The following is a 115343-nucleotide window of genomic DNA, read 5'->3' as shown; positions in this document are numbered from 1 at the left end:
CAGATCGAGGTCCGGGTGGGCAGCGCGACCTTGCGCGATCATCTCCGGTGACAGGTCGACGCCCTCGACCCGACCCCCTCGGTCAGCGATGTAGCGACTGATCCGCCCGGCGCCGCAGCCGGCATCCAGGACGGGTTGTCCGCTGACTGAGGCGATGAAGCTGTCCAGCATCGCGAGGTCCAACGGGTCCTCGGGACGCGTGTCCGGCATCGACCGCTGGTATGCCGCAGCGACCGTGTCGTAGGCCGTGCGCACCGTCTGCTCTGTCTGCTCGCCCATGTCCCCATGCTGGCAGGGCCACGCTGGGCGTGGGCGTGGGCGTGGTCGCCGCCGCCCCGCCGCGAGACGGCGTGCGGTGATCAGGGCTGGACGAGGCCGCTGCGATAGGCCAGGGCGACCAGCTGCGCACGGTCGTGGCATCCGGTCTTCATCAACATCCGGGAGATGTGGGTCTTGACCGTGGCCTCGCTGAGTACCATGCGACGACTCAGCTCCGTATTGGTGGCGCCGTCAGCGAGCTCGCGCAGCACGTCGGTCTCGCGCGGCGTGAGCATCTCCAGGCTCGGGCGACCCTCGGCGTTGTCCATGGTCATGTCGCGCAGGGTGTCGAGCACCTTGGGGGCCACCGCGGGGTCGATCCAGGCGTCACCGCCGGCCACCCGGCGGATCGCGTTGGCCAGCTCCCCGGGCGCAGCGTGCTTGAGCATGAAACCCGAGGCGCCGGCGCGCAGGGTGCCATAGAGGGCCGCGTCCTCGTCAAAGGTCGTGAGCACCAGCACCTTGGCCATCTGGTTGGGGTCGTCAGGGTTCTCCGAGATCAGTCGGCGGGTGGCCTCGATGCCGTCCATGCCAGGCATGCGCACGTCCATCACCACCAGGTCGGGGCGGTGGCGCTCCACCAGTCGGATCGCCTCGGCGCCGTCCTGTGCCTCGCCCACGATCTCCATGTCGGGCTCGGCGCCGAGCAGCATGGCGATGCCCTGGCGCACCATCGGCTGGTCGTCGGCGAGGACGACCCGGATGACGCTCATCGCGTGCCGTCCGCAGGGGTGGACCACGGGGGCTCGAGGTGCGTGGTGATGCCTGTGTGCTCGGTGGGGGTGGATGTGTCGCCGACCGTGTGCTCGGTGGGGTCGGATGTGTCACCGACCGTGTGCTCGGTGGGGGTGGATGTGTCACCGGCGGTGTGCTCGGTGGGGTCGGGTGTGTCGCCGACCGTGTGCTCGGTGGGGTCGGATGTGTCACCGACCGTGTGCTCGGTGGGGGTGGGGTCGGCGGTGGTCGCTCGGACGGGGAGGCTGGCCGAGGTGACGAAGCCGCCCTCAACCCGTCCGCTCTCGAACGCTCCGCCGGCCAGCTCGACACGCTCCCGCAGGCCCCACAGTCCGGTGCCCGAGCCGACGGGTCTGATCGTCGGTTGGTCGTCCTCGGAGATCCCTCGAGAGCTGCGCACCTGCAGCTGCAGACGGTCCGGCTCCCACGTCTCATAGATGTCAACAACAGCGCCGCGACCAGCGTGCTTCATCGCGTTGGTGAGGGACTCCTGGACCATGTGATAGGCCGCCAGGTCAACGCTCTGGTCCAGGGGCAGGGCAACGCCCTCCCGATGATGCTGCACGACGAGTCCTCCGTGTCGGGTGGCGGCGATCAGGGGGTCGACGTCGGCGAGGCGGAGTCGGGTGATCCCCGTCCCTTCGTCCCCGTCCTGGGTGCGCAGGAGTCCGAGCAGGCGGTGCAGCTCGCGCATCGACTCGGCACCGGTGGACTCGATGGCAGCCAGGGCGTCGGTGACCTGTTTGGACTCGGTGGTCGCGTCCAGCTTGCTCGAGACCGCCTTGGCCCCGGCCGACTGCAGGATCATGGCGCTCATCGAGTGGCTGAGGATGTCGTGCAGGTCCCGGGCGATCTGTTGGCGCTGCTGCCCCAGGCTCACCTCCGCGCTGACCTTGAGGCGCTCCTGCTCCTGCGCGGCGCGCCACCGCACCGCCCGGTCGCGCCGTCCCAGGGCCCACACCAGGGTGAAGAACCCCAGGAAGATGGCGGTGACGACGATCAGCCCGAACAGCCCATCATCGCCGCCCACGCCGGTGGCCGTCCGGCCGTTGTTGAGGCTGACGAAGGCAGCAAGCACCAGGGCCGGGTTGGCCCGACGCGCCGGCGTGCGACGGGCGACCGTGTGCAGGGCCAGAGCGATCCCGACCATCGGCTGGAAAAAGGTGAGGAGCAGGCCCGCCCCGAGACCGAGCCCGAGAGTGATCAGGAAGGTGGGCCAGGGTGAGCTGCGCCGCCAGGCCAGAGCGACATAGCCCAGGGCGATCAGCGCGACCACGGGCCAGTGCGGCAGCTGCGTGCCCAAGGTGGTCTCGATCGGCTCCCCGGTGAGATAGCCACTGATGAACAGGTCGGCGGCTGCGCAGCCCACGACGATGGGGATGTCGATGCGCCGGGGGCCTGACCCGTGCTCCTCCAGCTCGGCGGTGCTCACCGGAGCAGATCCGTTGTCGTGCGGGGGGCCCGCGACGGAGCCCACCACCCAACGGTGCCTGAGGTCGGGATGTCCACCATGGGGGACATTGTCACCGTTAACCGAGTTGAGTGCTAGTGCCTCGTTGCCGTTGCGGGGTGCGGCTGCGAGCGAGGTGCTCAGCGACAACCGGGCAGTCTCGGGAAACACCGGCAAACCCACCCGTCGAGCGAGACGTCCCCGCCCGCTGAAGCGCCGATGCTCGGGGCGTCGAGGGCCCCCGAGCCGCCACGTGCCCCCTGATCACCGGAAGGCAGTGCCGAGAGGTCCAGGTCCGCCGGAGGCTCGCCAGAGACCTCGATGTCAGCGTCGGCGTCGAGCGCCAGCGCCCACCAGTCCTGGGCGTAGGGAGAGTCGCAGACCTCCAGCACAGGAATGTCGCGACTGGCCCTGCCGCCCCCCGAAGCGGCAGGGACAGTGACGTGCGACGGCTGCCCAGAGGTGGCCCCACCTCCGGGCAGCCTCATCACGACAACGCTTGGCGTCACGAGCCAACCAACCCCCGCTGGTGACTCCTCTTGGCCGCTGAGAGCCGGAGTGAAGACGCTGACCTCGTTGTGGTGATGCACGTGACTACTCTCCTGTTTTCCTGGGGCCAGCACGTCATCCTGCAGATGTATCTTTCGGGGCGCTGGCCTCGTGTGGTTGGCTTTCCGCAGTTGCACAGTAGCGAGTAGTCGACAGCGCCGGAAGGGATCGCCATGGAGCGGGAACAGACTGAGATCAACGGACCGGGGCTGGACCACCCGGGCAGTGTGATCCGCTACGGCCACTTCGGCCGGCCCGTGCTCGCTTTTCCCTCCGAGGCCGGCCGCGCCTGGGACTACGAGAACAACGGCATGGTCGACGCGCTGCGCTCCCTGATCGACCAGGGCCGCATCAAGCTCTACTCCGTGGACTCCTACGACCACATCTCGTGGTCCAACTACGCCCTGCCCACCGAGGAGCGCGCCCAGCGGCACGCGATCTATGAGAACTGGATCCTCAACCACGTCGTGCCCACGATCGACGCGGACTCACCCGGGCACGCCGGCATCGTCACGACCGGGTGCAGCATGGGTGGCTACCACGCCGTCAACTTCGCCCTCAAGCGTGCCGACCTGTTCCCGGTCGCGATCTCGCTCTCCGGCAACTTCGACCCCACCTCCTGGCGAGGGTGGGGGGAGACCGGCGAGGCGACATACCTGAACAATCCCGTGGCGTATGTCGCGGGGGCAGACGGTGATCACCTCCAGTGGCTGCGCCAGGCGGTCCAGATCCTGCTCGTGGTCGGGGAGGGGCCCTTCGAGGTGCACCCCACCAAGTCGTTGCCGGGAGCGCGGCAGTTGGCCGCCGTCCTGGCTGAGAAGCAGATCCCCCACCAGCTCGACGTCTGGGGTCATGACTCGGCCCACGACTGGCCCTGGTGGCGCAAACAGATCGCCTATCACCTGCCGCGGTTCTGCTGATCAGGGTAGGTTCGGGACATGGCTGCCAAGCGCAATCCCCTGATCGGCCTCCTCCTCGGCGCAGAGGAGGACTGGCCTCGAGCTTTCGAGCAGATCCTCGGCCTCGTCGGGCCGCTGAAGGTGGGTGGTGAGACGATCGAGTTGACCTCGGAGCGACTGCGGATCTCGCCCTTCGACCTGACCGACCCGGTCAAGCCCGGCCTGGTTATTGACCGGCTCGCCTACTGGTACTACCACCCGCGCGAGTGGCTCAAGAAAGCCGCGCTGATGAACGACACCTACCTGCTGAACAGCCCGTTCACCTTCCAGTCCATGGAGAAGCACAGCGCCTACTGCGCGATGCTGCGCCTCGGCATGAAGATCCCCAAGACCGTCCTGGTGCCCTACAAGAACCCGGTCGACAACGTGCGCTGGGCCTACACCTCCGCCAAGTACAACGACCGCTTCGATCTCGACGAGATCGCGGAGGAGGTCGGCTACCCGATGTATATGAAGCCCTTCGACGGCGGCGGGTGGCGGGGCGTCTCCCGGGTCGAGGACCAGGCCGGGCTGCACAAGTCCTATGACGAGTCGGGCGAGATGCTCATGCACCTGCAGGCGACCGTCGACTATGACAAGTTTGCCCGCGCCCTGTCGATCGGCCCCGAGACGATGGTCATGGACTTCCGTCCCGAGCAGCCGATGCACAACCGGTATGCCGTCAGTTACGACTTCCTGTCCTCGCAGGCCGGGTGGGAGGCCGAGACGGTGAGCAAGGTGGTCAACGCCTTCTTCGGCTGGGAGTTCAACTCCGCGGAGATGCTGGTAGCCGGCAACGAGGTGCACCCCATCGACTACGCCAACGCCTGCCCGGACGTCGCCGTCACCTCCTTGCACTACTACTTCCCGTGGGCCATCACCGCCCTGGTGCGCTGGTCCGCCTTTGCGCTGGCGACCAACCGCCCGGCGACGGTCGACCTGGAGACACGGCGCTACTACGAGATCGCCGACGACGAGTCGCTGGACTACCAGGCCAAGATGGAGGGCTACCGCAAGCTCGCGGACGCGCACTTCGACACCGATCGCTACCACGAGTTCTGCCAGGAGCACCTCTCGCACCTGCCCGAGGCGGTGCTGGAGTGGGTCGACTCGGACAAGTTCGACAAGATCCTGATCGACACGGTCCGCTCGACGTACCCGGCCCACGAGCACGACAAGTTCGCCGCGCACTTCCGCGGGCTGGTGGGCCTGTGGGTCAAGGACCAGAAGAACCTCAAGGGCGGCCCTTCGGACACACCCGAGCGTGAGGTCGAGCCCGAGGGCGCGGCAGCCAACGCCAACGCCAACGCCTAGGCCGCTGAGGACGGGAACGGTCCGGACGGGCGCGGCAGGAGCACATGGTGCGCGTGCTCATGGTGACCAACCTGTTCCCGACCCGCGCCAACCCGTCGGCGGCCACCTTCATCACCTCTCGTGTCGAGGCGCTGACAGCGTGCGGTGTCGACGTCAGCCCGGTTGCCCTGAGCAACCACTACGGCCGCCTGAACGGGTGGGTGCTGGGCCGGGCCGGCCGGGACGTCTCGGGAGCGGACGAGACGTTCGGCGCCGTCGACTATCGGCGAACGCTGTGGACCACTCTGCGCGACCGTCGGTGCCCGAGCGCCCGGGTGATCCGGGCGCTGGCCCGCGAGGTCGTCGAGGCTGAGGGCGGCGTCCCGGACCTGATTCACGCCCACGGCATGTTTGTCCCCGCAGCCGGGTTGGTGGCCCGTGAGGTGTCCCGGCTGCTCGACCGGCCGTATCTGCTGTCCGTCCACGGAACGGATGTCAACGTCGTCCTGCGCGCCAACGAGGACTACCTCGCCCCGGGTTTTCGTGACGCGGCACGGGTGCTCTGTGTCTCCCAGGCGCTGCGCGAGTCGGTCGAGTCCCTGCTCGGGCCACTGAGCCACGCCGCGGTCGTGCCCAACGGGGTCGATCCCGCACTCTTTGCCCCCGTCAGTGACCGAGATGCTCCCCGCACGCCGGTGCCCGGGGACGGTCCGCCCCGGGTGCTCTTTGTGGGGCGCCTCGAGCCGGTCAAGGGGGCGGACCGGCTGCCGGCCATCGCCCGTGCCGTCCAGCGCGTCCGGCCCGAGGTCGTCTGTGACGTCGTGGGGGCAGGATCCCTGCTGGCCGGGCTCAGCGAGGCCGACGGGCTGCGGCTGCACGGGGCGCTGCCGCACCAGAAGGTGGCGGAGCTGATGCGCAGCGCCGACGTCCTGGTGGTGCCCAGCCGCAGCGAGGGGTGGCCCACGGTGATCCTCGAGGCCTATGCGTGTGGCACCCCCGTCATCGCCACCGACGTCGGGGGGTGCGCCGAGGTCGTGCGGTCACCGACAGCCCTGGTGGAGGCGGGGGACGGGGTGGTGCAGCGACTCGCCGACGCGGTGCTCGGCCAGCTCGAGACCCCTCATGACGGTGCGGACCTACGCGACTATGCGCTCGGCTTCACCTGGGAGGAGATCGCACGTCGCGAGCGGGAGCACTATCTGAGCGTCCTCGACCGGGCCTGACGCTCGGGAAGCGAGCGGATCGCAGCGACCGTCTGCTCGACCGCGCGCTCCCACGACAGGTCGTGGCGGGCACGCTCGGCGATCTGGGTGCGGACCTCCCGGGTGACCAGCAGGCTCTGCCGGACCGCCCGGCATACCTCCGCCTCGGCCCGCGGGTCCACCAGGAGCCCAGCGGGTTGGCCGGCCACCACGTCGGGCACGTCGGAGAGTGCACTGGCGATCACCGGGGTGCCGAGCATCAGGGACTCGACGACCTTCAGGGGGACTCCCATGACGGCGTTGCGGGCCAGGTCAGGGTCCTGCAGGCTCAGGGTCGCCGTGGCGCCGCGGATCCACCCGCTCAGGGGTGCCGCAGCCACCCGCCCGAGGTAGTCCAGCTCGCCGCGGACGGCGTGCTGCTGGACCAGCGGGCGCAACGGACCGTCCCCGGCGACGACCAGGTCGACCCCGACGGGCCAGTCGTCGCTCATCCGCGCGTGCAGCAGGTGCCGGAGACCCTGCCGGGTCGAGAGGTCGCCGAAGTAGAGGACGTAGGGACGTTCCCGGTGCGGCACGCTCGACGCGGCCTGCTCGGGGCCGGCGGACGGTGGGTGGGCGCCGCTGCGGACCACCACGATCGGGATGTCTGCCCCGGTGACCTCCCGCACCCGCGCCGCGACCCCCGCGGACGCACAGAGCAGGAGCGTGCCCTGGCCCAGGGCATAGCGGTTCACCGCGCGGATCAGGGGCCCGAGACGGCTCAGCCCCGGGCGGTTCGACAGGAGGTCGTCGGGCAGTCCGTTGACCTCGGTGACGAGGGGCCGGCGCGCCAGCCGGCTCAGGGTGGGGGTGAGGGCGTCCAGCGCGTGCCAGCGCAGATAGACCAGATCCGCATGGCGCACCTGACGCAGCAGGGACAGCGCGAAGCCGGGCACCCCCGCGAGGGCGGCATCCTCCTGCCGCCACACCGTGCTGACCCGGTAGCCGTGGCTGGTGAGTCCCTGTGCGATGGCCAGCAGATGGGTCTGGGCCGCGCTGCCCGGTCGCGCCGGCTCGAGGCTGACCGACAGGATGGACTGCGCAGGCGTCACGCTCGGCTCGTGACCGCGCGCTATTTCGCGCTGGCCTCGTTCTTGGCGTCCGCCAGGGCCTTGGGCAGGTGCCCGGTGGACTTCTGATAGAGCTTGGTCGCCTGGCGGTTGGCAACCATCCGGCTCAGGCCGACGATGGCACCGGACAGCACGGCGAAGGCGATGGCCTCCTTGATGTCGATGTCCGGGTCCTCGGGGTTGGTCGGGGAGTCACCGCCGGAGACGAACTTCCAGGTCCCGTCGGTCAGCTTGCGTGCCACCACGCTCGCGCCCACCGCAGCTCCCGCGGCCATGATCTTCCACATCAGATTGCCCATGGGCCCTAGCCTGCCACGACGTTCGCCGTCGCGTCATCTAGGCTGGGGGCACGACAGGGGAGCGCTCCAGCGCTGAGAGTGCGGCACAGGCCCGCAGACCCTCGAACCTGACCCGGTTAGGACCGGTGGAGGAAGTCGAGTCTCTGGTGGATGCGTCCACCGCCCCTCCTGCAGTCCGAGGAGGATTCACATGCCGTATGCCGACCCACACCGACCCATCCCCACGCACCGGCACCGCCGCGCCGGGACAGCCCTGGCTGCCGGGGCACTGGTGACCGCGCTCAGCGGGTGCACGCTGATGGGCGGGGAGGACGAGGCCGCCGAGAGCGGCCCAAACGTCCCCGAAAGTGCGCAGGACACGGGCGGGACCTCCCCACACAATGGGGAGGTGGTGCTCGTGACGCACGACTCGTTCACCCTCCCGGAGGAGGTCACCGCCGGCTTCACAAAGGAGACCGGTTACGACCTGGTCGTCCAGGCCTCCGGTGACGCGGGGTCGCTGACCAACCAGCTGGTGCTGACCAAGGGCAGCCCGTTGGGCGACGCCGTCTTCGGCATCGACAACACCTTCGCCACGCGGGCTGTCACGGAGGGGGTGCTGGCTCCCTACAGCCCGGCGGATCTGCCTGCGGCAGCGGCCGGGCACGCACTGCCCGGGGACGGCGCCGACTACCTGACTCCGGTCGACTACGGCGACGTGTGCGTCAACGTGGACGACGCGTGGTTCGAGGCCGAGGGGATCAGCCCGCCGCAGACACTGGCCGACCTGACCGACCCGACCTATCGTGACCTGTTCGTCACGCCGGGGGCGAGCTCGTCCAGCCCGGGGCTGGCCTTCCTGCTGGCCACGGTCGGGCAGTTCGGTGAGGACGGGTGGCAGGACTACTGGCAGGACCTGATCGCCAACGGCGCCTCCGTGACCTCGGGGTGGTCCGACGCCTACGGGGTCGACTTCACCTTCAGCGGTGGCGACCGGCCGATCGTGCTGTCCTACGCCTCGAGCCCGCCCTTCACGATCCCCGAGGAGGACGGCGAGGGGGACGGCGAGCCCACGACCAGCGCCCTGCTGGACACCTGCTTCCGTCAGGTGGAGTATGCCGGGGTGCTCGAGGGCGCCGCCAACCCCGAGGGCGCGCAGGCGCTGGTGGACTACCTGCTCTCCGAGGACGTGCAGGCGGCGATCCCGGACGCGATGTATATGTTCCCGGTCACCGACGTCGAGCTGCCGCAGCTGTGGTCCCAGTGGGCACAGGTCGCGCAGGACCCGATCGAGGTCGACCCGGCGCTGATCGAGGAGCGCCGGGAGGAGTGGGTCCGCGAGTGGGCCGACATCGCGACAGGCTGATCCCGGGGGTCGGCCTCACCCTGCTGGCCCTGGTGCCGTTGGTCTTCCTGGCGGTCTTCTTCGTGCTGCCCGTCGGCGGCATGCTGGTCCGGGGCTTCCACCCGGACGGCGGCTGGGACTTCTCGGGAGTCGCGGAGGTGCTGGGCCGCTCCCGCACCCTGCGGGTGCTGTGGTTCACCGTCGGGATGGCGGCACTGGGCACCGTGGTGACCCTGTTGCTGGGCCTGCCGCTGGCTTATGTCCTCTACCGGCTCCGGTTCCCGGGCCGTGGGGTGCTCCGCGCGGTGGTGGTGATGCCGTTCGTGCTGCCCACGGTGGTCGTCGGCGTGATGTTCCGGGCGCTGTTGTCCAGCGGGGGACCGCTGGGTTTCCTGGGGTGGGACCGTAGCTGGATCGCGATCCTGGCCGCCTACGTCTTCTTCAACCTGGCCGTGGTGGTGCGGACCGTCGGGGGCATGTGGGAAGGGCTCGACCCGCGGGCCGAGGACGCCGCGGCGGCCCTGGGAGCCTCCCCGGGACGGGTCTTTCGCACGGTGACCCTGCCGGCGCTGGCCCCGTCGGTGATCTCGGCCGGCACGTTGGTCTTCCTGTTCTGTTCGACGGCTTTCGGGGTCGTGCTGACCCTGGGTGGGTTGCGCTACGGCACGATCGAGAGCGAGATCTACCTGCTGACCACGGAGTTCCTGGATCTGCAGGCTGCCGCCGTGCTGTCCGTCATCCAGCTCCTCGCGGTCGTGGCGATGCTGGCGCTGGCCGCTCGCGGGCGCGCCCGCACCGAGCAGAGCCTGACCCGCTCGCGCGACGTGGCTCGTGTCCCCCGGCGCCGTGACCTGCCATTGCTCGGGGTGGCCGCGGGAGTGCTGGTGTTCCTCCTGATGCCGATCCTGACGCTGGTCTGGCGCTCGCTGCGGGATGACAGCGGGTGGACCCTGGAGCACTACCGGGTGCTCGGGGATCCCGCGGCCTCGCCGGCGCTGCGGGTGTCCATCGTGGAGGCCTTCGGCAACAGCTGGCGCACCGCGATCGACGCCACGGTGCTGGCCGTCGTGCTCGGCCTGTGCGTCGCCATCGTCGTCTCGCGACGCCCACGGCGACCCGGGGGACGTCGGGTGATCAGCGCTCTGGACGGGGCGTTCATGCTGCCGCTGGGCATCTCTGCGGTGACCGTCGGGTTTGGCTTCCTGATCACCCTGGACCGGCCACCGTTGGACCTGCGGTCCTCGGCGGTGCTGGTCCCGATCGCCCAGGCACTGGTGGCCCTGCCGCTCGTGGTGCGCACGATCACCCCGGTGCTGCGCTCGGTGGACCCGCGGCTGCGACAGGCCGCCGCGGCCCTCGGTGCCGGTCCCTTGCGCGCAGCCTTCACCGCTGAGGGGCCGGTGCTCGGGCGGCCACTGCTGGCGGCCACCGGCTTCGCGTTCGCGATCTCGCTGGGGGAGTTCGGGGCCACGAGCTTCCTCTCCCGACCGGACCGCCCGACGGTCCCGGTCGTGATCTATCAGCTGATCAGCCGCCCCGGAGCCGACAACCTCGGCATGGCGCTGGCGGCGTCCGTGCTGCTCAGCCTGTTGACTGTGACCGTGATGGGCCTGGTGGAACGTCTGCGAGTCGGAAGTGTGGGGACATTCTGATGGAGTCGTCGATGCTCTCTGTGGACGCAGTGACCGTGCGCTTTGGTGACACGGTGGCCGTCGATGCTGCCTCGTTGGACCTGCGCCACGGGCAGGTGCTCGCGGTGCTGGGACCCTCGGGCTGCGGCAAGTCGACGCTGCTGCGGGCGATCGCGGGGCTGGAAGAGCTGGCCGCCGGCTCGGTGCGTGCGGAGGGCCGGGACCTGCGCGACGTCCCCACCCACCGCCGGGGCTTTGCCCTGATGTTCCAGGACGGACAGCTGTTCCGGCACCTCGACGTGGCCGGCAACGTCGGCTATCCGCTGCGGCTGCCCCGGCACGGCGGGTCTGTGCGGGAGCCGCTCTCTCAGCCCGCTCGGGAGCCCCTCTCTCAGCCCGCTCGGGCGGACCGCGTCCAGGAGCTGCTGGAGACTGTCGGGCTGCCCGGCTACGGCTCCCGCGAGGTGTCCACGCTCTCCGGTGGGGAGCAGCAACGGGTAGCGCTGGCCCGAGCGCTCGCAGCTGAGCCGCGACTCCTGCTGCTGGACGAACCACTGTCGGCCCTGGACCGGAGCCTGCGGGAGCGCCTCGCAGGAGACCTGCGCGGCATCCTCACCGCGACAGGCACCACCGCCCTGTTGGTGACGCACGACCACGACGAGGCGTTCACGCTGGCCGACCGGATGGCCCTGATGTTTGACGGGCGCATCGCCCAGGAGGGCCCCACCGAGGAGGTCTGGGCCGCCCCTGCGACGCGTGAAGTGGCCGAGTTCATCGGCTTCGGCACGTTCCTTGAGGCGGAGCCCGCGCGCCGGGTCATGGCAGCGGCCGCCCAGGCGTCGAACGCCACACCGATGCGACCAGATGTGCGCGATGTGAGTGCCAGGACGTCGCATGGCGCGCATCTGGTCGCATCGGGGTCCGGTAGCTCGCCGACTGTGGGCCACGACGGGGCACTGCTGCCTGGCGACGAGCGAGTCCTGGCGCTGCGGCGGTCGGCACTGCGGGTCGACCCGGCAGGCTCCCTGGAGGGGACCGTGGTGGCTGCGGGCGCGGTCAGCGACGCCGTCCGGGTCGAGCTCGACCTGGACGGCATCGGTGCGGTGGAGGCGCTAGGGGACCAGGGCTCAACGCTGCGGCCCGGTGACCGGGTTCGGGTGCGGGCGGATGGTGCGGGGATGGCGCTGCTTCCCTGACGCGTCACCGCGTCGTGTGGAGTGAGCGCCGCACCTCACATCGTGGCGCTGCCGGTTCCCAGGTTGTTGGGCAGGTGCGGGTCCGCGCAGTAGGTGAACTCCCCGGCCCGGTTGCCCCGGTCTCCGGAGTGATAGCTGAACTGCGCGCCGTCGACCTCCAGGACGAGCAGGTGTCCGGGGACGAGCGCCTGGGTGTACATCATCCCGGGCTTGGGGCAGCCCAGGCTGCCGTCGGACCAGGTCACCGCCTGGTGGCCGGCGACGGTCACCGCGTCGGCCGCGACCGACTCACGCTCGGCAAGGTCCGAGATGGCGGCCTGCACGGGCTCGCTGGCGATGACCTCGTCGCTGACCGGTCCGGTGGGCAGGGCGGTGCCGCCGCTCGGGTCAGCGGGGTCGGTGGGCTGTGGGGTCACGGAGGGCTCCTCGGTCGTCGGGGCTGCGGTGGGCTCGGTCTCGTCGCCGGTGCTCGGGGCCGCATCGCTGGTGGGCGCGGCATCCTCACTCGTCGTTGGCGCATCGCCCCCAGTGTCGGTGTCGCTGCCGCACGCCCCCATCCCCAGCGCGAGCATCAGTGCCAGCAGCGGTGCCGCTGCCTGTCGTCGGGAGATCGTCATCTCATCACCTCTCGTCGGTTTCCGAGTGTATGACGTGCCGCCCGCTCTATCCGTTCCAGCGACAAGGTGGGGCCAGGGACAAAGGCGGGGCGCCGACCCCCTGCGTCGGCGCCCCGTCCCTGTCACCCCGGGTGCTCCTCGTCAGAGGTCCCCTCCGCACCCTGTGGGTCTTGCCCCGGACCCACACCCTTAGAGACGTCATGAACGTGCGAAGCGTTGCATCCAGCATAGTGTGACCCTGATCACACCCGCGGGTTGACCGGTTCGCGGGCAACAATGGCGCCATGGATCAGCACCTCATCCGGATCGCCAGGGAGGTCCTCGAACGGCCCTATCCCTATGTCTCGGGTCACGTGGCCACCGGCCCGGCCGACACGGACATCACCCCGCAACGCCTCCACCCGGCCTTCCACGGAGCCCTTGACTGGCACTCCTCGGTCCACATGCAGTGGTCGCTGGTGCAGCTGCTCGGGCAGTATGCCGGCGCGTCACCCAGCGCTGACGCGTCACCGGGCGCTGACGCGTCCCGTGAGGAGAGGACCGCGCGTGACCTCCTGGAGTCCCGCCTCACCGCGGAGAACCTCGCGGTCGAGGCGGCCTATCTGCGGGAGCGGCCCGCGTTTGAGCGGCCGTACGGGTGGGCCTGGGCGGCGATGCTGGGCGCGGCGGTGCGGCACGAACGGGGGTGGGCGACGGCGATGACCCCACTGCTGGAGGTGATCGCCGGCCACGTCCTGGACTGGCTCCCACGCCAGGCCTATCCGATCCGGCACGGCAAGCACCAGAACGACGCCTTCGCGCTGCTCCTGCTGCACCACGCCTATGGCGAGCTGGGTCGGGCAGATGTCGTGCGGGCCGTGAGCGAGCAGGCCCGGGACTGGTTCGACCCGGACGGTCCCGCCCACACCTCCGGCGAGCCATCGGGCAGCGACTTCCTGTCCCCGGCGCTGGCCGAGGCGATGCTCATGCAGACGGTGCTGGGAGAGGACTTCGGGCCGTGGCTGGAGCGCTTCCTTCCCGGGCTCGGAGCCGGCGGTCACAGCCACCTGCTGGAGCCACCGACCGTGCTGGACCCCACTGACGGCCAGGGGGCGCACCTGCTCGGCCTGGCGCTCTCCCGTGCCTGGCAGCTGCGCGCGCTGGCGAGATCGGTGGGGGACGGGCGCGCCGACGCTCTCCGGGCCGCGGCTGACCGCCAGGTGGCGGCCGTGCTGCCGGCGGTGACCGACGGCGACTTCATGGCCACCCACTGGCTGGTCAGCTTCCTCCTCCTGGCCGAGCGCTGGACCTGAGACGAGCGAGCACAACGAGAACGGGCCCACTCCCTGAGGGGAGTGGGCCCGTCCGTCGTGGTGGTGTCAGGGCCGGTAGGTCACCGGCGCCTGGTCACCTCCGATGTCACTGCCAGGAGGGGAGCAGCGCGTTGAGCGCGTCTTCGACGGCCTGGCTGACCGCACCGGTGCCACCGAAGATGGTGACCGCGGCCGGCGACAGCCGGTCGAGCTCAGCCTCAGTGACGTTCGGCAGCTTGCTGGTCTGGGTCAGCACCAGCGGAGCGTCCATGTGGCCGGCCAGCGCAGCACCGGACAGGGCGTCCGGCCAGTTCAGCCCGGAGGCCACGTAGGCCTGGGCCGCGTCGGCCGGGTAGGCCGCCGTGATCGCTGCGTTGGTCTCGTAACGGTCGCCACCGGACAGGCGCGTGGTGGCGCCCAGCTCGGCAGCAACAGCGTCGGACACCGCACCGGTGCCACCGACAACGACGACCTCACCCGGGTTGAGCGCGGCGATGGCCGCAGTCAACGAGTTCGGTGCGTGGTTGGTCTTGGTGAGCAGCACCGGGGCACCCTGCGACCCGGCCAGGGCCGAGACCGACAGTGCGTCAGCGAAGTTGTTGCCCTCGCCGACCGCCACGTAGACCGTGGACACGCCGGTCGGGAACTGCTGCGCAAGCAGCGCAGCAGTCTCGTAGCGGTCCACGCCACCGATGCGGGTGACGGTGCCGTAGGCGTCCAGGCTGGACTCCACACCGGCGGACACGGCGGCCGTGCCACCGAGGACGACGACGTTGCTCGGGTTGAGCGCCGTCAGAGCTGCCGCAGTGTCCTGCGGGATCGCGTTCTTCTTCACCAGCAGGACCGGTGCAGCCTGACCGTCGGCAGTCTCCATCGTGCCGGAGCCAGCGACCGCGGAGCCGGTGAGGGCGTCCGCGAACTCCTGGCCGGAGGCGACGAAGACGGTGTCAGCACCATCGGGGTACTCCGCCGCGATCGCTGCAGCGGTGCCGTAGCGGTCAGCGCCGAAGACGCGGTCGACAGCGAGCTCGCCGTCGGCGCCGGTGGTGATCGACACCAGGGTCTTGCCGACCTGGTCGGTCCCGTCGGAGAAGTTCACCGCACCGAGGTAACGGCTGTCGGCCTCCAGACCCGTCCAGTCCAGGGTCAGGTCCACCGACTGGCCGATGGCGGCCGGGAAGGTGTCCGGCGTCACGGTGAGGTTGCCCTCGTCGGTGTCGCTGACCGCCCAGATGTGGGTCGGCACGACGGCCTCGGCGCCCGCTGCGCCGTTCCAGTAGTCGAGCGCGACCGCGTAGCTGCCCGGGGCCGGGTCCTGCAGGGTGACGCTCTCGTCCGAGCCACCCACCGCGCTCTCCGCGATGATCGTGTTGCTCGGGCCGACCAGGAACAGGTCCATGTCGGTCTCACCCGGGGTGATCTCCTCATCGAAGATCGAGACCCGGAGGGTCTTGGTGCCCTCGGGCACGGTGAACGGCAGCCATCCGTCATCGACGTACTGGCCACCGCCCGGGCCGTCGGAGACGGCGACCACGTCGGTGACGTCGGAGGGGATCAGACCGTCGATGTCGGTCGTGACCTCGCCGTCGAAACCGGTGGTGATGGAGTAGTCGAGCGTGCCCGACGTGCCCTCACCGCTGACCTCGTCCGGCCCAGCGATCGCCAGCGCGCGCAGCGCGATGGGGCTCTCGACGGTGATGTCACCGTTGGACAGACGCAGCTGACCGAAGTTCCAGGCCTCGGGCTCCGCGCTGGTCACCGTGAAGGCGACCTCGAAGCTGGCGGTGCCGCCTGCCTCGACCGTGATTGATGCCGGTGCGTCGACCGAGATGCCCGCAGGCTCGTCAACCGTAATGTCCCAGGTGCCGCCCTCACCGGTCACGTCGGTGACCGTGCGGGTCACCGTCTGCTGGCCGGCCAGGTCGCCGATCGAGATGCTCGGGTAGTTCAGGTCGCTCGGGTCAACCGGCGTCTCCGGGCACGGCGCGCCCAGCTGGCCGATGCTGCAGGCGTAGGCCGTCCACTCGTCCCAGCCGGCGTCATAGACCAGACCCGGGTTGTAGGACGGGGCAGGTTGGACCTCACCGGCGCCGTAGTTGAGCGGGGTGGCCTCGACGCCGAGCCGCTCGATGGGGTCACCGTTGTCGTCGACGTCGCGGGCCGTGGTCATCATGGCCGACTTGATCGCTGCCGGGCTCCAGCCCGGGAACTCCTGCTTCATCAGGGCGGCCAGGCCGGCGATGTGGGGGGCCGACATGGAGGTGCCGGAGATCTGGTCGAACGTCGGGGTGCCCGGCTCGCCGTGCTTGGCGTGGTAGGCCGCCGCGATGTCGACACCGGGACCGGTGATGTCCGGCTTGAGCAGGTCACCGCCACCGGCCAGGGCCGGTCCGTAGGAGGAGAAGGAAGCCATCTCCGGCGCGTTGATCACCGTGTTGGTGGTCTCCGAGATCGACGCGGTGGCGCCCTCGGTGGCCGCGTAGGCCTTGACCGCGACGCCGTCCGTGGCGTTGAGGTGAGTGGCCGGGAGGCCGTAGATGATCGCGTTCTGGCTGCCGGCGCCGCCGACGGCGTTGATCATGATCATGCCGACGCCACCGCTGTTGATGACCTCGGCGGCCTTGTCGACCAGAGCATGCTCGCCACGGGTGCAGACCACGATCTTGCCTTCAGCCTCGGTGTCATCCACCGTGCCGGGGCCACACAGGTCCGCGGCAGCGGGGGTGGAGCTGGCGGCCGGGATGTCCGCGGCGTTGACCAGGGCGGTCTCTTCCAGCGGACCGCCGTAGCCGACACCGTTGTAGGTGGCGTCGTTGCCCAAGGTCACACTGTTGAGCGCGCCACGGTTGTGGGTGCTGGCGGCGACCGTCATCGTCCAGGGGGCGTTGTGCGCCACCGAGGAGACACCGACGGTGTCGCCGGAGTTGCCGGCGGAGGTGGACACGAAGATGCCCGCGTCCGCGGCATACAGGAAGGCGATCTCGTCGGGACCCACGACCGAGGTGGAGGAGCCGGAGATCGAGTAGTTGATGACGTCGACACCGTCCTCGACGGCGTCGTTGATGGCGGCAAGCAGGCCGGCGGTGGTGCCCGAGCCGTTGCCGTCAGCGGTCATCCACAGACCCTTGTAGACCGCGATGTGGGCGGCCGGGGCCATGCCCGAGGCCTCGCCCAGGTCGGCGCCGAGGATCGCCAGCGGCACACCGTGGTTGCCCGCGGCGGTGCCAGCGGTGTGCGAGCCGTGACCGTTGTAGTCACGGGCGGAGGTGAACTCCTCCGGGATGACGGTGTTGCCGAACTCGGCGCCGTACCAGCGGGCACCGATCACCTTGTTGTTGCACTCGAACGCGGCGTAGGAGTCCACGCCGGCCTCGTCACAGCTGCCGGCCCAGTCCTCGGGAGCAGCGGGCATGTCGCCCTCGGCGAAGCTCGGGTTGAGCGGGTCGATGCCGGTGTCGATGACACCGACGACGATGCCGTCACCGGCGTTCTCGACGCCGCCGAACTGCTCGGCCCAGACGCCGCCCTCGCCGGACAGACCCAGGTAGTCGGGGGTCTGGACGGTGTCCGCGTGGCGGATCTCGTCCTCCCACACCTGGACGACCCCGGGGGCCTTGCGCATGTGCAGTGCGTCGACGCCGCTCATCTTCACGGCGAAGCCGTTGAGCGCCACGTCGTAGGTGGTCACCACGTCGGAGGAGCTCAGACCGACGGTCTGCAGCACCTCGGCACGCTGGGTGGCCAGGAAGTCGGTGTAGGCGGCGGCAGCGGCGCTGTCGACGTCCAGTTTCTCGCCCGACTGGGGAGCGGTGGCGGCCAGCCCGTGACCACCGTTAAAGGCGACCAGTGGGTCGTCGGCCAACTGCACGATGTAGGTCTTGGTCTCACCAAGCTGGAGCTCGGAGACGTCGTCGGCCTGCGCCGACATCGTCCCGACCGCCAGTGGCGACACCACGACCGCGGAGGCGGCCAACGCGGCAATCCGCGCTCGCCTTCCCGGGGTAGTAGTACGCACTGAGTGTCCTTACTCGAGGGGAATACGCAACAACCGGATGGTTCCGCGCACGACAAAGCGGCCCACGCGGTACGGATTGCCAAAGCAGTCTCACCCCCGTGGCTCCCGGTGTCTAGGGTCGTGCCCTAATCGTTACCTTTGGGTTATGCGTCTGCTGCCCGGCCTCGTCCTGATCGTGCTGGCCGCCTGGTATCTGGGGGTCGAGGTCACCCTGCGGCGTCGGTCCCGGTGGGCCCGCGGGGTGCTGGACAGCTTCCGATGGCAGGTGCTGATCGGACCCGCCTTGGTGTATGCCGTCAGCGCCGTGATCTTGTCCGTCGGGTCCTGGTCCATCCTGAGTCTGACCAGCACCCTGATCGTGCTGGTCCTGCCGGCCCTGTGCGCAGTGTCCTGGCTCGCGCTGCGCCCCGACCGTCCGGTCGGTCTCGCGGTCGCCCTGTCCGTGGCGCTGAGCCTGGTCGGTGTCGCCGCGGTCGGGCTGGCCCGATGAGCGGCCCGATGAGCGGCACGACGGAGCCGGTGACGGTGGCCCCGGCGGCGCAGCGCCGCCGCTTGGTCACCGAGACCGTCCTGGTCCTGGGCGTGAGTCTGGGTGCCTCGGCGATCTGGGCCCTGCTGTCCCTGATCCGCAAGGTCACCAACCCCACGCCGCTGGCCCAGCAGACCACGGCGATGAACACCTCCCGCGCCCCGGAGCGGCCCTGGCTGGACCTGGCCTACCAGCTCGCCGACATACTCCTGCCCCTGGTGCCGGTGCTGCTGGCGCTCTTCCTGCTCGCGCAGGACTGGCCGCGCCCGCACCGGGTGATGGGTTTCGACCTGAGCCGGCCGGGGCGCGACGTCGCCCTCGGGCTGGTGCTCGCGGCGGTGATCGGACTGCCCGGGCTGGGGCTGTATCTGCTGGCCCGCGAGCTGGGCGTGAACACGACCATCAGCGCGGCAGGGCTGCCGGACATCTGGTGGGGCATCCCGGTGCTGATCCTGGCCGCCGTGGGCAACGCGGTGCTGGAGGAGGTGCTGATGGTCGGCTACCTGTTCACCCGCTGGGCCCAGGCAGGCTGGTCCACGATCGCCATCATCGTGACCAGTGCACTGGTCCGCGGCAGCTATCACCTCTACCAGGGATTCGGTGGGTTTATCGGCAATGTCGCGATGGGCCTGATCCTGGGGTGGGTGTATGCCCGCACCCGGCGCGTGATGCCGCTGGTGATCGCCCACACGGTCCTGGACGTGGTGGCCTTCGTGGGCTATGCGCTCGTGGCTCCCCACGTCACGTGGCTGTGAGACGCCGCCGGAGAAGCGGCGCGTGTGAGGCGTGCTGGGTTGGGGAACCGTCCGTGACCTCCGTTAGTTTGTCGGCAGTGAAGGACGACGCGAGAGTCCGCCGGGTGCGGGAGGCAGGGGCCGGATGATCGAGGCGATCAACGACTTCGTCGGCACGCACGCCGACTCGTTGTGGGTTCTGTGGGTGCTCTTTGCCCTGTGCATCATCGACGGCTTCTTCCCTCCGCTGCCGAGTGAGTCGATCGTCGTCGGGCTGGCCGCCGTGGCGGTCTCGGTCGGCGAGCCCAACCTGTGGTGGGTCTTCCTGGCCGCGGCCACCGGGGCGTTCATCGGCGACAACATCGCCTACACGATCGGTCGGCACTGGTTGACCGGGCTCAACACCAGTCCCCGGCCGCGCGTGCGCAGGACGATGGCGTGGGCCACGCGCGAGCTGGACAAGCGCGGCGCCGTGATCATCATGGCGGCGCGCTACATTCCCGTCGGTCGGGTCGCCGTCAACATGACCGCCGGGGCGACCCGATTCCCCTGGCCCCTGTTCATGGTCCTGGACGCGATCGCCGCACTGAGCTGGGCGGCATACTCCATCGCCATCGGGACCGTGGCCGGCAACTGGCTGCACGACAACCCGCTCCTGGCGATGGCCGTCGCCGTCACCGGTGGCGTGCTGCTCGGCCTGCTGGTCGAGCGGCTGTTGAAGCTGATCACCGGGTCGCCGGACGAGGCGGTTTCGCTGCCGGACACGAAGGAGAGCGCGTGAGAGTGCCCACCTGGCAGAGTCTTGGCCGCGACCACCGCGTACTGCGGCGCGGGATGAATCTGTGGCCGCCGTTCGCGGCGGCGGGCATCCGGATCGAGGAGATCACCCCGGATTGGCGCTATGTCCGGGTCGCGTTGCGCAAGGGCGTGTTCAACCGCAACTATGTCGGCACCCACTTCGGCGGATCGCTCTTTGCGATGACCGACCCGTTCTGGATGATCATGGTGATGCGCAATATCGGGGGCGGTCACGTCGTGTGGGACAAGGCCGGTGAGATCGAGTTCGTGGCGCCCGGGCGCACCACCGTCCGGGCGGAGTTCCGGCTGACCGAGGAGGCCCTCGACGAGCTGCGCGAGGCAGCCGCGGACGGGTCCAAGGTGCTGCGCTGGTTTGAGACCGAGGCCCTGGCCGCGGATGGCAGCGTCGTCGCACGGGTGCGCAAGCAGCTTTATGTGCGGCGCACAAGGGAGGGTGCGGACCCGCTCGGTGACAGGGAGGCGGTGGACCCCGCTCCGTGACAGGGTGAGGACATGAGCGAGGTCACTGTTGTCAACAACCCCACTGAGTCCCGCTTCGAGGCCCAGGTCGACGGGCTGATGGTGGGCCGTGTCGATTACGTCACCTCCGGCAGCACCATCGACCTGCAGCACACCGTCGTCGAGCCGGGGCACGAGGGCGAGGGCATCGCCGCAACGATGGCGCGTCAGGTGCTGGAGCGGCTGCAGGTCGACAAACCCCGCCTGACGGTGATCCCGACCTGTCCCTATATCAAGCGCTTCCTGTCCAAGAACCCGGAGTTCCAGGCACTGACGGACCCTGAGGACCCCTCCCTCGCCGCTGAGTGAGGGGCGTGCCCGGGCGACACCGGGGTGGGTGACTGCCCCTCACACCTGCAGGGCCGGGACGCAGCGGTCCGTTCAGCGCAGCGGCACGAACTGGTAGTAGCCGGGAGCGGTTTCTCGCCCCTGGCGGGTGACGCGGACGAGACGGCCGGCCAGCGGCAGCACCATCGCGCCGTCCTCAGTGAGCTGCTCGACCAGAGCCTGGGGCACCCGGTCGGTCGCCGCCGAGACGAGGACGCGATCAAACGGGCCCTGCTCGGGTGCCCCCAACACCCCCGGGACAGCGCGTCGGACCTGGGCGTTCGGCATACTCGCCAGGGCCGTGGCACTGCGGCGGACCAGCGACTTCTCCAGCTCGACCCCCAGGACGGTGCCGTCCGGACCCACCAGGCGGGCGAGGATCGCCGTGCTCCAGCCGGACCCGCTGCCGACGTCCAGGACGCGGTGGCCAGGCCCGACCCGGAGCAGTCGGAGCATGGCAGCCAGGGTGCTTGGCTGGGAGCAGGTGGACCCGTGGCCGATCTGCAGCGCGCGATCCTCGTCGGCGTGGTGATGGACCCCGCGCGGCAGGAATCCAGATCGCGGGGTCTCGGTCATCGCCGAGGCCACCACATCGGCCACGCGGTCGCTGGGATCGCCCATGGCCCCTAGTCTGACGCACGTGAGCACCGTCATCGAGTTGATCCCGGAGGCCTCCCGCGTCGTCACCGACCTGCCCCTTGACGGGCAGTGGTCCCGACCGACGCCCTGCTCGGGCTGGACCGTCCGTGACCTGCTGAACCATCTCACCGCCGAGCACCTGTGGGCACCCCACCTGCTGCGGGGGCAGACCCTGGAGGCGGTCGGTGATCGGTATGCCGGCGACGTCCTGGGCGAGGACCCCGCCGGTGCGTGGCGGCGCGCCATCGCCGGCTCGGTCCTGGCGTGGGGGCAGGCGGACCCTGCCGGATCCGTGCACACGTCGATGGGCCAGATCCCCGTCCAGGACTATGCCTCGCAGATGCTGGTGGACCTGACCGTCCACGCCTGGGACCTGGCGCGCGCGGTGGGCCTGCGCCCACACCTGGTGGCCGATGCTGTGGAGGCCGCCCTGGCCTATGAGAAGCCGCGGGTGGACGGGGGAGAGGTGCCGGGCATCTTCGCGGCGCCGGTGGCCACGGACTCCGAGAGCAGGGTCGACCAGCTGGTGGCGCTGCTCGGACGTGACCCGAGGTGGGCTCCGGCGGCCTCCTGACCCACGAGTCAAGGGGCGCGCGTCAACCATCTGGTTGACCCCAGGTGTGACCGCACGGTCGATGTGACGACGCCGGATCCGCGGTGTCCTGGGATCTCCCGATCCCAGGAGAGAGATGTCCCAGCTCACGACACCGCGCAGCACCGGCACGACCGCCCGCCACAGCACAGCACCGAACGACAGGACGTCAGCCGGCGCGACGGGGCCGACCGGCCCGGACCAGAGGCGGAGCGTGGCGCCAGCAGCCGGCTCGTCCCGTCGGCGCGCACACTTCCTGACCTCCCGGCGAGGTGCCTGGATCGTGCTGGCGATCGCCCTGGCGATCAGCGCCATCGTCCTGGGACCCCTGCGCGCCGTCGAGGCCCCACCACGGGGTGACTCCGTCCCCGCGGCCGCGGAGTCCGCGGTGGCGGCACAGGTCGGACAGGGTTTCCCGGGCAGCGACGTCGCGCCCGTGCTCGTCGTGCTGGACCGGGGTGGGGACGTGCTGGGCCAGCAGGACCTCGACGCTGCCGCAGCGATGGGGACCGCGCTCGCCGCGGTGACGGGACACGAGGTGTCGCCGGTGCTCCCGTCGCAGGACGGTGCGGCGGCGATGCTGTCCGTGCCGATCACCCTGGGGGCTGACAACTCAGCCACCGCAGAGGTGGTGGAGCAGGTGCGGGCCGTGGTCGCTCAGCACACGGTGCCCGGTCTGTCCGCCCAGGTCACTGGCGGCCCTGCCTTCGGCGCCGACATCGCCTCCAGCTTTGACGGTGCCGACATCACCCTGCTCCTGGTCACCATCGGCATCGTGGCGGTCCTGCTGATCGGCACCTATCGCTCACCCGTGCTGTTCCTGGTGCCGCTGGTCGTCGTCGGGCTGGCCGACCAGGTGGCCACGGTCCTGACCAGGTGGCTGGGCACGACCTTCGACCTGCAGTTCGATGGCGGCATCATCAGCGTCCTGGTCTTCGGAGCCGGCACCAACTATGCCCTGCTGTTGATCAGCCGCTATCGCGAGGAGCTGCGCACGCACGAGGACCATCGGGCGGCGTTGGCGTCCGCGTGGCGCGGTGCGGTCCCGGCGGTCGTGGCGAGCAACATCACCGTCGTTCTGGCCCTGCTGACGCTGGCCCTGGCGACGCTGCCCGGCACCCGTGGGCTCGGCATCGCCTCCGCGGCAGGGCTGCTCGTGGCCCTCATCGCGGCCGTCCTCGTCCTGCCGGCCGCGCTGGCGGTCTGCGGACGCCGGGTCTTCTGGCCGTTCGTGCCGCGCGCGGGGCAACCGGATCCGCAGGAGACCGGTGTCTGGTCGCGCGTCGCGCGCGTCGTGGTCGGGCGGCCCACCCAGGTGGTGGTGGGCGCGGTCCTGCTCCTCGGCATACTCGCCTCTGGTCTGCTGGGCACCCAGGTGGGGCTCACCCAGACGCAGAAGTTCCGGGTCGCCTCCGAGTCGTCGGCCGGGCTCGAGGTCCTCGCCGAGCACTATCCCGCCGGTGAGGCAGCGCCGTTGCAGGTCTATGCGCGCCCCGCGGTGGCGAGTCAGGTCGCGACCGAGCTGGACACGGTGGACGGCATCGTGCGGGTCCAGCCCACGCAGACCGATGCGTGGTCACGCTTCACCGTGATCGGCGAGGCCGCCCCGGGCACTCCTGCGGCCGAGCAGCTGGTGCGCGACGTCCGCGGCGCCGTCGACGAGCAGGACGAGCCGGTGACGGAGCGGTCGGTGCTCGTGGGTGGCGCGAACGCCCAGGACCTCGACGCTGCCGCCGCGGCGGACCGGGATTTCCTCGTGGTGGCACCGCTCGTGCTGCTGGTGGCGCTGGCCGTGCTCGTCGTGCTGCTGCGCTCGCTGCTGGCCCCGGTGCTGCTGCTCGTCGTCAACGTCATCAGCTCGGCCGCGGCGATCGGTGCCGGAGCCTGGTTGGGGCGGGTGCTGTTCGGGTTCCCGGCGCTGGACGTGATGGTGCCGCTGCTGGCCTTCCTGTTCCTGGTGGCGCTGGGGATCGACTACACGATCTTCCTGGTGCACCGGGCTCGACACGAGGCGGTCGCGCACGGCACGCGAGAGGGCATGGTCCGGGCTGTGGCCCACACGGGTGCGGTCATCACCAGTGCAGGCATCGTGCTGGCCGGTGTCTTTGCCGCACTGGGTGTGCTGCCTCTGGTCACCCTCGGGCAGCTCGGCCTGATCGTCGGGGTCGGGGTGCTGCTCGACACGCTCCTGGTGCGCGCCGTGCTGGTGCCGGCGATCTTCGCGCTGGTCGGTGAGCGGATCTGGTGGCCGAGTGCGCCGGGCACGGACGCCGCTGTGGATCTGCCGCGGACGTGATGGGGCTGGCGCCGGGGATGCGGCACACTCGGGACGTGGAGATTCGTGACCTGCGCCCGGAGGAGGCAGACCGTGCCGTGGCGCTCTGGGAGGAGTGTGGGTTGACCCGTCCCTGGAACGACCCCCACGCGGACCTCACCCGGGCCCTGGGTGGAGCCAGCTCGACGGTGCTGGCCGCCCTGCGCGAGACCCAGGTGGTCGGCACCGCGATGGTGGGCCACGACGGACACCGGGGCTGGGTCTACTACCTCGCGGTCGCCCCGGGTCTGCGTCGCGGCGGGATCGGCCGCCACCTCATGAGGGCGAGCGAGACCTGGCTGCGTGACCGGGGCGTGCCCAAGATGCAGCTCATGGTGCGGCAGGGCAGTGCGGACGTCGTCGGGTTCTACGCGACGCTGGGCTACACCGACCAGGAGACCGTGACCCTCGGCAGGTTCCTCGACCCCACGCTGGAGGCCCGGCGCCGGGCAGGCGTGGAGCAACCGACGTGAGCGGAGACAGCCGGTCCGGGTCGCCACCACAGGAGCATGGACAGCGGACCATTCCTGCCCAAAAAGGCGCAGGAAGCGTTCCAAACCTCCCCACAAATGGTGGGGTCACGAGGCTGCTCGCCATGGGTCGGCACGCCTTGTTTGCGTTGCTGCTGGCGATCGGGACGGTGCGCGCGGTCGGCTCCGGGGCCGACCTGCGGTGGCTGGTCCCGCTGGTCCTGATCACGGCCGGCTGGTATGTCGCGGGGACCGCCTGGCGGGCCACGTTCGTCACCGCGGGGGCGGGGCCGTGGTGGCTGGTGGTGCTCACCCTCCTGTGGGGCGGGCTGGTGCTGGTCTCACCGGACTTTTCCTGGGCGGCCTTTGTGCTCTGGATGCTGGCCGTGCACCTGATGGCCTTCCCGCTGGCGGTGGCCTATTCGGTGCTCGTCCTGGCGGTCGTCGTGCTCGTCCAGCTGGACCTGGGCACGCACCCGGCCGGGGCGGTGCTCGGCCCGGCCATCGGGGCACTGGTCGCCCTGGGTGTCTCCCGCGGAGAGCAGCTCCTGGCCCGGGAGGCGGTCGAACGGCAGCACCTCGTCGATCGGTTGGTTGCCACCCAGGAGGAGATGGTGGTGCTGCACGACGACCTCACCCGCACCCAACGGGAGAGCGGCGCCCTGGCCGAACGGACCCGCCTCTCCCGCGACATCCACGACACCCTCGCGCAGGGCTTCTCCTCGATCCTGCTGCTGGCGCGGGCCGGGGCCCAGCGCGACGACCTCGCCCAGTTGCACACCCTCCTGAAGCAGATCGAGGAGACGGCCGGGGAGAACCTGGAAGAGTCACGACGGGTGGTCAACGCCCTGACGCCGGCGGCGCTGGAGGGGTCCGGACTGTCGGCTGCCCTGTCCCGACTGGTCGGCAGCCTGTCGCAGGAGACCGGCATCGAGGCGCACTTCACCGCCGATGGTCCGGTGGCACCGCTCGCCACGGCGCAGGAGGTCGCTCTGCTGCGGGTGGCCCAGAGCGCCCTGGCCAATGTGCGCCAGCACTCCGGAGCCACTCGTGTCATGGTCACGCTCACGACTGCGCCGGAGCAGGTGCGACTGGACGTGGCTGATGACGGACAGGGGTTTGATGTGACGGACTGGGAGGAGGCAGCGCCGTTGCCTGCGGCACGTGGAGGGTATGGCCTGCGCTCGATGCGGGAGCGGTTGCGTGACCTCGGCGGTGACCTCGTCCTCGAGTCCGCTGCCGGTGACGGCACCGTACTCGGAGCCCACCTGCCGCTGGCCGCCGACGTGGCCGCGCACGACCGGGGCGGGCGTCCGTGAGCGGACGGCCGGGCACGGATGGAGGTGCGGAGATGAGTGTGCGGGTGCTGCTGGTCGATGACCACCCCGTCGTGCGTTCCGGGTTGCGGGCGGTGCTGGAGGCCACCGGTCGCGTCGAGGTGGTGGGTGAGGCGGCCTCCGGGGAGCAGGCGCTCGCACTAGTGCCGCGGCTGACCCCTGATGTGGTGCTGATGGACCTCAACCTGGGGGAGGGGATGGATGGCGTGAGCGCCACGACCCGCATCCTGACGGGCGGGGCCGGCGAGCAGGCCCCGGCCGTGCTGATCCTGACCACCTATGACCACGACACCGACATCGTGCGGGCGGTCGAGGCGGGTGCCTCCGGCTATCTGCTCAAGGACGCCTCGCCGGAGACGATCGCGGACGCTGTGGCCGCCGCCGCGCGTGGGGAGACGGTGCTGGCCAGTGGCCTGGCGCAACGACTGGTGAGCCGGATGCGGGCACCGGCCGAGCCGGCCCTGACCCCACGTGAGTTCGAGGTGCTCCGGTTGGTGGCACAGGGCGCCGGCAACCGAGCGATCGCCAAGGAGCTGTTTGTCAGCGAGGCGACGGTCAAGACCCACCTGGTGCACGCCTATGACAAGCTCGGCGTCGACAACCGCACGGGTGCGGTCACCGCGGCCCGGGAGCGCGGGCTGCTCTGACGGGCAGGAAAGTGGGTTTCCCCGTGAGGCGCCGCCCTGGCCGCGCTGCACGACGGCGGGGTTGCGCTCGAGGAACAGGTGACCGCCGGGGATCGCGAGGTGGTGGAGGGGACGACCTGTCGTGGTGGTAGCCGGAGACTGGGGTGCAAAGTCGGTCACCGGTGACCGCTTCTGCACCCCACTGACTGGGACCTGACCGGCCCAACGATCACTCAGGCGAGCCGGTCACCAGGATGGACTCGCCGGCATACGAGACGACAGCGCCGGGACGGATCTGGATGCCGCGGCGCATCACGGTTTCGCCGTCCACAGTGACCTCGCCGTTCTCGATGACCATGCGGGCCATCGCGCCGTCCTGCACCACCCCGGCGAGCTTGAGCAGCTGACCGAGGCGGATCGACTCGTCCCGGATCGGGACCTCCAGGTGCTTGCTCATGGTCTCCAGACTACGCGGTGAGAGCGTGGCTGCTGCGCCGAGGAAGGACGTCAGGCCCCCCACTCGTCGCGGGTCTCCAGCGGGTGTGCCTGGTAGGCCTCCAGGTCAGCCTTGTCGATCCCGGCCTCCCGGCGCTCACGCAGGAGGGCGCTCCGGCCACCCCTGCACGGTTCTCCGCGTGTTGTGTGGGTGACCGGTCACGGGGTGCGCAGCACACGCACGGGGTCGCGCGTGGCGGCGTAGAGGGCGGGGAGGACCGCGCTGGCGACCGCCGCGAGCACCGCCAGGATCGCTGTGCCAGCGGTGAACTGCCACGGCGGTATGGCGGCGAGCCGGCTTGCGAGCCACAGCCCGCCGCCCACTCCTAGCGCGGCACCGAGCAGTGCGGGAAGCAGGGTGCGGCCCATCACCATCGCGATGATCGCGCCGCGGGTGGCGCCCAGAGCCCGACGTCGGCCCAGGTCCTTGCGACGGACCAGCACGTCGGCGAGCACCACGATCGCGACGAGGAAGGCGCCGCCGCCGAGCACGCCGAGGAGTAGGGTCCGGCCGAAGGTGCCCAGGTCTGCGGCGACCTCGGCCTGCAGCTCGGCCAGGGCGACCGGTGACTGGATCGAGATGGAGTCGAACTCCGGCGGAGCGACCAGCCCGATCACCGCCGACTGCGCGGCGGAGGCGACGGTGGAGTCGGTGACCACGACATAGAGCGAGTCCGACGGGACGCCGGGGTCGGCTGCGATCACCAGGCCGGCGGCATAGGCACCGAATGGCTCCTTGGAGGAGAAGGACCCCACCACGGAGTAGTCACCGACCTGGGTGCTCGAGGCCAGCTGGACGGCGCCTACCGGGTCGTCCATGCCTAGGGTCTGCTGCGCCTGCTCGGCGACGAGGGCCTCGCCCGGGCCCGGCCAGCGCCCGGCGGTCAGGGTCAGCACCTCGCTCAGGTCGCCGTCGATGGTCCAGGCCGGCACTCGGGTGCCTCCCGCGCCGACCACCTTGTTGACGACGTCGACCGGGATCTGCACGCCGACCGCACGCTCGGTGACGGACAACTCGCGTGACTGCTGCACCACGGCGGGCGTGATGAGCTCACCGTTGCGGGTGTCGGTGACGACCAGGAGTCGGGAGCCGGCCGCGTCCAGTCGGTCCGCGACCTGCTGCTCCGCGGCGGCGGTGCGCCCGACGGTGGCCAGGGTGGCCGCGCACATGATCGCGACCAGCAGCGCGACCAGTGCGGTGGGCACCTTGTTGGCCCAGGCCGTGGACAGTGACTCCCGCACCAGGGACAGGAACCTCACGGTGCCCACCTCATGGCGTCGGCTACCCGCGGCCCCACCTGGTCGGGCCGCACCTGCTGTGTCATAGGGCCAGCACCTCGTCGGCGTGCTCCAGCACGAACGGGTCGTGGGTGGCGATGACCACGGTCCGCCCCGAGCCCTTCTCGTCGCGGCCGTGGCTGGTCGCGCGGGTCAGGGCTGCCAGCACCCCCTCGGCGTTGCCGCGGTCCAGGTTGCCGGTGGGCTCGTCGGCCAGGACCACGGCCGGGTCGGTCACCAGGGCACGGCACACCGCGACGCGCTGGGCCTGCCCGCCAGAGATCTCACCGGGCTTGTGGTCGGCGCGGGCCGCCACCCCCATCTGCTCAAGCAGCTCCCTGCCACGGGAGCGCGCGCGCCGAGGTGACCACCCGGCATACAGGGCCGGCTCGATGACCGAGTCCAGCACGATGCGGGAGGCGTCGAGGGCGGCGTCCTGGAAGACGAAGCCGATCTGGGCCGCGCGCAGGCGGGAGCGCACGGTGTCGGAGGCGCGGCTGACGGGGTCCCCGGCCAGGACCACCTCACCGCGGGAGGGGGTGAGCATCAGACCGAGGACATAGAGCAGCGTGGACTTCCCGCGCCCCGACGGACCGGTCACGGCAGTCACCTTGCCGGGCGTGAACTCGTGGGTCAGCCCGTCGAACAACTCCTCCCCGCCGCGGGTGTAGGCGAAGGACAGGTCCCGCACCGCGAGCACGTCAGCCCTCCGTCGAGGGGGTCTCGTCGCTGCCCTCGTCCGCAGGTGGCTCCGACTCCTGCGGCGCGGGCTGTGGAACGGGTGCGGGAGCGCCAGGAGTGCCGGACAGTGCCTGGACGCGGGTGCCGACCTCGATGCCGTCCACGATCGCGATGCCGCCCCCGGAGCCGCGCACGGTCACCTCGGTCTCGCCGGACTCCGTGATGACGTATGCCGACCCGTCGGCCCGGGTGTGCACCGCGGCGGCGGGCACTGCGGTGCCCTCGATGCGGGGCACGATGACGATCTCGGACCGGAGGGTCACCTGGGCGTCGCCGGGCAGGGTGTCGCACGCCTCGCCACAGACGGGACCGCCATCGGGGGCGGTCAGGGAGAACTCGGTGTTGCCGAACTCGTCCTGCTCGGAGCTGTTGATCACGGCGTCCCAGGTGTGCTCCTGCCAGGTGATCTGCACCATGGCCTCGGCCGGGATCATCCGCGCCTGGTCCTGGGTGACGACGAGCACGAAGTTCTGCTCACCGGTCGGTGCGAGCACCGACTCTTCCCCGCCACCGAGCGTGGCCCCGCGCACGATGGTCTCGCCGAGCTGGACGACGGTGGGCAGCCGGTCGACCGCCACCAGCTCGCCCAGCGGGATCGTGCCGGTCTGCTTCTGCCCCAGCTCTTTCTGCCAGGCCTTGACGGCACGCTCGGTGCGCCAGCCGAAGTCCCCGTCGGCCTGACCAGCAAGAAGCTCCAGGTCGATCAGGACCTGCTGGAGCTGGGCGACGTCGTCACCCTCGACGTCACGGGCCAGGTCACGGTAGAAGGGCACCTCGCCCTGGGCCACCCGCACCGGGGTGCCGGCCACGACATAGATCGTGTCGCCCTGGTCGACCTCCCCCGGGGAGGCGCTGAGCACGACTCCCGGCAGCGCGTTGGAGGCCACCGTCCGGGCCGGCTGGCGCAGTGTCGTCGACAGGGGCAGGGTGCGCCCCACGCTGGAGTTGGTCGCCTCGGCCCATACGACATCCGGTGCCGAGCTGGTCGCCTCCGGAGTCTGCGGCTCCAGGGTGGCGCGCGCCGCCCACCAGCCCGCACCGACTGCGAGAGCCAGGGCCACCACACAGGCCACAAAGATGGCGAACCCGCGTCCCCGACGTCCTGAACCCACCGACCAACCACCTTGTCCGTTCGTGGATCGACCCTGGAGGCATTGTGCGCGAGGGCAGGTCCCGCTCGGGCGCGCCCTCCCGCAATGTGACCTGATCGTGACGTCGAACCCGTCGCGTGGGACGTCGGACCCGGTACTGGGAACAAAGCCGCGAAGTAGCAAGTTGAGCCTAGTGCACTCAACTTCACTGAGTCTCGGTTTGACAATGACCGGGGTGAGGGCGCAAGTTGGTGAGCGAAGACCCGGCCGGGACGGCACGTCACGGCCACCACACGACATACAGGAGAGTCAACGCATGGGACGTGCAGTCGGAATCGACCTGGGCACCACCAACTCGGCGGTCGCCGTCCTGGAGGGCGGGGAGCCGCACATCATCGCCAACGCCGAGGGCGGGCGCACCACCCCCTCGGTCGTCAGTTTCACCAAGAGCGGGGAGATCCTCGTCGGTGAGATCGCCAAGCGTCAGGCGGTCACCAACGTCGACCGCACCATCCGGTCCGTCAAGCGCCACATGGGCACCGACTGGAAGAGCCCGGAGATCGACGGCAAGACCTACACCGCGCAGGAGATCAGCGCCCGCATCCTGATGAAGCTCAAGCGGGACGCCGAGGCCTACCTCGGTGAGGACGTCACCGACGCGGTCGTGACCGTCCCGGCCTACTTCGACGACGCCGAGCGTCAGGCGACCAAGGAGGCGGGCGAGATCGCCGGCCTCAATGTCCTGCGCATCGTCAACGAGCCCACCGCCGCGGCGCTGGCCTACGGCCTGGACAAGGGCAAGGAGGACGAGCTGATCCTCGTCTTCGACCTTGGTGGCGGCACCTTCGACGTCTCTCTGCTGGAGGTCGGCAAGGACGCTGAGGACGGCTTCGCCACGATCCAGGTGCGCGCCACCCACGGTGACAACAAGCTTGGTGGTGACGACTGGGACGAGCGTGTCGTAAACCACCTGCTGACCACGGTCAAGAACACCACCGGTGTCGACCTGGCCAAGGACAAGATCGCCATGCAGCGTCTGCGTGACGCCGCAGAGCAGGCCAAGAAGGAGCTGTCCAGCTCCACCAACGCCAGCATCAACCTGCAGTTCCTGTCGATGAGCGAGAACGGCCCGATCCACCTGGACGAGTCGCTCACCCGCGCACAGTTCGAGCAGATGACCAGTGACCTGCTGGACCGCACCAAGGCGCCCTTCGAGCAGGTCATCAAGGACGCTGGCATCTCCCTCAGCGAGATCGACCACGTCGTCCTGGTCGGTGGCTCCACGCGTATGCCGGCCGTCACCGAGCTCGTGAAGCAGCTCACCGGGGGCAAGGAGCCCAACAAGGGTGTCAACCCCGACGAGGTCGTCGCTGTCGGCGCCTCCCTGCAGGCGGGTGTCCTCAAGGGTGAGCGCAAGGACGTGCTGCTCATCGACGTCACCCCGCTGAGCCTGGGCATCGAGACCCAGGGCGGTATCCTGACCAAGCTGATCGAGCGCAACACCGCGATCCCGACCAAGCGCAGCGAGGTCTTCACCACGGCCAGTGACAACCAGCCGTCGGTGGGCATCCAGGTGTATCAGGGTGAGCGCGACATCGCGCAGCACAACAAGCTGCTCGGCAACTTCGAGCTGACCGGCATCGCGCCGGCCCCGCGCGGCATGCCGCAGATCGAGGTCACCTTTGACATCGACGCCAACGGCATCGTGCACGTGTCCGCCAAGGACCGCGGCACCGGCAAGGAGCAGTCGATGACGATCTCCGGCGGCTCCGCGCTGTCGAAGGAGGAGATCGAGCGCATGGTCAAGGACGCCGAGGCGCACGCCGAGGAGGACAAGAAGCGCCGTGAGGAGACCGAGACCCGCAACACCGCGGAGCAGCTGGTCTACTCCACCGAGAAGTTCCTGACCGACTCCGGTGACAAGGTGCCGGAGGACCTGCGTGGCACGGTCGACACCGCGCTGAACGACCTCAAGGAGGCGCTCAAGCCGGAGTCGGGCGCAAGCAACGAGGACCTCCAGGCCAAGATGGAGACCCTGTCCACCGAGAGCCAGAAGATGGGCTCGGCCATCTACGCGGCCCAGCAGACTGAGGGTGGCGAGGCCGGAGGCTTCCCGGGCGGCGCGGGCTTCCCGGGCGGTGACGGTGCCGGCTTCCCCGGTGCCCAGGGCACGGACGCTGACCAGAGTTCCACGGCCGACGACGTCATCGACGCCGAGGTCGTGGACGACGAGGAGTCCAAGTGACGGAACGCACCGGTGCCGGTGGGCCGTGGGACGGTGAGTCCGACGGCCCCACCGGCCCGGTGATCCGGGACAAGCGACGACTGGATCCAGAGACCGGTCAGGTCCGCGAGCCGGTCGCGCCAGCTGCCGAGGAGCCCGAGGTGGCAGGCGGAGACGACAACGCCTTTGCCGGCGACGTCGGGCAGGCGCTGCCCGGAGACGGACAGGACGAGGCTCCGGCCGCGGAGGGAGACGGGGAGCACCCCGACACCCAGCTCGCGGCGGACCGGCTTGAGGACCTGCGCCGCCTCCAGGCTGAGTACGTCAACTACAAGCGGCGCGTTGACCGCGACCGCGCTCGGGACCGAGAGACCGGAGCCGCCACCGTGGTGGAAGCCCTGTTGCCGGTCCTGGACGACCTGCACATGGCCAAAGAGCACGGGGAACTCGCCGAAGGGCCCCTGCTCGCCATCGCGGAGAAGCTCGAGGCCACGCTGGGCCGGTTCGGGGTGGAGCGCCTCGGTGCCGTCGGTGAGGTCTTCGACCCCGCCGTCCACGAGGCCCTGATGCACCTGCCCGAGGCCGACCTGCCCGAGGGCGCGACCGAGACGACGATCGTCCAGGTCATGCAGCCGGGCTTCAAGGTCGGCGACCGCGTGGTGCGCGCTGCGCGCGTTGCGGTGGCAGACCCGGCATGATCATGGTCGGGGCGGCGTGAGCGCGCCGCCCCGACCGGCCCCCTGTCCCCCTGGAGTGGCACGCGGCCGGTGCGGGTTCGGCATACGAGCAGCAAAACCACTCGGAAAATGCGGGTGGCGGCAGCAAAACCACTCGGAAAATGGGAGGTGAGGAACACATGGCCAGTCAGGACTGGTTCGAAAAGGACTTCTACGCGATCCTCGGTGTGCCCGCGGACGCCAGCGACAAGGACATCAAGAAGACCTACCGCAAACTCGCCCGCGAGTGGCACCCGGACGCCAAACCAGGTGATGCCGCGGCGGAGAAGAAGTTCAAGGAGATCGGCGAGGCCTACGCGGTACTGTCCGACCCGGAGCAGCGCAAGCAGTATGACGCCGTCCGCGCCATGTCGCGTGGCGGTGCGCGGTTCACCGCCGGCGGACCCGGGGCAGGGGGCGGCGCGGGCTTCGAGGACGTCTTTGCCCAGATGTTCGGCGGCGGAGGGGGCGGTGGCGGCACCCGGTTCAGCACCTCCGGGGGACAGGGCATCAACCTCGATGACCTCCTCGGTGGGTTTGGTGGCGGCGGTCAGTATGCCGGGGGCTCACCGTTCGGTGCCACCCGCGGACCGCGTCGCGGCCGGGACGTCGAGGCCCGCACCACGATCGACTTCATGCAGGCCGCGACCGGAGACACGGTCACCCTCCAGACCCCCGAGGGTGGACACATCACCACGCGCATTCCCGCCGGCGTCAAGGACGGCCAGAAGATCCGGCTGCGTGGCAAGGGGATGGCTGGCGACCCGGGCGCGCCCCAGGGAGACCTCATGCTGGTGGTCTCGGTGCGCCCGCATCCCGTCTTTGGACGGGACGGCAACAACGTGACCGTCGACCTGCCGGTCACGTTTGCGGAGGCGGCGCTCGGGGCCACGGTCCAGGTGCCCACGCTCGACGGCGGCACGGTCCGGGTCAAGGTGGCCCCTGGCACCCCGTCCGGACGGGTGTTGCGCGTCAAGGGTCGTGGCATCTCGACCAAGAGTGCCACCGGTGACCTCCTCGCCAAGGTCAGCATCATCGTCCCGCAGCGGCTCACCGACAAGGCCCGTGAGGCCGTCGAGCTGCTCGCCGCCGAGGAAGAGGGCACCGACCCACGTGCGGAGCTGCTCCGCCAGGCTCAGCAGTGACCCGATCCACCCGGCTTAGGCTGGTGGAGCCAGACCGTCGCCGGTGACCACGGGTCCGGCGACGCGCGGGCCCGACTGTCGACAGATCGCGAAGGAGGAGACGATGGCCACCAAGACCCGGCCGGACCAGGACACGCCTGTCTATGTCATCTCCATCGCAGCCGAACTCGCGGGCATGCACGCCCAGACGCTGCGGCAGTATGACCGCCTCGGGCTGGTCACCCCTCGACGGACCCGCGGCGGGGGACGACGGTACTCGGCCCGGGACATCGATCGGCTGCGCGAGGTGCAACGGCTCTCCCAGGAGGAGGGCATCAGCCTGGCCGGCATCCAACGGATCATGGAGCTGGAGCTCCAGGTCGAGGCGCTGCAGTCCCGGGCTGCCGAACTGCTAGAGCAGAACCGGACGCTGGTGAGTGCCCTCGAGGCGCGCAGCCGCGTCTTTGCTGCCGGGCCGGCGGGACAGACTGTCGTCATGCGGCCGGGCACCCGACCACGCCAGGAGCCAACCACCACGGCTGTTGCGGTGTGGCGTCCCCTGCCCTTCTGAATTCTCAGCCTGAACCCAAAGAACCGCCGGGCCGGAGCAGATGCTCCGGCCCGGCGGCCTTGGTGTGGTGAGCCCTAGGGCTCAGCGGGTGGGGTCAGCGTCAGCCGATCCAGCCCGGGTAGAGCTCGTTGAGGCGGTCCTCAACGCCCTGGGAGACAGCACCGGTGCCACCGACGATGACCACGCGCTCCGGCGAGAGCCGGTTGAGCTCGGCCACGATGGAGTTCGGCAGCTTGTCCTGACGGGTGATCAGGACCGGGACGTCCTCCGAGCCAGCCAGCGCGGAGCTGGACAAAGCGTCGGGGTTAGTCGGTGCCGCTGGCGATGTAGACGACCGAGACGTCAGCCGCGTAGTTGCTGGACACGTCCACCGCGGTCTCGTAGCGGTCCGCGCCGGAGAGGCGGTCGGTCGCACCGAGCTCGGTGGCGACGGCGTCGCTCACGGCGGCGGTGCCACCGAGGACGACGACGCTCTGCGGGTTCAGCTCGGCCAGCGCCTCAGCGGTCGCGGCCGGGACCGAGTCGGTCTTGGTCAGCAGGACGGGAGCGCCGTCCTTGCCCGCCAGCGCCGCACCGGTGAGTGCGTCGGGGTAGGCGTCGTCCATGCCGGAGGCCACGTACACGACCGGGAGTTCGGACGGGAACATCGACGCCAGCTCGGCGGCGGTCTCGTAGCGGTTCTCACCGGCGACCCGGCTCACGGTCGCGTCGAAGCGGTCGTTGAGGGTGTCCTCAACGACCTGGCCGACGGTGCCCGTGCCACCCAGGATCACGATGTTGGCCGGGTTGAGGGTCGAGATGTAGTCCGAGGTGGAGTTGGTGAGCTTGGCCTGCTTGGTCAGGAGGACCGGAGCAGCGTCGCCGTCCGGGGTCTCCATGGTGCCCGCAGCGGGGAACAGACCCTGGGCCGCGGCCGAGGAACCGGTCAGCGCGTCCGGGAAGCCCTCACCCGAGGTGACGTAGACGGTGTCCACCCCGTCGGGGTAGAGCTCGGAGACCTCACCAGCGGTGCGGTAGCGGTCCGGGCCGAAGACACGCTCGACCATCGGAGCCGGCTCCTCGTCCTCGAGGGACTCGAAGAGCGCGACCAGGTCCAGAGCACCCTCACCGAAGGTCGGGTTGTTGGAGTCGGGGCCGCCGCACTCCGGGTCCGCCTGGTCGACAGCAGCGCCGTCGAGGGCCGCGATGGTCGCGTCCTGGTCACCGATCAGCTCCGGGTGCTCGCTCCACAGCAGGGCAACAGCACCGGAGACGTGCGGTGCAGCCATCGAGGTGCCGTCGGACAGGCCGTACTCGCCGCCGGGCACCGAGGAACGGACGCCAGCGCCCGGGGCGGTGATGTCAACGCCCGGCGTGCCGTCCTGGCCGGGGCCACGGCTGGAGAAGTCGGTGATGGTGCGGCCGGGCGCGGTGGCGCCGACCACGTAGTGGGCGCCGTCGTGCCACGCCGGGTTGGAGATGGTGTCGCAGGGGCCGAGGTCCGGCGGGTCAACCGAGATGTTGGAGTTGCCAGCGCTGAAGACACCGAAGATGCCGGCAGCGTCCCAGGCCTCAAGGGCCGGGTCGAGCAGCGCGATGAGCTCGGGCTCGGAGTCCTGGTAGCCGGTGAAGCCCCAGGAGTTGTTGATGATGTGCGGGCGCATGTCCGGGTCGGCGCCAGTGCCGTCCACCCGGGTCGGGGCCGCGAACCACTCGAAGGCCGCGAAGACGTCCGCGCCGTCGACGCAGCAGCCGGTGGTGCCGATGAACTGGGCGCCGGGGGCGACACCGATCTGGTTCTCGCCGTCCTCACCGACCATGGTGCCGGTCACGTGAGTGCCGTGCCAGTGCGGGTCGGTCGGGGTGTCGCTGGCTCCGCTGGAGTCGAACCAGTTGTAGTCGTCGCTGCCGGTCTCGGTGCCGCGGTAGGCGTTCACCAGGGCCGGGTGCGAGGCGTCCACACCGGTGTCGAACGTGCCGACGACGATGCCCTCACCGCGGTTGTCGTAGGTGTCCCAGATCTCGGGAGCCTTGATGTCGTCAAGGCCCCACTCGGTGGCGTTGGGAGAGGTCTCCGCAAGGCCCTCGACGGGCTCGATGAGCTCCGGAACGAGCTCGGGGATGATCCGCTCCACGCCCGCGCCGGACGACACAGAGCTGACCAGCTCTGCGGAGGCGTCCTCGACGAAGACGGAGTTGTTGATCCAGAAGGTCTGGTAGTCGACGCCAGCGCGGTCCAGCTCGGCGAGCAGGTCGGCCTGGGTCTCCTTGGCGTGGGCCTGGAGGGTGTTGTAGACGTAGTCGCCCCGGTCCTCCCACGACATGCTGTGAGCGGCAGACAGGTCGGCCTGGTCGCCCAGCGACAGCCAGACGTCAGTCGTGCCGTTCGCCTCGAGCTGCGACTGGACCTCGCTGCTGATGATCGCTTCGTCGCGGTCGGTGGTCTCCGGCGCGGCGTTGGCGCTCAGAGCCGGCATCATGCCGACCGCCAAGCCCAACCCCGCGACGGCGACTACAGCGCCGCGTGCGGTTTCTTTCTTGTGAATCACGATTCCCCATTCGATCGAGCCGACCCGAGACGTCGCAACGCCTCAGTGCCGACGGTGGTGCAGGACACCCCCCACGGGCGCCCCCGACCCAAACTAGACATAGTGGCGCTGTCAGGTCAACCTGAGTCCTAGACGCTGTGCGGGAGAGCGTGATATTGCACTCACTGTTCAGGCGCGCGCAAACTCCCGGACCAGAGGAACGACGTCGGCGATCGAGTCGCACACCCGGGTCGGTCGGAAGGGGAACCGCTCGACCTGGTCTGCAGCGGTCGAGCCGGTCAGCACCAGGATGGTGCGCAGGCCGGCTTCCAGCCCGCTGATGATGTCGGTGTCCATCCGGTCGCCGATCATGACCGTGTGCTCGGAGTGCGCGTCGATGCGGTTGAGGGCGCTGCGCATCATCAGTGGGTTGGGCTTTCCGACGAAATAGGGCTCCACCCCGGTGGCCCGCGTGATCAGGGCGGCGACCGAGCCGGTGGCGGGCAGCGGCCCGTGCGCCGAGGGGCCGGTCGGGTCAGGGTTGGTCGCGATGAACCGTGCGCCGCCCTCCACCAGCCGGATGGCCCGGGTGATGGCCTCGAACGAGTAGGTGCGGGTCTCACCGAGCACGACGTAGTCCGGGCTCCGCTCGGTCATCACATAGCCCACGTCGTGCAGCGCGTTGGTGAGTCCGGCCTCGCCGATGACATAGGCCGACCCGCCCTCACGCTGGTCGGCCAGGAACTGTGCGGTCGCCAGGGCCGAGGTCCAGATCGCCTCCTCCGGCACCTCGATCCCTCCGGTGGCCAACCGGGCTCGCAGGTCCCGGGGGGTGAAGATCGAGTTGTTGGTCAACAGTTGGAAGCGCGTGCCGGTCTCCACCAACTCGGTCAGAAACTCTGCCGCACCGGGCAGGGCCCGCTCCTCGTGCACCAGCACCCCGTCCATGTCGGTGAGCCAGCAGTCCACGGGAAGCGTCTCGGTCATGAGTGACATCGTCCCAGGGCACCACGGATCCGACCACCCCGGCGCGCCGCGGTGAGATAGTGACCGCATGGACAGCGCGAGCGAGCCTGACGACACCGCGGGTCCGGGGCGGCCCGGGGCCGAGCACCTGCTGATCTTCCCCGAGCGGGAGACCGCACGGCAGGTCGCCGACGAGCTCCAGGATGAGGGCTTCGCCCAGGTCTCGGTCCTCCGGGAGGCGTCCCGGACCGAGGATGACGACGAGGCGCACGAGTGGGCGGTCCACGTCGTCGACCAACGGCTGCCTGACGCCTCCGGCGTGGGGCCTACGAGGGGCTCCGCGAGCGTTTCGCGACCCTGGCCGTGGACCACGACGGCTGGTATGACGACCCGGCAGACCCGCGACCACCCGTCACGGCCGAGGACCCGGGCTGATCTCCCGGTGGCTGGGCTGAACCTGACCTGACTGACGCCTGCTGCGATGGACGTTTCTCGATGATCTGGGCGATCGCCGCGACCGCGCTCGCGGGGTCCGCGACCGTGGTCGGTGGGCTGCTGGCGCTGCACCGAGGCCTGCGCCGGCGGGGCACCCTGTCCGCCGGTCTGGCCTTCGCGGCGGGGCTCATGATCGTGCTCTCGGTGGTGGAGATCCTGCCGCTGGCCCTGGCGGCACTGCGCAGCTCCGGGGTGGCGCACCACGGCTGGTGGACCGTCGGCGCGTTGGCAGCGGGTTGCCTGCTGGTGCTGCTCATCGACGCGCTGCTGCCAGAGCGCGTCGTCCGGGGCGTGAACTCCGAACCCCTGACCCTGCCACTGGACCACGACCCACGACTGATGCGCAGCGGGCTGCTGATCGCGGTGGTGATTGCGGCGCACAATGCGCCCGAGGGTCTGATGACGTTCCTGGCCATGCTGGAGGCACCAGAGCTCGGGGTGGGTCTGGCCGTGGCCATCGCGATCCACAACGTCCCCGAGGGCATGGCGATCGCTGCCCCCATCTATGCCGCGACCGGGGACCGGGGGCGCGCCCTGAGATGGGCGACGGTCGCCGGCGTCGCCGAACCGCTGGGAGCGGTCGTGGGCTACTTCGTGCTGCGCGCGGTGCTACCCGAGCAGCTGCTCGTCCTCACCCTGGCCCTGGTCGCGGGCATGATGATCGCACTCAGTGTGCGCGAGCTGATCCCGGCGGCCTGGCGCTACCGGACGCACCCGGCGCAGCCGCTCCTCGGGCTGCTTGCCGGCGGCGGCACGGTGTGGGTGAGCCTGGCCCTGACGTCCGCGCTGGCCTCGTCGTAATACTCGGTCTGTTGCGCAGTGTCGGGGCTTGTCCGCCTCCCTGAGCCCCGGCATACAGAATGGGTGTCGTGACCTTGCACCGCGACGCCCTCCGGGTCCTGACTGCGTGGGTTCCCCCGACAGGTGAGCAGGCTGCGCTCCGGGACCGCTTCGGGGGGCACCTCTATGACTGCCCCGACGGGATGCAGCGGTCGTGCTATCCCGACCACATCACGGCCAGCACGGTCGTCCTCTCCGACGACGGGCACCGGGTGCTGCTGACCCTGCACGCCCGCGCTCGCCGCTGGTTCCAGTTTGGTGGGCACTGCGAGCCCGAGGACCAACGGCTCGTCGACGCGGCCCTGCGGGAGGCCGCCGAGGAGTCTGGCATCGCCGGCCTGCGGATCGACCCCGTGCCGATCCACCTGGATGAGCACGAGGTGCCGTTCTGCGGTGACCGTCCTGGAGTGCACCACCTGGACGTCCGCTTTGTCGCGGTGGCGCCTCCCGGCGTCGAGCACGCGGTGAGCGAGGAGTCGCTGGACGTGCGGTGGTGGCCGGTGATCTCGCTCGGCCGGCCGAACGGACCGCCCGACCTGGCCGGGGAGCTCCTGGACGCGGTGCAGGCGGCGCGTGCCCGACTCGGGTGACCGCCTCGCACCTCCACATGCACGCGCGCCGTGTTGCGCGGGTGCGCAACTCGGGCCCGGCCACCTGACGTGGCCGGGCCCGAGTCGCGGAGGCGTCAGACTGGCGTGCTGGAGAGCACCGACGGGCCGATAAACCGGTTGGCCCCGATCTTGAGCCACCCGTTGGAGCTGAGCGTGCCGGTGACCTTGGTCCCGCGCGAGACCGTGTCGACCACGCCGTAGCCCCCGCTCGGGCCGGAGCGGACATAGGCCGCGCTGCTGGCGCTGACATAACGGGTGACCTCGCCGGGGTTCTCGCCGCCGTCGACGGGGTTGGTGGACAGCACGACGGAGCTGATGTACTGCCCGCCGGCGATCTTGAGCCAGCCGTTGCTCAGGGTGCCGGTGACCTGGGCCCCGCGGGCCTTGGATCCCACGATGCTGTAGCCGGTGCCGGGTCCGGAGCGGACGTTGGCCGCGGTGCTGGCGCTGACGTAGCGGGTGACCTCGCCGGGGTTCTCGCCGCCGTCGACGGGGTTGGTGGACAGCACGACGGAGCTGATGTACTGCCCGCCGGCGATCTTGAGCCAGCCGTTGCTCAGGGTGCCACTGACCTGCGCGCCGCGGGCCTTGGATCCCACGATGCTGTAGCCGGTGCCGGGTCCGGAGCGGACGTTGGCCGCGGTGCTGGCGCTGACATAACGGGTGACCTCGATGGGCGCCTCGCTGCCGCCGTCGCCGGGCTGAGCGTTGGGGTCTGCCCCACCGTTGTCGCGGGTGAGGCCGGCGCGCACCGAGCAGACCGGCCAGGCGCCGGGGCCCTGAGTGTGCAGCACGCGGCGCGCGATCGCGATCTGCTCGGCCTTGCTGGCCTGGTGAGCGTAGCCGGCATACTCCTGGCCGCCATAGGACTTCCAGGTGGGGTGCCAGAACTGCAGACCGCCGTAGTAGCCGTTGCCGGTGTTGATGTGCCAGTTGCCGCTCGACTCGCACTGGGCCACCCGGTCCCACACCTCAGGGGTGTAGGACGCGTGGGCCGGCGCGATCGCCAGCCCAGCAGCCGCCACTGCGAGCGTGGTCGCACCGGCGAGCCGTGCGGTCATCCGTCGCGAGACACGCATAGTCTGGTGTGTGGTCATGGTCTTCTCCTAGGCGCGGACGACGCCGGACCGACGGTCCGGGCCGCCCGGCTCTCACGTCCCCTCCGGGGTGAGGTCGGGTTCAGATGTGGTGCGCGGGCGCGGACGCGCCGGGGGCAAACGTGCGCACACCAGGGGTCAGAGTAGCCAGATGTGCCGCCCTGGTCCACCCCTTCGCTGCTGAACTGCCCCGGACGGCGTGCCAGGATCGGCTCCATGAGACCCGTGCCGAAGTTCTGGACGACCGTGGATGGGCAGGCGCGATCTGCCGACGGTCGCCCCCTGCCGCTGCGGCCGTCTGCTCTGGTCACCGGCCAGGCACTCTTGGGGGAGGAGGCGCAGGTCATCGCGCTGCGCGACGGTGTCAGCAGGGCACGAGAGGAGTCGCTCGTTCTGGCCTGAGCGGCGCCGCGAAAGGGCAAGGTTGAGCGGAATAGACTCAAGTTTGACCCGGTTGACCAGAGTGACATTCACGGCGTGGACACGGACAACGTGCCACGCGCACGCCTACGAAACCGTTACGAAAATACGGGGAGGGCGTACGAAACCGTTACGAAAATGCGGGAGAGGACGGCACACGATGGATCTGCACCTGACGACCAAGGCCCAGGAGGCCGTGTCGACCGCCATGCGCGAGGCCGCTGCGGCCGGACACCCGCACATCGAGCCCGCGCACCTGCTGCGTGCCCTGGCCCGACAGACCGAGACCACGACCGGCCCGCTGCTGGACGCCGTCGGCTCCTCAGCCGCGAGCGCCGTCCAGGCTGCGGACACGGTCCTGGCCGGACTGCCGAGTGCCTCGGGCTCCACGGTCGGCAACCCACAGCCCTCCCGCCAGCTGCACGGCGTACTCGCGGCTGCGCAGCAGGCGATGCAGACGATGGGTGACAGCTTTGTCTCCACCGACCACCTGCTGCTCGCCCTCGCCGAGACGGGCCAGTTCGGGATCGACGCCGCCGCGGTGCGCGAGCGGATCCCCGCCCTGCGCGGCGGCGCAAAGGTCGACAGCCAGGACCCCGAGGCGACCTACGACGCGCTCGAAAAATACGGCACCGACCTGACGGCCATCGCCCGTGAGGGCAAGCTCGACCCGGTCATCGGGCGGGACAGCGAGATCCGTCGCGTCGTGCAGGTGCTCTCGCGGCGCACCAAGAACAACCCGGTCCTGATCGGTGACCCCGGCGTCGGCAAGACGGCCGTGGTCGAGGGGCTGGCCCAGCGCATCGTGGCCGGTGACGTGCCCGAGTCGTTGCGCGGCAAGCGGCTGATCGCCCTGGACCTCGGCTCGATGGTGGCCGGTGCGAAATATCGCGGCGAGTTCGAGGAGCGGCTCAAGGCCGTGCTCGCCGAGATCCGGGCTAGCAACGGCCAGATCGTCACGTTCATCGACGAGCTGCACACGGTGGTCGGAGCTGGTGCGGCCGAGGGGTCGATGGATGCCAGCAACATGCTCAAGCCACTGCTGGCCCGCGGTGAGCTGCGGCTGGTCGGCGCCACCACGCTGGATGAGTTCCGTGAGCACATCGAGAAGGACGCGGCGCTGGAGCGCCGATTCCAACAGGTGTATGTCGGCGAGCCCAGTGTGGAGGACACGATCGCCATCCTGCGTGGGCTCAAGGAGCGGTATGAGGCGCACCACAAGGTCGCCATCTCCGACACGGCCCTCGTCGCCGCCGCCAGCCTGTCGGACCGCTACATCAGCGGTCGGCAGCTGCCGGACAAGGCGATCGACCTGGTCGACGAGGCGGCCTCGCGGCTGCGGATGGAGATCGACTCCAGCCCCGTCGAGATCGACGAGCTGCAGCGTGCCGTCGACCGGCTGACGATGGAGGAGCTGCACCTGGCCCGTGCTGCGGAGTCGGACGAGGGCTCGGCCGAGCTGCTCGAGCGGCTGCGCGCCGACCTGGCCGACAAGCGCGAGGAGCTGGCTGCCCTCACCGCCCGCTGGGAGTCGGAGAAGTCCGGCCTCAACCAGGTCGGTGAGCTCAAGGCCCGCCTGGACGAGCTGCGCACGCAGGCCGACCGGTTGCAGCGCGAGGGTGACTATGAGGCGGCCTCGCGGGTGCTCTATGGCGAGATCCCGCAGGCCGAGACGCAGCTGACGGCTGCCCAGGAGGCGGAGGCCTCGGCCTCGACCGCCGGCGTGACCGGTGAGGCCCCGATGGTCAAGGACGAGGTCGGTGCCGACGACATCGCGGACGTGATCTCGATGTGGACCGGCATCCCGGCCGGGCGCCTGCTCGAGGGTGAGACCGAGAAGCTGCTGCGCATGGAGGACGTCATCGGCACGCGGCTGATCGGTCAGCGGACCGCGGTGCGTGCGGTCTCCGACGCGGTGCGTCGCTCCCGGGCCGGCATCGCCGACCCGGACCGGCCGACCGGGTCCTTCCTGTTCCTCGGCCCGACCGGCGTCGGCAAGACCGAGCTGGCCAAGGCCCTGGCCGACTTCCTGTTCGACGATGAGCGCGCCATGGTGCGCATCGACATGAGCGAGTACTCCGAGCGGCACTCGGTCGCGCGGCTGGTCGGTGCTCCTCCGGGATATGTCGGCTATGAGGAGGGTGGTCAGCTCACTGAGGCGGTGCGCCGCCGGCCCTACTCGGTGGTGCTCCTCGACGAGGTCGAGAAGGCCCACCCAGAGACGTTCGACATCCTGCTGCAGGTGCTCGACGACGGCCGCCTGACCGACGGTCAGGGCCGCACCGTCGACTTCCGCAACGTGATCCTGGTGATGACCTCCAACCTGGGCAGCCAGTTCCTGGTCGACCCGACGACCGACCAGGAGACCAAGCGGGATCAGGTGATGGCCACCGTGCGGACCGCGTTCAAGCCGGAGTTCCTCAACCGGCTCGACGAGGTCGTGATCTTCGACCCGCTCAGCCGTGAGGAGCTGGCCACGATCGTCCGGCTGCAGGTCGAGCACCTGGCCCAGCGCCTGGCGGACCGGCGCATCTCCCTCGAGGTGACCGACGCGGCACGCGAGTGGCTCGCCGAGCGAGGGTATGACCCGGCCTATGGCGCCCGGCCACTGCGTCGACTGGTGCAGACCGAGATCGGGGACCGGTTGGCCCGGGGCCTGCTCGCCGGCGAGATCGGTGACGGCAGCACGGTCAGGGTCGGCGTCGCCGACGACGGGCAGAGCATCGCCCTGTCCTGAGATCCCCCCACACGGTGCGTTCGGTGGGTGAGCGGGGTGCGTCGCGGCATACTGAGGCAGGACACACCGCGACCAGCACGGAGGGGACCATGAGGATCAACGGGCACACGAGGCGTGCGGGGCTGCCGCTGGCGCTGGTCGTCGCAACGGCACTGACCCTCACTGCGTGCAGCGACGGTGACGAACCGGACACGGACGCGGCCACCACGACCGAGCCCACGGCCAGCGACCGGCTCGAGCAGGCACACGCCACCCTCGTGGAGGCCGGCAGTGTCCGGCTGGTGCTCGAGGGCATCGACCTGCCGGACAGCGCGATCATCCTCAAGGCCAGCGGGAGCGGCACGATGGAGCCCGCGGCCTTTGACGGGACGATCACCGCGAAGGTCGCCGGGGTGCAGGCGGACGTGCCGACCATCGCGGTCGACGACACGCTCTACGTGAAACTGCCCTTCAGTCCCGGCTTCATCTCCACCACACCCGAGGACCTCAAGGTGCCCGACCCGGCGCGACTGTTCGACGTGGACGACGGCCTCGCGGGCCTGCTCACCCTCACCGAGGGTGCCGAGTTCGGCGAACAGACCCGGGTCGGAGCGGACGTCACCCAGCAGATCACCGGCACGCTGCCCGGCCAGTCGGTCGTGGACCTGCTGTATGTCGGCGACGCCGACCAGGACTTTGACGTCGCCTACGGGCTGATCGAGGACAGCTGGGAGGTGCGCACCGTCACGATCACAGGACCGTTCTATCCGCCGGACGATGCGACCTACGAGGTGACCATCGATCAGTACGGCGAGCCGGTCACCGTCACCGCTCCCTGACGTGGGAGCCACCCCCGCCGTGACCCAGCGGCACGATCCGTCGAGCCCTGCGGGGAAGTCCCGGGGTGCCCGGTCGCTGTTGACGGTCGCCTCCGTCGCGGTCGCCCTGGCAGCCGCCGACACCTATGTCGTGGTGCTGGCGCTGACCGACATGATGGCTGGCGCGGGGCTCGGGATCGAGTCGCTGCAGAAGGGCACCCCCATCATCTCGGGGTTCCTCCTGGGCTATATCGCGGTGCTGCCCCTCATCGGCCGGTTGGCAGACCTGATGTCCCGGCGCACGATCCTGCTGGCCTGCCTGGCCATCTTTGTCGTCGGCTCACTGGTGACCGGTATCGCCGTCGAGCTGCCGGTGATGATCGGCGGACGCTTCCTGCAGGGGTTGGGTGGTGGCGGGCTGGTGCCCGCGACCCTGGCGATCGTGGCCGACCTCTGGCCGCCGGGACGACGGGGTATGCCGCTGGGCATCGTCGGTGCCGTGCAGGAACTCGGCTCGGTCCTGGGTCCGCTGCTGGGTGCCGCGATCCTGCTGGTCAGTGACTGGCGGGGGATCTTCTGGGTCAACGCCGCACTCGGCCTGGTGTTCTTCGTCGCGGTGTGGCTGATCCGCCCCGACGGCCTGGATGGTCAGCTCGACGGGGGCACGGATGAGGCGACGGGCCACCAGATGGGCTCGGGTCGGCATACGGATGAAGATCGCCAGGTGAGGGCGGGGCGACCTGGCACGCGGAGCCGGGTGGTCACTGTCCTGGCGTGGCTCGTGGGCATCGTGGGCGTCGTGGCCGCATCCCTGGCGCTGATCGCTCCGGAGGCGCTGACCACGTCCGTCGCCTACGGCGAGCCCTTCGTGCCATTCGGCGAGTCGACCTCCCGGGTCTGGACCCCGATCGGCGCGCTGGCGATGGCTGCGCTGCTGCTGCTCCTGGTGCTGACCGCTTCCCGCTGGCTGCCCATGCTCCTGGCCGCTGATGTCCTGGGGGCGCTGCTGATCGCGATCGCGCTCGGCAGTCTCGTGCTCACCTTCTCCTCGGCCGATCCCGCCAAGGAGGTGCTCGGACCCTGGGGGTTGTGGCTGCTGCCGGTCGGTGCGCTGTCGGTCCTGGCCTTCGCGGTCCGGCAGCGCACGGCGGACAGCCCGCTGATCGCCCGTGGTGTCGTCCACGGCAAGGTGCTCCCGGCCCTGGTGGTCAGCCTGCTGGTCGGCACCGCGATCGTCGCCGTGGTCGTGGACGTGCCGTTGCTCGCCCGGCTCACGGAGGGGACCACCGAGACCGAGGCCGCCTTCGTGCTGATCCAGTTCCTCGTCGCGGTCCCGGTCGGTGCGGTGCTCGGTGGTTTCCTGCTCAGGCGGCTCGGGCCGGGGCTGGTCGCGGCCCCGGGGCTGGCGCTGACGGCGGCCGCGCTGTGGGGGATGTCTGGGTGGACCCGGGGTGCACTCGACGAGCCGGGGATGAGCACCACCCTGCTGGCGGTGGCGGGGTTTGGCATCGGCCTGGCGATCGCCCCGGTCAACGACGCGGCCCTCGCCGACTCCACGCACGAGACGCACGGGACCGTGAGCTCCCTGGTGGTCGTGGCCCGGATGGTCGGGATGGTCGTCGGACTGGCCCTGCTCACTGCCGTGGGACTGCGCCGCTTCCAGCAGGCGGTCAACGAGCTGGCCGACCCGACCGACTCCGACGCGCTGCTGGATGCGGCCGTGGTGCAGGTGCAGACGGTCTTTGGCGGCGCAGCGATCGCCACCCTCGCTGCGGCGCTGATTGCCGTCGCCCTCGGCTGGCACCGCGTCCGGCACACCACCCATTCTTAGGGTCCGGGACGGGCCTACCCATTTTTGGGAAGGTTTGGTTGGGCTGCGACGCATTCTTGGAGAGGTTTTGTACGGCTGGTGGCAGGATCGGAGCCATGATCCGTGAACTGCACCTGGTCGGTGAACCCGAGGCGGACCGACTGCTGTCCGAAAATCCCTTCGCTCTCCTGACGGGCATGCTGCTTGACCAGCAGATCCCCATGGAGGTGGCCTTTGCGGGGCCACGCAAGATCGAGGAACGGCTGGGCGCGTGTGACGCGGAGCAGATCGCAGCCATGGATCCGGACGAGTTCATCGCCGTGTGCGCCACACCACCGGCGGTCCATAGGTTCCCGAAGTCGATGGGGCAGCGTGTGCACGACCTCGCCACCGCCATCGTGCGTGACTACGGCGGTGACACCGGGTCGATCTGGGCGATCGGCCATCCTGATGGTGCGACGATCCTTACGCGGCTCAAGGCGCTGCCGGGTTTCGGGGATCAAAAGGCCCGCATCTTCCTGGCGCTGCTGGGCAAGCAGCGGGGTCTGTCCACCCCCGGCTGGCGGGAGGCTGCAGGTGATTACGGCTCGGAGGGTGTGCACATGTCGATCGCCGATGTGGTCGACGCAGAGAGCCTGGCGCGGGTGCGTGCCTACAAGAAGGAGAAGAAGGCCGCTGCCAAGGCCGCTGCTGGGCAGTAACGGTCGACGGGAGTCTGGACGCGAAGCGGCCCCCACCGGTGGTTCCGGTGGGGGCCGTTCGTGTGGGGGTTTACCGCCTCGTTAGTCGGTGGAGGTGGTGTCGAGCAGTGCCTGCAGGTCGGCCTCGACGTCGGTGTTCACCGCGACGGTGCCACCGAAGATCGTGATGCCCTGCGGGCTCAGGCGCAGGATCTCCTCAGAGATCGCTGCGGGCAGGTGGTCCTGGCGGGTCAGCAGCAGTGGTGCGCTCTGGGACCCGGTCAGGGACGAGCCGGACAGCGCGTCGGGGAAGTTGGTCCCCGAGGCGATGTACAGCATGTCCGCGTCAGCGCCGTAACCAGCCGTCAACGCCACTGCCGTCTCGTAACGGTTCGCGCCAGCGACCCGCTCGGTCGGTGCCAGCTCGTTGAGCTGGGCCAGCACGTCATCACTGACCGCGCCGGTGCCACCAATGACCACGATGTTGGCCACACCGAGCTCGGTGATGACCTCGGCGGTCGCCGCGGGCAGGCTACCCGAACGGGTCAGCACCACCGGGGAACCTTCCGAGCCCGCGAGCGAGGCCGCGGTCAACGCGTCGGCCAGGGCCAGACCGGAGTCCATGTCTCCCTGACCGGTGGCGACGTAGACCGTCTCCACCGACCCGTACTCGGCCGCGATCAACGCCGCGGTCTCGTACCGGTCAGCACCCGCGATACGGCGCACGTCCGCGGACTCACCCAGGGTCTCCTCAACCCCGGTCGAGACCGAGCCGGTGCCACCGATGATGATGATCTCAGCCGGGTCCAGCGCAGCCAGGGCGCCGGCCGTGGCCTGCGGGATCTGGTTGTTCTTCACCAGCAGGATCGGGGCCGGGTCACCCTCGGGAGTGACATCGGGGATGAACTCCAACGCGCCCTTGGCACCAGCAGCACCAGCAGCCAACGCGTCAGCACCATCAGCAGCCTCGGTCCCGTTCGCGATGTAGACGGTGTCCACACCCTCGGGGAACTCAGCAGCGATCTCGGCCGCCGTGGCATACCGGTTCTCACCACTGATGCGCTGCACCAGGGCAGGCTCGACCGGGGCATCGTCAGTGACGGTCAACGTCACCGGCACATTCACCACCGGGTTCACCGGGTCGTTGGACTCCACACACAGCGCAGCCGTGTACTCACCCTCGGCCAGACCCGCAGAGTCCAGACCCACCGTGACCTCCTGCGAACCACCCGGGGCAACCGTGCCCGCGACCGGGTCCACACTCAACCACGCCGCGTCAACAACCTCACACGCCGGAACCGGCGGCGGAGCATCAACAGCCTCGTAAGAAACCGTGTCAACGCCGATGAAGTTGGAGTTATTACCCAGCGGGCCACCCGCGGGCACCCAGTAGTGGAAACCGATCCGACCGGTGGTCGCCTCGTCCAGACCCTCGATGCTCACCGTGTACTCGGTCCACTCACCCGGGTATCCGGTGGCGGTCAGGTCGGGGTTCACCGACGCCAGGACGGTGTCGAAGTCACCCACACCGTCGTAGCCGGTGCCCACGTTGGTGGAAGCACCACTGGTCGACAGACGGACCTCCATCCGGTCGACAAAGTCGGCCGGATTGGCGACGGTCCGAGTCCAGAACGAGAACTCCGACCCGTTGACCAGGTCCAGCTCCGGGGTCATCAGCCAGTTGCTGATGTTGCCCGGGGACGCGCCAGCGTTGTTGTAGTTGGCACCGACATAAGCCTCTGGTGCGCCCTCATGGGAGGGGAACACCTCGGCGGCGTTGCCCTGGAACCACGTGGTTGCACCCACCGGCTCGCTGTTGTTCTTGATGGCCCAGCCATCAGCCGGCAGCGTGTTGACGTCGTCGAAGCCCTCCGTCAGCGAGGCCACAGCCTGGAGCTGCTCAGCCGCCTCCACGACCGCCGGAGCGCTCGGCCCACCGTCGGTCTCGGCGGACGCGTGCGAACGGTCCGCGCCCTGCGGCAGCGCCACGACAGGCGCACCGGAACCCTCGACCTCAGTAATGGTGAACTCGAGGTCTTCCGTGCCGGTGTTGCCGACCGTGAGGGTGTGCTCGGTGGTGGTGTCCGCCTCCTGGCTGTTCTCGATCGAGGACGGGTCCACCGTGATGGCCGGACCCGGCACCGGGGGCTCATCGCCGAAGATCAGCTGGTAGGCGTCGAGACGGCCCTCACCGAAGACGTTGTTCTTCTCTGCGGTGCCTCCGCACTGCAGGTCCTCGGAGTCGATGGCCGAGCCGTCGAGCAGTGCCCGGGTCGCGGCCACGTCGCCGGCGGCGGTCGAGTTCTCCGACCACAGCAGTGCGATCGCACCCGAGACGTGCGGGGCGGCCATGGAGGTGCCGCTGATGGTGCCGTACTGGCCACCGGGGAAGGACGAGCGCACGGCACTACCGGGGGCAGAGATGTTGGGCTTGACCTCGCCGTCCTGACCCGGCCCGCGCGAGGAGAAGCCGCTGATCGAGTGGAAGGAGTCGTAGCTGCCGACCGAGTAGGTCAAGATGCGGCTGCCCGGCGACCCGGAGGTCGCGCAGCCCGGGCCCTCGTTCCCGTTGGAGAAGACACTAAAGGTCCCGGCTGCGTGCCAGGACTCGATGATGTCCTCCATGAACGGGTCGTTCGAGGGGAGTTCGGAGCCCCAGGAGTTGTTGATGACGTGCGGACGCATGGTGGGGTCCGGGTCGGTGCCGTCGACCTTGGTCGGGGCGAGGAACCACTCACCAGCCGCGAACATCGAGGCGTCGGTCAGGTCCGTTGAAGCGGCCATCCACTGAGCTCCGGGAGCGACACCGATCTGGTTGCTGCCGCCGTCGTTGCCGACCATGGTGCCCATCGTGTGGGTGCCGTGACCGTCCCAGTCCCACGGAGCCGGCTCCTTGTCGGGGGTGCCGTCGAACCAGTTGTAGTCGTGGGTCACCGTGCCGCCGCTGGAACCGCGGTAGCTGTTGACCAGCGCCGGGTGGTCCCACTGGACGCCACTGTCCAGGTTGGCGACGACGATGCCCTCGCCCGTGACACCCTGGCTCCATGCGTCGTCGGCGTTGATGTCCCGCACGCCCCACTCGACCGCATTGAGGGCGTGCTCGCTCTCGGCAGGCTTGGTCTCGGGGGCCTCGTAGGCGAACGTGCCGTAGATGCCCTCGACTCCGGGTGCGCGTGCGATGTCCTGCACGACGTCTGCGTCGGCATCCTCGACGAGGATGGCGTTGGTGGCCCAGTAGGTCTCATAGCTCAGGCCGTGGCCGTCGAGCTCGGACCGCACGTCGGCCTGTGCGGCGTCGGCGGTGCTGGTCAACGCGTCGTAGACCGCAATGCCTCGCGCGTCCCAGTCCGCGATGTGCGCGAACTGGCTCATGTCCGGCCGTGCGTCAAAGTGGACCCAGAAGGTGGCTTCACCACTCTTGGTCAGTTCTGTGAGCACCGCTTCCTGGATCTGTGCCGGCTCGCTGGATGGTTGATCAGTGTCGGTTTCCTGTGCGGTGGCAGCGACGGCACTCAGGCCGGAGACCGCCAACGCTGCGCTGGCGACCGCGGCAAGAAGATGCCGGCCACCGTGAGCAGAACGCTTCATTGCGTAGAACCCCATATCCCTCTCGAATGGATTGACGCACCGCCCCCCACAGGGCAGCGCCAAACCAACCTAGGGGAGTGGACGAGAGATGTGTCGAAAGATGACCAAATCTTTAAGGTTCGTCCCAGCCAGGTGTGCTGCTGCCGGATCGGTCGCGGCGGGTTGCGGCTGCGGGGCCACGTGCTGTCCTGTCCCCGTGGCGATTAGGCGAGGTCGATGATGACCGGTGCGTGATCCGAAGCGCCCTTGCCCTTGCGTTCCTCACGGTCGATGAAGGCGCCCGTGACGCGAGCGGCCAGCGCGGGGGAGCCGAGCGCAAAGTCGATCCGCATGCCCTGGGCCTTGGGGAAGCGCAGCTGCGTGTAGTCCCAGTAGGTGTAGACGCCAGGACCGGGGGTGTGCGGGCGCACGACGTCGCTGAACCCGGCGTCCACCACCGCCCTGAACGCGGCCCGCTCTGGCTCCGACACGTGAGTCCTGTTCTCGTAGAACGCCATCGACCACACGTCCTCATCCTGCGGTGCGACATTCCAGTCACCCATCAGGACCACCTGCTCATCAGGAGACACGTCCAGCCGCGTCGCGGCATGGTCTCTGAGGCGGCTCAGCCAGTCCAGCTTGTAGGCCATGTGCGGGTCCTCGAGGGACCTGCCGTTGGGCACATAGACAGAGACCACCCGCACCCCGTCGCAGACTGCCGAAATGGCCCGTGCCTCGGCGTTGACCGGGTCACCCCATCCCGGCATCCCCTCAAAGCCGACCTCCACCTCGGAGATCCCGACCCGAGAGACGATGGCGACACCGTTCCACTGGTTGAGACCGACGTGGGCCACCTCATAACCGGCAGCTTCGAACGGCAGGTGCGGGAACTGGTCGTCGCGGCACTTGGTCTCCTGGATCGCCAGCACGTCGATGTCGTGACGCGCCAGGAAGGCCGTGACCCGGTCGAGGCGGGCACGGATGCTGTTGACGTTCCACGTGGCGATGCGCACCAGGCCACCCTAGTGAGCGGCACGTGGGTCCGGAGCCGGCGGGTGTGTGTGCTTAGCGTGACGTTCGGCGGCGCTGGGCGAGCAGCCCCGAGACCCGTCGCACGGCGGAGCGGGGGAGCACGCGGATCCCTGCGGTGACCAGCTTGTAGGTGGCGGACGGGACTGAGACGGCACGCCCGGCATCAAGGTCGCGCAGGGCGGTGGTGACCACCTGGTCGACCTCCAGCCAGAGCTGTTCGGGCAGCGCGGACATGTTCATCCGGGCGCGGTCGTGGAACTCGGTGTGCACGAACCCTGGGCAGACGGCGGTGACGTGCACACCGGTGCCCTGCAACTCGACCGCCAGGGCCTCGCTGAACACGGTCACCCAGGACTTGATCGCCGAGTAGCTGCCCATCACCGCAAACGACGCCACGGAGGAGACATTGAGTATGCCGCCGCGCCCGCGGGTGCGCATCGCACCAGCCGCGGCGTGGCTGAGCACCAGGACGGCCCGGACCATCACATCCAGGGCCCGCTCCTCCTCGGTGACGTCTCCGCGGGAGAAACTTCCCCGCAGACCGAAGCCGGCGTTGTTGACCAGCAGGTCGACGGGCCGCCCGGTGTCCCGGAGCCGGTCGGCGACCCGTTCCGTCTGGGCGCGGTCGGCCAGGTCAGCGACCAGGACCTCGGTCGTGACGGCATACTCCCGCCGCAGTCTCTCGGCGAGCTCCTCGAGCTGGTCGCGGTTGCGGGCCACGAGCACCAGGCCGTGTCCGCGCCGGGCGAGCTCCTCCGCGAAGGCGCGACCGAGACCAGCAGAAGCTCCCGTGACGAGTGCAGTTCCCATGGCGGCAAGACTAAGTGACCCGGCGACGCCGGTAGGCTGCGATGCCGTGACTGACTCGCGCGCCCGACTCCTCGACCTGATCCGCACCAAGGCCATCGTCCACGGCAGGGTCACCCTGAGCTCGGGGAAGGAGGCGGACTACTACGTCGACCTGCGTCGCATCACGCTCGATGGTGAGGCGGCACCCCTGGTGGGTCAGGTCATGAACGACCTGGTGAGCGATCTCGAGGTGGACGCCGTGGGGGGTCTGACGATGGGCGCGGACCCGGTGGCCACGGCCATGGTCCATGCGCGGGCGGCCCGAGGGGGGCGGCTGGATGCCTTCGTGGTCCGCAAGGCGGAGAAGGCGCACGGTCTGCAGCAGCGGATCGAGGGCCCGAGCATCGCAGGCCGACGCGTGCTGGTCGTGGAGGACACCTCGACCACGGGCGGGTCCCCGCTTGCCGCGGTCGAGGCCTGCCAGGAGGTGGGCGCCCAGGTGGTGGCCGTGGCCGTCATCGCCGACCGGTCCAGCGGGGCGGAGGAGAAGATCCGCGAGCGTGGTCTGGACTACCGGGCTGCCTACTCGATGAAGGATCTCGGACTGGCCTGACGGGTGAGGTGACCGCACCACGATGGCCCTGCCCCCAGCGAGTCTGGGGCAGGGCCATCGTGTGGGCTGAGGGGTGCGGTCAGCGTCGCTTGCGGTCCCAGTGGGCAAAGCCCGCGGCCTTGGCGGCCTCCTCGGTCTCGAACCACACCTCGGCCCGGGCCGCCTCGTAGGACGGTGACTCGGGCGTGTGGAAGAGCATCGACCCGGCGTTGCCCTTGATCGACCATCCCACCGGACCGGACCCGTCCTCTGCGGGCTCAGCCGAGCCGGAGCCGAACGGGCCCTGGCCATAGCTGCCGGCAGCTGCTCCCGCCTGGGCCTCGTCGTAGCCGTAATCATCGGCCGTGACGGGCTCCGCGGTCGCGGTCTCGTCTGCCGCGACGGGAGCGGCGTAGGTGGTGTCGTCCGCTGGGGCGGCGTAGGTGGTGTCGTCCGTGGGGGCGGCGTAGCTGGTGTCGGTGGTCGCCTGGCCGGCCTGAGTGTCGAAGTCTGCGGCGGTCTGCACCGGCTCCCCCTGATCCCAGCTCGCGTCAGCAGGTGGCTGAGTCGTCGGGGTTTCAGCTGTGGCGTCCTGAGCTGCCCAGGCGCCAGCGCCGGCGGCTACCTGGTCACCGGAGAGACCCGAGCCGTGATCGTCGGTGCCCTGGGTGTCACTCTCGGGCGTGTATGCCGTGTCCGTCTCGGAGGCGGCGTATCCAGAGTCCGTCTCGGGGGTGGCATATCCAGCCCCCTCCCCGTAGGTGGTGTCCGTCCCCGGGCCAGCGTCGTCAAGCATGTCTGCCTCGGTCGTTTCGCCCGTGGCGGTGTCTGTGTAGGCGGCACTCTGGGAGTAGTCCGTCACCGGGGCCTCGTAGGGCGCTTCGACCCCTGATGTGTCCTCCGGTGCGGTCTCGGCCGAACCGACCTCCCCGCTGCCGTACGCAGCGTCGGTCGAGGTGTCATCGGTGCTCTGGTAGCCGCCGTCCTGCTCGTAGACGGTCTCTTGTGCGGGCTCGGCATAGCCGGTCTGGTAGCCGCCGTCCTGCTCGTAGACGGTCTCTTGTGCGGGCTCGGCATAGCCGGTCTGGTAGCCGCCGTCCTGCTCGTAGACGGTGTCCTGTGCGGGCTCGGCATAGCCGGCGCCCTGCTCCGCATCCTGGTAAGCGCCTTCGGCGCCTCCCGCGGGCCCGTAGGCCGGGTCTGCGGTGGCCGGGTCGGCATACGGCTCGCCGGTGGCGGCGGCCGACTGATCAAACGGCGCCGGCTCCTGCCCGCTGGCCTGGTCGTAGCCACCCGACTGATCGTAGGCAGCCCCAGCCGCCGTGGCGGTCCCTGCCCCCGTGCCGTCGGCAGCCCCAGGACCCTGCGGATAGCCACCCTGGGCATAGTCGCCCGCCTGCGAGGGCGGGACCGCGTCAGCGTCCCTGCCTGGCAGCACTGATGTGTCCTGACCGGAAACCCCTTCGGAACCCCCTGGTCGACGCAGCAGCAGCCAGACCGCTGCGGCGATCACCACCAGCAGGAGTGCTAGCCATACCCATTTCCAAACCATGGTCACACCGTCCTCGTCATTCGAGGCCTGCGACGACCGGTGCCGCCGCTGTGGCCCGACACCCAGGCCGCGGCCGTGTGGGTGCACTGGTTCTCACCGTAGTGCGATTGTGCGTTCGTCTCCACGCGTGAGCGCCTGCGACACTTGCGGTTCGACTTGTGACCAAGGACCACACAGCGCCACCAGCGTCACCACCTCGTCCTGGTGGGCCGCCACGAGGGCGAGCGCCATCACCGCACCGCCGCTACTGGCAAACACCTCGACCGGACCGGAGCCCAGCGCCTGGATCAGGGCGTGGAGGTCCCCCGCCTGGACTTGAACTCATCGGCGTCCTACTCGCCCTCGCCCGCGCGCACCAACCCGGACTGATAGGCCAGCACCGCGATCTGCAGCCGGTCGCGCAGGCCCAGCTTGGTCAGCAGGCGCGAGACATAGGTCTTGACCGTCGCCTCGCTGAGGAAGAGCCGCGCGCCGATCTCGGCATTGGACAGGCCCCGCGCGACGAGCCGCGCCACCTCGACCTCGCGCTCGGTCAGCTCCGCCATCGCCTCGGGCGGTCCACCAGCCGGCGGCCGCGAGGTGAACTGCTCCAGCAGCCGGGAGATCAGCGCCGGAGCCAGCATCGACTCGCCGCGCGCCACCACCCGGACCGCGTGCACGAGGTCGTCCGGGGTGACGTCCTTGAGCAGGAAGCCGCACTCGCCGGCACGGACCGCCTGATAGACAAACTCGTCCTGGTCAAACGTGGTGAGCACCAGCACCCTGGGCACCGGCCCGACCAGCTGACCGATCCGCCGGGTCGCCTCCACGCCGTCCAGCCGCGGCATCCGGATGTCCATCAGCACGACGTCGGGGCGCAGCTCCCGCACCGCCTCGACCGCCTCCAGTCCGTCGCCGGCCTCGCCCAGCACGTCAAAGCCGGCCCGCTCCAGGATCAGCCGGAAGCCCATCCGCACCAGCTCTTGGTCGTCCACCACGAGGACGGAGGTCATGACCCCTCCAGCGGCAGCACCGCACGCACCGTGAACACGCCGCCGATCGTGTCCGTCTCGACCTGTCCGCCAAAGAGCGCCACCCGCTCCCGCATGCCGAGCAGTCCGTGCCCGGCCTCGTGGTCGGCCGAGCGCGGCGGCCCGGCGTCGCTGACCTCGATCTTCAGCGCCCCGGGCACGAAGGCCATCGCCACCTGCGCACAGGTCGCCTCGGAGTGGCGGCGCACGTTGGTCAGTGCTTCCTGGACGACCCTGTATGCCGTGAGGTCCAGCCCCGCGGGCAGCGACGGTCGCTCGCCGGTCACCTCGAGGTCGACCTGCAGCCCCGCATCGCGTGCGGAGGTGACGAGGTCTGGCAGCGCGGCGATCCCGGGCTGCGGGGCGAGGTCGTGGCCGAGGTCGGGATCGCGCAGCATCGTCACCACCCGGCGCATCTCGACCAGCGCCCCCGCGCCGGTGGCGCGGATGGTGGCGAGGGCGCGGCGGGCAAACTCGGGGTCCTCCTCCACGACCTGCTCGGCGGCGCCGGCCTGCACGACGATCACCCCGACGGAGTGGGCCACGATGTCGTGCAGCTCGCGGGCGATGCGGGCCCGCTCGTCGGAGATCGCCCGCAGCGCGGCCTCCCTCGAGGTGGCCTCGGCCAGGTGCGCCCGCACCGCCTCGGTGGCCGCGCGATTGGCCGCCACCCGCAGCCCGTGCCCGGTGAGCCAGACCAGGATGAGGCTGCTCCAGTGGAAGATGAGCTCGCTGGGATCGGCCAGGAGCGGCACATAGAGGTCGGCGAAGACGATGAAGGCGGCCACTGCCGCGGCCCCACCCAGCGGTAGGCCCCCTGGCCGTGTCGCCCGATCGTGAAGGTGAGCACGAGCAGCGGCACCAGCTGACCAAAGAAGAGCAGGTGCATGTGCTCGGCGCCGACCGCGGTGCCCAGCACGGGCCAGACCAGGACGCCGACCAGGGCCACCCACGGACGAGCCCGGCGCTGGCTGAGGAGGGCCGCAAACAGGACGACGCCGACCGTGCTGACGGCGTTCGACCCGCTGCCCTGGACCGACTCGAACGGCACCCAGATCTCGAGCAGGCCGACGGTGCCGATCAGGGCCGCGACACAGATGTCGACCACCCACTGACGCCTGCGCTGACGCTCCACGGACTCAACCTAGGGGCTCACGCACCGCCTCGTCATCATCCTTGAGTCGTCTCCCATCGTCCTCCGAGCGCGACCGGCTTCGTCCAGGAGCGACGTCAGGGGTGACGGGACGCCCCCGAAGGCCGATCCGGAGCGACCTGCGCCACTCCTAACGTCGATCCAGGCCGGCCACAAGGGTCGTCCCCAACGTCACTGGAGGCACCATGAAACCCGCCCAGCTCACCCGCACCGCCGTCGCCATCTCCCTGGTCGTGGGCGCCGCACTGATCGTCGTCAGCGTCCTGCTGATGCCCGACTTCTCCGGTGGACACCGCGAGCGACTGGAGGCCATCGCCGCAGCCCAGGCCACCTCCACGATCTCCTCGATGAGCTTCACCGTCTCGCAGCTCTTCCTGGCCGTGGGCCTGGTCGGGGTCGCCCACCTGGTGCGCTCTCGGGTGCCCGTGCTCGCCACGGTGGGCGCCGTGCTGGTGGTCCTGGGCGGATTCGGCCACGCGGTCTATGGCGGCGTGAACGTCGTGATGCTGGCGATGGCCGAGGACCTGGCCGCCCTCGACACCCACGCGGCCGTGCTCGCCCGCGGCGAGGAGGGCATCGGCATCCCGTTCATGGCAGCTGGCCTGCTCGGCACCGTGCTCGGCTTCATCGTGCTGGGCGTCGCCGTCTGGCGCGGAGGTCTGGGGCCGCGCTGGGTCGGGCCACTTCTCGCAGTGGGCCGGCTATGCCTCCGGTGCCCTCTATGCGGTGATCTTCGGGGCGCTGGCCCACGCGGTCTTGCAGTCCTCGATCAGCCACTGGCAGACGGCGGCCGAGGTTGCAGTGGGCACCCCACGCACGCCGGAGCGTGTGGCGGCCCCGTAACCGCGGACGGGCCGAGCGGACACCGCCGCGCGGTGCCGGCTCGGTGAACCCGACCCCACGGCATACGGACTCATCGTCAGTCGGCGAGGAGCTGGTCGCGGACCTTGCGGCGCAAGACCTTGCCGATCTGGGAGCGCGGCAGGTCCTCGACCACGATGATCCGCCGCGGGACCTTGTAGGCCGTCAGGGCGGACCGGGCGAACTCGCGGGCAGCCTCGGTGTCGAACTGCAGGGTGTCAGTCGTGACCGCGGCGACGACCTCCTCGCTGCCGTCCTCGCGAGGCAGACCGACGACGGCCGCGTCGGTCACGCCCGGGAAGGTCTTGAGCGTCGCCTCGACCTCCGACGGCATGACGTTGAAGCCGCCGGTGATGATGATCTCCTTGATCCGATCGACGATCGAGACGAAGCCGTCCTCGTCCACCTCGACGATGTCCCCCGTGCGCAGCCAGTCCCCCTCGAGCAGGGTCGCGGACGTGTCGTCGGGCTTGCCCCAGTAGCCGCGGAACACCTGGGGGCCGCGGATGAGCAGCTCGCCACGGTCGCCGGGCCCCAGGTCCTTGGTCGGGTGGTCCGGGTCCACGACCCGGATGTCGGTGTTGGGGAAGGGGACTCCGACCGCGCCGGCACGTCGGGCCAGTCCCATCGGATTGCCCAGGGCGACCGGTGAGGTCTCCGTTAGCCCGTAGCCCTCGACGAGGCTGCCACCGGTCGTGGACTCCCACAGCTCCAGTGTCTTCGCGGTGAGTGGCATGGCCCCGGAGATCGCGAAACGGATCGTGGACAGGTCGACCGACCGCTCCCGGGCTGCTTGCGCGAGCCGGTCGTAGATCGGTGGGACGGCAGGCAGGAAGGTGGGTGGGCTCTTCCTGGCGGCCGTGAGGACCAGGTCGACGTCGAACTTCGGAAAGAGGACGAGCCGGGCCCCGATGCTCATGGCGAACGTGAGACACAGCGTCAGTCCGTAGGCATGGAACATGGGCAGCACGGCATACACCACCTCGTCACCGTCGACGAGGCCGGGGACCCAGGCCCGACCCTGGGCTGCGTTGGCGCCGAGGTTGAGGTGCGTCAGCATGGCACCCTTGGGCACGCCGGTCGTCCCACTGGTGTATTGGATGACCGCCAGATCGTGGGCGACCGGGTGCGGATGGGCGGCGTCCAGCGAACCGTGGCTGAGCATCTCGGACCACGGTGTCGTCCCGGGGGCAGGGTGGGTCATGCTCTCGCGCGCTGCCCGGGCCTTGCGCACGGGCAGTCGCAGCGCGAGTCGTTTGGACAGGGGCATCGAGGACGTGATGTTGACGGCGATGACGTGCTCGACCGCCGGCAGCGCCTGGACCAGTGGCGCGACCTTGTCCCACACGATCGCCACGGTGGCCCCGTGGTCGTCGAACTGGTGGGCCAGCTCGGGCGCGGTGTAGAGCGGGTTGTGCTCGACGACCACAGCGCCGAGCCGCAGCACCGCATAGAACGCGACGATGTGCTCGGGACAGTTGGGCAGCACCAGGCCCACGCGGTCACCCGCGCGGACCCCGTTTCGGCGCAGGCCCTCGGCCGCGCGGTCAACCTGCCGTCCCAACTCGGCGTAGGTCACTTCGGCGCCAAAGAACTCGAGCGCCACCTTGTCGCCAAATTTGGCCACCGCTGCCTCGAGAAGGTCGACCAGGGAGCCGTCGGGCAGCTCGACCTCGGCCGCCACACCCTCGCCGTAGTGCCGGAGCCACGTGCGTTCCATCCCTGCTGACATGACCATCCGCCCTCTCCGAACCCTGTGACTCCAGCGGAGCCGTCCAGATCGAGTTTAGGCTTCAGGGAACCAACTCCAACGCTGACGGGTGGTCCTGACGGTGGTCCGGCTCATCCCACGCTGGGACACGGTCCGCATCGCCGCCCACCAACCTGGGCACGGAAAACACGCCTGTGGGAGTGATATTTCCCTCCCGCAGGCGCCGCAACCGTGCCCAGGCGCCCCGGGAGGGCCGGTTGCCGAGGTTTGTTTGCGAGAATGACCCGGCACAGTCACTGACGGGGGGAGCCCCTCGAGCGAGGAGCATGGATGAACGGCGAGGAGCTGACCGGAGTCGCCGGGTGGGCCGTCAACCTAATGGAGACACTCGGGGGCCCCGGCGCCGGACTCGCGATCGCCGCGGAGAACCTCTTCCCGCCGATCCCCAGCGAGGTGATCCTGCCGTTGGCCGGCTTCACCGCGAGCCGGGGTTCGTTCACCCTCGCCGAGGCGCTGATCTGGACCACTGCGGGCTCGGTGATCGGGGCGTTTGCGCTCTATGCGCTGGGCGTCGCGCTGGGGCGGGACCGGATGCGGGCGATCTGGGACAAGCTGCCGCTGGTCAAGATGAGCGACCTGGACAAGACCGAGGCGTGGTTCGAGCGCCATGGCAGGAAGGCCGTCTTCTTCGGCCGGATGATCCCGATCTTCCGCAGCCTGATCTCGATCCCGGCCGGCGTGGAGCGCATGCCGGTGCACATCTTTGGCCTGCTCACCCTGGCCGGCAGCGCGATCTGGAACACGATCTTTGTGCTGGCGGGCTACTACCTCGGGGAGAACTGGCACCTGGTCGAGCCGTATGCCGACACGTTCCAGAAGATCGTCATCGTCGTGGTTCTCGCCCTGGTCGTCTGGTGGGTGGTGCGTCGGGTGCTGGAGAACAACCGGGCTCGCAGCGCCGGTGTCTGACGCGAGAGGCGTGCCTGACGCGGGAGGGGTGTCTGACGCGGGAGGGGTGTCTGAGTCGCCACGTGACTCAGACACCCGTGTGCCTGACCTGGGAAGGATGGCTGAGTCGCCACGTGACTCAGACACCCGTGTGCCTGAGGTGGGCGTCGGGCCTTGGGACGGAGCATGGCCGACCGGGTCGGACGGCAGTCTCCCCCCACGCCTGGATCCTGAGCTGCTCCGCGAGGGGGACCGTCGCAATGTCGTCGACGGCTACCGCTACTGGCGGCACGAGGCCATCGTGGCCGACCTGGACACCCGGCGGCACGGGTTCCACGTGGCCGTCGAGAACTGGGGTCACGACTTCAACATCGGCTCGGTGATCCGCACCGCCAACGCGTTCAATGCTGCCGCCTTCCACATCGTCGGCAAGCGACGCTGGAACAGGCGCGGGGCCATGGTCACCGACCGCTATCAGCACGAGCACCACCACCCCGACGTGCAGCACCTGCTCGACTGGGCTGCCGCGCAGGATGAGGGTCGCGGCATCCCGGTGATCGGGCTGGACAACGTGGCGGGGGCGGTGCCGCTGGAGAGCTACCAGCTGCCGCAGCAGTGCGTGCTCCTCTTCGGCCAGGAAGGGCCCGGGCTCAGCGCCGAGGCGGTCGCCGGCTGCGAGGCGCTCCTGGAGATCACCCAGCACGGCTCGACCCGCTCGATCAATGCCGGCGCGGCCGCCGCGATCGTGATGTATCACTGGGCGTTGCAGCACGATGCGGGCGCTCCTTCAGTCTGACCAAACGCGTATTAGGAGGCACGCCCAGGCGGCGTGCCGGCGCCGGTGAGGTGACGCCACGCACCGGGCAGGATGGGGTCGGTGCTCATGTCCGGCGTGAGCGACCCCCGCAGTCGTGACGTCCACGTCTCGATGTCCTCGCGCAGGGTGGCTACGGCTACCGAGATGTGGTCACCGCCGAACCCGCGGCTGCCCATGTCCAGGACTGCACTAAGGGTGAAGACCCGGCTGGCGATCGCGCCGATCTCGACCAGCCGACGCTGCGCCGGCTGCTCGTCGACGTCGATCTCCAGCTGTGTGCCGGCGAGGTCGGCGCCGGCCGCCGTCGTCGCGTCCCGGGACAGCAGCTCGCGCAGGTTGGAGCTGCCGACCCGACGCACCTGGTCGGCGATCTTGGCGCCCATCTGGGCATACAGGACGTCGTTGGAGCCCTCGAAGATCTGGAACGGGCGCGAGTCGACGACAGCCCGACCGGCGATGTGGTCGAGGGCGTATCCCTTGGCGCCGACCAGCTGCAGCAGCGACTGCGCCGACTCCTGGAGGTAGTCCGAGGCCACCGTCTTGATCGAGCTGGCGGCCTGCCCCTCCCGGGAAAGGTCGGTCGACAGTCCGGCGTTCTCCGAGCTCCACAGGCTGAGGGCACTGGCACACACCCACTGGCCCTGGAGCCGGGCGATGCGGGCCCGCACCTGGTCGTAGTCCAGCAGCCTCCGGCCCGAGACGACCCGCTCGGTGCAGTGCTCGACGGCCTCGTCGACCATCCGGTGGATGAAGCCGACCGCGTTGCCGGCGAAGCTGGAACGCGACCGGTGCAGCAGGTCCATCATCAGCCGCAGGCCGCCCCTGTCGCCCTGGAGGCGGTGGGAGAGGGGCACCCGCACGTCGACATGGTTCCGGCCGTACGGGATCCCGTAGAGCCCGAGGGACGGGTACTTCTCCACCAGTTTGATCTGCTGGTCCGGGTCGTTCTGCTCGCAGACGAACAGGTCGATGCCGTTGCCCAGGTCGCCGTCCTTCTTGCCGGGGCGGGCCATGACCAGCCAGTAGTCGGCCCAGCCGGACAGCCCGGCCCAGTGTTTGGTCCCCACGACCCGGTAGTGATCATCCTCGCGCTGCCAGGCGGTCCTCATCGACAGCACGTCCGTGCCGTGGCCGGGCTCGGTGATCATCAGGCCGCCCAGGCTCCCGCCGTTGACCAGGCGCGGCAGGATGCGTCGCGCGACCTCGGTGTCGGCATACTTCGCGATGGGCTGGGCGAAGAGTCCTCCGCTGATGCCCATGGTCAGGCCGAGCGCGAGCGAGTGGTAGGCCGCGGTCTCCATCACCTCCTGGCTGGGTGCCAGGCTGTCACCGAACCCGCCGAAACGAGTCGGCAGGAATGCCCTCATCGGCTCCGCCTCGAGCACGTCACGCAGGACGAACGGCGGCAGACCCCGCTCCTGCCCGATCACGTCGAGGTCGGCCCGGTGACCGAAGGTGTGCGCCAAGGTCGCGCGGAAGTGCTCGACCAGCCGGTCCGCGTCGCCGACCTCCTTGACTGCGTCGTGTCCCGTGATTTCCGGGCGCATGTCCGTTCTCCGCGCCATGGACGTGTCCGTCCCGCGGCGTTGCACTTGCACGACCATGTGTGCCTCTCTCCTGTCATCGTTGGGGTTCTTAGGCGGACCTTACCTACGGTTACGTTACCGTAAGTTGTTGGGACGCACAGTGGGGAGCACAGGACCCGCAGAGACAGGGGAGCGGCGTACAGCGAGGCAAGGGGCAAGTCAGACCGGGCTACACGGCATACGACGCCTGTGGAAGCATGGGGACAAGTTGACCCACCGCAGCGTCCCAGGAGGACCCCATGCCCATCGCGACCCCTGAGGTTTACGCCGACATGATCGACCGGGCTCAGGCTGAGAACTTCGCCTACCCGGCCATCAACGTCACTTCGAGCCAGACCCTCAACGCCGCCATCAAGGGCTTCGCCGACGCGGGCAGTGACGGCATCATCCAGGTCTCGACCGGTGGCGCGGAATACTTCTCCGGGCAGGCCGTGAAGGACATGGTGACCGGGTCGCTGGCGTTCAGCGCCTTCGCCCACGAGGTCGCCAAGAAGTATGACGTGAACATCGCCCTGCACACCGACCACTGCCCCAAGGACAAGCTGGACGGCTTCGTGCGCCCGCTCATCGCGGCCTCGCTCGAGCGGGTCAAGGGCGGCGGGCTGCCCTACTTCCAGTCGCACATGTGGGACGGCTCCGCCACGCCCCTGGACGAGAACCTGCAGATCGCTCGGGAGTTGTTCGACCTGTGCCAGCAGGCGCGCATCATCCTCGAGGTCGAGATCGGCGTCGTCGGTGGCGAAGAGGACGGCGTCGCCAACGAGATCAACGACAAGCTCTACACCACCCCCGAGGACGCGATCGCCACGATGAAGGCGCTCGGCCCTCGCGAGGAGGGGCGCTACCTGACCGCCCTGACCTTCGGCAACGTGCACGGCGTCTACAAGCCGGGCAATGTCAAGCTGCGCCCGGAGATCCTCAAGGCCGCCCAGGCGGCCGCGGCCAAGGAACTGGGCCTGGAGGAGGGGGCGCTGCCGTTCGACCTGGTCTTCCACGGTGGGTCGGGCTCCAGCACGCAGGAGATCTCCGACGCCGTCGAATACGGCGTCGTGAAGATGAACGTCGACACCGACACGCAGTACGCCTTCACCCGCCCGGTCGCGGGCTTCATGATGCAGAACTATGACGGCGTGCTCAAGATCGACGGTGAGGTCGGCAACAAGAAGATGTATGACCCGCGCACCTGGGGCAAGGAGGCGGAGGCCAGCATGACGGCGCGCGTCGTCGAGGCCTGTGAGAACCTGCGCTCGGCAGGGACCAGCAAGTGACGCTGGGGAGCGGTCCGGGCGCCAACCTGATGGGCATCCCGGAGACACTGCTGCCGGAGGACGGAGCTGCGGCGCGGCTCGAGCAGGGAGTCGACCCGCGCGAGGTGGCTGCGACCCAGCCGACCTCCAGCCTGGCCTGGGCCAAACTGGCCGAGCACGCACTCTCTGAGGGCGACGACCTGGAGGCCTATGCCTTTGCGCGCACCGGCTATCACCGTGGCCTGGACTCGCTGCGGCGGTCCGGCTGGAAGGGCCAGGGGCCGATCCCGTGGAGTCACCAGCCCAACCGAGGTTTCCTGCGCGCGCTCGCCGTCCTGGCGAAGGCCGCCGGCCGGATCGGCGAGAGCGACGAGGAGCGTCGGTGCGCGGACTTCCTGCGCGACTCCTCAGCCGAGGCAGCCCGCGAGCTCGGCCTCTGACCCATTTTGGTAGTGGTTTCGCCGGTCCACCCCGAAATTTGGTAGTGGTTTCGCTGGCGGGCCATCCCGAAATTTGGTAGAGGTTTCGTCGGTCACTTCTCCGAACAGCGGGCATGGAGGCGGCCGGTGGCCCCGTCCGAAGACGGCGGCCCCGGCCGCATCCCCCCTGTGGAGTCGAGCCTCGCGTCCCCGTGCGGTGTGGCTCAACGGGTTAGATCCTGCCCCACAGAATCCTCAAATTCTGGCATAAGCCTGCCAGTGGCCTTAACCTGCCATGCATGAAGTCTCAACCTTCAGCGGCAGAACTCGACTCTGAGACCCAGGCGCTGTACCGACATATCCTGCGTCGCGCACCGGCCACCATCGAGGAGCATGCCGCCGAACTGGGCTGGACCCGGACCAAGGCTTCCAGCCGGTTGGCAGAACTTGAGGCGTTGCGGCTGATCCACCTCAACGAGGGCGCGTTGATCAGCGCGGACGATCCGCGGCAGACGCTGGGCAGGCTCCTGGACGAGGAGGAGAGCGAGCTCACCGAGCGCCGTCAGGGGCTGCTCGACGTGCGCATGGCGCTCGAGAGCTATGAGGAGGACTTCCGTCAGGGGCTCCAGCAGGTGGGCCCACCCGTCTCGCCGTGGGAGCGCGTGCCCTCCTCCGAGGTGCCAGCGGTGATCGAGCGGTTGGTCCGCACCTCCGACGGCCCCTTGCTGCAGGTGACCTCGACCCTGGCTCGGGGGCCTGGTCACCTGGAGTCCGTCAAACGCCTCAGGGCTGAGGTCATGGCCATCGGGCGGGAGCAGCAGTCGGTCTTTCCGCTGTCGGTGTTGGCGGACCTGCACTGGCGGGAGCTGGCCGAGGCACGATCTGCTGCGGGGGAGCGGCAGCGCTATCTGGAGCATGTGCCGCTCGACTTCATCGTCTTCGGTGACAGCGGGGTGCTGCTGTCCGACGAGGAGGAGACAGGCGTCCGCGCCCCGGACATGCTGCTGGTGCGGGCGCCCAACATGCAGCGGATGTTTCTCGCCCTGTTTGCCGAGCTCTGGCGCCGAGCCGATCCTGTCCATGACGGAGGCGCCGCAGCGGCAGACGTGCGGGTGCTGGAGCTGCTGGGTCTCGGGTTCAAGGACGAGGCCATCGCCCGTCATGTTGGGCTCGGCGTGCGCACCGTGCGGCGGCGCATCTCGACCCTCATGGACGAGCACGGTGTCGACACGCGGTTCCAGCTCGGGGTGGCGGCCTGCCGACGCGGACTGTTGGACGAGGACGACGCCCGCTGCGGTGAGGTGCGCCGCTGATGTGTCCCGCTTCACCCCGGCGGGCTGAGTGTGCAAAAGCTGCGCTGCAGCGCGCGACACGCCGCAACGACGAATGCGCAGTGCGCGACACGCAGAGGAGAGCTGAGCGTCGCGACGTTAGAACGTGGCCCCTGGAACCAGCGCCGGGTCGGCCCAGCCGTCCAGGATCACGTAGTCGCCGAAGTGGTGCAGGAACACCCCGTGCGCTAGCAGCTGCCGCCACAGCTCGGCCTCCACGGCCGCAACGCCGGTGCATCCTGACGCCGACGCTTCCCCGGGCGGCGACACCTCGGGCAGCACGGCGATCAGCTGCCAGTCGGTGTCCTCCGGACCGACGTGGGAGAGCCAGGCGGGACCGCTCAGCTGCTCGTCGCATCCGACGCCGATGCTCACCGCGCCGTCCTCCAGCGAGAAACTCGCGGTGTGCCCCGGCTGGATGTCGCGCACATCGGACACCCCGACGTCCTGCGCGGCAACCTCGCCCGGCACCTCGAACAGCACAGCCCCCAGATCCTCGACCGTGACCGGAGCCGTCGGTCCACCCCGGGCGTCCTCGACCCCGGCGGCGACCAGCGCCATGCCGACCGGCTCCAGCTGGGTGCCGTCACCGCCCCCGGCGATCACCAGGATCTCGCCGTCGGTGCTCATCCGGGGCTCGCTCGTGAGGATCTGCACCCATTCGTCGGTGTAGACCGGCACAGGACAGTCGATGCCCGGGTCCGGGTCGTCGACCGACTGCGGCTCCCCGGTCGCCACGAAGACCCCGGCGCGCAGCTCCCCAGGAACGGTCACGTCGACCGAGCACTCCCGGACATGCACCGAGGACCCGTCGAAGTCGAGCCCGTAGCCGGGACCGCCCGGGAGCGTCGGCCCGGGGTCGTCGTGCTCGACCTGGAACCAGCGTCGCCCCTCCGCCTGCTCGGCGGTCAGCGCGGTCAGCTCGCCGGTGGGCGCCCACTCACCCTCCGACATCAGCACCACCGTGGGGGTGCCGACAACCAGGGGTATGCCGTCAGGCGGGGTGGGCTCCTCGCTGCCGGGGCTGTCGGCGGTCGGGTCCGCGGACTCCTCGTCCGGCCCCTCGCTCGTGGGTGCCGCATCGTCGACGGCCGGGGCAGTCTGGTCCAGCAGCGACTCCGGGATAGTGCCGGTGATGACCATCGTGCCGTCGGTGAAGTCGACGGTCGGTCCGCTGCGCAGCACCGCCACGACAGCAGGGGATGGCTCGACGGGCGGCAGGGGCGCGTCACTGTCTGCGGCGCAGGCCGAGAACAGCGTCGGCTCGCCCGTGAGCAGGATGCCGTCGGAGCGCAGGGAGGCCTCCATCTCCACGGGGCAGGTGCCGGGGTATCCAATCGCCTCGACGTCGTCGCCCTGCTCCAGGGCCCCGGTGAGTCCAGGCTGCGTGTCGAGGTTGATTTCACGGATGTCGTCAAGGGTGGTGCCGTCGCCACCACCGGAGGTGAGCAGTACGAAGTCCGTGCCCAGCATGATCGGCGTGAGGCCGCCCTCGGAGGAGGCATCAGCCCAGGTGAAGCCGGTCTCGTCGACCGGCCCGAGGGTCAGCGACACGTGGACCCGGGGCTCCTCGGTCGTGCCGTCAAGGCCGGTGACGAGGAGCGTTTCACCGTCGAGGCTGAGCAGAGGCTCCTCGTTGAGGGCCGGCCCCCACTGGACGAGGGGCTGCTCTTGCGAGCACTCGCCCACATCGTCAGCGCCTTCCCACGGGCCGACGGTCTGCAGACGCGACTCGGGCGTGAGCGCGACGGTGCGCCGCTGGACAGAGCAGCCCCCGAGGGTGGCGATGAACCGATCTCCCTCGAAGACGAAGACCTCGCCGTCGGGACCGTTCCAGGTGCCCTGGAGGTCCTCCAACGTCGCGGGGGTCGAGGTGCCAGTCAGCTCGGACAGCCGCTCGGACTCACCGTGTGGCGCGTCGGAGGCGCGCGGCTCGCTGACGCCGGGATCGAGGTCCGCACGCGTGAACCGCGCGAAGAAGGGCTCACCACGGGCGCCGTCATCCACCTCGACCGTCGGACCGGGGCCCGTGTCGGACGTCCCGTCGGCGGGCGGCGGTGGTCCGGCCTCGCCACCGGCGAAGCCCTGCGCCCAGACGATCCCCAGGATGCTCGCCGCGGCAGCGGCGGCACCCAGGCCGCCGATCCAGGCACGCCCGCGGTTGCGCTGACGGCGCCCGGCCGACCAGAGCTGCTCGGCGCTCAGGTGCTCGCCAGGGCGGGCGCCCCGAGCGCCGGACCCCTGGGAGCCGTCATCGTCCAGCCCCAGGTCCAGCAGGTCACGGATCTCGTCATCGCTCATGGTGTCTCCTCCGATCCCACGAGGGCCTCGGCCGCCTCCGGGAGCAGCTCCCGCAGGCGCCTCAGCGCGGCGTGCGCCTGGCTCTTGACCGTGCCATTGCTGACCCCGAGGGTCTGCGCGATCTGGGTCTCGGACAGGTCGTCGTAATAGCGCAGGACCAGCACCGCCCGCTGCTTGTCGGTGAGCTCGGCCAGGGCCCGTCGCACGTCCAGCCCGGTCACGACCCGGCCGGGGTCCGGCGGCTCCGACCCACCCAGCGGTCGGGCGCCCTCGGCGACCTCACCGACCAGGACCTCTCGGCCGGTGCGGCGCCACCGGGAGACGTTGTCGTGGAACATGATCCGGCGCACGTAGGCGTCGGGACTCCCGTCGCTCACGCGCTCCCACCGCGCCGCCAGCTTGATCAGCGCGTCCTGCAGGAGGTCCTGGGCCGTGTGCGAGTCACCGGTGATCAACGTCGCCGAGCGCAGCAACGCGCTGCGCCGGGCGTTGACATAGGCGACAAAGGCCGCACCGGGATCGCTCATGACCACCTCCTACCCCTCCAACGCTGTCAGGACCCGCAATGGTTGGCGCCTGTCGGCATACTGCCTGATGGGTGTGACAGATAACCTGACCCTGGACAATCCCCAACAGCAAGGTGGGCAGCATGCCGGCAGTAGTCCTGGTTGGAGCCCAGTGGGGCGATGAGGGCAAGGGCAAGGCGACCGACCTGCTCGGCAGCAGCGTCGACTACGTCGTCAAGTTCAACGGCGGCAACAACGCCGGGCACACGGTCGTCATCGGTGACCAGAAATACGCCTTGCACCTGCTGCCCTCCGGCATCCTCAGCCCCGGTGTCGTCCCGGTCATCGCCAACGGCGTGGTCGTCGACATCAGCGTCCTGATCGAGGAACTGGACGGCCTCGAGGCCCGCGGCGTCGACACCTCCCGCCTGCGGATCAGCGCCAACGCGCACGTCATCCCGCCCTACAACCGCACGCTGGACAAGGTGACCGAGCGCTTCCTCGGCAGCCGCAAGCTCGGCACGACCGGCCGGGGGATCGGCCCGACCTATGCCGACAAGATGAACCGCGTCGGGATCCGGGTGCAGGACCTGTATGACGAGTCCATCCTCCGCCAGAAGGTCACCGCCGCGCTGGACACCAAGAACCAGCTGCTGCTCAAGATCTATAACCGGCGCGCCGTCGAGGTGGAGGAGGTCATGGAGGAACTGCTGCGGCACGCCGAGCGGATCCGCCCGATGGTCTGCGACACCGCGCTGGAGCTCAACGAGGCCCTCGATGCCGACAAGACCGTGCTCTTCGAGGCCGGCCAGGCGACCCTGCTGGATGTTGACCACGGCACCTACCCGTTCGTGACGTCGTCCAACGCGACCTCTGGTGGCGCCTGCACGGGATCTGGTGTGGCACCGACCCGGATCGACAGCGTGATCGGCATCCTCAAGGCCTACACGAGTCGGGTCGGGGAGGGGCCGTTCCCGACGGAGCTGCACGACGACATGGGCGAGTTCCTGCGCAAGACCGGCGCGGAGTACGGCACCACCACCGGGCGTCCGCGGCGCTGCGGGTGGGTCGACGCCGTCATGGGCCGCTATGCCCAGCGCATCAACGGCGTCACCGACTTCGTCATCACCAAGCTCGACATCCTCACCGGCCTGGAGAAGGTCCCGGTCTGTGTGGCCTATGACGTGCAGGGAGTGCGGCACGACTCGATGCCGGTCAACCAGTCCGACTTCCACCACGCAACGCCGATCTATGAGGAGCTGCCCGGCTGGTGGGAGGACATCAGCCACTGCCGCACCTTCGAGGAGCTGCCGGAGAACGCCAAGAACTATGTGCTGCGGCTCGAGGAGCTGATCGGTGCGCGAGTGTCGGCGATCGGCGTGGGTCCGGGCCGCGAGGAAACCATCCAGCGCTTCGACCTGCTGGGGCGCGACAGCTAGCCTGCCCCCTCACCGAGCACGCGGTGTGCTGCCCTGTGGCAACCGGTGTCGGTGCCTGGGTCTACCGTGCGAGAGATGGAGACACCAGCAGCACCGGCCGCTGATCGGCCGGTCTTCCCCGACGGCTATGGCATCCCCGAGACGGCGGAGGGCCAGCTCACCTGGTCCCAGGTCGAGCCTCGTCTCGTGGGGGCGAAGCACTACTGGCTCAACAGTGTTCGCCCCGACGGCACCCCGCACTCGGTGCCTCGCTGGGGCGTGTGGCTGGAGGGCCGGTTCTGGTATGACGGAGCCCCCACCACCCGTCATACCCGCAACGTCGAGCGGAACCCCGCAGTCACCCTGACGCTGGAGAGCGGCACCGAGGTGGTCATCATCGAGGGTGAGTCGGTCGCTAGCCGCGCCGATGCTGACGGACTCGGTGCACGCCTGGCCGAGGCCTTCGGCAAGTATCACGACCAGGACTACGCGCCCGGGCCCGACTCGTGGTCCGGAGAGGATGGTGGGGGCCTGCGCGTGATCACCCCGCGGCGGGCGATGGCCTGGTTTGACTTCCCCAAGGACTGCACCCGCTTCCGCTTCTGAGACGGGGAGCGCAACACGGTGTGCTCGGTCGCCTCGTGGGTCGCGCGGCGCTGGTCGATGGGTGGCGAGCAGGTGGTGGGTGATTGGGTGAGGGCATGCAGTTCATTGATGCCGCGACGGTCCGGAGCCTTCTCGAGCCGACGGCCCTCGTGGAAGGGCTGCGCGCAGCCTTCGCAGAGCCGGGCTCCGCGGTGGTGCCAGAGCGCGCGCACCACCGCATCGATGACGACCTCGACGCCACGCTGCTGGTCATGCCGGCCTGGCAACGTGGCCGCTGGCTCGGGGTCAAGGTCGTCGGCCACTTCCCCCACAACCGGGAGCAGGGGCTGCCGGGGCTCTATGGCTCCTACCTGCTCGGCAGTGCGAGCACCGGCCAGCCCGTCGCCGTGCTGGATGGCACCGAACTCACCCGGTGGCGCACCGCCGCTGCCAGTGCGTTGGCCGCCGACAGCCTGGCGCCCCGTGAGGTGCGTGAGCACCTGCTGATCGGCGCCGGCAACGTGGCCGCGGCCGTGCCCGCCTGCTACGCCACCGTCCGTGAGGTCGGTCTCACACGGGTCTGGAGCCGGACTCCGGCCGGGGCTGCGGACCTCGTGGACCGCCTCCGCGCTGACGGCCTCGACGCGGAGGTCGCCACGGACCTGCGTGAGGGCGTGCGACGTGCCGACGTGATCACCGCGGCCACGTCGGCGACCAGCCCGCTGGTGCTGGCCGAGGACGTCACCCCCGGCACGCACGTCGACCTGATCGGTGCCTTCACCCCCGCGATGGTCGAGGCCGACCCTGCTCTGGTGACCACCGCGAGCCTGTTCGTCGACGTCCCGGAGGCGCTGCACGAGGCCGGTGACCTGACCGGCCCGCTGCGTGACGGCACACTCCAGCAGTCTGACGTGCGAGCCACCCTGGCGGACCTGTGCACCGGGGCGCATCCCGGACGCGAGTCGACCGAAGAGGTGACGGTCTTCAAGTCCGTGGGGACGGCGCTGGAGGATCTGGTTGCGGCGGGGCTGGTCTGGGACGCGCACCGGGCAGCCGTCCGTGGCGAGACCGATGAGTGAACCCGGATTGCCTGAGCAGTTCCTCGCGCTGCTCGCAGAGGACCGGCCGGTCGCCGACTATGAGCAACTACGCCGGGCGGCGGCAGAGGTGGACAGCGACGCCGCCGACCGCGTCCACGCGCTGGCGCTGCGTGTGCGAGGCCTGCGTGAGCAGGACCGACGGCGCCGCCGAGATCGGTGGCGAGGCCTGGGCCGTCGACCTGTCGGACACGGCTGCGCTGGAGGGGCTGCGGCTGGAGTGTGACGTGCTGGTCAACAATGCGGGGATCCAGCGGGTGGCGCCGATCCACGAGTTCGTGCCGGAGGATTTCCGGTTGATCCAGCGGTTGATGTTGGAGGCGCCGTTCCTGTTGATCCGGGCGGCGTTGCCGCACATGTATGCCGGGGGGTGGGGTCGGATCATCAATGTCTCCTCGGCGCACGGGCTGCACGGCATCCCCGAGGACGAGGTCGTCGAGAAGATCATGCTGACCCGCTCAGCGGTCAAGCGGATGGGTGAGCCGGACGAGGTCGCGGCGCTCGCGGCGTTCTTGGTGTCGGACGATGCCGGCATGGTGACCGGGACCTCGCTCACGATGGACGGTGCCTGGACCGCCCAGTAGCCGCCCCGCCCGGGAGATCGGCGCTACCGTGGCAGGAATGAGCCAGCTACGTGTGCGACCAAAGCTCGTTGTCGAAGGTGCCGATCGTGCTATCGAGTTCTACGAGTCGGTGCTGGGTGCGAGCCTGACCAGCCGGTATGTGATGGGCGGCACCGTGGTCTTTGCTCAACTCGATCTGCCCAGCGGCGACGTCATCCAGCTGAAGGATCCCGATGATGTGGACCGGAGCCCCGCCGACGGTGGCTGCGGGCTCGTCATGGACATCATGTGTGCCGACCCCGACGCGCTCGTGGCAGCGGCGGTCGAGCGCGGCGCGGCGATGATCTTCGACGTGGACGACCAGCCCTATGGCGCGCGTCAGGGGCGCTTCCGGGATCCCTTCGGTCACCAGTGGATCGCCGGCACGGCGCTGACCAAGACCGATAAGGAGATCCAGCGCGCCCTCGAGGTGTGGGCCACGGACGGAGGCCAGCAGCCGTAGTGAACGCCACGCCGGGCGCTGTGGGATCGGGAAGCACTACCCCGCGCGCTCCGCTCGGTCGTGAGGGGGGGTGTCAGTCCACCCAGACGCGAGCGTTGCGGAACATCCGCAGCCACGGGCTGGCCTCGCCGATGGCGCCCGGGGTCCAGGACAGCTGGGCGTTGCGCTGCACCCGCTCGGGGTGCGGCATCATCGCCGTGAACCGTCCGTCCGCCGTGGTGACGGCGGTGAGCCCACCACGCGAGCCGTTGGGGTTGGCAGGGTAGACCTCGGTCGGGCGGCCGTGGTTGTCGACATAGCGCGCCGCGGCCAGGACCGCCGCCTCGTCGCCCTGGGCCGAGAAGTCCGCCCGTCCCTCGCCGTGGGCGACCGCGATCGGGATCCGGGAGCCTGCCATGCCGGAGAAGAAGATCGAGGGAGACTCGAGCACCTCCACCAGACTCAGCCGCGCTTCATACTGCTCGCTGCGGTTGCGGGTGAACCGTGGCCAGGCCTCGGCGCCGGGAATCAGGTCGGCCAGCGCGGCAAACATCTGGCAGCCGTTGCAGATCCCCAGCGCGAAGGTGTCCGATCGGGCGAAGAAGTCACCGAACGCCTGGGTCAGCGGCTCGTTGAACAGCACCGAGCGGGCCCAGCCCTCTCCGGCTCCGAGGGTGTCGCCATAGGAGAAGCCGCCACAGGCCACCAGCCCCACGGCGCGGGCGAGGTCGAACCGGCCGGTCTGCAGGTCGGTCATGTGCACGTCAAAGGTGTCGAACCCCGCCCGGTCGAAGGCGAAGGAGGTCTCGACGTGGGAGTTCACCCCCTGCTCACGCAGGATCGCCACAGCGGGTCGTGCCCCGAGGTTGAGATAGGGCGCACTGACATCCTCGACCGGGTCGAAGGTCGTCTCCACGTGCAGCCCGGGGTCATCCTCCGCACCGACCGCAGCGTGCTCCTCCTCGGCGCACTCCGGGTTGTCGCGCAGCGTGCTCAGGCGCCAGGAGACCTCGTCCCACGCCTGGGCGAGGTCCCGCAGCGGCTCGTCCAGGGCCGCGCCTCCGCCGCGCACCCGGACCTGCTGCTCGCGGGTGCTGTGACCCAGGAGATGGGTCACCTCGCCGAGGCCGTGCGCGGCGAGCACGGCGCGGGCCTGCTCGGCCCGGTCGGCGGGCACCCCGAGCACGACACCGAGCTCCTCGGTGAACAGGGCGGCCACACCATCCTCGCGCTGCGGCAGCTCGACGTCGACACCAACAGCTCCGGCAAAAGCCATCTCGCACAGGGTCGCCCACAGTCCGCCGTCCGAGCGGTCGTGATAGCTGGTGACCAGGTCGGTCTCGCGCAGCGCCGTCAGCGCAGACGCCAGGGAGAGCAGGGCCTGCGGGTCGTCCAGGTCGGGCACGGTGTCACCGAACTCGCCGCGCACCTGAGCCAGCATGGACCCGCCGAGCCGGTCGCGACCGGCCCCGAGATCGACCAGCAGCAGCGCCGAGTCGGGCAGGAGCTGCGGGGTGAGCGTGCCCGTCACGTCGGGCAGCGACGCAAACGCCGAGACCACCAGGGACACCGGCGAGATGACCTGCCGGTCGACGCCGTCGGCACCAGCCCAGGTGGTGCGCATGGACATCGAGTCCTTGCCGACCGGGACCGAGATCCCGAGCGCGGGGCACAACTCCATCGCGACCGCGTGCACCGTGTCATAGAGCGCGGCGTCCTCACCGGGGGTGCCTGCGGAGGCCATCCAGTTGCAGGACAGCTTCACGCCGCTGAGGGTCACCGGTGCGGCCAGCAGGTTGGTCAGCGCCTCACCGACCGCCATCCGCCCCGACGCCGGCCCGTCGACGGCCGCGAGCGGGGTGCGTTCGCCGCTGGCCATGGCCTGCCCGGCCAGCCCCACCAGATCCGAGAGAGTGACTGCCACGTCGGCGACCGGCACCTGCCACGGGCCAACCATCTGGTCCCGGTGGCTCAGCCCGCCCACCGTCCGGTCGCCGATGGTGATGAGGAAGCGCTTGGAGGCGACGGTGGGGTGGCGCAGGACGGCGTATGCCGTGTCTCTCAGGGCCGCCGGCGCCTCGAGGGGGCTCAGGTCGAGCTGGGGTGCTGAGCGGGTGAGCCGCTCGACGTCCCGGGTCATCTTCGGCGGCTTGCCGAGCAACACCTCCATCGGCATGTCCACCGCCTGCGTCTGCTGGTCACCCAGAGTCAGCTGGCCGTCGTCGCGCGCGACCCCCACCACGGCATACGGGCACCGCTCCCGCTCACAGAGCGTCGCGAAGTCCCCGAGGGACTTGGGCGCGATCGCCAGGACGTAGCGCTCCTGGCTCTCGTTGGACCAGATCTCCTTGGGTGCGAGACCGGACTCCTCCAGCGGGACCGCGGACAGGTCGAAGCGGGCGCCCAGACCCGCATCGTCGACCAGCTCGGGGAAGGCATTGCTCAACCCGCCGGCGCCGACGTCGTGGATCGCCAGGACGGGGTTGTCGGGGCCCAGCGCCGCGCAGTGGTTGATGACCTCCTGGGCGCGCCGCTCCATCTCGGGGTTGCCGCGCTGCACGGAGTCGAAGTCCAGTTCGGCGGCGTTGGCGCCGGAGGCCATCGAGCTGGCCGCACCACCGCCCATGCCGATGCGCATGCCCGGGCCCCCGATCTGCACCAGCAGGGTCCCGTCGGGGAAGCGGACCTTCTCGGTCTGGTCGGCACTGATCTGACCGAGACCTCCGGCGCTCATGACCGGCTTGTGATAGCCGCGGCGCACGCCGTCGACGGTCTGCTCATAGACGCGGAAGAAGCCACCGAGTGCCGGCCGACCGAACTCGTTGTTGAAGGCGGCGGCACCGATCGGGCCCTCGAGCATGATGTCCAACGGGGTGGCGAGGTGGTCGGGCGCGCCGTAGGAGTCGGCCTCCCACGGCTCGTCGGTGCCGGGCAGGTGCAGGTTGGAGACGATGAAACCGGTCAGTCCGGCCTTGGGGGCCGAGCCGCGACCCGTCGCCCCCTCGTCCCGGATCTCCCCGCCGGCGCCGGTGGCGGCACCGGCGAACGGCGAGATCGCGGTGGGGTGGTTGTGGGTCTCCACCTTCATCAGGACGTGGACTTCCTCGTCGCGGCCGGCATACCGGCTCGGGCCGATCGCCCCCCGCTCCGGCACCCACCGGGTGACCCGGCCCCCGGTCATGACCGAGGCGTTGTCCTTGTAGGCCACCACGGTCCCCTCGGGGTTGACCTCCTCGGTGTGTCGGATCATCCCGAAGAGGCTGCGCGGTTGGGGCTGGCCGTCGATGACGAAGTCCGCGTTGAAGATCTTGTGCCGGCAGTGCTCCGAGTTGGCCTGCGCAAACATCGTCAGCTCGACGTCGGTGGGGTTGCGGCCCATGCCGGTGAAGGCCTCGACCAGATAGTCGATCTCGTCCTCGGCCAGCGCCAATCCCCACGCCAGGTCGGCCTCCGCGAGGGCCGCGCGGCCCCGGCCCAGGACGTCGACGTGCTCCATCGGTGCGGCGTCCCGCTCGGCGAATAGCACGCCCAGTGCCTCGCTGGAGGGGAAGACCGACTCGGTCATCCGGTCGTGCAGCACCGCGGCGCAGGCGCCCCACTCTGCCTCGGTGAGGTCCGCTCCCTCCGTCGTGAGGGTGTAGGCCACGACCCGCTCCACCCGGTGCACGTCCAGGCCGCAGTTGCGCAGGATGTCGGTGGCCTTGCTGGCCCAGGGCGAGATGGTGCCCAGCCGGGGGCCGACCACGACGGTGCTCTGTCCGGCCGACTGCTCATCGCCGGTGGTGTCCGCTCCGGCCGCGACGCCGGGGGCCGCGACAGGCACGCCGTAGGTCAGCAGTGCGCCGAGCCGAGCACGCGTGACCTCGTCAGGTGCGGTGTCCGTCGCCACCTGGTGGGCGAACTGCGCGGTGACCGCGGTGACTCGGGGAGCGACCACCTGCAGGCGCCGCAGCAGTGCCGCTGCCCGGAAGTCGGAGAGGGCCGAGCCCCCGGGCACGGAAGTCAACACGTAGTCGTGCGTGGCCATGGACGTCGGTCTCCTCGGAGCAGGCGGTGCGGGCTGCGGGCTGGGTCGGGGGCCTTAGGCGGGGGTGGCGGGCACGAACGTCTGCCCGGTCAGGGTCTCGTAGGCCTCGATGTAGCGGGCCCGGGTCAGCTCGATGACGTCCTGTGGCAGCGGCGGGGGAGCCTGGCCCGAGGAGCGGTCCCACCCGCTGGTCGCGGAGAGCAGCCAGTCTCGCAGCACCTGCTTGTCGTAGGAGGTCTGCACGCGGCCCGGTGCCCACTCCGAGGCCCGCCAGAAGCGACTGCTGTCGGGCGTGAGCACCTCGTCGGCCAGGACCACCTGCACCTCGTCGGGATCGACTGTGGTCCAGTCGATCTCGTCGTCCACGGAGGTGAGGCCGAGGGAGAGGGGGTCCACGCCATACTCCACCTTGGTGTCGGCGATCAGGATGCCGCGCTCCGCCGCGATCTGGTTGCCGCGAGCGAGGATGCCGAGAGTCAGGTCGCGCACGCGGCTCGCCAGGGCGGTGCCCAGCTCGTCCTCGACGTCCTCGAAGGTCATCGGCTCGTCGTGCTGTCCGGCCGGCGCCTTGGTGGTGGGGGTGAAGATCGGTTCGGGCAGCGCGGAGCCGTCGACGAGGCCCTCGGGGAGGGCCGCCCCGCTGACGGTGCCGGTCGCCTGGTACTCGCTGAGCCCACCACCGGTGAGATAGGCGCGGGCGATGCACTCCACCGGAAGCATCCGCAGTCGACGCACGGTGAGCGCCCGGCCGGCGACCTGCAGAGGCACCGCGGCGTCGATGACGTGGTGGGGCAGGAGGTCGGCGAGCTGGTCGAACCACCACGTCGAGAGCTGGGTCAGGACCGCGCCCTTGTCGGGGATGGGGGTATCGATGATGTGGTCGAAGGCCGAGATGCGGTCGGAGGCAACCAGCAGGAGCCGGGACTCATCGACGAGGCCGGTGCCGGGGTCGATAGGGGCGAACAGCTCGCGGACCTTGCCGGAGTAGACCGGCATGTAGCCAGGCAGCTCACCCGGCAGGCCATCGGTGGTTTCCTGCTCGCTCACTGCCTCACCATTTTCCGAGTGGTTTTGCTGCCGGTTCCCGCATTTTCTGAATGGTTTTGTTGATTCATCCCAGGACGGCTCCCTCGGCGGCGCGCTGGGCGATGTCCGTGCGGTGCTGCCCGCCGACCAGGTGGATCGCTGCCACCCCGGCGTAGGCGTGGCCCCGGGCGCTGACCAGGTCGGGGCCGGTGCCGACGACCGAGAGCACCCGCCCGCCGGCGGCGATCACGCCCTCGGGTGAGGCGGCGGTCCCGGCGTGCAGCACCTGCACGTGTTCAAGGGCGCCGCACTCCGCCAGGCCGGCGATGGCCGCGCCGGTCACGGGGGCGTGTGGGTAGCCCTCGCACGCGACCACCACGGCGACGGCTGCCTGAGCGTGCCAGGACAGCTCGGGCAGCTCCGCGAGGTGACCTGTGGCGGCCGCCTCCAGCAGCTGTCCGAGCGGGGTGCGCAGTCGGGCCAGCACCACCTGGGTCTCCGGGTCGCCGAACCGGGCGTTGAACTCCACGACCCGCAGGCCGCGTGCGGTCACGGCCAGTCCGACATACAGGACGCCGGCGAACGGGGTGCCGCGGCGACGCATCTCGTCGATCGTCGGCTGGGCGATGCGGGTGAGAACCTCCTCCTCCAGCCCCTCCGGTGCCCACGGGAGAGGGCTGTAGGCCCCCATGCCTCCGGTGTTGGGTCCGGTGTCCCCGTCCCCGATCCGTTTGAAGTCCTGGGCCGGGACCAAGGCCCGCACCTCCGTGCCGTCGCTGATGCAGAACAGCGAGATCTCCGGGCCGTCAAGGAACTCCTCGATCACGACCCGGCCGTCGGGCTTGGCCAGGCAGGCGAGGGCGTGGGCGACGGCCTCGGTGTGGTCCTCGGTGACCACGACCCCCTTGCCGGCGGCGAGACCGTCGTCCTTGACGACATACGGAGCGCCGGTGGAGTCGAGGGCGGCGATGACCTCGTCCTCGGTGGTGCACACGTGAGCCAGGGCGGTCGGCACGCCGGCGGCGGCCATCACCTCCTTGGCAAAGGCCTTGCTTCCCTCCAGTGCGGCGGCCGCGGCGCTGGGGCCGAAGCAGGTGATGCCACGGGCCCGGACCGCGTCGGCGACCCCGGCGACGAGCGGAGCCTCTGGGCCCACGATGACAAGGTCGGCGCCGACGTCCTCGGCGAGCTTCGACATGGCGGCCGGGTCGGTGATCGGGCCACAGTCCGGCAGGCACTGGGCCACCAGATCGATGCCTGGGTTGCCCGGCGCGGCCAGGACGGCGTCCACGGTCGGGTCGGCGGCCAGGGAGCGGACGATGGCGTGCTCGCGCGCGCCGGAGCCAATGACGAGAACCCTCACGTGACGACACTAAGCCAGCGGGACGTCTGGCCGGGCCTCGGCCGGACAAATCGTCGGGGGGCTGGTGGCCCGAGTCTCCTCGAATGTGCCCGTTGGCACCCGACGAAACCCCTCCAAAATGCGGGACGGGCCGACGAAACCCCTCCAAAAATGGGTGGCCCAGACAAAGCCGTGGTCCACCTGGGAGGCAGGGGGGGGTCATCTCCCAGGTGGACCACGCAGCGGAGCAGGGTCTGACTGTCTCGGGGGGAAACAGTCGACGCGCACATCCCCACTTCCGGCTAGGCCGGTGACTCCACTGTGACACGAGATCTGACAGATGTCACGCGCAGGTGTGGCGGTTTATAGTCAATGGCGGCAATCCGACACTGGCAGCTGATCGGCGGCGAGGCACATGGACAGGTTCGACGACCTCACAGACCCCCAGCACGAGGAGTTCCTGTCCTCGCTCTACCTGACCATGCTGCGTCTGGGGCAGCCCACTCGGCGGGCGCTGGTCGAGGCCGGCCTGCACCCCGACGACGTGACCCGGGCCGCGACCTTCTTGGAGGGGCGCGGCTTGATCACCCGGCAGAGCGAGGGCACCTGGAATATCGTCCCGCCGGAGACGGCCATGCCCCGGAGGGCGGCCGAACTGGAGGCCCGGGCCCGGTCTGTGCGCAGCACCGCCGACGAGCTCAGCGCGCTCTGGCGGGCTTCGCGCAGTGACAGCGCGGAGCCGGACCTCCGAGGGGTGGAGATGTTGGGGTCGGTCGACCAGGTGGTCCTGGCGGCATACTCCCTGGCGGCCACCGCCGAGCACCGCATCAGGGGTTTCCTGGACGAGTCGCCGGCCGCGCTGCGACTGTTGCTCGAGGAGAGCCGACCGGTCTCCCCGGCCGCCGTGACCTCCTCGGACGTCAGGCTCATCGTCGACGTCTCACTCTTTGCTCACGACGGCGTCCTGAGCCGGTTGGAGGCGCTGGTCAATGCCGGGCAGCGGGTGGTCGTCGCCGACGGGCTGCCGTTCAGCGGGCTCATCGTCGATGACGCCGCTGCCCTGGTCGACCTGTCTCGGCACGACCCGAGCGCCGACGGCTCCTTCGTCGTCCGGCGACGCAACCCCACCAGGGCGCTCTCGGCGCTGTTCGAGATCGCCTTTGAGCTCGCCACCCCGTTGGGGCCGACCCGTGCGCGCGCCGAGGGAGCGACCGACGAGCCGCCGCTGGAGACACGGGACCGGCGCATCCTCAACCTGCTGGCCACCGGCGCGACGGACCAGCAGATCGCCCGGCAGATCGGGGTGTCCACGCGGACCGTGGAGCGTCGGGTCGCTGCCTTGATGCGCACCCTCGCGGCAGCGACCCGGTTCCAGGCCGGGGTGCAGGCCGCCCGGCGCGGTTGGATCTAGTCGCCGCCCTCCGTGGGCCAGGACTCGCGCGTGCAGTGAGCGCCCAGCCCGAGGCCGGGACCAGTGCAGGAGGCGGGTAGGCTTGTTCGACCCAAGACGGAGAACAACCCGTGACCACGCCGTCGGGTGGAGGGGATGGAACCACAGGTGAGCGAAGCCACCGAGGACGTTGTCGCACGTGAGATCGCCGTCGAGCAGGCGCACGTCGACCGGGTCTACACCGAGCTGGCCAAGGCCGTCGACCGTGCCCAGCTGGTGCATGCCGAGGGCATGTCGCGGGGACAGACCGACCGTCGTGGCACTGGCGACCCCCGGGAGGAGGAGCTCGCCGGTCTGTTCGAGCGCGATGCCCTGGTCTATTCGGCGTCCCGGCGCACCGCCTCCCTGCAGAACCAGCATGAGGGCCTGGTCTTCGGGCGACTCGACCTGGACCACGCCGACACCGGCGAGCAGGCTGACCGCGAGATCCGGTATATCGGCCGGCTCGGGGTCCGTGACGACGAGTACGACCCGCTGGTGATCGACTGGCGCGCGCCGGCCGCGGCGCCGTTCTATCGGGCCACGCCCGTCGAGCCCCATGGCGTGGTGCGTCGCCGGGTGCTGCGCTCGCAGAGCGAACTGGTGGTCGGGATCGAGGACGACCTGATGGTCGCCGATCCGCCGCCGGATCTCGTCGTGGTCGGCGACGGTGCCCTGATCGCGGCCCTGTCCCGCACGCGTGGGCAGCGGATGCGGGACATCGTCGCCACCATCCAGCAGCACCAGGATGAGGCCATCCGGGCGGACGTGCGCGGGGTCACCGAGATCACGGGCGGTCCCGGCACCGGCAAGACGGTGGTGGCGCTGCACCGCGCCGCCTACCTGCTCTACTCCGACCGCCGTCGCTTCGAGTCCGGTGGTGTCCTGGTCGTCGGGCCCTCCGCCGCCTACACGGCATACATCGAGCGGGTCCTGCCCGGGCTGGGCGAGGACTCGGTGGTCCTGCGCTCGATGGGCGATCTGGTCGGGGGCATCACGGCCACCCGGGTGGACTCCCCGGAGACCGCCGCGGTCAAGGGCGGGCTGCGGATGCGGCAGGTGCTCAACCGGCTCGTGCGCGAGCCGATCCCCGACGCCCCGGACCTGCTCCGGGTGTTCGTGGCCGGACAGGCGATCCGTCTCGAGGCGGCCGATCTGAATCGCGTGCGTCGGACCGTGCTGCGCCACCACCAGCGCAACAACTCCTTCGATGTCGCGGTCCGGGAGCTGGCCGAGGCCGCCTGGGCCTCGGTCCGCGAGGGTGACCGCGAGCAGTTCCTGGACAAGTTCATCGACTCCACCGATGTCGAGACGTTCGCGCGCCAGTGGTGGCGTCCGGTCGACCCCCGCGAGGTGCTGCTGTGGCTGGCCGAGCCGCAGTTCGCCGCGCGGGTGGTCGGCAGCGCCTTCGACGGCGAGCACGAGGCAGCGGCTGAGACCCTGTCGGCGTCGCTGCGCACAGCCCTGCACACCGGCACCTGGAGCGTCGCCGACGTCGCCCTCGTCGACGAGCTGGCCGCCAAGCTGGGACAGATGGTCGACCTGCCCTCGGAGGAGCGGGGCTTCTATGAGATCGAGGAGCTGGACAACGCCGCGCAGTACGGCACGTCCGCGCTGCGGGTGGGGGTGGACGGCGACGAGCCGGTCTCCCTCGCGGTCTCTGACGGGTCGGGAGAGCGCATCTCGCACGATCCCCAGGAGCGGCTGATGGCCGGTCGGGTCACCGCGGCCGACGACTACGCGCACGTGCTCGTCGACGAGGCGCAGGACCTGTCACCGATGCAGTGGCGGATGCTGGGCCGCCGGGGGCGCTGGGCGTCCTGGACCGTCGTCGGCGATGCCGCGCAGAGCTCCTGGCCCGACCCGGAGGAGTCGCTGACCGCCCGTGAGGAGGCCTTCGGCAGCACGGTGCGACGCGGCTTCCACATGCAGACCAACTACCGCAACGCGCGGGAGATCTTTGAGTATGCCGAGCGCCTGATCCGCAGGTATGTCCCGGATGCCGACATCCCGGAAGCGGTGCGCGAGACCGGGGTCGATCCGGTGGAGATCACCGTCGACGCTGACGCCGAGGCCATCTCGGGCGCCGTTGCCGAGGCACTGGCGGGCCTGTCCGATCAGGTCGCGGGCTCGGTGGCCGTGATCGCTCCGCGCAAGTGGCAGCCCGAGCTGTCCAGGGTGGTGGGCCGCCACGACGGCCGGGTCGCCCTGATCGACCCGCTGTCCTCCAAGGGCCTGGAGTGGGACGCCACCGTGGTGGTCGATCCGGACGAGATTATCGCGGAGTCCCCGGGTGGCCCCCGCGTGCTGTATGTCGTGCTCACCCGTGCCGCGCACCGGATGACTGTGCTGCAGGTCCGGTGACTGACCTGTGGAGGAGCCGCGGGCAGTGACGGTCCGGGCCGTTAGGGTCACTGCGTGAGCACCGCGCTGTATCGCCGCTATCGACCGGAGACCTTCGCCGACGTCATCGGGCAGGAGCATGTCACCGAGCCGCTGATGCAGGCGCTGCGGTCGGGACGGGTCAACCACGCCTACCTCTTCAGCGGACCGCGCGGCTGTGGCAAGACCACCAGTGCCCGCATCCTGGCGCGCTGTCTCAACTGTGAGCAGGGGCCGACACCTGAGCCGTGCGGGACCTGCGAGTCGTGCGTGGCCCTCGCCCGTGGTGGTCCTGGCGCGGTCGACGTGATCGAGATCGATGCGGCCAGTCACGGTGGCGTCGATGACGCCCGTGACCTGCGCGAGCGGGCAGCCTTCGGTCCGGCACAGTCGCGTTACAAGGTCTACATCATCGACGAGGCGCACATGGTGACCTCGCACGGCTTCAACGCCCTGCTCAAGGTGGTGGAGGAGCCTCCGGAGCACGTGAAGTTCATCTTCGCCACGACCGAGCCCGACAAGGTGCTGTCCACGATCCGTTCCCGCACCCACCACTACCCGTTCCACCTGGTCCCTCCGCAGCGGCTCACCGGCTATCTGGAGCAGCTGAGCGACGCCGAGGGCGTGAGCCTGGAGCCGGGGGTGCTCTCCTTCGTCACCCGCGCCGGGGGTGGCTCGGTGCGTGACTCGCTCTCGGTCCTGGACCAGCTGATCGCCGGTGCCGGCGAGGGTGGGGTCACCTATGAGCGCGCTGCCGCACTGCTCGGGTTCACCGACGTCGAGCTGCTCGACTCGGTGGTCGATGCCGTGGGTGCGCAGGATGCCGCCGCGGTCTTTCGCCAGGTCGACCGGGTCATGGAGTCTGGCCACGATCCGCGCCGGTTCGTGGAGGACCTGCTGGAGCGCTATCGCGATCTCATCGTCATCGCCGCGGTCGGGGAGCGCGCGGGCGGGCTGCTGCGGGGCATGCCCGAGGACCAGGTCGAGCGGCTGCGCCAGCAGGCCTCCGTCTCCGGCCCCGGGACCCTGACGCGCTGCGCCGACGTCATCGCCAAGGGGCTGTCGGAGATGACCGGCGCGGTCTCCTACCGGCTGCACCTGGAGCTCATCTGCGCCCGGCTGCTGCTTCCCGCTGCCGCGGGGGAGGAGGGATATGCCGCCAGGCTGGACCGCATCGAGCGTCGCCTCGCAGCGGGTCCCCAGCCTGAGCTGGCAACACCACAGCCTGTTCCGTCGGCTCAGTTGCGACCCGCCTCCGAGCGGGTTGCTTCTGAGCCTGTTGCTTCTGAGCCCGTTGCCCCCGAGCCTGTTGCTTCTCAGCCGGCTGCCCGCCAGCCGGTTACGGCTAGGCCGGTTTCTCGCCAGCCGGTTTCCCCCGAGCCAGTGGCCGCAGCACCGACGCCAGCCGAAGCACCAACGCAGGGCGCGACCCCCACGACCCCGCCAGCCAGTTACGCCCAGGCGCCTGGCCCACAGTCCCGGCCGCCCGCCCCTCAGGCCCCGGCGCCCGGCCCTGCGTCCGGTGGCACCCCTGGGTCGCTCGACACGGATGCGGTCCGCCGCTCGTGGCCCGAGGTGCTCGACAAGGTCAAGGAGATCCGCAGGGTGACCTGGACCCTGGTCTCGGTCAACAGCACCGTCCTGGACTATGACGGCACCAGGGTCCTGCTCGGGCTGAGCAGCGAAGGGCTGGCCGGCGCCTTCAACCAGGGTGTGCACGCCGAGGTCGTGCGCCAGGGTCTCATCGAGGCGATCGGACTCGACGCCCGGGTGGAGGGCACTGCGGCCCCGGGTGGTGGCGGCACCTTCCCAGCGGGTGGGACACCACCCCCGAGCCCGCCGGCACCCGGTGGCTCCGAGCCTCCCCCTGTCGCGGGAGGCAGGGACCGTCCAGTTGCTGATCCCCCGGCCCGAGCGCCGCGGAGCAACTGGGCGTGAGTGCCCGGCCGCCGCGCAGTCCGGGCCCGAGCGGCGGCGCACCGCCGGCTCAGGAGTGGGCCCAGTCTGCCCGTGAGGCGCCACCGGCCTGGGCGACCGAGCCGCCGCAGGCGTCCCAGGCCTCGCAGACACCCCAGGCCTCGCAGACACCCCAGCACCCGGCGACCCCGCCCGTCGCGCACGTGGCGGAGCCACCTCAGGACTCCGTCTCGGGGCGGCCGGATCCCACCGCGGGAGGGAGGTCTCACGGTGGCACCGGGCGAGGGATCGGCGGTGCAGGGGAGTCGTCCCCGGCCGCACGGCCTACGCAGTCCGGCGGGGAGGAGCAGCAGCCCGCGTCAGCCCCCGGCGGTGACCTCCCCCGCGAGGACGACGAGGACCTGGAGAGTTCCGGCGCCGTGGGCCTGCCCGTGATCGAGAGCGTCCTCGGCGGTACCGTGATCTCTATCGACGACGACCCGACTCACTGACCCCTGGGTCGCCCGCACCGCAGGAGGTTGTGCATGCTCTATCGCGCGTTGCGTGTCGTGGTCCGACCGACTGCGCTGGCGATCTATCGACCAGATGTCATCGGGACCGAGAACGTTCCCGCAGAGGGCGGGGTCATCCTGGCCAGCAACCACCTGTCGTTCGCCGACAGCCTCGTGATCCCGCTGACCGCTCCGCGGCAGGTCTCGTTCCTGGCCAAGGACGACTACTGGACAGGCACCGGGGTCAGGGGGGTGGTCAGCCGCAACTTCTTCACCGCCATCGGCAGCATCCCGGTCGACCGGGACGATCCGCGCGCCGCCCAGACCTCTCTTGACCTTGCTCTGGAGCACCTGCGTGGCGGTGGTGCCTTCGGGATCTATCCCGAGGGCACCCGATCCCGGGACGGTCAGCTCTATCGCGGCCGCACGGGTGTCGCCTGGCTGGCGCTGACCGCCGGCTGCCCTGTGGTGCCGGTCGCGCTCACCGGCACGGACAAGCTGCAGCCGGTGGGGTCGCGTCTCCCCAAGGTCGTCAAGTTCCGGGTCGAGTTCGGCACACCGATCGACTTCACCGGTCGTTTCGACGATGTCCCGGCCGGTCGGGCCCGGCGGGAGGCGACCGACGAGATCATGGCCGCCATCCGCGCGATGTCCGGGCAGCAGCTCGCCGGACGCTACAACGAGCGCACTCCCGAGATGCCCGCATGACGGGCGCACCCGGGAACGGCGCCGACCCGACAGCTCCACCGGTCGTCCTCTTCGACTTCGACGGCACCCTCGCGGACACCATCCCGCTGATCGTCGCTTCCTTCCGGCACACGGTGGCCGAGGTGGTCGGACACGAGGTGACCGACGTCGAGGCACGCTCGTGGATCGGCCATACCCTCATCGACACCTTCGGCCAGCGCTACCCGGCGCGGGCCGACGAGCTGGTGACGGCCTACCGCGCCTGGAACCTGGCGCACCACGACGAGCTGATCCGTCCGGTCGATGGGATCCCCGAGGTGCTGGACGGCCTGCTGGCCGCGGGGTCCAGGATCGGTGTCGTCTCCTCCAAGAGCGTGCACACGGTGCGACGAGGGCTGGACGCGGTGGGTCTGGCGCACGACTTTGAGGTCCTGGTCGGCCTGGAGTCCACCACCGTGCACAAGCCGCACGCCGAGCCGTTGCTGCACGCGGCCCACACCCTCGCCGTCGAGCCGAGTGACTGCGTCTATGTCGGCGACGCCGTGGTGGATATCCGCGCGGCCCAGGCGGCCGGGATGCGTGGGATCGCTGTCACCTGGGGCGCGGGCACCGTCGCCGAGCTGCGGGACGCGGGCGCGGTGGACGTTGTCGACACCGCGGGTGAGCTGCTCGGCATACTCCTGCGGAGTGCCTGACCAGATTCTCAGCCGGAGCGCCTAGAGTCAGGACCACTGTGTATGAAGGTGTGGTCCAAGACCTGATCGACGAGCTCGGCCGACTTCCCGGCATCGGGCCCAAGAGCGCGCAACGCATCGCCTTTCACCTGCTCGCGGCCGACCCGGACGATGTCACCCGGCTCGTCGCCGCCCTGACCGAGGTGAAGGACAAGGTGCGCTTCTGCGAGCTCTGCGGCAATGTCGCCGAGTCCGAGCGCTGCCGCATCTGCGCCGACCCGCGCCGCGACCAGGCGCTGATCTGCGTCGTCGAGGAGCCCAAGGACGTCGTGGCGATCGAGCGCACCCGTGAGTTCCGGGGGCTCTATCACGTGTTGGGTGGGGCGATCAGCCCGATCGACGGGATCGGCCCCAACGACCTGCGGATCCGTGAGCTGATGACGCGGCTGGCCGATGGCCGGGTCACCGAGGTGATCCTGGCCACCGACCCCAACCTCGAGGGCGAGGCCACCGCGGCCTATCTCGCCCGGATGCTCGGGACGCTGGGCCTGCAGGTCAGTCGGCTCGCCTCCGGTCTGCCCGTCGGCGGCGACCTGGAGTATGCCGACGAAGTCACCCTGGGCAGGGCGTTCGAAGGGCGTAGGCTGATCGAAGCGTGACCGCCAGGGTCGCACCAGGGGAGGCAGCATGAGTGAGACGTTGGACGGGGAGCTGGCTGACCTCGCGGCAGAGACCTCGCGGGAGTCGGCGACCTTCCTGGTGGCACTGGGTGAACTTGCCGCCGGCGGGAAGCCCGACACGGCGCTGCCGCTGCTGCTCCTGGCCTGCACCCAGCTGCAGTCGGTGGGCGCACGCCTGGGTGCCATGGTGGACGTTGTGCCGCATGAGCAGTTTGAGACCGACCTGGGCCCGGACGCCAACGTCGAGGGCATCCGCAACGGGCTGCACGACCTGCTCGCCGGGGTGGATGAGTATGTCGACGTCGAGGACCCGGTGCTCTCGGGAGAAGTGGTCCACGGCATGGTCTCCGACGACCTCGCCCAGGTCGCGGCCGACCTCACCCACGGGCTGCGTCACCACGGGGAAGGGCGCCCGCAGGAGGCACTCTGGTGGTGGCAGTTCAGTTATCTGTCGACCTGGGGTGAGCGCCTGGCCGCCGCCACCAGGGTGCTGCACAGCCTGCTGGCACACGTCCGCCTCGACGCGGACGAGGAGATGGTCATGGAGGCCGAGATGGCCGCGCTGCACGCCGACCCGGAGCCCGACCCGGCCTGACCCGCCACACCCCGACCCTTCCAGCCACACCCCGACCCTTCCAACTCGACCGTCCCAGCCACACCACGACCTGCCCAGCAAAGCGAGAGCAGTGCTCTTGCGCATTCGCCAGCCACTCGTCATACTCATTGTGAGAGCAGTGCTCACAGAACTGGAGGAGTGATTATGGGCAAGCACGTCATTGTCGGGGCGGGACCGGTGGGCAGCGCGCTCGCGCGGCTGCTCGTGGACCGTGGGGAGACGGTGCGGATCATCACGCGCAGCGGCTCGGGCATCGAGGGCGCCGAACGTGTCCGCGCGGACGCCGCGGAGGCAGAGAAGGTGATCGCGCTGAGCCGCGGAGCCGAGGCGATCTACAACTGCGTCAACCCGGCCTACCACCGGTGGGCGCAGGAGTGGCCGCCGATCGCGCAGGGCCTCTTGCGTGCTGCCGAGGAGCATGGTGCGGTGCTCGCCACGACCAGCAACCTCTATGGCTATGGCAGGGTCTCAGCGCCGATGACGGAGGCGACGCCGCTGCGACCGAATGGCACCAAGGGCGAGGTCCGCGCGCAGATGTGGCAGGACGCGCTGGCGGCCCACGAGGCGGGCCGGCTGCGCGCCTTTGAGGTGCGCGGCAGCGACTATCTCGGGGGCAGTTCACTGCTGGGCATGATGACCCCGACCCTGGCGAAGGGCAGGACTGCCCTGGCGCCCGCCCCGTTGGACGTGCCGCGCAGCTGGACCGATGTGCGCGACGTCGCGCAGCTGCTGGCGACCGGGGCGGGCGACGAGCGGGCGTGGGGTCGGGCCTGGCATGTCCCTACGGGTGAGCCGGTGACACTGCGTCACCTGACGGGGCTGGCCGCAGAGCAGCTGGGGGTGCCGCACCGGGTCCGTCAGGTGCCGTGGTCGGTGCTCTGGGCCGGTGGTCTGGTGGTGCCGACGTTGCGCGAGCTGCGGGAGACCAGGCACCAGTTCACCGCTCCCTTCCTGCTGGACTCCACGGCGGCACAGGAGACCTTCGGTCTGCACCCCACGAAGGTGGTGGACTCGGTCGCCTACGACCTCGTGCAGTCCGGGCTACGCAGACCCCAGCTCGCCAGGTCGTGAGCCTCAGGCGTCGGCGGACACGGGATGCTCGTGCTTGCGTGCCTCCAGGAAGGCGCGCGTCAGCAGGCCCGCGGTGAGCACCACTCCCGCGACCGTGGTCCACAGTCCGCTCGCGATGAAGATCAGGACCATCGCCACCAGGGTCGGGACCAGATAGATGAAGGCCTGGACGACATAGCCGCCGAAGGTGGGCATCCGCACGCCGGCGCTGTCGGCCACGGCCTTGACCATGAAGTTGGGGCCGTTGCCGATGTAGGTGATGGCGCCGCAGAAGACCGCACCCAGGCTGATCGCGACAAGGTAGGGCTCATAGATGCCCGTGTCGGCCACGGTGGGGTCCCCGCCGAGGGCGCCAGCCATCTCGAAGAAGGTGACGTAGGTCGGGGCATTGTCCAGGACCGCGGAGAGTCCGCCGGTGAAGATGAAGAAGGTGACCTCGTTGAGCGGCAACTGCGGTGCCAACTGCGAGAGGTACTTCAGCGCCGGGATCATCGTCAGGAAGATCCCGACGAAGATGGCCGCGACCTCCAGGATCGGGCCCCAGGTGAACTTGTTGTCCACGAAGCGAGCCACCTTGTCCCCGGTGAGGTAGGACACCGCAGCGATGCCAAGCATGACGATCTCGCGCAGCGGGATCCAGTCCAGGAAGCCCGCGGTGCCCTCCTCGATGGTGTGAATGTTGATCGAGGGAGCCAGCGCGACGGCACCCACGATGACGCCGAGGTAGAGAAAGTTCAACTTGCCCTTGACACCGAGAGCGCTGGCCGTGCTCTTGTCGATCTGCAGGGCCTCCGGGTCCTCCTTGGCATAGAACTTGCGGTCCAGGGCGTAGTAGGTCACCAGTAACAGCAGGTTCACAAACAGCCACATCGGGAAGAGCCCGAAGGTCCAGGTGAAGGGCACCCCACGAAGCATGCCCAGGAAGAGCGGCGGGTCGCCCAGAGGCGTCAGCAAGCCACCACAGTTGGCCACGATGAAGATCGTGAAGACGACCGTGTGGACCCGGAACTTGCGCTCGTGGTTGGTGTTGAGCAGCGGCCGGATGAGCAGCATCGCCGCGCCGGTCGTGCCGATGAAGGAGGCGATCAGCCCACCGAACGCCAGGAAGAGAGTGTTGTTGCGTGGGGTGGCCTCGATGTCACCCTTGAGAAAGATGCCACCGGAGACGATGAACAGTGCCAAGAGCAGGGCGATGAACTGGCCGTACTCGATGACGGCGTGCACGACCGCCGAGGTATCGCCACCGACGATGAACCACAGGGCGACCGGCACACCGAGCACGAGGGCGACCAGCAACTGGACCCGTTGCTTCTCCCACGCCTCGGCCGTGGCGGGGATAAGCGGCGCCAAGGCGATCGTCAGCAGCATGGCCACGAACGGCAGGATGCTCCACCACTGGACTTCCATGTCACTCCGATTCCGAGGTTCGGGTTCAGGACACTGTAGTGACCCGACCGTCGAGCCTGCGCGTCGCCCGGTGTTTGGCCGTGCCACTGGGCGAGGTCGACGTGGACCGGGGTCCTGATCGGGACCGTCCCAGGGATGACCTGACACCGACCCAGGATGGTGCTGCGCGGGCGCCTGCCTCACCTACGCTGCATCTCAGTGGCCGCCCGTCACATCCTGACCTAGGAGAAGTGCATGCACCGCCTGCCGACCCGAGCCTCGTGGTGGATGACCGCCGCGAGCTTCGCGTGGGTGTGGGGGCTGCTGTCAGTGGCCTGGCCGCACCGTGAGCTGGTGTGTGTCGGACTGGCCGCAGTGTTCGGGGTGACCACCTGGATCGCGACGCGATGGCCCTGGCCCGGGGTGGTGCTCACCTCTGGGGCGCTCGTGGTGCTGGGGTTGCTGGGGATCGGCACCGAGGACCCAGCACCGCTGGGGCCGCTGTTCATCGTGCTCGTCATGGTCGGCTACCTGGTGCCGCCACCCTGGAGCGTCCTGGCGGTCCCGGCCCTGGGCGCAGCGACGGCCATCCCGGCCCGGTGGGACGCCCAGGACATCATCTTCGGTGGGCTGCTCCTGCTTCTCCCCTGGTGGTTCGGCGCCCGTGTCCGGGCGCGAGACGCCCGCCGTCAGCAGGCAGCCGCGGACGCACTCCGGCTGGCCAACCTCGACCCAGAGGTGCAGGGCCGTCAGGCCGCCGCAGCAGAGCGTGACGAGGTGGCGGCGTCGGCCTTCGAGGTCATCGGACGCGCGGTCGGACAGATGAGAGTGTCAGCAGCTGCCGCGCGCGCCTCCCTCGATGCCGCGACCATCACTGCGATCCACCGCAAGGGTGAGGAGGCCACTCAGCGGCTCCGAGCACTGCTGGTCCTGTTGCGTGAGGAACCCTCCGACGGGCCGGACCGACCAGCTCTCCCGGTCCCCGCCGAGGGACCACCGGCCACTGCGGCCGACGAGCAGACCTGGCGACAGACACTGCTCAACGGGTGGCCGGCGCTGCTCGTCCTGGTTGACGTCTTCGCGACACCGTTCGTGATGTCGGCACTGGAAGGGACTGTGGCGCCAGCCCTACCCAGCGCCGCCTTCCTCGTGCTGGTCGTGGCTCCGCTGATGGTGGCGGTCGTGCTGCGGGACCGGTTCCCGGAGGTGGTGCCCTGGATGGCTGCGGCAGTGCTGATCCTGGGTGCCCTCGTCGAACCCGCGGAGCTGGGACGGGACGGCGTCTGGCTGATGGTCGTGGTGATCGCCCTGGCCTGGTCCGCCGGGCACACCGGCACACGGCTGGCGCTCGCGGCCTGGTTCGCCTTCACGATGACAGTCGGCTTTCTCGTCTTCATCGACACTCCCTACTACCTGCCGATCTATCTGGCGATGGGTGCTCTGCCGTTCGGAGCAGGGGCCGTCTGGTCCGGACACCACGCGGAGGAGGCTGCCCACCTGGGACTGGCCCAGCTCCGGCAGCAGGAGATCGAGGCGGCCGAGCGGGCGGCGGTGTCCCGGGAGCGTCTGGGCCTGGCGCGTGACCTGCACGATGCGGCGAGCCACGCCGTCGGGACGATGATGATGCAGGCGAACGCGGCCAAGGTGTTGCGAGAGCGTGACCCGCAGGGCGCACGAGCCGCTTTGGACGCCATCGTCGACATCGCTCGCGAGGCAGGCACCGAGCTGCGGGACATCCGGTCTGCGGGGGACCGCGCGATCTATGGCACGGGACCGGGCCACCTGCCCGCTACTACAGCGGGGACGTCCCCGGCATACGGCACGGCAGGGGAGGAAGAACGCGCCCACTCTCGCAGCACAGGGGACATCTCCGAGGCGATTGCCCCCCTGGTGACTGCTGCTCGTCGTGCCGGAGCCACGGTCAGCACCTCGCTCGATCTGCGCACCCAGCCCGCACCGGAGGACGTCGTGCTGCTGCTGCGAGTGGTCCGTGAGGGCCTGGCCAACGCGGCCAGGCACGCCCCTGGGAGCGACATCGTGGTGGAGGTCAGCGTGATCCCGGCACGGGTCCTCGTCGTCGTGAGCAACGGACCGCCCCGCCCGGCGACCAGGCAGGATGGGGCCGTGACAACTTCCTTGGGACTGGGTCTGGGGCTGCGCGGGTTGCGTGAGCTGGTCGGTGAGCGACGCGGTGAGGTCAGCGCCGGTGCCACCGACTTCGGCTTCGAGCTGAGGGCAAGCTTCCCGCCCCACCCCGCCGAGCAGCCGGTCGTGCCGACATGATCCGCATCGTCCTGGCCGACGACCAGGCGCTCCTGCGTGCCGGATTGCGGTCGGTGCTGGCCGCTCAGGAGGACTTCACCGTGGTCGGGGAAGCCTCGGACGGGGCTCAGGCGGCCCGCACCGCCCAGGCGCTCGACGCGGATCTCGTGTTGATGGACATCCAGATGCCAGGCGTCGACGGCATCGAGGGGGTTAACCGCATCGTGGCCGCGGGCCTGCGTGCCAAGGTGCTGATGCTGACCATGTTCGACCTGGACGAGTACGTCTACGGGGCGCTACGGGCAGGAGCCTCCGGGTTTCTGCTCAAGTCCGCGCAGCCTGACGAGATCGTCAGTGCGGTGCGTGAGGTGCATGAGGGGTCGCTCCTCTTCGCGCCCACCGTGACCCAGCGACTTGTTGAGGCCTATGTGCGCACCCCGCCCCAGACGGAGGGTGTGCCTCCGGCGCTCGCGGACCTCACCGAGCGGGAGTTGGACGTGGTCTCCGGCATTGCCCGCGGACTCTCCAACGCCGAGATCGGTGCGGAGCTGTTCCTGGGCGAGACGACGGTCAAGGCTCACGTCAGCCACATCCTGGGCAAGCTCGGTCTGCGGGACCGGGTGCAGGTCGTCGTGCTGGCCTACGAGTCGGGATTCGCGGGACGCTGACCCTCGCCCGGGGATGCGATGCCTCAGGTGCTGGCCCAGACTTCACCCATGAGAACCGTTGGCGTGGAGGAGGAGCTGCTCCTGGTCGACATCCGGGACGGACGGCCCAGGTCGGTGCAGGGTCAAGTGCTGCTGCGGGCCGCGCTCGACGGTCCCGGGGTCTCCGCCCACGGGGTGGCCGGTGCGGTCGAGGGCGAGTTCCAGCAGGAACAGCTCGAGACACAGACGCCACCGGTCAGCGACATGTCGGAGCTGGAGGACCAGGTCCGTCACTGGCGAGGCAAGGCCAGCGAGGCCGCCCGCCGGGCGGACTGCCGGATCGCGGCGCTGGCCAGTTCTCCGCTGCCGGTTGGCACCGGACCCACCCCGACGGCAGGGGAACGCTACGCCTGGATCCAGCAGCAGTATCAGCGGATCGCCCGGCAACAGCTCAGCTGCGGTCTGCACGTGCACGTGGCCATCGACTCGGCGGAGGAGGGCGTCGGTGTCCTGGACCGGATCCGCGGCTGGCTGCCGGTGCTCCTGGCGCTGAGCACGAACTCACCCTTCGCCCACGGCGAGGACACCGGATTTCACAGCTGGCGCAGCCAGATGATGGGGGCCTGGCCCTCCGGAGGGCCGACGCCGTTGTTCGGCTCGCTGACGGCATACCGTCAGCTGGTGCGCGAGATGACCGCCACCGGGGTGCTGCTGGATGAGGGCATGCTCTACTTCGACGCTCGCCTGTCCCATCACTACCCAACGGTCGAGATCCGCACGACCGATGCCTGCTCCCGTCTCGCGGACACCGTGCTGGTGGCGGCGCTTGCGCGGGCGATGGTCGAGACCGCTGCCCGCGAGTGGGCATCCGGCGAACCGGCACCGCAGACCCCCACCCACCTGCTCACCCTGGCGACCTTCCAGGCGAGTCGCCAGGGCATGACCGCAGACCTGCTGGATCCCCTGACCTCCCGTCCACTCGCTGCCTGGGACGTGCTGGAGTCGCTGCTGGACCGACTGCGCCCGGCGCTCGAGGCCTCAGGCGACCTGACCCGCGTGACCGCCGCCCTAGACACGATCCGCACCGAAGGGACGGGCTCGGAGCGGCAACGGGCGACCTTCGAGCGCACCGGTCAGCTGGTGGATGTGGTGGCACAGGCCGTGCGACTGACTGCCGAGCAGGAGTGAACCACCTCCTCGCTCAACCTTTCGCCCCGCTGCACCGTTGGAGGGAGGAGTCCACCGCGAGTGGGCTGACCTGAGTCGAGGAGAGTTGTGAACAGGAAGCACGAGGCGGAGTTCGTTGACTTTGTCAACGGGGCTTCTCCACGGCTGCTGACCTCGGCTTGGATGCTCTCCGGCGACCCGCACGTCGCCGAGGAGCTGGTGCAGGAGGCGCTGGCGCGGGTCTATGTCAGCTGGCGTCGGGCACGACTTGACAACCCGGTCGGCTATGCCAGGCGTGTCCTGGTCAACCTCAATACCGACCGGTGGCGCAAGGGTCGCCGCGAAGTGCTCACCGGGGACGTGCCAGAACGCCGCTCGGGTGCCCTGCCAGGCCCGGGTGATCGCGTCGATCTGGGCCTGGACCTGATCCGTGCTCTTGAGACCCTGCCTCGCCGCGAGCGTGAGTGCGTGGTCCTGCGGCACTACTTCGACGTGTCCGAGAAGGAGGCCGCAGCAACGCTCGGCGTCTCGGTCGGCACGGTCAAGAGCTCCACCTCGCGTGGACTGGCGGCGCTGCGCGTCGCTCTGAATGAAGGAGAACCAACTCATGTCTGAGCGTCACGACGACACCACATCCCACGAGAGCCTCGACCTGCTCGACAGGGCGGCCGAGTTCGCACCGCACATGTCCCTCGAGCCGTCAGCGGTGATCGCTGCAGGTCGGCGGAAGGTGCGGCGGCGCCGCGCGTCAGCCGTCGGTGGTGGGGTCGCTGCAGTCGCGCTGGCCGGTGGTCTCTGGGTGGCCGGACCACTGAGTCCTTTCACCGATCCCGACGCCGTCGCACCAGCCTCGGTGAGTTGGCAGGACGGCGTTGACGTCCGGGTCCTGGACAACGAGCCGCACCCCAGTGAGGTCGGTCGCGTCCACTGGCAGGGGGACCTGGTCAGCGCAGAGGGCGACACCCGCCCGGCACTGGTCCTGACCAAGGATGGTGAGCAGCTCGACCCGATCCCGGCCGAGGACGGCCCCGGGGACGTGATGATCTATCGGTCGGGCAACCTCGCCGTGGCCGTGTGGGAGTCACCCGTCGGCAGCTCCGGTGAGCAGCTGCTGTGGAGTCCGGGTTCGGAGTGGGGGCAGGGCGGTGACTTCATCGTCGACGGGGTCGAGCTCTGGTACGCCAGCGCCGAGTTCATCCCTGGCGCCGAGCCGGGCCTGGAGGAGATGTACTGGTTCGGCGAGGACGCAGCCCACGCCGCCAGCGGCGCGCCGGTGTCCAGCACCGTCCTGACGGCTGGTGACACCCGTGCCGTCGTCATGGTCGACGAGGCGCGCGGGCTGTGGGGCACCGACGCACGACCGACAGACCAGCTCGTCGGGAACGTCCATGTCGCCACGCTGCGCTCCGGTGCCGGCTACACCGGCTGGATGCCGGGCACCGAGGTGTCCCCCCGGGCGGGTGATCCGGCTCCCGCACCCCGCGACGTCGTGCCCACCTCAGTGGGCGTCCTGCCGCCGGGAGCGAGCCTGTCCGCGACGACGTCCGCCACGGTGGAACTCGCTCAGGGCACCGTCGGGAAACACACCGTCGTCCTCGCTGCGGACCCCGAGCGGACCCTTGCGATCAGCCCGCCGCAGATCAGCTACACACTTGGCGGAAAGCAGCACAACCTGCAGTCCTGGGTGGAGACGGGCGCGCGCACCATCGAGGTCGACGGGGCGCAGGTGCAGGTGAGTGGCACACCCGACGGTCTGCAGCTGTTCGTCGGCCCCGGGGAGTTCGCGTTGATCCCCGATCGCGACCTTGACGGCGACAGCGCGGTCGTCGGTGGCATCGGCGACGGCCAGGTGGTCCTCGTGCCCGGCTGGGAGCCGACCGACGACGTGACCGGCCTGCGGCTCCAACTGGGCGGCGACGCCCAGCAGTGGGTCGAGCCCGACGCGACCCTGGTCGGGACTCTCTTTGATGGCTCACCCCTGCTGGTGCTAGCGCTCGACGAGGGGACCCTCCCGGCGGGCGAGACCATCCAGGCCGTGGGCGTGGCTGAGAATGGCACCGCCGTCACGCTCGACCGGGCCGACGAGGTCCTGGAGGTCGATCTCGGTCTCTGAGGTTGATGAGGACCGGGGTCGACCCCAACAGTCGTCGGGCCGACCCCGAGCCTCCGGGAGCGTGCAGGTGACCGTTGCAGGACCGTAATCTGCAAACCCCTAGCCGCGGGCAGGTCCGACTCCCTAGGATGGGTGTTACCGCTGAGAGCCACGGGCTGCGAGGAATCTGCCATGGCGACGTACTCCATCGAAGAGATCTACCAGGTTGCCCTGGGGGCGGGCTTCACCCCGAGCCAGGCGACCAGCTGGACTGCCATCGCCCTGGCGGAGTCCGGTGGCCGGGTCGACGCTGTCAACAGTCAGGGAGAGGACTCGCGCGGACTGTGGCAGGTCAATATCGACCCCACGGTCCGGGGCAACTCCTGGGGTGACCTTGCGGACCCACGAGTGAACGCACAAGCCGCCTACGAGATCTCGCGCGGCGGCATCGACATGCGACCCTGGACCACCACGCACGAGTCCAACCGCGGGACCGCCCACGACTACCGCACCTACCTGGACGACGTGGAGGCGACGGTCGGGGTGCAGGGCGACTGGTCCGGGGTGTCCGGTTATGACGCCCCCGCACCCACCGGCCCTGCTCCTGAACCCACCGCCCCCTATGTGGCGGGCCAGGCGGTCCAGCACACGCAGCAGGATGCCACGACGGCCTGGATGACCGGGACCCGGCAGACTGACACCGACGGTGACGGCCTGGTCGATGCCCTGGAGGTCGCCGCCGGCTCCGACCCCACCGTCGCCGACACTGACGGGGACGGTCTCAGCGATGCGTTCGAGGTCGGGGTGCTGCGCAGCGATCCGACCTCGCCCGACACCGACAGTGACGGGCTCTCGGACGCCATGGAGCATCTCTACGGCACTGACCCGACGCGGGCAGACACCGACGCGGACGGGCTCACCGACGCGGCTGAGGTCAGCTATGGGACGGACCCCCTGCAGCAGGACGCGGGGGAGGGTGTCCACGCTCCAGCGCCCGCCCCCGGCCCGGTGACGAGCACGCCACCGAGCCTGAGTCCGGGAGTTCCCCCAGGCGGTGTGCCCCTCCCGATGTCTCCGGCGCCACCGTCGACGATGGGGCCAGCAGTGACCAGCGTGACCTACCACCCGGGCGCGGCGTCGGCCGTGCCGACGCCGCTGGCTGCGGACCCCAGCGGGACCGCCTGGGCCACTCCCACCAGTGCCGTCGACGGGTTCGTGGACGCCGCGATGGACCAGTTCGGTGACCCCTATGTCTTCGGCACCGACGCCGAGGGGCCCGACCCGACGCAGTTCGACTGCTCCAAGCTCACCCAGTGGGCCGCTGAGCAGGTCGGCGTCGACATCCCCAGGACCGCGCAGGGGCAGTACCTCGAACTCAAGGCACACTCCGCGACGATCTCCGTGGAGGAGGCGCTGCATACCAAGGGCGCCCTGCTCTTCTACTTCCCCTACGAGCCCAGCGGTGGTCCTCGTCCGCCGGGGGCGCATGTCGCGATCAGCCTCGGTGACGGTCGCACGGTCGAGACGACACCGGGCACGGGGGTGGCTGTCATGGACGCCGGGACCCGGTTCACCCATGCGGGCGTGGTATCGGAGCTTGCTGAGGCCGTAGTGCCACCCACCGGACCAGCACCTGCTCCGTTCACCCCGCAGCCAGTGGCCCCCCCTGGGACCGGCTACGACCTCATCGACGCAGGGTTGCCGCCAGACCAGTCCCGAGACTCGGACGGCGACGGGCTCACGGACGCGTTCGAGGCGCTGGCCGGCACCGATCCCATGAATCCGGACACCGACGGGGACGGGTTGTCCGACGGCTACGAGGCCATGGTCTCCAAGACCGACCCGTTGAGCGCGGACACGGATGGCGACGGGATCTCCGACACCCAGGAACTGCAGGACGGGACCGACCCGGGTTCCCTGCAGGGCGTCGCGGGTGTCGTGGGCCGGGGCGAGTTCGCCGAGAACGTCCGCGACGGATTCCTCGACACCGATGCTGACGGGCTCTCCGACGCCTATGAGACGCGCACCGGCCTGGACCCGCACTCCGCTGACACCGACGGTGACGGGCTCTCCGACGCCTGGGAGCTGGCGACCGGCACGAACCCGTTGCTCATCGACTCCGACGGCGACGGTCTCGCGGACGGCTTCGCGCAGGACGCCGCAGTCGCCGAACCGGACTGGTCCCCGTGACCGGGGCCACCGCCCCGAGCCCAAGCGTGAGGAGTTCGGCGGCGGATACCCCGGGTGCGCGTGCGGGGACGGTGCCCTTCAGGACCCAACGGCCCACGCCGGTCGGCCTGGCCCGGGGACGACTGGAGGACGTCCTTCTCGGGCCGGACGCGCCGGTCACCGGCCTCGTCGTGGCTCCACCCGGTGCGGGAAAGACCACGCTGCTCGGCAGGGTCGCTGCCGCGACGCCTGCCGCAGCGTGGTACACCGCCGGTGGCGAGGATCGCGAGGAAACCGCGTTGGTGGGCTATCTGTCCCGGGCGCTCCTGGGCCATCGCGCCGACTGTCCCCCGGAGGAGGGCATCGACGGCCTGCTCACCGCCCTCGGTGACGGACCCGGCCCTGGGTGTCCCTTGCTGGTCATCGACGACCTGCACGAGATCGCCGGCACCGGCGCCGAGGCCGCCCTCGAGCGCTTCCTGCTGCTGAGACCGGCCTCCGTGCGGATCCTGCTCGGCACGCGCCGACCTCCGTCCTTCAACACGAGCCGGATGTTGGCCTCAGGTGCCCTCGTCGAGCTCTCGGGCGATGACCTGAGATTCCGCTCCTGGGAGGTCGAGGACCTGTTTCGCACTATCTATCGCGAACCGCTCAGCCCGGAGACCGCGGCCCTGCTCTGCCGTCGGGTCGGAGGTCTCGCGGCGGCCCTGCAGCTCTTTCACCTGTCCGTCCGTGGCCAGACCCACCTCGAGCGGGAGGCAGAGGTCGTCCGGCTCAACGGACGCTCTCGGCTGATCCGCTCCTACCTGACCCGCACGGTGCTCGACGGGCTCACCGCCGAACGCCGCCAGTTCCTGGTGCGCACGGCGCCGCTGGGTGTCCTGGACGGACCCCTGTGCGACGAGCTCCTGGGGCGGACCGGCAGCGCCGAGGTGTTGCGGGATCTCACGACCCAGCAGCTGTTCACGACGACCCCCGACGAGGGCCTGACCTACCGCTACCACCAGGTGCTCAGGGACCACCTGGAGGTCGCGCTGGAGGACGAGGTGCCAGCGGGAGAGGTCACGGCGCTGCACGCCCGCGCTGCCCAGCTGCTCGAACGGTCGGGCCACCACAGCGAGGCGTTGCGGGCCTACAAGCGCGCCGGGGACTGGGGCGCGGCGGCGCGGGTGGTGCGTGAGCGACTCGGGGTCGCGGACCGTGATGTCGGGGAGCTGGCCGCGGGCGTCCTGCCGCCCGCTGAGCAGAACGACCCCTGGCTGGCGGTGGCGCGGACCCGGCGCTTGCTGCGCCAGGGCTCGATCGAGGACGCCCTCGTCGCGCTGCGCCTGGTGGAGGCTGCGGCCGACGACCCCGACCTGGCGGCATACTGCGCCCACGAGCGACTGCTTGCGTCGGCCTGGTTGGGGCAACGCATGCCACCGGTGGACGTCATCCGCACGCCGCTGGGGGCGGTGCGTGCGCTGACCCGTGCCGCGCGGGCACCTCAGCCGCCAGAGGGTGCGGACGCCGAGTGGGGCCTGGTGTCGGCGGTGGCGCACCTGTTCGCCGGACGGGTGCCCGAGGCCCGGGACGAGCTGGACCGCTGCTATCCGGTGCTGGCTGTCGGGACCTGGCCATGGCTGGCGGCGGGCATCCTCGGCGCCCTGGTCGAGGTGGGCGTCCCCGGCCAACGAGAACGTTGCTGCGCCACGCTGGAGGATCTGAGCCTGACGGCCGACGTCGAGGGCTATCCGTGGCTCGCGCGGGTGGCCCGGGGGCTGCAGGCCTGCCTGGTCCTGGAGACGGCTGGGGAGTCCTGGCGTATCGATGCCTGTCGCAGCGCCATCAGCGCCTGCCAGCGGGACGGCGATGCGTGGGGTGAGCTCGTGATCCGCTCCATCACGGCCGTGGCCCTGGCGCGCCGGGGGGAGTATGCCGAGGCGCACCGTCACCTGGACCGGGCGGCCGAGTCGTCCGCAGAGCTGGGAGCACCGGTGCTGGGGTTGTGGGTGCACGCCCTGACCGTCGCGGTGACCGCGGCCGAGGGGGCCGTCGCGCCGACGGCGATGCGGTCTGGACCGGACCGGCAGGGCGGGCTGGCCGATGTCGCCAGCGTCCTGGCGACGTGTCGGTTCGTCGTGCACCACACCCGTGGCCAACAGGGTGCCGGCGCCGACGGCCCACCCGCACCCTCGGTGCGGTGCCTGGGCGGGTTCCGACTCGATCACGGCACGGAGATCGACCTCTCGCCGTTGCGCCCGCGGGCCCGCTTGCTCCTGATGCTGCTAGCGATGCACCACGGTGCAGATGTGCACCGGGAGCGGCTCATCGAGAGTCTGTGGCCGGGGGCGCGGCTGGACGCCGGCACCCACCGGCTGCAGGTCGCGGTCTCCAGCATCAGACGGCTCCTGGAGGACCGTGGGGTTGATCCCACAGCTCTGCGACGACACGGCGATGCCTACCGGCTCGAACTTCCCGGGGTGACGGTGGACGTGCAGCTGGCCGAAGCAGCGGTCACCGCCCTGGTGCGCGCCACCCGCGCCGGCGAGGTGGCCGAGGTCGGGGACCGGGCGGTCGAGCTCATCGACCTCTATCGCGGTGATCTGCTCCCCGAGGTTGGTGAGGCTGAGTGGGTGGTCGATGAGCGAGATCGGTTGCGGCTCAGTGTGGCTGGGGCCCTGGCATCTGCGGCGGCGATGTGCTTGGAGCAGGATCGAGCTGATGTGGGGGTGTGGCAGGCGCAGCGGGTGGTGCAGCTCGACCCGATGCGTGACACCGCGTGGCTGCTGCTCGCGCGCCTTCAACGAGCGCTGGGTGACCACACCGCAGCGCAGGCGACCCTTGCCGAGCATGGCCGGGTCCGAGAGTTCCTCGGTGGGGACGCACCACCGCCCCCTACGTCACCAGTTCCACGCGGCACAGCACGTGCGCGGGCGTGACCGCGGCGACGACGGTTTCCACACGGTCGGCGTCCAGGGGGGTGCCGGTGCCCTCGCTCACGCGCACCGTGACGGAGGGCACCCGGTCGCCGGGCAGCGGGGCGTGCGGGTCCAGGGACCAGTCGGACCCGCCCGACTCCTCGACCACGGTCGTGGCTCCGAACAGCGCCTCGAGCGAGAGCTGCACGCCGCGCGTGGTGCCGATCCACCCCTGCAGGTCCACCGCGGACTGCAGAAGGTCGCGCAACCGTTCGACGGGCATCGGGGCCTGGACCGGCATACCGACCCACCGCGACAACCACGGGACGAGGTCGTCCGGGGTGGTGGCCAGGTCCAGATAGGCCGGGAGGTTGTCCAGCGTGCCGATGACAGGGGCGAGGACCTCATCGAGGCTGCTGCACAGGGCCTGCGCCAGCGTGTCCTGGCTGTAGAGCCCGGGGAGCAGTTCGGCCAGCGGGTGTGGGGTGGTTAGACCCTCGACGGTGCCACGCATCAGCGCACCCGGACCTGGTGCTCGAAGGAGTAGACCAGCGACGTCGGCCCCAGATCGACCCGCTGCACGGCCTTTTCGCGGCGGCCGGTGCCGGCCTCTGCCGGGAACAGGGACACGCTGATCTCCTCGGCCATATCGACTCCCTCCACGTGCGCGAGAGTGGCGTGCAGCTCGTGCGACTGCACGTGCCGGCCCAGCGGCCATCCGGTCCCGTCCGGCCCGCCCGTCAAGGGGTGGAAGTGGTGGTACAGCGCTCGCAGGACAGCGGTGCGGACCTCCTGAGGGTCATGCTGGGGGCGTGCCGAGACACTGACCACGGCAGTCACCCATACATAGTCCGGTGGGGTGACCATGATGCGGGTCCCGATCAGCCGCCGGGCCTCCAGGCTGGTGCTGATCCGTTGCAGCAGGGACTCCGGCGGGTCCAGCTCAGCCCGCTCGATGCGACCGACCGGGTCGCTGGGCACGTGCGGGACGACAAGGAGGCGGACACCCCCGGCCTCCTCCGGCGTGAGGATGGTGACGCATTGGGCGCGGGCGACGTCCGGGGCGACCTCGCGTGCCAGCTCCTCAAAGTCCTCGGCAGTTACTGCCCGGCCGCGGGAGCGCAGCAGCATCGGGCCGCGCACCTTGGCATCCTCGAGGGTCTCCGGGTCGGCCCCGCCGACGGCGGCGGAGCGGTTCTCGACCCGTGCGACATACGGCACGCTGGACTTCAGGACCCGGATCTGACCGGTGGCGATATTGCCCCGCCGTCCGCCCCCGCACCGATAGCCGTGCACGCGCACGGTGGCGCTTCGGGGAGGGACGGCACCGTAGTAGCGCAGCCCGCCATCGGGCTGGCGGACCCCGGGCCCGAACTGGACCTCCCCGGCATAGGCGTCCAGACGGAAGTGCCGATCCTCAGGACCGGAGGCGGCGAAGTGGGCCACCTGCTCCCACTCCTGGGTCCCGGTGTCGGTGACGACCTCGAGCCGCAGGGTCGCCTCCGAGGCCACGACGGGTCGACGGCTGAGCAGCATCCGCTGCCCGGGTGTGCCGTCGGAGCGCCCGACCTCCTCCCGCCCCACAATCTCAGCGTGCACATAACCCGTGGTGCCGCCCACCGTGGAGGCCTCCACAGCCATGATCCGGGGGCTGGCGGTGTAGGTGGGCTGGTCGGGCTCGGCCTCGAGGAGTCGGCAACGCAGCCAGCCGGCCCGGTGCCGTGCGATGACCGAGGCCTGGTGGCCGTCAGGGACGTGCAGCACGATGTCTCCCGGTCGGTTCAGGCCGCCGGTCCCGTCGCTGTCCACCTGGCAGGGCACCCAGTCGGTGCCGTCCCAGGCTTCCCAGGCCAGCGGGGGACGACGCGGGTCGACGCCCATACCGGCCACGGTGCAGTCCAGTCGCAAGAGCACCGCGCAGGACGGGACCGCGTCGGAGAGTCCGACCAGCAACTCGTCACCGACCTGGGGGGAGCTGGCGAAACAGGTGAACCCCTGCTCACTGTCCAGGGACCGGGTGGTGTCGCTGGGCTGCTCCCCGGTGGGGCGCACCGCGGAGTGCGCGAACGTGCACGGCACGATCGACAGTTCGCGCAGGGTGGTGAACACCAGGGCCTCCTGCACATCGGTGCGTGGGGTCGCGACCTCCGAGCCCGCCCGCACCAGCACGGGCTGAGGCTGCGGCGCTGACAGCCAGAAAGTCACTGCTCCCCGGGCGGCGGAGGCCGAGCGCAGCTCGACGCCGATCATCTCCAGGAACTTCACATAGTTGCGGTCCGGCACCCGGTTGAGTCGGTAGATGAGCTGGTCGACCATCTGGGCAAAGGCCTCGATCAGCGTCACCCCGGGGTCGGAGACGTTGTGGTCGGTCCACTCGGGGCAGCGTTGCTGGACGAGGCGCTTGGCGTCGTCCACCAGCTGCTGGAAGCGGCGGTCGTCCAGGTCGGGTGCGGGAAGGGCCACGGTCACCACCTATTCCTGCTCGGGGCCGCTCGGGGAGCGGTCCTCATGGCTGTCAGGGATCACGTAGAACGGGAAGACGAGGTTGCGCGGGTCGTTGTCACCGCGCAGCGTGTAGCCGATGTCGACATACATGGTGCCCTCGGCGTGCGAGTCGAAACTGACCCCGACATCGAGCAGGTCGACACGGGGCTCCCACCGCTCGATCGCCTCGCGGACGTCGAGTCCCACCATGGCCGCGGTGGTGGAGTTGGCTGGCCCGAAGACGTGCTCGTGGATCCGGCAGCCGAACTCCGGGCGCATCGGTCGCTCCCCGGGAGCAGTGCCCAGGATCAGCCGCAGCGACTCCTGGATCTCCCGGTCACGGGTCACCAGCGCGATCCGGCCCGTCGCGTCCACCCCTAGTGGGAAGGACCAGCCGGCGCCGATGAAGTCGATGCCCCTGTCGGGATAACTGGTCACCACGCTCATCCTCCGATCAGCACCGTGGGGCAGCCCATGACGATGGGGGCGCCGCACGCAGACATGTCTCCCATTCGTGCCGCGGGCAGTCCTCCGATCAGCACGGTGGGGCAGCCCGGCGGGAGAATCACGCTGGGTGGGTGTGGCGGCACGCCGGGGAAGGAGCAGATGTGAGCCGTGCTGACGGTGGCTGCCGGCAAGCCGCCGATCAGCACCGTCGGCACCCCCGGCGGTCCGATGACGCCCGGGTGCCCGGTCGGGTCGCTGACCCTGGCTGCTGGTGGCATGGTCGCCATCTCCTCTGGTATGTCGTGTGGTCGCGGACGCTGGCGCGCGTGCGTCGCCCTGGTGCTGGCTCCGTCGGCTGCGTGGTTCTAGTTGATGCGCACCAGCCCCCCGGAGATGGCGCACGTCGCCCCGCCCTTGACCTCGGTCATGGCGCTGCCCTCGAGCTTGGTGGTGATGCCTTTCAGCTCCAGCTGAGCACTGGACTGGACGGAGACGTTGCCGGCGGTGCTCTTGATCTCGATCCCCTGCTGACCGGCAATCGTGATCTTGCCGCCCTTGAGGTCCAGGTTGGCGCTTGCTGCGTCGACCACGATGCCCTTGGTGCCCTCGATCTGGACGGTGCCGTCGCTGTGCAGGGTGATGGTGGTGGCGACGGCGTCGAGGTTGAGGATGAGTTTGTCGTCCGCGGTCTGCACGGTGACCCCGTCGGCCCGGCCCTGTTCGTCCAGCAGGTCGATGCGGTGTCCGCGCCGGGAGACCATGGTTCTCCGGTTCACGGCACCCTTGGCGCCGTCGACCAGTGCGGGTCCCTTGCTCGGGGGCGTGTCGACGCCGTTGTGCAGGCCACCGAGCACGTACGGGCGGCGGACACTGCCCTGCTCAAAGTCGACCAGCACCTCATCACCCACCTCGGGCAGGACCACCCACCCGCGGTCCTTGCCGGCACCGGGGTGGACGGTGCGTGCCCAGGGCGAGACGTAGTCGTCGTCCAGCCACGGCATCTTGACCTTGACCCGACCGAGTTTGTCGGGGTCATTGACGTCGGTGACGACTGCGACGACCGGACCGACCGGACCGGCCGTGCTGCTCCCGGAGGCGGCCAGTCCGAGCATGGTGCGGTCGTTGCGACCGGACACCGTGAAGGTCGTCAGGTAGCCGTGGGCGGGATCAAACCGGTGGCGCGTGGAGGTGACGGTGTACTTGCCGTCGAACGGGCCGCCGAGTCCGTCGAGGGTGATGGCACTGTTGGCGCACAGGTCGGGGTTGCCGTGGACCACTCCCTCGACGGAGGCGAAGCTGCCGGCCACCTCCCGGGCCAGGGACTTGGCCGCCCCGTCCACCTCGGCCTGGGCGCCGAAAGGCACCTCCGTGGACACGTAGGTCTTGTTGCCGAACGTGGCGGCGAGCTTCTTGGCGTTGACATCGGGCAGTTTCACCGTGTCCGTCTCGGCCGGTGCCACGGACTTCAACTCCTTCTTGGTGCTGACGTCCCATCCGCGGACCTCCACCTCCTTGACCTGCTGGGCAGAGCTGATGACCGCGCGCAGCCGGACCAGCTCGGTGCCCAGCCGGATCGCCAGCGGCACCCGGGTGCCGCGCCCACCTGCTGCCGGTGCGGCTGAGGCTCGTTCCGGCGCAGCGAAGTTCACCTTCCCCTCCCGGACCCACAGGTCCATCCCCTCCTCGCGGGCCAGCGACTCCAGGAACTCCCAGTCGGTCTGCCCGGCCTGGGAGACCTGCTCATAGACCGTTTTGGTGGTGGCGAGACTGCCGGTCCGCAGCCCGGCGCTCTGCACGACCTTTGTGATGACGTCGGTGGCAGTGACCTGGGTGAAGGCCTGGGTCCTGCGGCCGTGGAAGAGGCGGTGTGCCGGGTCGTAGCCGCGGATCACGGTGAAGGTGCCGGCTGAGTCGAACTCCGCCTCGATCGCAGTGACCTCGCCGACCATGAGCGGGACGGGCGAGCTCGCGGCGGCGGTCTGCACGGAGATCTTCACCGTGGCGCCGATCACCGCCCCGCTCTTGGCGATGACGGTGCGGCCGATGTCCCGGAACCGGAGGGTGAACATGTCGGGCAGTCTCTGGCTGTCATCGACACAGGCGTCGGTGAGCAGGCCGGCGATGTCCGCGGGCAGGGGACTGCCGTCGACGTGGACCTGGCAGGTGCTGCTGATCGGCATGGCTCAGCCCACCCCCAGCTCGTCCAGGGTCGGCAGCAGCAGCCGGGTGCCGCGGCGCAGCCGGAGCGGGTCGTCGATCCCGTTGAAGGCGGCCAGTGGTCGCCACAGAGCGGGGTCTCCGTACTCGGCATACGCCACGGATGCCAGGGTGTCCCCGTCGACGAGCTGGTGGGCACGGCGCACCGCCAGCCCGCCCGAGGTCGGGTTCTGCCGCCAGGCCAGGACCGGCATCTCCTCGAGGGACACCTGGCACAGCGCCCGGATGGGGGTGCCGTCACTACTGAACAGGGAGTACTTGGCGCTGACCGAGGTGACGAACGCGGCGAAGCTGGTGACCTTGCCCCAGTGCAGGGCGACCAGCGGCGGGGAGGGCTTCTCCTTGTCGCTGCTCTTCTCGGTCGGTGCGCAGCAGGCAAACAGCTTCTCCACCGTGGTGACCACACTGGTGTCGTGCGCGGCGGTCGCATCCAGGAACATCTCCAGGGTCAGCTTGCATGGCTCGGCGCCGGTGAACTGCGGCGGTCCGGCCTTCTTGGCGCCGGTGGCCGGCTTGCGCTCCCACTTGGCCTGCTTCTGGATGCTCACCTCCTTGGGGTTGAACTGGAAGTTGATCTCGTCCAGCTTTGGCCCGACCTTGGCGTCGGTCTCGTTGGGTGCCGGTTGCAGCTCGTAGATGACCAGTCGGGCCCGCTCCATCTGGGACCGGGTGGCGTCCTTGGCAGGTCCCTGCTGGGCATCTTGCAGTGGGGTGGGAGGTGACTCCTTGCCGGAGCCGGTGACGACCAGTGCCATGGATGAAGACATGGTCACTCCTTTCCGACGGTGAAGCCGTGATGGGCCAGTTCGACCGTCTCGGTGGCTGTCTTGGGCGACTCCGCGGACATGCTGGGGCCGGTCCACCGGACCGGGATGACCCCTTGGAGGTTCCACACCGCGACCGCCTTCCCCTCAGCGGTGAGGGCCCGGATGCGGGCGGTCTGCGGCTCGGCCTTGCGGACGACGCCGGTGAGCCAGTCGACGACGGCGCTGGTCTCCGAACAGATCGGCCGGGACAGCTTGATGTTGGAGTACTTCACCCGGGTGGGCAGCTGCCAGACGAAGCCGTTGTTGCCGCCCTCCTCCCGCTGCTCCATCACCAGCTCGATGCCCAGACCGTCGCAACTAATCCACGACCCCAGGTTCAGCCGCCCGATCTCCACCGCCCAGCACGTGGTGACTCCAGCGTCAGGCTCTTCCATGACTGCCTCCTCATCGCCGCAGATCGACCATCAGCCCGGACCGTTCCCGGTCGAGCCACAGCTCCGCCCGCAGCCGTGCGCTCAGCGGCTCGTAGAGACGCTCGGCCAGCTCATCCAGGTCCCGTCCGGACGGCAGGACCATCGGCGCGGAAGGCGCCTGCGGTGCACCGGTGGCCGACTCGGTCGTGCCACCGGTGGGTGGCGCAGGACTCTCCTGCACCGGGGCGTCGCCCTCCGACTGGCGCTGGATCACCAGCTCAGTGAAGCCGCCGGCGGGGTGGTCCCCACCGGGCACGGAGTCCCCACCGGCAGGGCCGGGGCGGCTGGCGCTGGCGCGCTGCACCGGCAGCGGGGTGCTGGTTTCTGTCGTCTGTATGCCGTGGGCTCCGGCCGCAGGTCCCGAGACTGCGGACGTGGCGAGCGGGGACGCGACAACCGGTGGGCCGGCGAGGAGTCGACGGACCGGTCCGGTCGAGGTGTCCGCGCCCGCGAAGGCGGTCAGCGGCGTGCTGGCGGGCTGGTCCGGGGCGGAAAAGATCCGCTGCAGCGGCACCGGGCCGGGTGCTGAGCGAGTAGTGAGCGGCTGGGCGGACCCGGCAGGTGTCCAGGTCTGCACCGGTGCTCCGATGTGGAGTGATCCTCGCCGGACCGGTGGACGGTCGGTGGCGACGGTGCCCAGTCTGCTGACTGTCGGCCCCGCGGTTGCGGGGTGTGTCGCTCCAGCCGGGGTTGGCAGCGGTGCCAGCGGTGGGGTGCTGAGCGAGGAGGAGCCGGTGCCCGTGGGTGGCCCGGCCAGAGGAGGGACCAGCCCCGTGAGGGGCACGTCGACCCAGGCCATTCCTGTGGGGGCGCTGGGCTCGTTGACCCAGTCTGTTCCTGTGGAAGCGCTCGGCTCGTTGACACCCTGGGCCCGACTGACCGTCAGCTGTGGCCCGTCGTCAGTGGTGGTCGGTGCTGGCGCGGTCGCCTCCGGGGCGGTGACCACCGGCAGACCAGCGTGGGACAGCGGGGCGTCAGCCACGGACCTGGTCTGCACAGGAAGCGTGGGTGCAAGCGCTGAGTCGGGATCGACCGGTGGGCGGGTGTGTCCGGGCGGTATCGCGGCGCCGGTGCCCGGACTCGGCTGAGTCTGGCGGCTCACCCGCAGTGGTCCTGCAGCCTCGCTGGGGGCGGGGACTGAGCGGGGGGAGGTGGCCGGTGTTGAGGTGGGGGCTCCGTCGCTCGCCGGATCGGTCTGCCTCGACACCAGCGGGTGTTGACCGGTGAGCGGTGCCTGGGATGGTGCGGGACTCTCGCTCGGCGTCGCGACCGGTGACGGGCTGGTGGCCGAGGTGGCGTCCTGTCGTTGGGACGACGGTGACGTCGCGACGGTCTCTTGGGACGTCTCGACAGCGGCGGGCCACGAGAACGGCGCAGTCAGTGGTGCTGCAGCTGAGGGCTCGTCACCGGTGCTCGTCTGCCGGCTCACCACGAGTTCTGGACGCGTGCCCTGGGGAAGTGCAGTCGGGGCAGCCGGCAGGTCAACGGCGTCTGCGGGGGCCAGGTGCTGCGGCAGCGCCTTCGCGTCACCGGTGAGCGGACCCTCCTCAGTGCCTTCGGAGTCCGGTGCCTCCCCGGGCCTCGTTGGCACGACGGGCACGACAGGTACGTCGGCAGGAGGGCTGTGGACCGCACGCGGTTCGGGGGACGCCGCAGCCTCAGCGCGAGAGGCTGTGCTGTGGCGGCTGACCGTGAGTTCTGGGCCGGTTCGCGTCGGCTGAGGGGTGGTGGGAGTGGGGTGGCCCGGTGCGCTCGGGATGGCGGCCGTGCTGGACTGGCTGGTCAGGGGAGCCTCAACGACGGATACCGACGCTGGGGAGGGCCGCGTCGGTGGTTCGTCTGCTGGCGGCGGGGCGTCAGCGGGGTCGGTGCCCCTGGCCTGTCGGCTGACCGTGAGAGGGGGCCCGGTCGCCGTGGTGCGTGGTGTCGCAGGGCTCGTGGCTCCGGTGGCCTGCGTGGTGGACACCCCTGGCAACGAGAGGGAAGGCAGCCCGGGGGCCCCGGTCGACGGTGGCGGCCCGAAGCCGTCGGTCGACGGGGGCAACTCGGGGGAGCGGGCCGGCGTAGACGTAACGGGAGAACCGGTCGATGAGGGCGCCTCGGGGGAGCGGGTCGGTGCAGACGACTCAGGGGAACCGGTCGACGGGGGCGCAACGGAGCGGATCGGCGCAGACGGCTCGGTCGGGGACGATTCTGTGCGTTGGATGGTTTCACCGATCTGCACCCGCCGGCGATCCGGAGACGCGGTGGACGCTGCCGACCTCGGCGGTGCGGGTACACCGCCCTCTACGAGTGGCAACCCCGGTGTCGTGGGGTCACCCGTCCGTTGGACCGGGCCAGGTGGCAGCCCCTGCCCCCCGGGCGAGGGTGGGGCGCTGGTGACCAGGGAGGCGCCCGATTCGCCCAGCAGTGGTGACTCTGCAGGTAGTGAGTGCTCGAGGAGGGGTGGCGCTGGGGCGGTGGGTTCGGCGGCGGGCGATTCTGTGGGCACGGGGTCGGTGCTCACCGCCTTGACTGCCAAGTCAGCAGTCGGCAACTCAGCAGTCGGCAACTCAGCAGTCGCTGGTTCTGGCTCTGCCGGTTCTGGCGTGGCACGTTCCGGGAGATCGCCCGCTGTGAGTGCTGTCTCGCCCTGGGCGGGCGTGCGCTGCTCGGATGCGGACCACTCGATGACAGGGGTGGCCATTGGCTGGACGGCAGGAAAGGTCCGTTGCAGTGGTGCCGGCTGGCGGATCGCGACGGGCACCGCGGAACGCACGACCAGCGCGGGTAGGGGTTGGGTTGGCGCCAGTGTGCTCACCCGTTGCACGGAGGGTATCGGCCCGAGGGGGGCGGTGGATGGGGCCTGCGCCGTCCCGGGTGCGGGCGAGGGAAGCACCTGTGCCGCCATGGGGAGTTGTGACGCCCCGACCTGCGGCTCGTCACGGGACGGCTCAGACGCTAACGCGGGCCCTGGCTCTGCGGCGGGCTCTTGAGCGAGTGGCCCTGCAACCTCGGGTGCCGGAGCGGATTCCGTGACTTCTGGTCGCTCGACAGGGGTGGTGCCGGGCTCGGAGAACTCCGGTGTGGCCGCAGTGGTGGTGGCGTCGTCCGGGTGCGCGGCGAAACGCTGCAGCTGCGGCCGGTCGGTGCCCGCCGCGGGTCGGGAGGTCTCGGGGCCTCGCGAGACGACCAGGTCGCTCGTGGCCATCCGCTGCACCGGAGTGCCCACCCGCACCACCACCTCGGCCCGGCCAGACGGACCGTCCGGGGATCGGAGGTGACTCAGTGGCCCGAGGAAGCTGGGGTTCTGGTGTGACCGAAGGTCACCGGTGAACCGATCCAGGGGAGCGACTGGCTGGATCTGCTCCCAGGAGCGTTGCAGGGGAACCATCACCCGCCATCCCGGGTCCCGTGGCGCGGCGGGGATGGTCGAGTCGTGCGGGTGGGAGGAGGTGGTTGGTGGTGTCGACGCCATGGTCGAGCGATCGGCATTGCCTTCCGCCCGGGAGGAGGAGCCGCCGATGCGCCATCCGCTGGGCCACCAGCCCATGGCTCAGCCTCCCTCGTTGATCCGGCGGTTGAGGTTGCCGATCTCGGTCACGAAGCGCTGGCGCTCGGCATGCTCCAGGTCGAGGATGTCCTCCCGCGACCAGTGAAAGTGGTAGGCGACGTACGCGACCTCCTCGTAGAGACGCTGGGGCGCGTACGTCACGATTCCCCCAGGCGACCACCGGCGATATCCACCTCGAAGGACTCCTTGCACGACGGGCAGGTCACGGCGGCGCGGGTGTGGCCCTCCTGGTTGATCCGCCGGTAGAGGTCCTGCAGGAACGCCAGGTCAGCGGCGAACAGCTCCTGGATGATCTCGGCGTGGACGTTCTCGATGCCCCCGATCCGGGTCACCACCCGGCCCAGGAGCACCACGGTCAACCAGGCAGGGTTCTCCCGCACGCGGTCGTCCGTCAGGGGGATCAGTTCGTCGCGGGCGGTGGCCAGCCGCATCACGCCGTCGCGGTGGACCGTCCCCTCGCCGTCGACGTAACCCCGCGGGAGGACGAAGGAGAACTCGGTGCGGAACTCCTCGCGCTGCGCCCGGCGGCTCTCCTGGCTCTCGCTGATGTCCTCCCCGGCCGCGGGCCGCTCGTCAGCAGGAGCCGGGAGGACCGCCGAGCGGCGCATCACTCAGCCTCGAGCTTCTCGTAGGTCATCACGAGCTTCTCGGTGAGCACCGAGGTGTCGCCGGCCTTGAGGGTGCTCATCTCCAGGCTCTTGGGCCAGGCGTTGGTGAAGTTGTAGCGTGCAACCGGTGCGTTCTCGTAGTCGTAGAGGATGACGGCACCGCCCTTGCGCACGTCACCCATCTTGCCGAGCTGTGCGTTCTTGACCCAGTCCTTGAAACTGTTGTCCGCGTTCAGCGGCCGGGTCACGGTGAGCTCTCCCGCCTTCCACCGGCCGGGGATCTTCTTGATGACGTAGTTGCCCTTGGAGTCGTTCTGCTTGAGCTCGACCACGTCCTGCTCCATCTTCAGGCCGCTGATCTCCGTGATGTGCTTGATCTGGATCCCGTCGACCTCCAGGCCGAAGGAGTAGCCGACGCCCGCGTCATTCTCTGGCAATGGCATGGTGTGTCACCTCTCGTATGTCGTGGTGCTGGGTGGGTGCTCGGGCCGGCTACTCCGACACCAGGCTGGTGCCGCCGGAGAACTGGGAGAGCCGGAAGATGACGAACTCCGCCGGCTTGACCGGGGCGACCCCGACCAGGCAGACCACCTGGCCCGCGTCGATGCCCTCGGCCGGGTTGGTCTCCTCGTCGCACTTGACGAAGAAGGCCTCGTCTGGGGTGGACCCGAACAGGGCACCCTTGCGCCACTCGTTGACCAGGAACGCGCTGATGGTGCGGCGCAACTTGGCCCACAGTGCCTGGTCGTTGGGCTCGAAGACGGCCCAGTTGGTGCCGTTGAGGATGCTCTCCTCCAGGTAGTTGAACAGCCGCCGGATGTTGACGTAACGCCATTCCGGGTCCGAGGACAGGGTGCGAGCGCCCCAGACCCTGATGCCTTGCCCTGGGAAGGCGCGGATGCAGTTGATGCCCACGGGGTTGAGCAGGTCGTGCTCGTTCCGGGTGATCTGGGTCTCCAGGCTGACGGCGCCGCGGACCACCTCGTTGGCCGGTGCCTTGTGCACCCCGCGTGTGTCGTCATTGCGTCCCCAGATGCCGGCCAGGTGGCCGGAGGGCGGCATGAAGGTCATCTGCCCGGTGATCGGGTCGGGAGACTTGATCCAGGGCCAGTAAAGCGTGGCGTAGGGCGAGTCGTAACCGGCGGCCTCGACGCGCCACTCCTTGATCTGCTGGGCGTTCAACCCGGGCGGCGGGTCCAGGATGGCCATCCGGTCTCCCATGAGCTCGCAGTGCGCGATCATGCCCAACTGGACCGCCTGCACGGCTTCCAAGTCGATGACGCCCTGCTGGTAGGCGCTCATCAGGTCCGGGACGGCGAGCATGGTGATCTCGTCGATGGACTCCAAACCGGAGAACCCGGTGCGTTCGGCAACGTCACCGACATAGTCGTCGGCGTCGATACTGGCCGGCACTGCAGCCGGTGGCGGGGGTGTGGCCAGGGTGGTCGCGCCCGTCTCGGGGCGGGCGAGCGAGCCACTGCCGGCGTCCTCGATGGTGATTGTTTTCGACGCGGCGTTCACCACCGTCGCCACGTTCGCCTTGCCGGACTTCAGGGTCGTGCGATCATACTCCTCAACAACCTTGCCGTCCCGCTTGACGACGAGCTTGAACATGTCGTCGCTGGGGCTCTCTCCGCCGGCATCGGCCACCTCAACAGTGAGCGATCCGTCGGTTGCGTCGGCCTCCAGCGCCCTGATGGTGATCCGTCCCAGCTGGGCCTGCGGTCCCGGCGCGAGCTCGGGCGGTGCCTCCTTGGAGCGGGAGGAACCTCGGCCGTTGCCGTTCTCCTGGCCAATCCGCACGACATAGCAGTTGCCGCCGCCGTTGAGGAAGTAGCCCTGGACCGATGTGGCCAGGTAGGAGCCGGGGATGAAGCCGCCGAAGGTGGAGGTGAACTGGGTCCAGTTGCTCACCAACGTCGGCTCATTGAATGGTCCCTGGGCGGAGAGGCCCACGAACGCGGCGACTGCGGTCCCCACGCCCTCAAGAGGCTTGGAACCGGATGGCACCTCCTCCACGTAGACACCTGGGGAGAGGTAGGTAGGCATGGGCCCTCCTTCGTCGATGGTTGACCGCTAGCCTGCTGCGGTCTGCGGGACCGCGACAGGGCCGCGGGGACGGAGCCGGGGGCAGGGTTGGTTGCCTCAACGGGAAGCGAGCGATGAGACGGCGGAGCCTCGACTGCGTGCCCCATCGCGCAGTGGCCCTG

Annotated in this window: 101 protein-coding genes (1 of these 101 running past the window's edge); 59 read left to right on the top strand and 42 right to left on the bottom strand. The window is 69.9% G+C overall.

Features of this window, described 5'->3' with window-relative positions; all coding sequences use genetic code 11:
* From FNH13_RS18725 to FNH13_RS18715, 3 genes are all read right to left on the bottom strand, one after another.
* Positions 1–279, bottom strand: the 5' end (the start) of a protein-coding gene (locus FNH13_RS18725; RefSeq protein ID WP_202878830.1) for a class I SAM-dependent methyltransferase. It extends 369 nt beyond the left edge of the window; only the first 279 of its 648 coding nucleotides appear in the window; it begins with the start codon at positions 277–279; the stop codon falls past the left edge of the window.
* 80 nt (positions 280–359) lie between these two features.
* Positions 360–1031 carry a response regulator transcription factor gene (locus FNH13_RS18720; RefSeq protein ID WP_143784833.1) on the bottom strand — a complete coding sequence of 224 codons (672 nt, stop codon included), beginning with the start codon at positions 1029–1031 and terminating at the stop codon, positions 360–362.
* Positions 1028–2485, bottom strand: coding sequence for a sensor histidine kinase (locus FNH13_RS18715; RefSeq protein WP_143784832.1), 1458 nt, complete (start codon positions 2483–2485; stop codon positions 1028–1030). Before FNH13_RS18715 ends, FNH13_RS18720 begins: the two co-directional genes overlap by 4 nt.
* A gap of 740 nt (positions 2486–3225) precedes the next feature.
* On the opposite strand from FNH13_RS18715, the gene FNH13_RS18710 reads away from it, so the two are divergent.
* The 3 genes from FNH13_RS18710 to FNH13_RS18700 are packed head-to-tail and all read left to right on the top strand — an operon-like array spanning position 3226 to position 6506.
* On the top strand, positions 3226–3972 hold the full coding sequence (locus FNH13_RS18710; RefSeq protein WP_143784831.1) for an esterase family protein: 747 nt from the start codon (positions 3226–3228) through the stop codon (positions 3970–3972).
* 18 nt (positions 3973–3990) lie between these two features.
* Positions 3991–5304, top strand: a complete 1314-nt coding sequence (locus FNH13_RS18705) for an ATP-grasp domain-containing protein (protein WP_228266501.1) — start codon at positions 3991–3993, stop codon at positions 5302–5304.
* A gap of 44 nt (positions 5305–5348) precedes the next feature.
* Positions 5349–6506, top strand: coding sequence for a glycosyltransferase (locus tag FNH13_RS18700; protein ID WP_143784830.1), 1158 nt, complete (start codon positions 5349–5351; stop codon positions 6504–6506).
* Here the strand turns inward: FNH13_RS18700 and FNH13_RS18695 are convergent.
* Entirely contained in the window at positions 6479–7576 is a 1098-nt protein-coding gene (locus FNH13_RS18695; RefSeq protein WP_143784829.1) for a glycosyltransferase family 4 protein, read from the bottom strand. The two genes, FNH13_RS18700 and FNH13_RS18695, sit on opposite strands and share 28 nt — an antisense overlap.
* Before the next feature lie 20 nt (positions 7577–7596).
* Positions 7597–7893, bottom strand: a complete 297-nt coding sequence (locus FNH13_RS18690) for a DUF4235 domain-containing protein (protein ID WP_143784828.1) — start codon at positions 7891–7893, stop codon at positions 7597–7599.
* 190 nt (positions 7894–8083) lie between these two features.
* Between FNH13_RS18690 and FNH13_RS18685 the strand changes: the two genes are divergently transcribed.
* From FNH13_RS18685 to FNH13_RS18675, 3 genes are read left to right on the top strand one after another with little or no spacing between them, the layout of a single operon-like run.
* Positions 8084–9238: a thiamine ABC transporter substrate-binding protein gene (locus FNH13_RS18685; RefSeq protein ID WP_143784827.1), complete on the top strand. Its 1155-nt coding sequence runs from the start codon at positions 8084–8086 to the stop codon at positions 9236–9238.
* Positions 9214–10869: an ABC transporter permease gene (locus FNH13_RS18680; RefSeq protein ID WP_228266500.1), complete on the top strand. Its 1656-nt coding sequence runs from the start codon at positions 9214–9216 to the stop codon at positions 10867–10869. The genes FNH13_RS18685 and FNH13_RS18680 overlap by 25 nt, the downstream gene beginning before the upstream one ends.
* 11 nt (positions 10870–10880) lie before the next feature.
* Positions 10881–12044 carry an ABC transporter ATP-binding protein gene (locus tag FNH13_RS18675; protein ID WP_143784826.1) on the top strand — a complete coding sequence of 388 codons (1164 nt, stop codon included), beginning with the start codon at positions 10881–10883 and terminating at the stop codon, positions 12042–12044.
* 35 nt (positions 12045–12079) lie between these two features.
* Here the strand turns inward: FNH13_RS18675 and FNH13_RS18670 are convergent, their stop codons facing one another.
* Positions 12080–12661: a RodZ family helix-turn-helix domain-containing protein gene (locus FNH13_RS18670; protein WP_143784825.1), complete on the bottom strand. Its 582-nt coding sequence runs from the start codon at positions 12659–12661 to the stop codon at positions 12080–12082.
* Positions 12662–12945: 284 nt separating this feature from the next.
* On the opposite strand from FNH13_RS18670, the gene FNH13_RS18665 reads away from it, so the two are divergent.
* Positions 12946–13953, top strand: coding sequence for a DUF2891 family protein (locus FNH13_RS18665; RefSeq protein WP_143784824.1), 1008 nt, complete (start codon positions 12946–12948; stop codon positions 13951–13953).
* A 106-nt stretch (positions 13954–14059) separates the two neighbouring features.
* Here the strand turns inward: FNH13_RS18665 and FNH13_RS18660 are convergent, their stop codons facing one another.
* Entirely contained in the window at positions 14060–17968 is a 3909-nt protein-coding gene (locus FNH13_RS18660) for a cell wall-binding repeat-containing protein (protein ID WP_143784823.1), read from the bottom strand.
* A 145-nt stretch (positions 17969–18113) separates the two neighbouring features.
* Here FNH13_RS18660 and FNH13_RS18655 point away from each other — a divergent pair, with 145 nt between their 5' ends.
* From FNH13_RS18655 to FNH13_RS18635, 5 genes are all read left to right on the top strand, one after another.
* Positions 18114–18458 (top strand): hypothetical protein, encoded by a 345-nt coding sequence (locus FNH13_RS18655; RefSeq protein ID WP_143784822.1) that lies wholly within the window; start codon positions 18114–18116, stop codon positions 18456–18458.
* A gap of 8 nt (positions 18459–18466) precedes the next feature.
* The gene (locus tag FNH13_RS18650; RefSeq protein WP_143784821.1) at positions 18467–19252 is read left to right on the top strand and encodes a CPBP family intramembrane glutamic endopeptidase; all 786 of its coding nucleotides are present in this window, start codon (positions 18467–18469) and stop codon (positions 19250–19252) included.
* A gap of 124 nt (positions 19253–19376) precedes the next feature.
* Positions 19377–20012, top strand: coding sequence for a DedA family protein (locus FNH13_RS18645; RefSeq protein ID WP_228266499.1), 636 nt, complete (start codon positions 19377–19379; stop codon positions 20010–20012).
* Positions 20009–20530, top strand: a complete 522-nt coding sequence (locus tag FNH13_RS18640) for a DUF4442 domain-containing protein (RefSeq protein ID WP_228266498.1) — start codon at positions 20009–20011, stop codon at positions 20528–20530. Before FNH13_RS18645 ends, FNH13_RS18640 begins: the two co-directional genes overlap by 4 nt.
* Before the next feature lie 12 nt (positions 20531–20542).
* A complete protein-coding gene (locus FNH13_RS18635; protein ID WP_143784820.1) occupies positions 20543–20857 on the top strand; it encodes a GNAT family N-acetyltransferase in 315 nt (104 codons plus the stop codon).
* Between the two features lie 72 nt (positions 20858–20929).
* On the opposite strand, the gene FNH13_RS18630 is transcribed toward FNH13_RS18635, so the two are convergent.
* Positions 20930–21496 carry a protein-L-isoaspartate O-methyltransferase family protein gene (locus FNH13_RS18630; RefSeq protein ID WP_143784819.1) on the bottom strand — a complete coding sequence of 189 codons (567 nt, stop codon included), beginning with the start codon at positions 21494–21496 and terminating at the stop codon, positions 20930–20932.
* Between the two features lie 19 nt (positions 21497–21515).
* Between FNH13_RS18630 and FNH13_RS18625 the strand changes: the two genes are divergently transcribed.
* From FNH13_RS18625 to FNH13_RS18605, 5 genes are all read left to right on the top strand, one after another.
* Positions 21516–22088 carry a TIGR03086 family metal-binding protein gene (locus tag FNH13_RS18625; protein ID WP_202878829.1) on the top strand — a complete coding sequence of 191 codons (573 nt, stop codon included), beginning with the start codon at positions 21516–21518 and terminating at the stop codon, positions 22086–22088.
* 232 nt (positions 22089–22320) lie between these two features.
* Positions 22321–24402, top strand: coding sequence for an MMPL family transporter (locus FNH13_RS18620; protein ID WP_228266497.1), 2082 nt, complete (start codon positions 22321–22323; stop codon positions 24400–24402).
* Positions 24403–24437: 35 nt separating this feature from the next.
* Positions 24438–24893, top strand: a complete 456-nt coding sequence (locus FNH13_RS18615) for a GNAT family acetyltransferase (RefSeq protein WP_229576547.1) — start codon at positions 24438–24440, stop codon at positions 24891–24893.
* A gap of 122 nt (positions 24894–25015) precedes the next feature.
* Entirely contained in the window at positions 25016–26209 is a 1194-nt protein-coding gene (locus tag FNH13_RS18610; protein WP_143784815.1) for a sensor histidine kinase, read from the top strand.
* A 32-nt stretch (positions 26210–26241) separates the two neighbouring features.
* Positions 26242–26874 (top strand): response regulator, encoded by a 633-nt coding sequence (locus tag FNH13_RS18605; protein WP_143784814.1) that lies wholly within the window; start codon positions 26242–26244, stop codon positions 26872–26874.
* A gap of 208 nt (positions 26875–27082) precedes the next feature.
* On the opposite strand, the gene FNH13_RS18600 is transcribed toward FNH13_RS18605, so the two are convergent.
* The 4 genes from FNH13_RS18600 to FNH13_RS18585 all read right to left on the bottom strand — a co-directional run bounded on the left by FNH13_RS18600 (position 27083) and on the right by FNH13_RS18585 (position 30479).
* A complete protein-coding gene (locus FNH13_RS18600; protein ID WP_143784813.1) occupies positions 27083–27310 on the bottom strand; it encodes an RNA-binding S4 domain-containing protein in 228 nt (75 codons plus the stop codon).
* 197 nt (positions 27311–27507) lie between these two features.
* Positions 27508–28608 (bottom strand): FtsX-like permease family protein, encoded by a 1101-nt coding sequence (locus tag FNH13_RS18595; protein ID WP_143784812.1) that lies wholly within the window; start codon positions 28606–28608, stop codon positions 27508–27510.
* Positions 28609–28669: 61 nt separating this feature from the next.
* Positions 28670–29326 carry an ABC transporter ATP-binding protein gene (locus FNH13_RS18590; protein WP_143784811.1) on the bottom strand — a complete coding sequence of 219 codons (657 nt, stop codon included), beginning with the start codon at positions 29324–29326 and terminating at the stop codon, positions 28670–28672.
* A 1-nt stretch (position 29327) separates the two neighbouring features.
* On the bottom strand, positions 29328–30479 hold the full coding sequence (locus FNH13_RS18585; RefSeq protein ID WP_165700185.1) for a peptidoglycan-binding domain-containing protein: 1152 nt from the start codon (positions 30477–30479) through the stop codon (positions 29328–29330).
* Positions 30480–30774: 295 nt separating this feature from the next.
* On the opposite strand from FNH13_RS18585, the gene dnaK reads away from it, so the two are divergent.
* From dnaK to FNH13_RS18565, 4 genes are all read left to right on the top strand, one after another.
* Complete coding sequence (gene dnaK, locus FNH13_RS18580; protein WP_143784809.1) at positions 30775–32703, top strand: molecular chaperone DnaK; 1929 nt, start codon at positions 30775–30777, stop codon at positions 32701–32703.
* Positions 32700–33380, top strand: coding sequence for a nucleotide exchange factor GrpE (locus tag FNH13_RS18575; protein WP_228266496.1), 681 nt, complete (start codon positions 32700–32702; stop codon positions 33378–33380). Before dnaK ends, FNH13_RS18575 begins: the two co-directional genes overlap by 4 nt.
* Before the next feature lie 158 nt (positions 33381–33538).
* On the top strand, positions 33539–34543 hold the full coding sequence (locus tag FNH13_RS18570) for a DnaJ C-terminal domain-containing protein (RefSeq protein WP_143784808.1): 1005 nt from the start codon (positions 33539–33541) through the stop codon (positions 34541–34543).
* Between the two features lie 103 nt (positions 34544–34646).
* On the top strand, positions 34647–35093 hold the full coding sequence (locus tag FNH13_RS18565; protein ID WP_143784807.1) for a heat shock protein transcriptional repressor HspR: 447 nt from the start codon (positions 34647–34649) through the stop codon (positions 35091–35093).
* A 100-nt stretch (positions 35094–35193) separates the two neighbouring features.
* Here FNH13_RS18565 and FNH13_RS19710 read toward each other — a convergent pair whose 3' ends face one another.
* From FNH13_RS19710 to FNH13_RS18550, 3 genes are all read right to left on the bottom strand, one after another.
* The gene (locus FNH13_RS19710) at positions 35194–35388 is read right to left on the bottom strand and encodes a cell wall-binding repeat-containing protein (RefSeq protein WP_165700184.1); all 195 of its coding nucleotides are present in this window, start codon (positions 35386–35388) and stop codon (positions 35194–35196) included.
* 10 nt (positions 35389–35398) lie between these two features.
* Positions 35399–37621, bottom strand: a complete 2223-nt coding sequence (locus tag FNH13_RS18555) for a S8 family serine peptidase (RefSeq protein ID WP_143784805.1) — start codon at positions 37619–37621, stop codon at positions 35399–35401.
* A gap of 168 nt (positions 37622–37789) precedes the next feature.
* A complete protein-coding gene (locus FNH13_RS18550) occupies positions 37790–38587 on the bottom strand; it encodes an HAD-IIA family hydrolase (RefSeq protein ID WP_143784804.1) in 798 nt (265 codons plus the stop codon).
* Between the two features lie 67 nt (positions 38588–38654).
* Between FNH13_RS18550 and FNH13_RS18545 the strand changes: the two genes are divergently transcribed.
* From FNH13_RS18545 to FNH13_RS18535, 3 genes are all read left to right on the top strand, one after another.
* Complete coding sequence (locus tag FNH13_RS18545) at positions 38655–39032, top strand: ribonuclease E inhibitor RraB (protein WP_228266495.1); 378 nt, start codon at positions 38655–38657, stop codon at positions 39030–39032.
* A 29-nt stretch (positions 39033–39061) separates the two neighbouring features.
* Positions 39062–39862, top strand: coding sequence for a ZIP family metal transporter (locus FNH13_RS18540; RefSeq protein WP_143784803.1), 801 nt, complete (start codon positions 39062–39064; stop codon positions 39860–39862).
* A 68-nt stretch (positions 39863–39930) separates the two neighbouring features.
* Positions 39931–40491 (top strand): NUDIX hydrolase, encoded by a 561-nt coding sequence (locus FNH13_RS18535; protein WP_228266494.1) that lies wholly within the window; start codon positions 39931–39933, stop codon positions 40489–40491.
* A 95-nt stretch (positions 40492–40586) separates the two neighbouring features.
* Here FNH13_RS18535 and FNH13_RS19885 read toward each other — a convergent pair whose 3' ends face one another.
* Positions 40587–41609, bottom strand: a complete 1023-nt coding sequence (locus FNH13_RS19885) for a transglycosylase family protein (RefSeq protein WP_321169205.1) — start codon at positions 41607–41609, stop codon at positions 40587–40589.
* A gap of 216 nt (positions 41610–41825) precedes the next feature.
* Here FNH13_RS19885 and FNH13_RS18525 point away from each other — a divergent pair, with 216 nt between their 5' ends.
* The 5 genes from FNH13_RS18525 to FNH13_RS18505 all read left to right on the top strand — a co-directional run bounded on the left by FNH13_RS18525 (position 41826) and on the right by FNH13_RS18505 (position 48074).
* Complete coding sequence (locus tag FNH13_RS18525) at positions 41826–42011, top strand: hypothetical protein (protein WP_143784801.1); 186 nt, start codon at positions 41826–41828, stop codon at positions 42009–42011.
* A 178-nt stretch (positions 42012–42189) separates the two neighbouring features.
* Positions 42190–44766 (top strand): ATP-dependent chaperone ClpB, encoded by a 2577-nt coding sequence (gene clpB, locus FNH13_RS18520; RefSeq protein ID WP_143784800.1) that lies wholly within the window; start codon positions 42190–42192, stop codon positions 44764–44766.
* Positions 44767–44855: 89 nt separating this feature from the next.
* On the top strand, positions 44856–45584 hold the full coding sequence (locus FNH13_RS18515; RefSeq protein ID WP_143784799.1) for an LppX_LprAFG lipoprotein: 729 nt from the start codon (positions 44856–44858) through the stop codon (positions 45582–45584).
* 1 nt (position 45585) lies between these two features.
* Positions 45586–47394 carry an MFS transporter gene (locus tag FNH13_RS18510; RefSeq protein WP_228266493.1) on the top strand — a complete coding sequence of 603 codons (1809 nt, stop codon included), beginning with the start codon at positions 45586–45588 and terminating at the stop codon, positions 47392–47394.
* Between the two features lie 95 nt (positions 47395–47489).
* Positions 47490–48074, top strand: coding sequence for an HhH-GPD-type base excision DNA repair protein (locus tag FNH13_RS18505; protein ID WP_143784798.1), 585 nt, complete (start codon positions 47490–47492; stop codon positions 48072–48074).
* An 81-nt stretch (positions 48075–48155) separates the two neighbouring features.
* Here FNH13_RS18505 and FNH13_RS18500 read toward each other — a convergent pair whose 3' ends face one another.
* The 3 genes from FNH13_RS18500 to FNH13_RS18490 form a co-directional block, all read right to left on the bottom strand.
* Positions 48156–51641 (bottom strand): cell wall-binding repeat-containing protein, encoded by a 3486-nt coding sequence (locus FNH13_RS18500; protein ID WP_165700183.1) that lies wholly within the window; start codon positions 51639–51641, stop codon positions 48156–48158.
* 203 nt (positions 51642–51844) lie between these two features.
* Entirely contained in the window at positions 51845–52633 is a 789-nt protein-coding gene (locus FNH13_RS18495) for an exodeoxyribonuclease III (protein ID WP_143784796.1), read from the bottom strand.
* A 52-nt stretch (positions 52634–52685) separates the two neighbouring features.
* Positions 52686–53462: an SDR family NAD(P)-dependent oxidoreductase gene (locus FNH13_RS18490; RefSeq protein WP_143784795.1), complete on the bottom strand. Its 777-nt coding sequence runs from the start codon at positions 53460–53462 to the stop codon at positions 52686–52688.
* 46 nt (positions 53463–53508) lie between these two features.
* Between FNH13_RS18490 and pyrE the strand changes: the two genes are divergently transcribed.
* Positions 53509–54054, top strand: a complete 546-nt coding sequence (gene pyrE / locus FNH13_RS18485) for an orotate phosphoribosyltransferase (protein WP_143784794.1) — start codon at positions 53509–53511, stop codon at positions 54052–54054.
* A 79-nt stretch (positions 54055–54133) separates the two neighbouring features.
* On the opposite strand, the gene FNH13_RS18480 is transcribed toward pyrE, so the two are convergent.
* The 3 genes from FNH13_RS18480 to FNH13_RS18465 all read right to left on the bottom strand — a co-directional run bounded on the left by FNH13_RS18480 (position 54134) and on the right by FNH13_RS18465 (position 57383).
* Positions 54134–55585 carry a sunset domain-containing protein gene (locus FNH13_RS18480; protein ID WP_143784793.1) on the bottom strand — a complete coding sequence of 484 codons (1452 nt, stop codon included), beginning with the start codon at positions 55583–55585 and terminating at the stop codon, positions 54134–54136.
* 332 nt (positions 55586–55917) lie between these two features.
* Positions 55918–56577 (bottom strand): response regulator, encoded by a 660-nt coding sequence (locus tag FNH13_RS18470; protein WP_143784792.1) that lies wholly within the window; start codon positions 56575–56577, stop codon positions 55918–55920.
* Positions 56574–57383 carry a sensor histidine kinase gene (locus FNH13_RS18465; protein ID WP_165700182.1) on the bottom strand — a complete coding sequence of 270 codons (810 nt, stop codon included), beginning with the start codon at positions 57381–57383 and terminating at the stop codon, positions 56574–56576. The genes FNH13_RS18470 and FNH13_RS18465 overlap by 4 nt, the downstream gene beginning before the upstream one ends.
* A 35-nt stretch (positions 57384–57418) precedes the next feature.
* Here FNH13_RS18465 and FNH13_RS19165 point away from each other — a divergent pair, with 35 nt between their 5' ends.
* Positions 57419–57775, top strand: coding sequence for a hypothetical protein (locus tag FNH13_RS19165; protein WP_165700181.1), 357 nt, complete (start codon positions 57419–57421; stop codon positions 57773–57775).
* A gap of 158 nt (positions 57776–57933) precedes the next feature.
* Entirely contained in the window at positions 57934–58638 is a 705-nt protein-coding gene (locus FNH13_RS18460) for a hypothetical protein (protein WP_143784790.1), read from the top strand.
* A gap of 29 nt (positions 58639–58667) precedes the next feature.
* Here FNH13_RS18460 and FNH13_RS18455 read toward each other — a convergent pair whose 3' ends face one another.
* The gene (locus FNH13_RS18455) at positions 58668–60341 is read right to left on the bottom strand and encodes a long-chain-fatty-acid--CoA ligase (protein ID WP_143785236.1); all 1674 of its coding nucleotides are present in this window, start codon (positions 60339–60341) and stop codon (positions 58668–58670) included.
* Between the two features lie 309 nt (positions 60342–60650).
* On the opposite strand from FNH13_RS18455, the gene FNH13_RS18450 reads away from it, so the two are divergent.
* Together FNH13_RS18450 and FNH13_RS18445 are read left to right on the top strand one after the other, a co-directional pair.
* Complete coding sequence (locus FNH13_RS18450; RefSeq protein ID WP_143784789.1) at positions 60651–61289, top strand: DedA family protein; 639 nt, start codon at positions 60651–60653, stop codon at positions 61287–61289.
* A gap of 97 nt (positions 61290–61386) precedes the next feature.
* Positions 61387–62064 (top strand): TrmH family RNA methyltransferase, encoded by a 678-nt coding sequence (locus tag FNH13_RS18445; protein ID WP_143784788.1) that lies wholly within the window; start codon positions 61387–61389, stop codon positions 62062–62064.
* A gap of 11 nt (positions 62065–62075) precedes the next feature.
* Here FNH13_RS18445 and FNH13_RS18440 read toward each other — a convergent pair whose 3' ends face one another.
* Positions 62076–63632, bottom strand: a complete 1557-nt coding sequence (locus tag FNH13_RS18440; protein WP_165700179.1) for an acyl-CoA dehydrogenase family protein — start codon at positions 63630–63632, stop codon at positions 62076–62078.
* Between the two features lie 278 nt (positions 63633–63910).
* On the opposite strand from FNH13_RS18440, the gene fbaA reads away from it, so the two are divergent.
* The 3 genes from fbaA (at position 63911) to FNH13_RS18425 (ending at position 66650) form a co-directional block, all read left to right on the top strand.
* Positions 63911–64939 (top strand): class II fructose-bisphosphate aldolase, encoded by a 1029-nt coding sequence (gene fbaA, locus FNH13_RS18435; RefSeq protein WP_143784786.1) that lies wholly within the window; start codon positions 63911–63913, stop codon positions 64937–64939.
* A 29-nt stretch (positions 64940–64968) separates the two neighbouring features.
* Complete coding sequence (locus FNH13_RS18430; RefSeq protein WP_143785235.1) at positions 64969–65358, top strand: DUF3151 domain-containing protein; 390 nt, start codon at positions 64969–64971, stop codon at positions 65356–65358.
* Positions 65359–65636: 278 nt separating this feature from the next.
* Entirely contained in the window at positions 65637–66650 is a 1014-nt protein-coding gene (locus FNH13_RS18425) for a helix-turn-helix domain-containing protein (RefSeq protein WP_143784785.1), read from the top strand.
* Between the two features lie 117 nt (positions 66651–66767).
* Here FNH13_RS18425 and FNH13_RS18420 read toward each other — a convergent pair whose 3' ends face one another.
* Both FNH13_RS18420 and FNH13_RS18415 read right to left on the bottom strand, forming a co-directional pair.
* Positions 66768–68969, bottom strand: a complete 2202-nt coding sequence (locus FNH13_RS18420; RefSeq protein WP_143784784.1) for a hypothetical protein — start codon at positions 68967–68969, stop codon at positions 66768–66770.
* Entirely contained in the window at positions 68966–69496 is a 531-nt protein-coding gene (locus tag FNH13_RS18415; protein ID WP_143784783.1) for a SigE family RNA polymerase sigma factor, read from the bottom strand. Before FNH13_RS18415 ends, FNH13_RS18420 begins: the two co-directional genes overlap by 4 nt.
* Before the next feature lie 122 nt (positions 69497–69618).
* On the opposite strand from FNH13_RS18415, the gene FNH13_RS18410 reads away from it, so the two are divergent.
* The 5 genes from FNH13_RS18410 (at position 69619) to FNH13_RS18390 (ending at position 73640) form a co-directional block, all read left to right on the top strand.
* Complete coding sequence (locus FNH13_RS18410) at positions 69619–70914, top strand: adenylosuccinate synthase (protein ID WP_143784782.1); 1296 nt, start codon at positions 69619–69621, stop codon at positions 70912–70914.
* Between the two features lie 75 nt (positions 70915–70989).
* Entirely contained in the window at positions 70990–71499 is a 510-nt protein-coding gene (locus FNH13_RS18405; RefSeq protein ID WP_143784781.1) for a pyridoxamine 5'-phosphate oxidase family protein, read from the top strand.
* A 95-nt stretch (positions 71500–71594) separates the two neighbouring features.
* Positions 71595–72557 carry a bifunctional Delta(1)-pyrroline-2-carboxylate/Delta(1)-piperideine-2-carboxylate reductase gene (lhpI, locus tag FNH13_RS18400; protein ID WP_143784780.1) on the top strand — a complete coding sequence of 321 codons (963 nt, stop codon included), beginning with the start codon at positions 71595–71597 and terminating at the stop codon, positions 72555–72557.
* A gap of 146 nt (positions 72558–72703) precedes the next feature.
* Complete coding sequence (locus tag FNH13_RS18395; RefSeq protein ID WP_228266492.1) at positions 72704–73159, top strand: SDR family oxidoreductase; 456 nt, start codon at positions 72704–72706, stop codon at positions 73157–73159.
* 37 nt (positions 73160–73196) lie between these two features.
* Positions 73197–73640, top strand: a complete 444-nt coding sequence (locus tag FNH13_RS18390; RefSeq protein WP_143784778.1) for a VOC family protein — start codon at positions 73197–73199, stop codon at positions 73638–73640.
* A gap of 73 nt (positions 73641–73713) precedes the next feature.
* Here the strand turns inward: FNH13_RS18390 and purL are convergent, their stop codons facing one another.
* The 3 genes from purL to purD all read right to left on the bottom strand — a co-directional run bounded on the left by purL (position 73714) and on the right by purD (position 80035).
* On the bottom strand, positions 73714–77646 hold the full coding sequence (gene purL, locus FNH13_RS18385; protein ID WP_143784777.1) for a phosphoribosylformylglycinamidine synthase: 3933 nt from the start codon (positions 77644–77646) through the stop codon (positions 73714–73716).
* A gap of 54 nt (positions 77647–77700) precedes the next feature.
* On the bottom strand, positions 77701–78642 hold the full coding sequence (locus FNH13_RS18380; RefSeq protein WP_143785234.1) for a phosphoribosylaminoimidazolesuccinocarboxamide synthase: 942 nt from the start codon (positions 78640–78642) through the stop codon (positions 77701–77703).
* Between the two features lie 115 nt (positions 78643–78757).
* On the bottom strand, positions 78758–80035 hold the full coding sequence (gene purD, locus FNH13_RS18375) for a phosphoribosylamine--glycine ligase (protein ID WP_143784776.1): 1278 nt from the start codon (positions 80033–80035) through the stop codon (positions 78758–78760).
* 394 nt (positions 80036–80429) lie between these two features.
* On the opposite strand from purD, the gene FNH13_RS18370 reads away from it, so the two are divergent.
* From FNH13_RS18370 to FNH13_RS18330, 9 genes are all read left to right on the top strand, one after another.
* Positions 80430–81425, top strand: coding sequence for a helix-turn-helix transcriptional regulator (locus FNH13_RS18370; RefSeq protein WP_143784775.1), 996 nt, complete (start codon positions 80430–80432; stop codon positions 81423–81425).
* 135 nt (positions 81426–81560) lie between these two features.
* Positions 81561–83807 (top strand): HelD family protein, encoded by a 2247-nt coding sequence (locus FNH13_RS18365; protein ID WP_143784774.1) that lies wholly within the window; start codon positions 81561–81563, stop codon positions 83805–83807.
* 54 nt (positions 83808–83861) lie between these two features.
* Positions 83862–85763, top strand: coding sequence for a DNA polymerase III subunit gamma and tau (locus tag FNH13_RS18360; RefSeq protein ID WP_143784773.1), 1902 nt, complete (start codon positions 83862–83864; stop codon positions 85761–85763).
* The gene (locus FNH13_RS18355) at positions 85760–86233 is read left to right on the top strand and encodes a hypothetical protein (RefSeq protein ID WP_143784772.1); all 474 of its coding nucleotides are present in this window, start codon (positions 85760–85762) and stop codon (positions 86231–86233) included. The genes FNH13_RS18360 and FNH13_RS18355 overlap by 4 nt, the downstream gene beginning before the upstream one ends.
* A 33-nt stretch (positions 86234–86266) precedes the next feature.
* Positions 86267–86941: a lysophospholipid acyltransferase family protein gene (locus FNH13_RS18350; protein ID WP_143784771.1), complete on the top strand. Its 675-nt coding sequence runs from the start codon at positions 86267–86269 to the stop codon at positions 86939–86941.
* Positions 86938–87615 carry an HAD family hydrolase gene (locus FNH13_RS18345; protein WP_143784770.1) on the top strand — a complete coding sequence of 226 codons (678 nt, stop codon included), beginning with the start codon at positions 86938–86940 and terminating at the stop codon, positions 87613–87615. Before FNH13_RS18350 ends, FNH13_RS18345 begins: the two co-directional genes overlap by 4 nt.
* 38 nt (positions 87616–87653) lie before the next feature.
* Entirely contained in the window at positions 87654–88253 is a 600-nt protein-coding gene (recR, locus tag FNH13_RS18340; protein ID WP_143784769.1) for a recombination mediator RecR, read from the top strand.
* 28 nt (positions 88254–88281) lie between these two features.
* Positions 88282–88869, top strand: a complete 588-nt coding sequence (locus FNH13_RS18335; RefSeq protein WP_143784768.1) for a DUF5063 domain-containing protein — start codon at positions 88282–88284, stop codon at positions 88867–88869.
* A 165-nt stretch (positions 88870–89034) separates the two neighbouring features.
* Positions 89035–89961, top strand: coding sequence for an NAD-dependent epimerase/dehydratase family protein (locus FNH13_RS18330; protein ID WP_143784767.1), 927 nt, complete (start codon positions 89035–89037; stop codon positions 89959–89961).
* A gap of 3 nt (positions 89962–89964) precedes the next feature.
* On the opposite strand, the gene FNH13_RS18325 is transcribed toward FNH13_RS18330, so the two are convergent.
* Entirely contained in the window at positions 89965–91368 is a 1404-nt protein-coding gene (locus tag FNH13_RS18325) for a sodium:proton antiporter (RefSeq protein ID WP_143784765.1), read from the bottom strand.
* Positions 91369–91602: 234 nt separating this feature from the next.
* On the opposite strand from FNH13_RS18325, the gene FNH13_RS18320 reads away from it, so the two are divergent.
* The 7 genes from FNH13_RS18320 (at position 91603) to FNH13_RS18290 (ending at position 102605) form a co-directional block, all read left to right on the top strand.
* On the top strand, positions 91603–93630 hold the full coding sequence (locus FNH13_RS18320) for a sensor histidine kinase (protein ID WP_143784763.1): 2028 nt from the start codon (positions 91603–91605) through the stop codon (positions 93628–93630).
* Positions 93627–94277 (top strand): response regulator, encoded by a 651-nt coding sequence (locus FNH13_RS18315; protein ID WP_143784761.1) that lies wholly within the window; start codon positions 93627–93629, stop codon positions 94275–94277. Before FNH13_RS18320 ends, FNH13_RS18315 begins: the two co-directional genes overlap by 4 nt.
* 48 nt (positions 94278–94325) lie before the next feature.
* Positions 94326–95444 carry a carboxylate-amine ligase gene (locus FNH13_RS18310; protein ID WP_143784759.1) on the top strand — a complete coding sequence of 373 codons (1119 nt, stop codon included), beginning with the start codon at positions 94326–94328 and terminating at the stop codon, positions 95442–95444.
* A gap of 87 nt (positions 95445–95531) precedes the next feature.
* Positions 95532–96038: a SigE family RNA polymerase sigma factor gene (locus tag FNH13_RS18305; RefSeq protein WP_143784757.1), complete on the top strand. Its 507-nt coding sequence runs from the start codon at positions 95532–95534 to the stop codon at positions 96036–96038.
* Positions 96031–97536 carry a hypothetical protein gene (locus FNH13_RS18300; protein ID WP_143784755.1) on the top strand — a complete coding sequence of 502 codons (1506 nt, stop codon included), beginning with the start codon at positions 96031–96033 and terminating at the stop codon, positions 97534–97536. Before FNH13_RS18305 ends, FNH13_RS18300 begins: the two co-directional genes overlap by 8 nt.
* A 171-nt stretch (positions 97537–97707) precedes the next feature.
* Positions 97708–99705 carry an NlpC/P60 family protein gene (locus FNH13_RS19880; protein ID WP_143784753.1) on the top strand — a complete coding sequence of 666 codons (1998 nt, stop codon included), beginning with the start codon at positions 97708–97710 and terminating at the stop codon, positions 99703–99705.
* Positions 99706–99776: 71 nt separating this feature from the next.
* Complete coding sequence (locus FNH13_RS18290; RefSeq protein ID WP_143784752.1) at positions 99777–102605, top strand: BTAD domain-containing putative transcriptional regulator; 2829 nt, start codon at positions 99777–99779, stop codon at positions 102603–102605.
* On the opposite strand, the gene FNH13_RS18285 is transcribed toward FNH13_RS18290, so the two are convergent.
* The 4 genes from FNH13_RS18285 to FNH13_RS18270 are packed head-to-tail and all read right to left on the bottom strand — an operon-like array spanning position 102562 to position 105721.
* A complete protein-coding gene (locus FNH13_RS18285) occupies positions 102562–103098 on the bottom strand; it encodes a phage tail protein (RefSeq protein ID WP_143784751.1) in 537 nt (178 codons plus the stop codon). The genes FNH13_RS18290 and FNH13_RS18285 overlap by 44 nt on opposite strands.
* Positions 103098–105047 carry a putative baseplate assembly protein gene (locus FNH13_RS18280; protein WP_143784749.1) on the bottom strand — a complete coding sequence of 650 codons (1950 nt, stop codon included), beginning with the start codon at positions 105045–105047 and terminating at the stop codon, positions 103098–103100. Before FNH13_RS18280 ends, FNH13_RS18285 begins: the two co-directional genes overlap by 1 nt.
* A 9-nt stretch (positions 105048–105056) precedes the next feature.
* A complete protein-coding gene (locus FNH13_RS18275) occupies positions 105057–105515 on the bottom strand; it encodes a GPW/gp25 family protein (RefSeq protein WP_143784748.1) in 459 nt (152 codons plus the stop codon).
* Complete coding sequence (locus tag FNH13_RS18270; RefSeq protein ID WP_229576642.1) at positions 105512–105721, bottom strand: PAAR domain-containing protein; 210 nt, start codon at positions 105719–105721, stop codon at positions 105512–105514. The genes FNH13_RS18275 and FNH13_RS18270 overlap by 4 nt, the downstream gene beginning before the upstream one ends.
* Here FNH13_RS18270 and FNH13_RS19665 point away from each other — a divergent pair.
* Entirely contained in the window at positions 105684–105884 is a 201-nt protein-coding gene (locus FNH13_RS19665) for a hypothetical protein (RefSeq protein WP_228266751.1), read from the top strand. The two genes, FNH13_RS18270 and FNH13_RS19665, sit on opposite strands and share 38 nt — an antisense overlap.
* On the opposite strand, the gene FNH13_RS18265 is transcribed toward FNH13_RS19665, so the two are convergent.
* The 8 genes from FNH13_RS18265 to FNH13_RS18235 form a co-directional block, all read right to left on the bottom strand.
* Complete coding sequence (locus FNH13_RS18265; RefSeq protein ID WP_143784745.1) at positions 105881–107695, bottom strand: VgrG-related protein; 1815 nt, start codon at positions 107693–107695, stop codon at positions 105881–105883. The genes FNH13_RS19665 and FNH13_RS18265 overlap by 4 nt on opposite strands.
* A 3-nt stretch (positions 107696–107698) precedes the next feature.
* Positions 107699–108499 carry a CIS tube protein gene (locus tag FNH13_RS18260; RefSeq protein ID WP_143784744.1) on the bottom strand — a complete coding sequence of 267 codons (801 nt, stop codon included), beginning with the start codon at positions 108497–108499 and terminating at the stop codon, positions 107699–107701.
* Positions 108500–108501: 2 nt separating this feature from the next.
* Positions 108502–108933 carry a phage tail protein gene (locus tag FNH13_RS18255; protein WP_143784743.1) on the bottom strand — a complete coding sequence of 144 codons (432 nt, stop codon included), beginning with the start codon at positions 108931–108933 and terminating at the stop codon, positions 108502–108504.
* Between the two features lie 10 nt (positions 108934–108943).
* Positions 108944–109954, bottom strand: coding sequence for a hypothetical protein (locus FNH13_RS18250; protein WP_143784742.1), 1011 nt, complete (start codon positions 109952–109954; stop codon positions 108944–108946).
* A gap of 2553 nt (positions 109955–112507) precedes the next feature.
* Entirely contained in the window at positions 112508–112666 is a 159-nt protein-coding gene (locus FNH13_RS19160) for a DUF6760 family protein (protein WP_165700178.1), read from the bottom strand.
* Positions 112663–113133, bottom strand: coding sequence for a hypothetical protein (locus FNH13_RS18245; RefSeq protein WP_143784741.1), 471 nt, complete (start codon positions 113131–113133; stop codon positions 112663–112665). Before FNH13_RS18245 ends, FNH13_RS19160 begins: the two co-directional genes overlap by 4 nt.
* Positions 113133–113576 carry a phage tail protein gene (locus tag FNH13_RS18240; RefSeq protein WP_143784740.1) on the bottom strand — a complete coding sequence of 148 codons (444 nt, stop codon included), beginning with the start codon at positions 113574–113576 and terminating at the stop codon, positions 113133–113135. The genes FNH13_RS18245 and FNH13_RS18240 overlap by 1 nt, the downstream gene beginning before the upstream one ends.
* Before the next feature lie 49 nt (positions 113577–113625).
* Positions 113626–115182: a phage tail sheath family protein gene (locus FNH13_RS18235; protein ID WP_143784739.1), complete on the bottom strand. Its 1557-nt coding sequence runs from the start codon at positions 115180–115182 to the stop codon at positions 113626–113628.
* Positions 115183–115343 lie beyond the last annotated feature (161 nt).

It is taken from the genome of Ornithinimicrobium ciconiae, assembly GCF_007197575.1.
Lineage (GTDB): Bacteria > Actinomycetota > Actinomycetes > Actinomycetales > Dermatophilaceae > Ornithinicoccus > Ornithinicoccus ciconiae.
Note: the sequence above shows the minus strand (reverse complement) of the source record. Positions and strands in the feature narration are given on the sequence as shown.

Coding starts and splice junctions, on each gene's coding strand:
- FNH13_RS18720 (WP_143784833.1), bottom strand. CDS start 1,031: ATGAGCGTCATCCGGGTCGTCCTCGCCGACGACCAGCCGATGGTGCGC.
- FNH13_RS18710 (WP_143784831.1), top strand. CDS start 3,226: ATGGAGCGGGAACAGACTGAGATCAACGGACCGGGGCTGGACCACCCG.
- FNH13_RS18705 (WP_228266501.1), top strand. CDS start 3,991: ATGGCTGCCAAGCGCAATCCCCTGATCGGCCTCCTCCTCGGCGCAGAG.
- FNH13_RS18700 (WP_143784830.1), top strand. CDS start 5,349: ATGGTGCGCGTGCTCATGGTGACCAACCTGTTCCCGACCCGCGCCAAC.
- FNH13_RS18690 (WP_143784828.1), bottom strand. CDS start 7,893: ATGGGCAATCTGATGTGGAAGATCATGGCCGCGGGAGCTGCGGTGGGC.
- FNH13_RS18685 (WP_143784827.1), top strand. CDS start 8,084: ATGCCGTATGCCGACCCACACCGACCCATCCCCACGCACCGGCACCGC.
- FNH13_RS18675 (WP_143784826.1), top strand. CDS start 10,881: ATGCTCTCTGTGGACGCAGTGACCGTGCGCTTTGGTGACACGGTGGCC.
- FNH13_RS18670 (WP_143784825.1), bottom strand. CDS start 12,661: ATGACGATCTCCCGACGACAGGCAGCGGCACCGCTGCTGGCACTGATG.
- FNH13_RS18665 (WP_143784824.1), top strand. CDS start 12,946: ATGGATCAGCACCTCATCCGGATCGCCAGGGAGGTCCTCGAACGGCCC.
- FNH13_RS18655 (WP_143784822.1), top strand. CDS start 18,114: ATGCGTCTGCTGCCCGGCCTCGTCCTGATCGTGCTGGCCGCCTGGTAT.
- FNH13_RS18650 (WP_143784821.1), top strand. CDS start 18,467: ATGAGCGGCACGACGGAGCCGGTGACGGTGGCCCCGGCGGCGCAGCGC.
- FNH13_RS18645 (WP_228266499.1), top strand. CDS start 19,377: ATGATCGAGGCGATCAACGACTTCGTCGGCACGCACGCCGACTCGTTG.
- FNH13_RS18635 (WP_143784820.1), top strand. CDS start 20,543: ATGAGCGAGGTCACTGTTGTCAACAACCCCACTGAGTCCCGCTTCGAG.
- FNH13_RS18630 (WP_143784819.1), bottom strand. CDS start 21,496: ATGGGCGATCCCAGCGACCGCGTGGCCGATGTGGTGGCCTCGGCGATG.
- FNH13_RS18610 (WP_143784815.1), top strand. CDS start 25,016: ATGGGTCGGCACGCCTTGTTTGCGTTGCTGCTGGCGATCGGGACGGTG.
- FNH13_RS18605 (WP_143784814.1), top strand. CDS start 26,242: ATGAGTGTGCGGGTGCTGCTGGTCGATGACCACCCCGTCGTGCGTTCC.
- FNH13_RS18600 (WP_143784813.1), bottom strand. CDS start 27,310: ATGAGCAAGCACCTGGAGGTCCCGATCCGGGACGAGTCGATCCGCCTC.
- dnaK (WP_143784809.1), top strand. CDS start 30,775: ATGGGACGTGCAGTCGGAATCGACCTGGGCACCACCAACTCGGCGGTC.
- FNH13_RS18570 (WP_143784808.1), top strand. CDS start 33,539: ATGGCCAGTCAGGACTGGTTCGAAAAGGACTTCTACGCGATCCTCGGT.
- FNH13_RS18565 (WP_143784807.1), top strand. CDS start 34,647: ATGGCCACCAAGACCCGGCCGGACCAGGACACGCCTGTCTATGTCATC.
- FNH13_RS18550 (WP_143784804.1), bottom strand. CDS start 38,587: ATGACCGAGACGCTTCCCGTGGACTGCTGGCTCACCGACATGGACGGG.
- FNH13_RS18545 (WP_228266495.1), top strand. CDS start 38,655: ATGGACAGCGCGAGCGAGCCTGACGACACCGCGGGTCCGGGGCGGCCC.
- FNH13_RS18540 (WP_143784803.1), top strand. CDS start 39,062: ATGATCTGGGCGATCGCCGCGACCGCGCTCGCGGGGTCCGCGACCGTG.
- FNH13_RS19885 (WP_321169205.1), bottom strand. CDS start 41,609: ATGACCACACACCAGACTATGCGTGTCTCGCGACGGATGACCGCACGG.
- FNH13_RS18525 (WP_143784801.1), top strand. CDS start 41,826: ATGAGACCCGTGCCGAAGTTCTGGACGACCGTGGATGGGCAGGCGCGA.
- clpB (WP_143784800.1), top strand. CDS start 42,190: ATGGATCTGCACCTGACGACCAAGGCCCAGGAGGCCGTGTCGACCGCC.
- FNH13_RS18515 (WP_143784799.1), top strand. CDS start 44,856: ATGAGGATCAACGGGCACACGAGGCGTGCGGGGCTGCCGCTGGCGCTG.
- FNH13_RS18505 (WP_143784798.1), top strand. CDS start 47,490: ATGATCCGTGAACTGCACCTGGTCGGTGAACCCGAGGCGGACCGACTG.
- FNH13_RS18500 (WP_165700183.1), bottom strand. CDS start 51,641: ATGAAGCGTTCTGCTCACGGTGGCCGGCATCTTCTTGCCGCGGTCGCC.
- FNH13_RS18490 (WP_143784795.1), bottom strand. CDS start 53,462: ATGGGAACTGCACTCGTCACGGGAGCTTCTGCTGGTCTCGGTCGCGCC.
- FNH13_RS18480 (WP_143784793.1), bottom strand. CDS start 55,585: ATGGTTTGGAAATGGGTATGGCTAGCACTCCTGCTGGTGGTGATCGCC.
- FNH13_RS18470 (WP_143784792.1), bottom strand. CDS start 56,577: ATGACCTCCGTCCTCGTGGTGGACGACCAAGAGCTGGTGCGGATGGGC.
- FNH13_RS18460 (WP_143784790.1), top strand. CDS start 57,934: ATGAAACCCGCCCAGCTCACCCGCACCGCCGTCGCCATCTCCCTGGTC.
- FNH13_RS18455 (WP_143785236.1), bottom strand. CDS start 60,341: ATGTCAGCAGGGATGGAACGCACGTGGCTCCGGCACTACGGCGAGGGT.
- FNH13_RS18450 (WP_143784789.1), top strand. CDS start 60,651: ATGAACGGCGAGGAGCTGACCGGAGTCGCCGGGTGGGCCGTCAACCTA.
- FNH13_RS18445 (WP_143784788.1), top strand. CDS start 61,387: ATGGCTGAGTCGCCACGTGACTCAGACACCCGTGTGCCTGAGGTGGGC.
- FNH13_RS18440 (WP_165700179.1), bottom strand. CDS start 63,632: ATGCGCCCGGAAATCACGGGACACGACGCAGTCAAGGAGGTCGGCGAC.
- fbaA (WP_143784786.1), top strand. CDS start 63,911: ATGCCCATCGCGACCCCTGAGGTTTACGCCGACATGATCGACCGGGCT.
- FNH13_RS18430 (WP_143785235.1), top strand. CDS start 64,969: ATGGGCATCCCGGAGACACTGCTGCCGGAGGACGGAGCTGCGGCGCGG.
- FNH13_RS18425 (WP_143784785.1), top strand. CDS start 65,637: ATGAAGTCTCAACCTTCAGCGGCAGAACTCGACTCTGAGACCCAGGCG.
- FNH13_RS18420 (WP_143784784.1), bottom strand. CDS start 68,969: ATGAGCGATGACGAGATCCGTGACCTGCTGGACCTGGGGCTGGACGAT.
- FNH13_RS18415 (WP_143784783.1), bottom strand. CDS start 69,496: ATGAGCGATCCCGGTGCGGCCTTTGTCGCCTATGTCAACGCCCGGCGC.
- FNH13_RS18410 (WP_143784782.1), top strand. CDS start 69,619: ATGCCGGCAGTAGTCCTGGTTGGAGCCCAGTGGGGCGATGAGGGCAAG.
- FNH13_RS18405 (WP_143784781.1), top strand. CDS start 70,990: ATGGAGACACCAGCAGCACCGGCCGCTGATCGGCCGGTCTTCCCCGAC.
- lhpI (WP_143784780.1), top strand. CDS start 71,595: ATGCAGTTCATTGATGCCGCGACGGTCCGGAGCCTTCTCGAGCCGACG.
- FNH13_RS18390 (WP_143784778.1), top strand. CDS start 73,197: ATGAGCCAGCTACGTGTGCGACCAAAGCTCGTTGTCGAAGGTGCCGAT.
- purL (WP_143784777.1), bottom strand. CDS start 77,646: ATGGCCACGCACGACTACGTGTTGACTTCCGTGCCCGGGGGCTCGGCC.
- FNH13_RS18380 (WP_143785234.1), bottom strand. CDS start 78,642: ATGCCGGTCTACTCCGGCAAGGTCCGCGAGCTGTTCGCCCCTATCGAC.
- FNH13_RS18370 (WP_143784775.1), top strand. CDS start 80,430: ATGGACAGGTTCGACGACCTCACAGACCCCCAGCACGAGGAGTTCCTG.
- FNH13_RS18365 (WP_143784774.1), top strand. CDS start 81,561: ATGGAACCACAGGTGAGCGAAGCCACCGAGGACGTTGTCGCACGTGAG.
- FNH13_RS18350 (WP_143784771.1), top strand. CDS start 86,267: ATGCTCTATCGCGCGTTGCGTGTCGTGGTCCGACCGACTGCGCTGGCG.
- FNH13_RS18345 (WP_143784770.1), top strand. CDS start 86,938: ATGACGGGCGCACCCGGGAACGGCGCCGACCCGACAGCTCCACCGGTC.
- FNH13_RS18335 (WP_143784768.1), top strand. CDS start 88,282: ATGAGTGAGACGTTGGACGGGGAGCTGGCTGACCTCGCGGCAGAGACC.
- FNH13_RS18330 (WP_143784767.1), top strand. CDS start 89,035: ATGGGCAAGCACGTCATTGTCGGGGCGGGACCGGTGGGCAGCGCGCTC.
- FNH13_RS18325 (WP_143784765.1), bottom strand. CDS start 91,368: ATGGAAGTCCAGTGGTGGAGCATCCTGCCGTTCGTGGCCATGCTGCTG.
- FNH13_RS18320 (WP_143784763.1), top strand. CDS start 91,603: ATGCACCGCCTGCCGACCCGAGCCTCGTGGTGGATGACCGCCGCGAGC.
- FNH13_RS18315 (WP_143784761.1), top strand. CDS start 93,627: ATGATCCGCATCGTCCTGGCCGACGACCAGGCGCTCCTGCGTGCCGGA.
- FNH13_RS18310 (WP_143784759.1), top strand. CDS start 94,326: ATGAGAACCGTTGGCGTGGAGGAGGAGCTGCTCCTGGTCGACATCCGG.
- FNH13_RS18300 (WP_143784755.1), top strand. CDS start 96,031: ATGTCTGAGCGTCACGACGACACCACATCCCACGAGAGCCTCGACCTG.
- FNH13_RS19880 (WP_143784753.1), top strand. CDS start 97,708: ATGGCGACGTACTCCATCGAAGAGATCTACCAGGTTGCCCTGGGGGCG.
- FNH13_RS18285 (WP_143784751.1), bottom strand. CDS start 103,098: ATGCGTGGCACCGTCGAGGGTCTAACCACCCCACACCCGCTGGCCGAA.
- FNH13_RS18275 (WP_143784748.1), bottom strand. CDS start 105,515: ATGAGCGTGGTGACCAGTTATCCCGACAGGGGCATCGACTTCATCGGC.
- FNH13_RS18265 (WP_143784745.1), bottom strand. CDS start 107,695: ATGCCGATCAGCAGCACCTGCCAGGTCCACGTCGACGGCAGTCCCCTG.
- FNH13_RS18260 (WP_143784744.1), bottom strand. CDS start 108,499: ATGTCTTCATCCATGGCACTGGTCGTCACCGGCTCCGGCAAGGAGTCA.
- FNH13_RS18255 (WP_143784743.1), bottom strand. CDS start 108,933: ATGGAAGAGCCTGACGCTGGAGTCACCACGTGCTGGGCGGTGGAGATC.
- FNH13_RS18245 (WP_143784741.1), bottom strand. CDS start 113,133: ATGCGCCGCTCGGCGGTCCTCCCGGCTCCTGCTGACGAGCGGCCCGCG.
- FNH13_RS18240 (WP_143784740.1), bottom strand. CDS start 113,576: ATGCCATTGCCAGAGAATGACGCGGGCGTCGGCTACTCCTTCGGCCTG.
- FNH13_RS18235 (WP_143784739.1), bottom strand. CDS start 115,182: ATGCCTACCTACCTCTCCCCAGGTGTCTACGTGGAGGAGGTGCCATCC.